Source organism: Comamonas brasiliensis (assembly GCF_018292285.1).
Classification (GTDB): Bacteria; Pseudomonadota; Gammaproteobacteria; order Burkholderiales; family Burkholderiaceae_C; genus Comamonas; species Comamonas brasiliensis.
Map to the genome: position 1 here is coordinate 226,902 of NZ_JAANES010000001.1, position 111,814 is coordinate 338,715.

98 protein-coding genes, 12 tRNA genes, 1 other RNA gene and 3 pseudogenes are annotated in these 111,814 nt (G+C 60.0%); 68 read left to right on the forward strand and 46 right to left on the reverse strand.

The annotated features are described in order from the left end of the window. Positions 1–82 precede the first annotated feature (82 nt). A complete protein-coding gene (locus DJFAAGMI_RS01040) occupies positions 83–538 on the forward strand; it encodes a hypothetical protein (protein ID WP_003057208.1) in 456 nt (151 codons plus the stop codon). 108 nt (positions 539–646) lie between these two features. Here DJFAAGMI_RS01040 and argG read toward each other — a convergent pair whose 3' ends face one another. The 4 genes from argG to DJFAAGMI_RS01060 all read right to left on the reverse strand — a co-directional run bounded on the left by argG (position 647) and on the right by DJFAAGMI_RS01060 (position 3,791). After that, on the reverse strand, positions 647–1,984 hold the full coding sequence (argG, locus tag DJFAAGMI_RS01045; protein ID WP_003057205.1) for an argininosuccinate synthase: 1,338 nt from the start codon (positions 1,982–1,984) through the stop codon (positions 647–649). A gap of 106 nt (positions 1,985–2,090) precedes the next feature. Continuing rightward, on the reverse strand, positions 2,091–2,408 hold the full coding sequence (gene ppnP / locus DJFAAGMI_RS01050) for a pyrimidine/purine nucleoside phosphorylase (RefSeq protein WP_003057202.1): 318 nt from the start codon (positions 2,406–2,408) through the stop codon (positions 2,091–2,093). Between the two features lie 148 nt (positions 2,409–2,556). Continuing rightward, positions 2,557–3,303, reverse strand: coding sequence for a glycine zipper 2TM domain-containing protein (locus DJFAAGMI_RS01055; RefSeq protein WP_043005874.1), 747 nt, complete (start codon positions 3,301–3,303; stop codon positions 2,557–2,559). Between the two features lie 125 nt (positions 3,304–3,428). After that, a complete protein-coding gene (locus DJFAAGMI_RS01060) occupies positions 3,429–3,791 on the reverse strand; it encodes an ArsC family reductase (protein WP_211455624.1) in 363 nt (120 codons plus the stop codon). 100 nt (positions 3,792–3,891) lie between these two features. On the opposite strand from DJFAAGMI_RS01060, the gene folC reads away from it, so the two are divergent. From folC to DJFAAGMI_RS01170, 22 genes are all read left to right on the forward strand, one after another. Continuing rightward, positions 3,892–5,217 carry a bifunctional tetrahydrofolate synthase/dihydrofolate synthase gene (gene folC / locus DJFAAGMI_RS01065; RefSeq protein WP_211455625.1) on the forward strand — a complete coding sequence of 442 codons (1,326 nt, stop codon included), beginning with the start codon at positions 3,892–3,894 and terminating at the stop codon, positions 5,215–5,217. A gap of 58 nt (positions 5,218–5,275) precedes the next feature. Beyond that, on the forward strand, positions 5,276–6,226 hold the full coding sequence (locus DJFAAGMI_RS01070) for an SPOR domain-containing protein (protein WP_211455626.1): 951 nt from the start codon (positions 5,276–5,278) through the stop codon (positions 6,224–6,226). A 28-nt stretch (positions 6,227–6,254) separates the two neighbouring features. Continuing rightward, positions 6,255–6,752 carry a CvpA family protein gene (locus DJFAAGMI_RS01075; RefSeq protein ID WP_211455627.1) on the forward strand — a complete coding sequence of 166 codons (498 nt, stop codon included), beginning with the start codon at positions 6,255–6,257 and terminating at the stop codon, positions 6,750–6,752. Between the two features lie 196 nt (positions 6,753–6,948). After that, on the forward strand, positions 6,949–8,457 hold the full coding sequence (purF, locus tag DJFAAGMI_RS01080; RefSeq protein WP_003061095.1) for an amidophosphoribosyltransferase: 1,509 nt from the start codon (positions 6,949–6,951) through the stop codon (positions 8,455–8,457). Positions 8,458–8,755: 298 nt separating this feature from the next. Next, entirely contained in the window at positions 8,756–9,967 is a 1,212-nt protein-coding gene (locus tag DJFAAGMI_RS01085; RefSeq protein WP_211456680.1) for an O-succinylhomoserine sulfhydrylase, read from the forward strand. A gap of 150 nt (positions 9,968–10,117) precedes the next feature. After that, positions 10,118–11,524, forward strand: coding sequence for a glutamate--tRNA ligase (gltX, locus tag DJFAAGMI_RS01090; RefSeq protein WP_211455628.1), 1,407 nt, complete (start codon positions 10,118–10,120; stop codon positions 11,522–11,524). A 68-nt stretch (positions 11,525–11,592) separates the two neighbouring features. Then, positions 11,593–11,668 (forward strand) — tRNA-Ala (locus tag DJFAAGMI_RS01095). 46 nt (positions 11,669–11,714) lie between these two features. Beyond that, positions 11,715–11,790: transfer RNA gene (locus tag DJFAAGMI_RS01100), tRNA-Glu, on the forward strand. Positions 11,791–11,838: 48 nt separating this feature from the next. Continuing rightward, positions 11,839–11,915, forward strand: a tRNA-Asp gene (locus DJFAAGMI_RS01105). Positions 11,916–12,001: 86 nt separating this feature from the next. Then, a tRNA-Glu gene (locus DJFAAGMI_RS01110) sits at positions 12,002–12,077 on the forward strand. 48 nt (positions 12,078–12,125) lie between these two features. Then, positions 12,126–12,202, forward strand: a tRNA-Asp gene (locus DJFAAGMI_RS01115). 10 nt (positions 12,203–12,212) lie between these two features. Next, positions 12,213–12,288 (forward strand) — tRNA-Ala (locus DJFAAGMI_RS01120). Positions 12,289–12,334: 46 nt separating this feature from the next. Next, a tRNA-Glu gene (locus DJFAAGMI_RS01125) sits at positions 12,335–12,410 on the forward strand. Between the two features lie 48 nt (positions 12,411–12,458). After that, positions 12,459–12,535: transfer RNA gene (locus DJFAAGMI_RS01130), tRNA-Asp, on the forward strand. 277 nt (positions 12,536–12,812) lie between these two features. Continuing rightward, the gene (locus DJFAAGMI_RS01135) at positions 12,813–13,211 is read left to right on the forward strand and encodes a hypothetical protein (protein ID WP_211455629.1); all 399 of its coding nucleotides are present in this window, start codon (positions 12,813–12,815) and stop codon (positions 13,209–13,211) included. A 363-nt stretch (positions 13,212–13,574) separates the two neighbouring features. After that, on the forward strand, positions 13,575–14,828 hold the full coding sequence (locus DJFAAGMI_RS01140; protein WP_043007405.1) for a TolC family protein: 1,254 nt from the start codon (positions 13,575–13,577) through the stop codon (positions 14,826–14,828). A 46-nt stretch (positions 14,829–14,874) separates the two neighbouring features. Beyond that, positions 14,875–16,083, forward strand: a complete 1,209-nt coding sequence (locus DJFAAGMI_RS01145; protein WP_211455630.1) for an efflux RND transporter periplasmic adaptor subunit — start codon at positions 14,875–14,877, stop codon at positions 16,081–16,083. Positions 16,084–16,087: 4 nt separating this feature from the next. Next, entirely contained in the window at positions 16,088–19,177 is a 3,090-nt protein-coding gene (locus DJFAAGMI_RS01150; protein WP_211455631.1) for an efflux RND transporter permease subunit, read from the forward strand. Positions 19,178–19,197: 20 nt separating this feature from the next. Continuing rightward, entirely contained in the window at positions 19,198–19,533 is a 336-nt protein-coding gene (locus DJFAAGMI_RS01155) for a P-II family nitrogen regulator (protein ID WP_003057166.1), read from the forward strand. A gap of 147 nt (positions 19,534–19,680) precedes the next feature. Further along, a tRNA-Ala gene (locus tag DJFAAGMI_RS01160) sits at positions 19,681–19,756 on the forward strand. A gap of 46 nt (positions 19,757–19,802) precedes the next feature. Next, positions 19,803–19,878: transfer RNA gene (locus DJFAAGMI_RS01165), tRNA-Glu, on the forward strand. Positions 19,879–19,926: 48 nt separating this feature from the next. Further along, a tRNA-Asp gene (locus tag DJFAAGMI_RS01170) sits at positions 19,927–20,003 on the forward strand. Between the two features lie 92 nt (positions 20,004–20,095). On the opposite strand, the gene DJFAAGMI_RS01175 is transcribed toward DJFAAGMI_RS01170, so the two are convergent. Together DJFAAGMI_RS01175 and DJFAAGMI_RS01180 are read right to left on the reverse strand one after the other, a co-directional pair. Then, positions 20,096–20,854, reverse strand: coding sequence for a 3-hydroxyacyl-CoA dehydrogenase (locus tag DJFAAGMI_RS01175; RefSeq protein ID WP_003057163.1), 759 nt, complete (start codon positions 20,852–20,854; stop codon positions 20,096–20,098). Positions 20,855–21,126: 272 nt separating this feature from the next. Continuing rightward, positions 21,127–21,675 (reverse strand): phasin family protein, encoded by a 549-nt coding sequence (locus tag DJFAAGMI_RS01180; RefSeq protein ID WP_003057161.1) that lies wholly within the window; start codon positions 21,673–21,675, stop codon positions 21,127–21,129. A gap of 352 nt (positions 21,676–22,027) precedes the next feature. On the opposite strand from DJFAAGMI_RS01180, the gene DJFAAGMI_RS01185 reads away from it, so the two are divergent. From DJFAAGMI_RS01185 to DJFAAGMI_RS01215, 7 genes are all read left to right on the forward strand, one after another. Next, the gene (locus DJFAAGMI_RS01185) at positions 22,028–22,507 is read left to right on the forward strand and encodes an acyl-CoA thioesterase (protein WP_211455632.1); all 480 of its coding nucleotides are present in this window, start codon (positions 22,028–22,030) and stop codon (positions 22,505–22,507) included. Positions 22,508–22,737: 230 nt separating this feature from the next. Next, a complete protein-coding gene (gene pncB, locus DJFAAGMI_RS01190) occupies positions 22,738–23,973 on the forward strand; it encodes a nicotinate phosphoribosyltransferase (RefSeq protein ID WP_211455633.1) in 1,236 nt (411 codons plus the stop codon). A gap of 81 nt (positions 23,974–24,054) precedes the next feature. Further along, the gene (locus DJFAAGMI_RS01195; protein WP_211456681.1) at positions 24,055–25,473 is read left to right on the forward strand and encodes a sodium:proton antiporter; all 1,419 of its coding nucleotides are present in this window, start codon (positions 24,055–24,057) and stop codon (positions 25,471–25,473) included. A 62-nt stretch (positions 25,474–25,535) separates the two neighbouring features. Next, entirely contained in the window at positions 25,536–26,513 is a 978-nt protein-coding gene (locus DJFAAGMI_RS01200; protein ID WP_211455634.1) for a 2-hydroxyacid dehydrogenase, read from the forward strand. 139 nt (positions 26,514–26,652) lie between these two features. Continuing rightward, complete coding sequence (locus DJFAAGMI_RS01205; protein WP_211455635.1) at positions 26,653–27,060, forward strand: tautomerase family protein; 408 nt, start codon at positions 26,653–26,655, stop codon at positions 27,058–27,060. Between the two features lie 358 nt (positions 27,061–27,418). Then, a complete protein-coding gene (locus DJFAAGMI_RS01210) occupies positions 27,419–28,948 on the forward strand; it encodes a DNA recombination protein RmuC (protein WP_249333946.1) in 1,530 nt (509 codons plus the stop codon). Continuing rightward, positions 28,945–30,138: an MFS transporter gene (locus DJFAAGMI_RS01215; protein WP_211455636.1), complete on the forward strand. Its 1,194-nt coding sequence runs from the start codon at positions 28,945–28,947 to the stop codon at positions 30,136–30,138. Before DJFAAGMI_RS01210 ends, DJFAAGMI_RS01215 begins: the two co-directional genes overlap by 4 nt. A 66-nt stretch (positions 30,139–30,204) precedes the next feature. On the opposite strand, the gene lapB is transcribed toward DJFAAGMI_RS01215, so the two are convergent. The 9 genes from lapB to gyrA all read right to left on the reverse strand — a co-directional run bounded on the left by lapB (position 30,205) and on the right by gyrA (position 42,339). Beyond that, positions 30,205–31,362 carry a lipopolysaccharide assembly protein LapB gene (gene lapB, locus DJFAAGMI_RS01220; protein WP_211455637.1) on the reverse strand — a complete coding sequence of 386 codons (1,158 nt, stop codon included), beginning with the start codon at positions 31,360–31,362 and terminating at the stop codon, positions 30,205–30,207. Beyond that, positions 31,352–31,687, reverse strand: a complete 336-nt coding sequence (locus DJFAAGMI_RS01225) for a LapA family protein (RefSeq protein ID WP_003057146.1) — start codon at positions 31,685–31,687, stop codon at positions 31,352–31,354. Before DJFAAGMI_RS01225 ends, lapB begins: the two co-directional genes overlap by 11 nt. Positions 31,688–31,797: 110 nt before the next feature. Next, positions 31,798–32,118, reverse strand: coding sequence for an integration host factor subunit beta (locus DJFAAGMI_RS01230; protein ID WP_043006739.1), 321 nt, complete (start codon positions 32,116–32,118; stop codon positions 31,798–31,800). A gap of 109 nt (positions 32,119–32,227) precedes the next feature. Further along, positions 32,228–33,910: a 30S ribosomal protein S1 gene (rpsA, locus tag DJFAAGMI_RS01235; RefSeq protein ID WP_003057144.1), complete on the reverse strand. Its 1,683-nt coding sequence runs from the start codon at positions 33,908–33,910 to the stop codon at positions 32,228–32,230. 196 nt (positions 33,911–34,106) lie between these two features. Then, complete coding sequence (locus DJFAAGMI_RS01240; RefSeq protein WP_211455638.1) at positions 34,107–36,179, reverse strand: bifunctional 3-phosphoshikimate 1-carboxyvinyltransferase/cytidylate kinase; 2,073 nt, start codon at positions 36,177–36,179, stop codon at positions 34,107–34,109. Positions 36,180–36,285: 106 nt separating this feature from the next. Continuing rightward, the gene (locus tag DJFAAGMI_RS01245; protein WP_012837598.1) at positions 36,286–37,182 is read right to left on the reverse strand and encodes a prephenate dehydrogenase; all 897 of its coding nucleotides are present in this window, start codon (positions 37,180–37,182) and stop codon (positions 36,286–36,288) included. Beyond that, a complete protein-coding gene (gene pheA, locus DJFAAGMI_RS01250; protein ID WP_043006743.1) occupies positions 37,182–38,282 on the reverse strand; it encodes a prephenate dehydratase in 1,101 nt (366 codons plus the stop codon). The genes DJFAAGMI_RS01245 and pheA overlap by 1 nt, the downstream gene beginning before the upstream one ends. A 121-nt stretch (positions 38,283–38,403) precedes the next feature. Further along, on the reverse strand, positions 38,404–39,513 hold the full coding sequence (gene serC, locus DJFAAGMI_RS01255; protein WP_211455639.1) for a 3-phosphoserine/phosphohydroxythreonine transaminase: 1,110 nt from the start codon (positions 39,511–39,513) through the stop codon (positions 38,404–38,406). Positions 39,514–39,642: 129 nt separating this feature from the next. Continuing rightward, on the reverse strand, positions 39,643–42,339 hold the full coding sequence (gene gyrA / locus DJFAAGMI_RS01260) for a DNA gyrase subunit A (RefSeq protein WP_211455640.1): 2,697 nt from the start codon (positions 42,337–42,339) through the stop codon (positions 39,643–39,645). 229 nt (positions 42,340–42,568) lie between these two features. On the opposite strand from gyrA, the gene ompA reads away from it, so the two are divergent. From ompA to DJFAAGMI_RS01325, 13 genes are all read left to right on the forward strand, one after another. Next, complete coding sequence (gene ompA / locus DJFAAGMI_RS01265) at positions 42,569–43,216, forward strand: outer membrane protein OmpA (protein WP_003057138.1); 648 nt, start codon at positions 42,569–42,571, stop codon at positions 43,214–43,216. 84 nt (positions 43,217–43,300) lie between these two features. Further along, complete coding sequence (gene ubiG / locus DJFAAGMI_RS01270; RefSeq protein ID WP_211455641.1) at positions 43,301–44,014, forward strand: bifunctional 2-polyprenyl-6-hydroxyphenol methylase/3-demethylubiquinol 3-O-methyltransferase UbiG; 714 nt, start codon at positions 43,301–43,303, stop codon at positions 44,012–44,014. Positions 44,015–44,019: 5 nt separating this feature from the next. Next, a complete protein-coding gene (locus DJFAAGMI_RS01275; protein ID WP_211455642.1) occupies positions 44,020–44,679 on the forward strand; it encodes an HAD-IA family hydrolase in 660 nt (219 codons plus the stop codon). 19 nt (positions 44,680–44,698) lie between these two features. Then, positions 44,699–45,075, forward strand: a transfer-messenger RNA (tmRNA) gene (ssrA, locus tag DJFAAGMI_RS01280). Positions 45,076–45,358: 283 nt separating this feature from the next. Continuing rightward, positions 45,359–46,603 (forward strand): tyrosine-type recombinase/integrase, encoded by a 1,245-nt coding sequence (locus DJFAAGMI_RS01285; RefSeq protein ID WP_211455643.1) that lies wholly within the window; start codon positions 45,359–45,361, stop codon positions 46,601–46,603. An 856-nt stretch (positions 46,604–47,459) separates the two neighbouring features. Beyond that, the gene (locus tag DJFAAGMI_RS01290) at positions 47,460–49,208 is read left to right on the forward strand and encodes a hypothetical protein (RefSeq protein WP_211455644.1); all 1,749 of its coding nucleotides are present in this window, start codon (positions 47,460–47,462) and stop codon (positions 49,206–49,208) included. A 10-nt stretch (positions 49,209–49,218) separates the two neighbouring features. Then, a complete protein-coding gene (locus DJFAAGMI_RS01295) occupies positions 49,219–52,347 on the forward strand; it encodes an AAA family ATPase (protein ID WP_211455645.1) in 3,129 nt (1,042 codons plus the stop codon). A gap of 581 nt (positions 52,348–52,928) precedes the next feature. After that, on the forward strand, positions 52,929–53,180 hold the full coding sequence (locus tag DJFAAGMI_RS01300; RefSeq protein WP_249333683.1) for a hypothetical protein: 252 nt from the start codon (positions 52,929–52,931) through the stop codon (positions 53,178–53,180). Between the two features lie 3 nt (positions 53,181–53,183). Continuing rightward, entirely contained in the window at positions 53,184–53,627 is a 444-nt protein-coding gene (locus DJFAAGMI_RS01305) for a hypothetical protein (protein WP_211455646.1), read from the forward strand. Positions 53,628–53,766: 139 nt separating this feature from the next. Next, positions 53,767–54,600 (forward strand): hypothetical protein, encoded by an 834-nt coding sequence (locus DJFAAGMI_RS01310; protein ID WP_211455647.1) that lies wholly within the window; start codon positions 53,767–53,769, stop codon positions 54,598–54,600. Between the two features lie 212 nt (positions 54,601–54,812). Then, positions 54,813–55,037 (forward strand): helix-turn-helix transcriptional regulator, encoded by a 225-nt coding sequence (locus tag DJFAAGMI_RS01315; protein ID WP_211455648.1) that lies wholly within the window; start codon positions 54,813–54,815, stop codon positions 55,035–55,037. 8 nt (positions 55,038–55,045) lie between these two features. Beyond that, positions 55,046–55,576 carry a hypothetical protein gene (locus DJFAAGMI_RS01320; RefSeq protein WP_211455649.1) on the forward strand — a complete coding sequence of 177 codons (531 nt, stop codon included), beginning with the start codon at positions 55,046–55,048 and terminating at the stop codon, positions 55,574–55,576. After that, positions 55,573–58,575, forward strand: coding sequence for a DUF927 domain-containing protein (locus DJFAAGMI_RS01325; protein WP_211455650.1), 3,003 nt, complete (start codon positions 55,573–55,575; stop codon positions 58,573–58,575). Before DJFAAGMI_RS01320 ends, DJFAAGMI_RS01325 begins: the two co-directional genes overlap by 4 nt. A gap of 369 nt (positions 58,576–58,944) precedes the next feature. Here DJFAAGMI_RS01325 and DJFAAGMI_RS01330 read toward each other — a convergent pair whose 3' ends face one another. Next, the gene (locus DJFAAGMI_RS01330; RefSeq protein WP_211455651.1) at positions 58,945–59,490 is read right to left on the reverse strand and encodes a PaaI family thioesterase; all 546 of its coding nucleotides are present in this window, start codon (positions 59,488–59,490) and stop codon (positions 58,945–58,947) included. 59 nt (positions 59,491–59,549) lie between these two features. On the opposite strand from DJFAAGMI_RS01330, the gene DJFAAGMI_RS01335 reads away from it, so the two are divergent. Together DJFAAGMI_RS01335 and DJFAAGMI_RS01340 are read left to right on the forward strand one after the other, a co-directional pair. Then, the gene (locus DJFAAGMI_RS01335) at positions 59,550–60,011 is read left to right on the forward strand and encodes a MarR family winged helix-turn-helix transcriptional regulator (protein ID WP_211455652.1); all 462 of its coding nucleotides are present in this window, start codon (positions 59,550–59,552) and stop codon (positions 60,009–60,011) included. Further along, positions 59,941–61,179: a multidrug effflux MFS transporter gene (locus tag DJFAAGMI_RS01340; RefSeq protein ID WP_211455653.1), complete on the forward strand. Its 1,239-nt coding sequence runs from the start codon at positions 59,941–59,943 to the stop codon at positions 61,177–61,179. Before DJFAAGMI_RS01335 ends, DJFAAGMI_RS01340 begins: the two co-directional genes overlap by 71 nt. Before the next feature lie 10 nt (positions 61,180–61,189). Here the strand turns inward: DJFAAGMI_RS01340 and DJFAAGMI_RS01345 are convergent. From DJFAAGMI_RS01345 to DJFAAGMI_RS01420, 16 genes and pseudogenes are all read right to left on the reverse strand, one after another. Continuing rightward, positions 61,190–61,663, reverse strand: a pseudogene (locus tag DJFAAGMI_RS01345) (TetR/AcrR family transcriptional regulator); the annotation flags it as partial. 227 nt (positions 61,664–61,890) lie between these two features. Next, positions 61,891–62,865, reverse strand: coding sequence for a tripartite tricarboxylate transporter substrate-binding protein (locus DJFAAGMI_RS01350; protein WP_149356913.1), 975 nt, complete (start codon positions 62,863–62,865; stop codon positions 61,891–61,893). Between the two features lie 12 nt (positions 62,866–62,877). Then, complete coding sequence (locus DJFAAGMI_RS01355) at positions 62,878–64,077, reverse strand: M20 aminoacylase family protein (RefSeq protein ID WP_211455654.1); 1,200 nt, start codon at positions 64,075–64,077, stop codon at positions 62,878–62,880. Positions 64,078–64,497: 420 nt separating this feature from the next. Beyond that, positions 64,498–65,706 (reverse strand): cystathionine beta-lyase, encoded by a 1,209-nt coding sequence (gene metC / locus DJFAAGMI_RS01360; protein WP_211455655.1) that lies wholly within the window; start codon positions 65,704–65,706, stop codon positions 64,498–64,500. Further along, on the reverse strand, positions 65,703–66,332 hold the full coding sequence (locus DJFAAGMI_RS01365) for a cysteine dioxygenase family protein (RefSeq protein ID WP_211455656.1): 630 nt from the start codon (positions 66,330–66,332) through the stop codon (positions 65,703–65,705). Before DJFAAGMI_RS01365 ends, metC begins: the two co-directional genes overlap by 4 nt. 34 nt (positions 66,333–66,366) lie before the next feature. Next, entirely contained in the window at positions 66,367–67,239 is an 873-nt protein-coding gene (locus DJFAAGMI_RS01370; protein ID WP_283245714.1) for an amino acid ABC transporter ATP-binding protein, read from the reverse strand. Beyond that, positions 67,226–68,038: an amino acid ABC transporter permease gene (locus tag DJFAAGMI_RS01375; protein WP_211455657.1), complete on the reverse strand. Its 813-nt coding sequence runs from the start codon at positions 68,036–68,038 to the stop codon at positions 67,226–67,228. The genes DJFAAGMI_RS01370 and DJFAAGMI_RS01375 overlap by 14 nt, the downstream gene beginning before the upstream one ends. Then, positions 68,028–68,777: an amino acid ABC transporter permease gene (locus tag DJFAAGMI_RS01380; protein ID WP_149356907.1), complete on the reverse strand. Its 750-nt coding sequence runs from the start codon at positions 68,775–68,777 to the stop codon at positions 68,028–68,030. Before DJFAAGMI_RS01380 ends, DJFAAGMI_RS01375 begins: the two co-directional genes overlap by 11 nt. Continuing rightward, the gene (locus tag DJFAAGMI_RS01385) at positions 68,774–70,039 is read right to left on the reverse strand and encodes an aminotransferase class I/II-fold pyridoxal phosphate-dependent enzyme (RefSeq protein WP_211455658.1); all 1,266 of its coding nucleotides are present in this window, start codon (positions 70,037–70,039) and stop codon (positions 68,774–68,776) included. Before DJFAAGMI_RS01385 ends, DJFAAGMI_RS01380 begins: the two co-directional genes overlap by 4 nt. After that, a complete protein-coding gene (locus DJFAAGMI_RS01390; protein ID WP_211455659.1) occupies positions 70,036–71,523 on the reverse strand; it encodes an FAD-binding oxidoreductase in 1,488 nt (495 codons plus the stop codon). Before DJFAAGMI_RS01390 ends, DJFAAGMI_RS01385 begins: the two co-directional genes overlap by 4 nt. 4 nt (positions 71,524–71,527) lie before the next feature. Next, complete coding sequence (locus tag DJFAAGMI_RS01395) at positions 71,528–72,655, reverse strand: Ldh family oxidoreductase (RefSeq protein ID WP_211455660.1); 1,128 nt, start codon at positions 72,653–72,655, stop codon at positions 71,528–71,530. A gap of 8 nt (positions 72,656–72,663) precedes the next feature. After that, a complete protein-coding gene (locus DJFAAGMI_RS01400; protein WP_211455661.1) occupies positions 72,664–73,497 on the reverse strand; it encodes a transporter substrate-binding domain-containing protein in 834 nt (277 codons plus the stop codon). Next, positions 73,494–74,396, reverse strand: a complete 903-nt coding sequence (locus DJFAAGMI_RS01405; protein ID WP_194271031.1) for a transporter substrate-binding domain-containing protein — start codon at positions 74,394–74,396, stop codon at positions 73,494–73,496. The genes DJFAAGMI_RS01400 and DJFAAGMI_RS01405 overlap by 4 nt, the downstream gene beginning before the upstream one ends. A gap of 95 nt (positions 74,397–74,491) precedes the next feature. Further along, positions 74,492–75,343, reverse strand: a complete 852-nt coding sequence (locus DJFAAGMI_RS01410) for a transporter substrate-binding domain-containing protein (RefSeq protein ID WP_034370784.1) — start codon at positions 75,341–75,343, stop codon at positions 74,492–74,494. Positions 75,344–75,418: 75 nt separating this feature from the next. Further along, on the reverse strand, positions 75,419–76,996 hold the full coding sequence (locus DJFAAGMI_RS01415; RefSeq protein ID WP_211455662.1) for a rhodanese-like domain-containing protein: 1,578 nt from the start codon (positions 76,994–76,996) through the stop codon (positions 75,419–75,421). Positions 76,997–77,155: 159 nt separating this feature from the next. Then, on the reverse strand, positions 77,156–79,381 hold the full coding sequence (locus tag DJFAAGMI_RS01420) for a rhodanese-like domain-containing protein (protein WP_211455663.1): 2,226 nt from the start codon (positions 79,379–79,381) through the stop codon (positions 77,156–77,158). Between the two features lie 222 nt (positions 79,382–79,603). Here DJFAAGMI_RS01420 and DJFAAGMI_RS01425 point away from each other — a divergent pair, with 222 nt between their 5' ends. Continuing rightward, a complete protein-coding gene (locus DJFAAGMI_RS01425; RefSeq protein WP_419095599.1) occupies positions 79,604–80,551 on the forward strand; it encodes a tripartite tricarboxylate transporter substrate binding protein in 948 nt (315 codons plus the stop codon). A 481-nt stretch (positions 80,552–81,032) separates the two neighbouring features. Here the strand turns inward: DJFAAGMI_RS01425 and DJFAAGMI_RS01430 are convergent, their stop codons facing one another. Next, positions 81,033–81,947, reverse strand: a complete 915-nt coding sequence (locus tag DJFAAGMI_RS01430; RefSeq protein ID WP_211455665.1) for a LysR family transcriptional regulator — start codon at positions 81,945–81,947, stop codon at positions 81,033–81,035. A 105-nt stretch (positions 81,948–82,052) separates the two neighbouring features. Between DJFAAGMI_RS01430 and DJFAAGMI_RS01435 the strand changes: the two genes are divergently transcribed. The 7 genes from DJFAAGMI_RS01435 (at position 82,053) to DJFAAGMI_RS01465 (ending at position 89,460) form a co-directional block, all read left to right on the forward strand. Further along, positions 82,053–82,706, forward strand: a complete 654-nt coding sequence (locus DJFAAGMI_RS01435; protein ID WP_211455666.1) for a DsbA family oxidoreductase — start codon at positions 82,053–82,055, stop codon at positions 82,704–82,706. Between the two features lie 20 nt (positions 82,707–82,726). Further along, positions 82,727–83,938, forward strand: coding sequence for an MFS transporter (locus DJFAAGMI_RS01440; protein WP_211455667.1), 1,212 nt, complete (start codon positions 82,727–82,729; stop codon positions 83,936–83,938). A 720-nt stretch (positions 83,939–84,658) separates the two neighbouring features. Next, positions 84,659–85,573 carry a helix-turn-helix domain-containing protein gene (locus tag DJFAAGMI_RS01445; protein WP_211455668.1) on the forward strand — a complete coding sequence of 305 codons (915 nt, stop codon included), beginning with the start codon at positions 84,659–84,661 and terminating at the stop codon, positions 85,571–85,573. A gap of 168 nt (positions 85,574–85,741) precedes the next feature. Beyond that, positions 85,742–86,734: a Bug family tripartite tricarboxylate transporter substrate binding protein gene (locus tag DJFAAGMI_RS01450; protein WP_211455669.1), complete on the forward strand. Its 993-nt coding sequence runs from the start codon at positions 85,742–85,744 to the stop codon at positions 86,732–86,734. A 2-nt stretch (positions 86,735–86,736) separates the two neighbouring features. Next, the gene (locus DJFAAGMI_RS01455) at positions 86,737–87,513 is read left to right on the forward strand and encodes an SDR family NAD(P)-dependent oxidoreductase (protein ID WP_211455670.1); all 777 of its coding nucleotides are present in this window, start codon (positions 86,737–86,739) and stop codon (positions 87,511–87,513) included. A gap of 16 nt (positions 87,514–87,529) precedes the next feature. Then, complete coding sequence (locus tag DJFAAGMI_RS01460; RefSeq protein WP_211455671.1) at positions 87,530–88,516, forward strand: fumarylacetoacetate hydrolase family protein; 987 nt, start codon at positions 87,530–87,532, stop codon at positions 88,514–88,516. Beyond that, positions 88,513–89,460 (forward strand): NAD-dependent epimerase/dehydratase family protein, encoded by a 948-nt coding sequence (locus DJFAAGMI_RS01465; RefSeq protein WP_211455672.1) that lies wholly within the window; start codon positions 88,513–88,515, stop codon positions 89,458–89,460. Before DJFAAGMI_RS01460 ends, DJFAAGMI_RS01465 begins: the two co-directional genes overlap by 4 nt. Before the next feature lie 257 nt (positions 89,461–89,717). Here the strand turns inward: DJFAAGMI_RS01465 and DJFAAGMI_RS01470 are convergent, their stop codons facing one another. The 4 genes from DJFAAGMI_RS01470 to DJFAAGMI_RS01485 are packed head-to-tail and all read right to left on the reverse strand — an operon-like array spanning position 89,718 to position 93,341. After that, entirely contained in the window at positions 89,718–90,293 is a 576-nt protein-coding gene (locus tag DJFAAGMI_RS01470) for a cupin domain-containing protein (RefSeq protein WP_211455673.1), read from the reverse strand. Continuing rightward, positions 90,290–91,102, reverse strand: coding sequence for a cyclase family protein (locus DJFAAGMI_RS01475; protein ID WP_034371496.1), 813 nt, complete (start codon positions 91,100–91,102; stop codon positions 90,290–90,292). The genes DJFAAGMI_RS01470 and DJFAAGMI_RS01475 overlap by 4 nt, the downstream gene beginning before the upstream one ends. A gap of 10 nt (positions 91,103–91,112) precedes the next feature. Next, entirely contained in the window at positions 91,113–92,126 is a 1,014-nt protein-coding gene (locus DJFAAGMI_RS01480) for a tripartite tricarboxylate transporter substrate binding protein (protein ID WP_211455674.1), read from the reverse strand. 30 nt (positions 92,127–92,156) lie between these two features. Continuing rightward, entirely contained in the window at positions 92,157–93,341 is a 1,185-nt protein-coding gene (locus tag DJFAAGMI_RS01485; protein WP_211455675.1) for a porin, read from the reverse strand. A 193-nt stretch (positions 93,342–93,534) separates the two neighbouring features. On the opposite strand from DJFAAGMI_RS01485, the gene DJFAAGMI_RS01490 reads away from it, so the two are divergent. Further along, entirely contained in the window at positions 93,535–94,443 is a 909-nt protein-coding gene (locus tag DJFAAGMI_RS01490; protein ID WP_211455676.1) for a LysR family transcriptional regulator, read from the forward strand. A 1,579-nt stretch (positions 94,444–96,022) separates the two neighbouring features. Further along, on the forward strand, positions 96,023–97,381 hold the full coding sequence (locus tag DJFAAGMI_RS01495) for an EAL domain-containing protein (RefSeq protein WP_349305223.1): 1,359 nt from the start codon (positions 96,023–96,025) through the stop codon (positions 97,379–97,381). A 78-nt stretch (positions 97,382–97,459) separates the two neighbouring features. Here the strand turns inward: DJFAAGMI_RS01495 and rdgC are convergent. Next, positions 97,460–98,085, reverse strand: a pseudogene (gene rdgC / locus DJFAAGMI_RS01500) (recombination-associated protein RdgC). Between the two features lie 887 nt (positions 98,086–98,972). Between rdgC and DJFAAGMI_RS01505 the strand changes: the two are divergent. The 3 genes from DJFAAGMI_RS01505 (at position 98,973) to DJFAAGMI_RS01515 (ending at position 100,372) form a co-directional block, all read left to right on the forward strand. Continuing rightward, entirely contained in the window at positions 98,973–99,404 is a 432-nt protein-coding gene (locus DJFAAGMI_RS01505; RefSeq protein WP_249333686.1) for a hypothetical protein, read from the forward strand. Positions 99,405–99,593: 189 nt separating this feature from the next. Beyond that, positions 99,594–100,046 (forward strand): hypothetical protein, encoded by a 453-nt coding sequence (locus DJFAAGMI_RS01510; RefSeq protein WP_211455678.1) that lies wholly within the window; start codon positions 99,594–99,596, stop codon positions 100,044–100,046. Between the two features lie 110 nt (positions 100,047–100,156). Further along, on the forward strand, positions 100,157–100,372 hold the full coding sequence (locus DJFAAGMI_RS01515) for a hypothetical protein (protein ID WP_211455679.1): 216 nt from the start codon (positions 100,157–100,159) through the stop codon (positions 100,370–100,372). Positions 100,373–100,395: 23 nt separating this feature from the next. Here DJFAAGMI_RS01515 and DJFAAGMI_RS01520 read toward each other — a convergent pair whose 3' ends face one another. Then, positions 100,396–100,593, reverse strand: a complete 198-nt coding sequence (locus DJFAAGMI_RS01520; RefSeq protein WP_211455680.1) for a hypothetical protein — start codon at positions 100,591–100,593, stop codon at positions 100,396–100,398. A gap of 1,590 nt (positions 100,594–102,183) precedes the next feature. On the opposite strand from DJFAAGMI_RS01520, the gene DJFAAGMI_RS01525 reads away from it, so the two are divergent. Continuing rightward, positions 102,184–102,807, forward strand: a complete 624-nt coding sequence (locus tag DJFAAGMI_RS01525) for an FMN-binding negative transcriptional regulator (protein ID WP_211455681.1) — start codon at positions 102,184–102,186, stop codon at positions 102,805–102,807. A gap of 1,167 nt (positions 102,808–103,974) precedes the next feature. Next, complete coding sequence (locus DJFAAGMI_RS01530) at positions 103,975–104,331, forward strand: GNAT family N-acetyltransferase (RefSeq protein WP_211455682.1); 357 nt, start codon at positions 103,975–103,977, stop codon at positions 104,329–104,331. Positions 104,332–104,397: 66 nt separating this feature from the next. Here the strand turns inward: DJFAAGMI_RS01530 and DJFAAGMI_RS25170 are convergent. Next, a pseudogene (locus DJFAAGMI_RS25170) lies at positions 104,398–104,592 on the reverse strand (winged helix-turn-helix transcriptional regulator); the annotation flags it as partial. 14 nt (positions 104,593–104,606) lie between these two features. Between DJFAAGMI_RS25170 and DJFAAGMI_RS01540 the strand changes: the two are divergent. After that, complete coding sequence (locus tag DJFAAGMI_RS01540) at positions 104,607–104,906, forward strand: glutathione S-transferase N-terminal domain-containing protein (RefSeq protein WP_249333951.1); 300 nt, start codon at positions 104,607–104,609, stop codon at positions 104,904–104,906. Between the two features lie 3 nt (positions 104,907–104,909). On the opposite strand, the gene DJFAAGMI_RS01545 is transcribed toward DJFAAGMI_RS01540, so the two are convergent. Next, positions 104,910–105,272 carry a hypothetical protein gene (locus DJFAAGMI_RS01545; protein ID WP_230630439.1) on the reverse strand — a complete coding sequence of 121 codons (363 nt, stop codon included), beginning with the start codon at positions 105,270–105,272 and terminating at the stop codon, positions 104,910–104,912. A 290-nt stretch (positions 105,273–105,562) separates the two neighbouring features. On the opposite strand from DJFAAGMI_RS01545, the gene DJFAAGMI_RS24965 reads away from it, so the two are divergent. Beyond that, entirely contained in the window at positions 105,563–105,727 is a 165-nt protein-coding gene (locus DJFAAGMI_RS24965) for a hypothetical protein (RefSeq protein ID WP_155293605.1), read from the forward strand. 123 nt (positions 105,728–105,850) lie between these two features. After that, complete coding sequence (locus tag DJFAAGMI_RS01555) at positions 105,851–106,099, forward strand: hypothetical protein (protein WP_249333688.1); 249 nt, start codon at positions 105,851–105,853, stop codon at positions 106,097–106,099. 377 nt (positions 106,100–106,476) lie between these two features. Here the strand turns inward: DJFAAGMI_RS01555 and DJFAAGMI_RS01560 are convergent, their stop codons facing one another. Further along, complete coding sequence (locus DJFAAGMI_RS01560) at positions 106,477–106,833, reverse strand: Rap1a/Tai family immunity protein (protein WP_211455684.1); 357 nt, start codon at positions 106,831–106,833, stop codon at positions 106,477–106,479. An 89-nt stretch (positions 106,834–106,922) separates the two neighbouring features. After that, positions 106,923–107,315: a hypothetical protein gene (locus DJFAAGMI_RS01565; protein ID WP_211455685.1), complete on the reverse strand. Its 393-nt coding sequence runs from the start codon at positions 107,313–107,315 to the stop codon at positions 106,923–106,925. A 127-nt stretch (positions 107,316–107,442) separates the two neighbouring features. On the opposite strand from DJFAAGMI_RS01565, the gene DJFAAGMI_RS01570 reads away from it, so the two are divergent. Next, complete coding sequence (locus DJFAAGMI_RS01570) at positions 107,443–107,772, forward strand: hypothetical protein (protein WP_211455686.1); 330 nt, start codon at positions 107,443–107,445, stop codon at positions 107,770–107,772. A 76-nt stretch (positions 107,773–107,848) separates the two neighbouring features. On the opposite strand, the gene DJFAAGMI_RS01575 is transcribed toward DJFAAGMI_RS01570, so the two are convergent. Continuing rightward, complete coding sequence (locus tag DJFAAGMI_RS01575; protein ID WP_043008969.1) at positions 107,849–108,103, reverse strand: hypothetical protein; 255 nt, start codon at positions 108,101–108,103, stop codon at positions 107,849–107,851. Between the two features lie 115 nt (positions 108,104–108,218). Next, complete coding sequence (locus tag DJFAAGMI_RS01580) at positions 108,219–108,602, reverse strand: DUF1090 domain-containing protein (protein ID WP_211455687.1); 384 nt, start codon at positions 108,600–108,602, stop codon at positions 108,219–108,221. Between the two features lie 257 nt (positions 108,603–108,859). Between DJFAAGMI_RS01580 and DJFAAGMI_RS01585 the strand changes: the two genes are divergently transcribed. Genes DJFAAGMI_RS01585 through arsH form a run of 4 tightly spaced genes read left to right on the forward strand, consistent with a single transcriptional unit; the run spans position 108,860 to position 111,657 of the window. Further along, positions 108,860–109,183: an ArsR/SmtB family transcription factor gene (locus DJFAAGMI_RS01585; RefSeq protein ID WP_211455688.1), complete on the forward strand. Its 324-nt coding sequence runs from the start codon at positions 108,860–108,862 to the stop codon at positions 109,181–109,183. Positions 109,184–109,208: 25 nt separating this feature from the next. After that, positions 109,209–110,498, forward strand: a complete 1,290-nt coding sequence (locus DJFAAGMI_RS01590; protein ID WP_211455689.1) for an arsenic transporter — start codon at positions 109,209–109,211, stop codon at positions 110,496–110,498. Positions 110,499–110,522: 24 nt separating this feature from the next. Further along, positions 110,523–110,954: an arsenate reductase (glutaredoxin) gene (gene arsC, locus DJFAAGMI_RS01595; protein ID WP_211455690.1), complete on the forward strand. Its 432-nt coding sequence runs from the start codon at positions 110,523–110,525 to the stop codon at positions 110,952–110,954. Then, a complete protein-coding gene (gene arsH / locus DJFAAGMI_RS01600; RefSeq protein ID WP_211455691.1) occupies positions 110,941–111,657 on the forward strand; it encodes an arsenical resistance protein ArsH in 717 nt (238 codons plus the stop codon). Before arsC ends, arsH begins: the two co-directional genes overlap by 14 nt. 59 nt (positions 111,658–111,716) lie before the next feature. On the opposite strand, the gene DJFAAGMI_RS01605 is transcribed toward arsH, so the two are convergent. Further along, a tRNA-Pro gene (locus DJFAAGMI_RS01605) sits at positions 111,717–111,793 on the reverse strand. Between the last annotated feature and the right edge of the window lie 21 nt (positions 111,794–111,814).

Consider the following 111,814-nt stretch of genomic DNA (forward strand, 5'->3'; position numbering starts at 1 on the left):
TTTGTCATTTCTGGCGCTTGCTGACGCAAGCCGATGCGATCTTGGGTTAAAACAAGGCATCTCGGAGTACAAGGAGAAGAGCATGAACTTTCGCACCATCTGCATTGCCATCATCGTGGCCCTGATTGCCGTGTTGGCCGCTTTCAACTGGACGGCGCTGTCCACGCCTGCAACGGTTTCGCTGGGCCTGACCGAAATCCAGGCACCGTTGGGCGTGCTCATGCTGGCGCTGACGATTTTGCTGAGCGTGTTCTTCATCGCCTATGTGCTGTGGATGCAGGGCTCGGTACTGCTGGAGGCGCGCCGCCACGCCAAGGAGATGCAGGCCCAGCGCGATCTGGCCGACAAGGCCGAGGCTTCGCGTTTCACCGAGCTGCGCAGCGTGCTCGAAGCCTTGCATGCCAGGGACAAGGAAGAGGTGATGGCCCGGCTCGACGTGCTGGAGGCACATCTGGTGCAGCGTGCCCAGGAGTCGGACAACAGCACGGCAGCCTATGTGGGGCAGCTGGAGCAGCAGGTGCACCAGATCAATCGCTGACAATGCAGTATTGATAGCTGCAATCGCTTTATCTGCAAGCGATTGAGGCGTATTTGGCATGAAAAAAGCCGCTGCACTGCAGCGGCTTTTGCGTGGGCGCGGGTCGAATTACTTCTTGTCGTTGCCCAGCTGTGGCAGAGCGTTGGCGCTGCTCACGCTCAGCAGGCCGGCTTGCGAGTAGATGGCCAGCTTGGCGCGGGTGTCGATCAGGTCCAGGTTGCGCATGGTCAGCTGGCCGATGCGGTCGATGGGGCTGAAAGGCGCGTCTTCGACCTTTTCCATGGACAGACGCTCGGGAGCGTAGGTCAGGTTGGGCGACTCGGTGTTCAGGATGGAGTAGTCGTTGCCGCGGCGCAGTTCCAGCGTCACGGTGCCGGTCACGGCGCGGGCCACCCAGCGCTGCGAGGATTCGCGCAGCATGATGGCCTGGGGGTCGAACCAGCGGCCCTGGTACAGCAGACGGCCCAGGCGCAGGCCGTTGATGCGGTACTGCTCGATGGTGTCTTCGTTGTGGATGCCGGTCACCAGGCGCTCGTAGGCAATGTGCAGCAGGGCCATGCCGGGGGCTTCGTAGATGCCGCGGCTCTTGGCTTCGATGATGCGGTTCTCGATCTGGTCGCTCATGCCCAGGCCGTGGCGGCCGCCGATGCGGTTCAGCTCCAGGAAGACTTCCACGGCATCGGTGTATTCCTTGCCGTTGATGGCCACGGGGCGGCCTTCTTCGAAGGTGATCGAGACTTCTTCTGCCTTGACTTCGACTTCTGGCTTCCAGAAAGCCACGCCCATGATGGGGTTCACGATGCGGATGCCGGAGTTCAGGAATTCCAGATCCTTGGCTTCGTGGGTGGCGCCCAGCATGTTGGAGTCGGTGGAGTAGGCCTTCTCGGCCGACATCTTGTAGCCGAAACCTTCCTTGGTCATGAAGGCCGACATTTCGGCACGGCCGCCCAGCTCGTCGATGAAGTTGCTGTCCAGCCAGGGCTTGTAGATCTTCAGCGCGGGATTGGTGAGCAGGCCGTAGCGGTAGAAGCGCTCGATGTCGTTGCCCTTGAAGGTCGAACCGTCACCCCAGATGTTGACGTCGTCTTCCTTCATGGCAGCCACCAGCATGGTGCCGGTCACGGCACGGCCCAGGGGCGTGGTGTTGAAGTAGGTGATGCCGCCGGTGGAAATGTGGAAGGCGCCGGACTGGATGGCGGCAATGCCTTCGTTGGCCAGCTGGGGGCGGCAGTCGATCAGACGGGCCTTTTCTGCGCCATATTCCATCGCCTTGCGGGGAATTTCGTCGTAATCGGCTTCGTCGGGCTGGCCCAGGTTGGCCGTGTAGGCGTAGGGCAGGGCACCCTTGTTCTTCATCCAGCGCAGGGCGGCAGAGGTGTCCAGGCCGCCGGAGAAGGCGATGCCGACCTTCTGGCCGACGGGAACATGTTGCAGAATGGTTTCCATGAGATTTCTCTTCAAAGTGATAGCTGCAAGCGCTTGATGGGTAAGCGATTGGGGCTGAAAAGGCTTGAAATTCTCGGGTCTGGCCCGAAGCCGGGCCAGGCGCGGATTACGCGTAGTGGCAGATGTAGTGGTAAGCCTCGGTCACGCGGATGTCGAACTTGGAGTTCGCGGGAATCTGGAAGCTCTCGCCGGCCGAGGACTTCTTCCACTCGTCGCTGCCGTCGAGCTTGTATTCGCAGGAGCCGCCCACGCATTCCATGATTTCTGCAGCTGCGGTGCCAAAGGTCAGCGTTGCAGGCAGCACCACGCCCACCGACTTCTTGGTGCCGTCGGCCAGCGTGAAGCTGTGGCTGACGCACTTGCCGTCAAAGTAAACATTGGCCTTGGTGGTGAGGCTGACGCCTGCGATGGTTTCGGTGGTCATGGAAGAGATACGCTGTGCGTGGTCGAAGATCAAAAGCATTGATTTTAGGCCACGGGATTTGCACCTGCGCGAATGCCCGGCAAAGGCAGGAAAAACAAGAGCCCCTTGAAGGGGCTCCTGGGCGGCCTGCAGGCCGGATCGGCTCGGGTCAGCGGCGCCAGCCGTGGCCGCCATGCCAGCCCGGGCGGTAGCCGGGTCGGTAGTAGTGGCCGGGGCGGGTGGCGTAGTAGGCACCCGCACCAATGGCTGCGCCGATCAGCAGCGGTGCCACATAGTCAGAGGCCGAGTAGGTCGAGCCTACCGAGTAGGTGGGCGCCACGGGCTGAGGGGCGTAATAGCCGCTGTCGTAATTCTGCGGATAGCTGGTGCTGTAGGCGCCCTGGGGAGGCGTCTGGGTGCTGTAGTAGCCGTCGTTGCTGTAGACCGGGTCGTTGGCTACCGGCTGCACATTCAGTGCAATCCATTGGCCGGGCGGGTTGGCGGTCTGCGTGGTGTAGCTGCGACCGTTGTACTCGTAGGTCACGTTGTAGCCCACGGTGCGGTTCTGATAGAAGGTCTGCGTGCTGCACTGGCGCATGTTCTGGTACTGCACCGGGCCGGAGGCTTCGGCCTGATTGCCCAGCATGGCACCGCCGACCACACCTGCGGCCGTGGCCGCTGCACGGCCGCCACCGCCGCCGATGGCATTGCCTATCAGGCCGCCGGCAATGGCTCCGACCACGGCACCTGCACCGGTGGGGCGAGGAGCGACCGCCACCGGCTGGTCGCTGCAGACTTGCTGCGGCACGGCGACCTGCTGGGTGATGGGGGTCGAGGACAGCACGCGGCCACGTTCCTGGGCATAGGCCCCGGTGGCGGCCACGGCGGTCAAAGTCAAAACTGCCAGAGTTTTCATCAACATCTCTCCTGTCTCTGAAGCTTTAACGCATCAGATCACCAAAAAGTTTAGGGGATCTGCGTAAATTCAAGCTCTCGGCCCCGTAAAACTAGGTAAAGCAATGTGTGAATGTGAGCGTTTGCTCAGGCGCTTCGCGTCGTATTCCAGTCATCGGCCTTGAAGCCGACGGTGATTGTCCCATCGGCCCACTCCACTACGGGGCGCTTGATGGTGCTGGCGTGTTCCTGCATCACGGCGGCGGCACTGGCTGCGTCCACGGCACTGTTCCTGCTCGCTTCATCAAGCTTGCGCCAGGTCGTGCCCTGGCGGTTGAGCAGCTTTTCCCAGCCCACGGCCTGCATCCACTGAGGCAGGCGCTCGGCGGGAACGCCTTGCTTCTTGAAATCGTGGAACTGGTAAGTAATACCTTGCTCACTGAGCCAGCTGCGTGCTTTCTTGACGGTGTCGCAGTTAGGGATGCCGTAGACGGTGGTGATCTTGCTCATGGTGTTCGGTATCGGTGAAACGGTTGGAGTCAGATGTAACGCATTTGCCAAGTGCCGGCAGCCATAGGGCCTCTGACAGTGGGCGACAATAGCGCCCAGTATGCACACCATATTTCCCACCTTGGATGCCTGGCTGGCTTATTGCGAGCGCCTGCATCCCCAGAACATCGCCCTGGGTCTGGATCGCGTGCGTGAAGTCGCACAGCGCATGGGCCTGCAATTCGACTGCCCCGTCATCACGGTGGCCGGCACCAATGGCAAGGGCTCGACCTGCGCCATGTTGGAAGCAGTGGCACTGCAGTCCGGCTTTCGCCCCGGTGTCTATACCTCGCCGCATCTGGTTCACTTTGAAGAGCGCTGCCGTGTGGGCGGCGAGATCGTCAAGGCCGAGGAACTGATTCCGCATTTTGAAGCGGTGGAGCAGGCCAGGGTCATGGACGGCAAAGAGGTTGCACTCACTTACTTCGAGTTCACCACGCTGGCGATATTGCGCCTCATGAGCCTGTCCAGGCTGGATGTGGCGATTCTGGAAGTGGGCCTAGGAGGCCGGCTTGATGCCACCAACATCATCGATGCCGACTGCGCCATCATTACCAGCATCGATCTCGATCACATGGAGCTGCTGGGTCCGGACCGCGAAAGCATTGGCCGCGAAAAAGCCGGCATCATGCGCGCCGGTCGTCCCGTCATCGTCAGCGACCCGGTGCCGCCGCAAAGCGTGATCGATCATGCGGCCGAAATCGGTGCCGATCTCTGGCGCTTCGGCAAGGACTTCAATTACGACGGCGACAAGCAGCAATGGGGCTGGGCCGGTCGTGGTCGCCGTTATGCGGGGCTGGCCTATCCGGCGCTGCGTGGCGCCAACCAGCTGATGAATGCCTCCGGCGTGCTGGCAGCCTATGAGGCCATTCGCGGCAAGCTGCCGGTAACGGCACAGGCCGTGCGCACGGGCTTGTCCATGGTGGAGCTGCCTGGTCGCTTCCAGATCGTTCCCGGTCAGCCCACACTGGTGCTGGATGTGGCGCACAACCCGCATTCGGTGGCGGCGCTTACGGCGAATCTCGATGCCATGGGCTACTTCCCGACTACGCATGCCGTATTCGGTGCCATGGCCGACAAGGACTGGGAGCCCATGCTCACCAAGGTGGGGCCGCTGGTCGATCGCTGGTATTTCACCGACCTGCCCACGCCGCGTGCGGACTCCGCGGAAAACCTCAAGGCCAAGCTGCAGCAGTTGCAGGCCCAGGGCGTGATCCGCAAAGATGTGAGCATGCAGACCTTTGCCAATCCCCAGCAGGCCCTGGACGCCGCAGTGGCGGCCACGGAGGCGGCTGATAGAATCGTGGTCTTTGGATCGTTCTTCACCGTGGGCGGAGTGTTGCAAAACGGCACGCCTCGTCTGAACGCCAAACACCTGACTCACTGAGTCAGCGGCCTGCCGCTCCGGCTCTTGTCGGGTGGCAGGCCTCAACAAGTCCTCACTCATGGCATTTTTCAATTTCCGTTGGCCTGGCAAAAAAGACGAAGCCGAGTCCGTGGCCGGAGCCAAGCGCCCCAGTCGCCTGGCCCAGGGCGAAAGCGTGGAAGCCATGCGGCGCCGCGCACGTCATCGCCTCATCGGGGCGGCCGTGCTGGTGCTGATCGGTGTGGTGGGCTTCCCGCTGCTGTTCGATACGCAGCCACGTCCCATCCCGGTCAATATCCCGATTGAAATTCCCGATCAGGCCAATTCGGCCCCCGAGGTCGTGCCTGGCACCCAGGTGGCGAGCCAGACGGTCGCACCGTCAGGGCGTGTTGCTGCCAATGCTTCCCTGGATGACGGCGAAGAAGTGCTTGCGCCCTCGGCCAAGCCTGCCGCCCCTGCGGCTGCCACCATTGCGCCGGCTGCTCCTGTGGTGGGGGCTGCGGTGACAGCGGCAGCCGCTGGCACTGCCGCCGTGGTGGCATCTCAGGTCAAGCCTGAGCCCAAACCAGAAGTCAAACCTCAGCCCAAGCCCGAGGTAAAGCCTGAGCGCAAGCCGGAGCCCAAGCCCGAAAAGCCCAAGGCCGAGGTCAAGCCAGAGGTCAAACCCGAGATCAAGAAGCCGGAAGCCAAACCCGAGCCCAAGCACAAGCCTGAAGCACCCAAGGTGGACGAGGCCGCCCGTGCCCGTGCACTGCTGGAGGGCCGCAGTACCTCGGAAGCTGCTCCGGCCAAGGAGGCTGCAGCGACCAACGAACGCTTCATCGTTCAGATCGGCGCCTTTGCGGAAGTCGGCAAGGCCAATGAAATCAAGGGCAAGCTGGGGGCCGGAGCCTTTACCCAGACCGTGGATACCAAGGATGGCAAGCGCACACGAGTTCGCATGGGGCCTTTCAAGAGCCGCGAGGAAGCCGAGAAGGCTGCGGCCAGGGCCAAGTCCCTGGGCTTGCCCGCATCGGTGTTCAAGGCTTGAGCCCGGTTTTTCGGCAACGGTTTGATTGATGAGCACGCTGGACTGGATGTTTGTGGCCGTTGTGCTGGCCTCCTTGTTGCTAGGAGCCTGGCGTGGTCTGGTCTACGAAGTCCTGTCTCTGCTGGGCTGGGTGGTGGGCTTTGTGGTTGCGCGCAGTTGGGCGCAAGAGGTGGCGGTATGGCTGCCGCTGGACGGCTGGGACATGCAGCTGCGCTATGCGGCAGGCTTTGTGCTGCTGCTGGTGGGATCCATGTTCGCCTGGGGAGTGATCTCCTGGCTGTCCAAGCAGTTGATTGAAGCCGTGGGGCTGAGGCCTGTGGATCGCACCCTGGGCGCCTTGTTTGGCGTCCTGCGCGGGGGGCTGCTGCTGCTGGTGCTAGCACTGGTGATCCAGTACACGCCGCTGCACAAGGCCTTGTGGTGGCAGGACTCGGCCCTGGCGCCCTGGCTGAGCGAGGTGCTGGGCTGGGCGTTGCCGTCACTGCCGCAGGAATGGGGGCAGTATCTGCCCAAGGCTTCCTCTTGAAGCGAAGTTTTTTGCCGCAATTTACCTCAGGGTGGAAAGTGGCTAAGGCGCTTGCTGTAAAACGCAGTGGGTGCCGACGAGAGTTTGGTGTTGGCGTGATCCGCCATGCCGGATATCAAAGCGCAGGCTAGCCAATGGGTGGCGAAGCAGGCGAGTGTGGCGAAGGGCGACTTTCGCGAACAGATGGAACGCAACTATGTGTGGAATCGTTGGTGTGGTGAGCACCACACCCGTGAATCAGCTGATTTATGACGCTTTGCTGCTGCTGCAGCACCGTGGGCAGGATGCAGCCGGCATCGTGACCCAGCAGGAACGCAAGTTCTTCATGCACAAGGCCAAGGGCATGGTGAAGGATGTGTTCCGCACCCGCAATATGCGTGCTCTGCCCGGTGATGTGGGTCTGGGTCAGGTGCGTTATCCCACGGCGGGCAATGCCTCCAGCGAGGAAGAGGCTCAGCCCTTCTACGTGAATGCGCCCTTCGGTATCGTCATGGTGCACAACGGCAATCTCACCAATGCCAAGCAGCTGCGCCGCGAACTGGCGGATACCGATCACCGTCACACCAACACCGAAAGCGACTCCGAAGTCCTGCTCAACGTGCTGGCGCACGAGATCGGGCGTGCCTCCAGCGGCGCTCCGCTGCAGAGCGAGGAAATCTTCAAGGCCGTGCGTGCGGTGCACAAGCGGATCAAGGGCTCCTACGCCGTGATCGCGCTGATCGCCGGCTACGGCCTGCTGGCCTTCCGCGATCCCTTCGGCATTCGTCCGTTGTGCATGGGTCGCGGCAATGATGGCACCATCATGCTGGCCAGCGAGTCCGTGGCGCTGGAGGGTACGACCCATCAGTTCGAGCGCGACATTGCTCCCGGCGAAGCGATCTTCGTGCACAACGACGGTCGCGTCGAAAGCCAGCAATGCGCTGAAAAGACCCAGCTCAATCCCTGCGTGTTCGAGTATGTGTATCTGGCACGTCCCGACTCCACCATGGACGGCATCTCGGTCTATCAGGCGCGCCTGAACATGGGTGAGACACTGGCCAAGCGCGTGATCTCCATGGTTCCCCCCAATGAAATCGATGCGGTGATTCCCATCCCCGAATCGAGCCGCCCCAGCGCCATGCAACTGGCCCAGCTGCTGGGCAAGCCCTATCGCGAAGGTTTTGTGAAAAACCGCTACGTGGGTCGCACCTTCATCATGCCCGGCCAGGGGGCGCGCAAGAAGTCGGTGCGCCAGAAACTCAATGCCATCAGCAGCGAGTTCAAGGGCCGCAATGTGCTGCTGGTCGATGACTCCATCGTGCGCGGCACCACCTCCAAGGAAATCGTGCAGATGGCGCGCGATGCAGGTGCCAACAAGGTGTATCTGGCCTCGGCTGCGCCTCCCGTGCGTCACCCCAACGTGTATGGCATCGACATGCCCACTCGCTCCGAGCTGGTGGCTCACGGCCGTACGGTCGAGGAAATTCGCCAGGTCATCGGCTGCGACGCACTGATCTACCAGGACGTGGAAGCCATGAAGCAGGCCGTGGGCAAGATCAATGCCCAGGTGAGCGGTTTCGAGGCATCGTGTTTCGACGGCATCTACATCACCGGCGATATTTCCGATGAAGAGGTGACGGCGCTCAACGAGGGGCGCAACCGCGGCAGCGAAGAGGAGAGCGAAGACACTTCGCGCCTTTCCCTGCCCAATGCTCAGGAAAGCTGAGCGTTAAAGCGCAGCGAATGACCGAGTCGGAAAGGGTTGCTTAGGCAACCCTTTTCATTCGGGAGGACAATGGCAGAGCCGCGCGGTCGGTGTGCTCTTTAATAGTGAGCGCATGACGTATGTCCATAAAGCGTTTGAGTCTGATTTGACTCGGATTCTTTGGAATATGAGCGAGGCATATTCAAAGACCGGCACGGCGAGTGCCGCCGGTCAAGCTGGTAGAGCAGCATGCGTGCGGGCCTGATTGGCGGCCTGCAGCGGACTCATGACCGGTACCAACCATCTGGATTTGACGATTGTGACCAACAAGACATTACCCGAAGGTTTGCATCCTGAAACTCTGGCCGTGCGCGAAGCGGTCGAGCGCAGCCAGTGGGGCGAGCATTGCGAAGCCCTGTACATGACCAGCAGCTTTGTGCAGCCCGATGCGGCGACCGCAGCGCGCCGCTTTGCCAATGAAGAGCCGGGCTTCACCTATAGCCGCACCGGCAACCCCACGGTCACCAGCTTTGAAAAGCGTCTGGCGGCCATGGAGGGCACGGAATGTGCGGTCGCGACTTCCACCGGCATGTCGGCCATCCTGCTGGTGGCGTTGACGGCGCTCAAGACAGGCGATCACGTGATCTGCTCGCAGTCAATGTTCGGCTCCACCATCAAGCTGCTGGGAACCGAGATGGCACGCTTCGGCGTGGAAACCACGTTTGTCTCGCAGACCGATATCGAAGCCTGGAAGGCGGCCATCAAGCCCAACACGCGCATGCTGTTTGCCGAGACGCCCACCAACCCGTTGACCGATCTCTGCGACATCGCTGCACTGGCCGAGCTGGCACACGCCAACAACGCGCTGCTGGCCGTGGACAACAGCTTCGCGACTCCCGTGCTGCAGCAGCCCGTGAAGTTCGGCGCCGACCTCGTCGTGCATTCGGGCACCAAGTTCCTCGACGGCCAGGGCCGCGTCATGGCCGGTGCGGTTTGCGGCACCATCGCACTGGTGGACAAGGTCATGGGCACCTTCTTGCGCAGCGGTGGTCTGAACATCGCTCCCTACAACGCCTGGACGGTGATGAAGGGCCTGGAAACCCTGGCTTTGCGCGTCAAGGCGCAAAGCGCTGCGGCGCTGGAGTTTGCTGGCTGGCTGGAAGCCCATCCCAAGGTGGCGCGTGTGTACTACCCGGGCCTCAAGAGCCATCCTCAGCACGAGCTGGCCATGCGACAGCAAAACGGCATGGGCGGTGCCGTGCTGGCGTTTGACGTAGTGGGCGAGGGTGCCGAGCAGCTGCGGGCCAATGCCTTCCATGTGGTGGACAGCACGCGTCTGTGCTCGATTACGGCCAACCTCGGTGATGTGAAGACCACCATCACCCATCCCGCCAGCACCTCGCATGGTCGTCTGACCGAGGACCAGCGTCAGGCTGCCGGCGTGGGTCAGGGTCTGATTCGTATTTCCGTGGGCCTTGAGCATCTGGAAGACCTCAAGGTCGACCTGGCTCGCGGACTGGATACGCTGTGAAACACCCCCTGAGTCGCTTCGCGCCTTCCCCCTCCAGGGGAACGATACCTGCGCTGCGAGGCGGCTCTTGCTCGGCATCTCTGATCGAGACCGCGCGCGCCTCAAGCGCCGCAGCCTTGGCGCAGGGAATGCCGTACAAGGATTTCTGATATGACAAACAAAATTCGCACCCGCTTTGCCCCTTCGCCCACGGGCTTCATCCATCTGGGCAATATTCGTTCCGCTCTTTATCCCTGGGCTTTTGCGCGCGCCAATGGCGGCGACTTCGTGCTGCGCATTGAAGACACCGATCTGGAACGTTCCACCCAGGCTTCGGTGGACGTGATCCTGGAAGGCATGGAATGGCTGCAACTGGACCACGACGAAGGTCCGTTCTACCAGATGCAGCGCATGGATCGCTACAAGCAGGTGCTGGCCACGCTGCAGGAAAAGGGCTATGTCTACCCCTGCTATATGAGCATGCAGGAGCTGGACGCGCTGCGTGAAAAGCAGATGGCCGCCAAGGAAAAGCCCCGCTATGACGGTACCTGGCGTCCCGAGGAGGGCAAGGTCCTGCCCGCGATTCCCGAAGGCGTGAAGCCCGTGCTGCGCTTCAAGACTCCGCAAACCGGCGTGGTGGGCTGGGATGACAAGTGCAAGGGCCGTATCGAGTTCCAGAACTCCGAGCTCGACGATCTGGTGATTGCCCGCCCCGACGGCACGCCCACGTACAACTTCTGCGTCTGCGTGGACGACATGGACATGAACATCACCCATGTCATCCGTGGCGACGACCATGTGAACAACACGCCGCGCCAGATCCACATCTTTGAGGCGCTGGGCGCCACCGTGCCGACCTTTGCCCATCTGCCCACCGTGCTCAACGAGCAAGGCGAGAAGATGAGCAAGCGCAACGGCGCCAAGGCCGTGACCCAGTACCGCGATGAGGGCTATCTGCCCGACGCCATGGTGAACTATCTGGCGCGTCTGGGCTGGAGTCACGGCGACGACGAAATCTTCAGCCGCGCCCAGTTCCTGGAGTGGTTCAATCTGGACCACCTGGGCCGCAGCGCCGGTCAGTTTGACGAAGCCAAGCTGCGCTGGGTCAATGCCCAGCATCTGAAGGCCATGGACGACGCCGAACTGGCCCGGTTGGTCAAGCCCTTTGTCGTCAAGGCGGGCGTGGCCGAGAGCCTGATCGATGCCGATGACCGTCTGGTGCGCATTGCTGCCTTGTTCAAGGATCGTTGCGAGACCTTGGTGGATCTGGCCAACTGGGCCAAGGCCTTCTATGTGGACAGCGTGGAGCGCAATGCGGAAGACTACGCCAAGCATGTGACCGAGGCGGCCAACCCCGTGCTGGATGCATTTGCTGCCGTGGTGGAAAACGTGGAATGGACCAAGGAAGCCATTGCGGCTGCGATCAAGGAGCTGCTCAAGGCGCAGGGCGTGAAGATGCCTGTGTTGGCCATGCCTGTGCGTGTTTTGACGGTGGGCACAGCCCATACGCCGTCGGTCGATGCGGTGCTGGAATTGCTTGGACGTGAAAAAGTTATCGCGCGTTTGAAAAATCGCTAAAAACCTGTCTATAATTCGAGTCTCTGCAAAACGCGACTGATTAAAAGGTTGTCTTGCAGAGAGTTTTTGGGGGTATAGCTCAGCTGGGAGAGCGCTTGCATGGCATGCAAGAGGTCATCGGTTCGATCCCGTTTACCTCCACCAAAATTTAATGACGGCGAGTCGCAAGGCTCGAATCGTTCTAGGAATTGACCCTATCGTCTAGAGGCCTAGGACATCACCCTTTCACGGTGAGTACCGGGGTTCGAATCCCCGTAGGGTCGCCAAGTTTGAAGCGCTTGTAGCTATATAATATGTAGCAAAGCTTCCTGCCAGGAGTGGTAGTTCAGTTGGTTAGAATACCGGCCTGTCACGCCGGGGGTCGCGGGTTCGAGTCCCGTCCACTCCGCCAGTTTGGCTAGTCGCTTGATTAAAAAAGCGCCTTTATTTTCAGAAGGCGCTTTTTTAATCGGTGCGAAAGCAAAGATTCTAGGTTATGACCCTATCGTCTAGAGGCCTAGGACATCACCCTTTCACGGTGAGTACCGGGGTTCGAATCCCCGTAGGGTCGCCAAGTTTGAAGCGCTTGTAGCTATATAATATGTAGCAAAGCTTCCTGCCAGGAGTGGTAGTTCAGTTGGTTAGAATACCGGCCTGTCACGCCGGGGGTCGCGGGTTCGAGTCCCGTCCACTCCGCCACAGTTTTTTTGGGGGTATAGCTCAGCTGGGAGAGCGCTTGCATGGCATGCAAGAGGTCATCGGTTCGATCCCGTTTACCTCCACCAAAATTTAATGACGGCGAGTCGCAAGNCTCGAATCGTTCTAGGAATTGACCCTATCGTCTAGAGGCCTAGGACATCACCCTTTCACGGTGAGTACCGGGGTTCGAATCCCCGTAGGGTCGCCAAGTTTGAAGCGCTTGCAGCTATATAATATGTAGCAAAGCTTCCTGCCAGGAGTGGTAGTTCAGTTGGTTAGAATACCGGCCTGTCACGCCGGGGGTCGCGGGTTCGAGTCCCGTCCACTCCGCCAGATTCAAAAAGCCGCAATCAAGCAATTGATTGCGGCTTTTTTCTTGCCGGTCATGCTCTGGCAAACCTGATTTGCTCCTGACTTTCTAGCAAGATACCCTTGCCATGCAAGTGCTATGGCGATACGCTATCGTTCACCCTTACAGATGTTGACAAAAGTTTTTCATGTGGGAACTTTTGTTGCCGATCAATACACCATCTTGTCACCATCGGGCCTGTTTCCCGGTGACTGTCCCTTCCCATCATCGTTGTTCGTTTAACCACCGCTTTTTCTATCCATGCGCCCGGCGTCTTCCTTTCTGCTGTCGCTGCTGATGTTTGCCTCCATCATCGGAGTGCAACTCATCGCCGTGTGGCACGCGGGTTCGCAAGATGTGGTGGCCATGGCTTATGTGCTCGACGCAGAGCCGCATGAGTACGGTGTCGATGTGCTGCAGGAGTTCGAGGACGATGTAGAAGACGATACGGTGGAGTTCTCCATTCATCGTCCACATCGCACTGCCGAGCTCAATCCTGCGCAGGACGATCGCAATGAACTGTTTGGCCCTCCCGAAGCGGTAGCTGTGGGTGTGGCTGATATCCGGGTGCCTCCTCAGGAGCATGTGGTGCACCCTACCTATCCCTGGCCGGAAAGCATGCTGCGTCCGCCCAATATGAGCCTGCCTCTGGCAGGCTAGCTCCAGCGCACCTGACGACATCCACGTCGCTTTGCTTGCACCGGGCTTGACTCCCCCGATACCTGCTGTCCCTTGTTTCAGAGCCTGCTGGCCTGGAATGTGCTTGTCTGCAGAACATGGCTCTGAGACAGGTCTGGGGCGGCTTCACCTGCTCAGGTGTAACTGATCCTGCATTGCATGCGGCGGCTGCCGCATGTGCATGACGGGGTTTCGACCCTTTCCTCACTTTATCTGCCCTCAAGAAGGCAGCTGTGTTCTATGTTCAATAGATCGAGAGTGCCGGCTTCTTTCCCGGCCAAGGCCAGCAAGAATTCTTCTGGCCCTGCACCATTGCGCAGCCTCAAGCGCTCGGCCATTTTCGGCATGTGTCTCGCTGCAGCTCTGGCTGCGCATGCTCAGAATGCCAGTGGTGCACCACAAACCAGCAGCACGATTTCCGATCAGGTGCAGCCCAAGCTGACCCTGACGCAACTGGTGCAGACTGTGCTGGACAACAACCCTGAACTGCGCTCCGTTCAGCAGTCGAGCGTCACCGCTCAGGCGGCTGTGGTCAGCGCCGGTGCTCTGCCCAATCCCAAGCTGGAGTGGAGCCGCGGCGACAACAAGGCGCGCCTGGCATCGGCCACGCCTGGCAATGTGCAGACCATGGCGATTTCGGTTCCCATCGAAATGCCTTCGGTGCGCGCTGCGCGCATTGAAGCCGCTGAAGCAGGGCAGCGGGCATCGGTGCACCAGATTGCCGCATCGCGCAATGCCCTCATTGCCCAGGTCAAGCTCAAGGCCTATGAGGTGGTGCTGCGGCAGGCGCAGGCACAGGCCGCCTATGACGCCGTCAAGCTGCTGGAGCAGGCCCATGAACGGGTACGCGTGCGTGTGTCCAGTGGCGAGGCAGCGCGCTACGAAATCATCAAGGCCGATGCCGAACTGATCAATGCGCGCCAGCAGGAGCAATCTGCCCGCTTGCTGGCCGAGCAATCCCAGCTCACGCTCAATCGCCTGGCCGCAGGCCAGTTGCCCAGCCGCTTTGACCTGGCCCTGTCTTTGCAGGACCCGGTGGCCCAGGCTCAGTTGAAGAATATCAACTGGCAGTCCCATCCGGAACTGCTGCAACTGCAGTCCGAGGTGGACAAGGCCGAAGCGCAGAAGAGCGGTGCCAAGGCCAGCCGCTGGCCGGGTCTTGAGCTGCGTTACGCACAGACTCGCGAGCCCGATATTCGCAACAACACCGTCGGCGTGAGCATGCAGATTCCGCTGTTCGACCAGCGTCGCGGCCCGATTGACGAAGCCGCTTCGGAAGCCGAACGCGCGCGGCTGCGCATGGAAGGCCGCAGGGCCGAGCTGGAGCAGCAGATGCTGCAGGCCTGGAAGGTCATGGAGATGGCGCAGGTGCGCATCAAGGCCCTGAGCGAAGGGTCGGTGCGCGAGGCGGAATCGGCCCTGCGCGTGGCCGAAGCCGCTTACCGCTATGGCGAGCGAGGCATTCTCGATGTGCTCGATGCCCAGCGCGTGCTGCGCACGGTGCGTGCCGACCTGCTGGAAGCCCGCTATCAGCTGCAATCGGCCCGGATCGAGCTGGACTTCCTGGCCGGTCGCTATGCCGAGCCTTCCTCGCTTTGAGCTTTCAAAGTCAAGACCACGTTTTCGCATTTTTTGAATTCGCTTTATGTCTTCTCATCATCATTCCAGGACTGCGCGTCCTGCCTCTCTGGTTCTGGCACTGGCGCTGGCCGGGCTGACAACATTGACCCTGACTGGCTGTGGCAAGGACGAGCAGGCGACTGCTGCGGTTGCTGCTGCAGATACCAAGGCTGAGCTGGACCCCATGGAGGTGGTTGTCTCGGCCGAAATGGCGACCAACTTCAAGACCGCAGCGGTAGCGCAGGCCGAGGTTGCATCGGTGCAGGAAATTGCCGGTCGCATCGAAGCCAACGAGCGCAGGGTCACCCGCATTGGTGCGGCCGTGACAGGCCGTGTGACCGAGGTGCTGGCCGAAACCGGCGATCGCGTCAAAACAGGCCAGACCCTGGCGCGTGTCGCCAGCCCCGAGCTGACCACGGCTCAACTGGCCTATATGCGTGCCAGCGCCACAGCGACTCTGGCCGAACGCTCCGTAGAGCGTGCGCGTCAGCTGATTGCTGCCGACGTGATTGGCTCTGCAGAACTGCTGCGCCGCGAATCCGAAGTGCAGATTGCCCGCGCAGAGCTGCGGGCGGCAGGCGATCAGCTCAAGCTGATGGGCTTGTCCGCCGATGCGCTGAGCAGTTTGCGCGCCAAGGGCAATGTGGCACCGAATGCTGCCATCACGGCTTCTGCCGCCGGTATCGTGATCGAGCGCCAGGTCAGCCAGGGTCAGGTGGCACAGCCTGGAGATCCTCTGTTCACCGTGGCGGATCTCTCCAACGTCTGGGTGGTAGGCGCCTTGCCCGAGCAGATTGCACGCAGCGTTCAGACTGGCCAGAACGTACAGGTCGATGTGCCGGCGCTGGGGCTGACCGTCGAGGAGACTCCCATCTCCGGCAAGATCATCTACGTGGGTGACACCGTGTCGCCCGAAACCCGTACCGTGACCATCCGTACTCAGGTGGACAACAAGGATCTGGCGCTCAAGCCCCAGATGCTGGCCACCATGAAGATTCAGGGAGCGATGGAGAAGACTCTGGCGATCCCTGCACTGGCAGTAGTCCGCGAGAACGACAGGGACCATGTCTACGTCAAGAAGGCCGAAAACCACTACCGCCTGACTCCGGTGGAGCTGGGCGCGGCCAGCGGCGGTCTGCGACCTGTAATCAAGGGGCTGAGCGAAGGCACGCAGATCGTGGTCGACGGTGCATTCCACCTGAACAACGAGCGCAAGCGCGCAGAACTGGAGTAAGCCCATGATTGCCTCCATGATTCGTGCCGCGCTATCGCAGCGGCTGGTGGTGGTCGTGCTGGCGCTGGTGATGTGTGGATTCGGCCTGCGTGCTGCCATGAATCTGTCGGTGGATGCCTTCCCCGATGTGACCAATGTGCAGGTTCAGGTGGCCACCGAAGCTCCCGGCCGCTCGCCCGAAGAAATCGAGCGTTTTGTCACCGTGCCTCTGGAAATTGCCATGACGGGCCTGCCCGGCCTGGCCGAGATGCGCTCGCTCAACAAGAGCGGTCTGTCCATCATCACGCTGGTGTTCACCGATGCGACCGATGTGTACTTTGCCCGCCAGCTGGTGACGGAGCGCCTGATCGAAGTCACGCCGCGCATGCCCGAAGGCATTGTGCCGGTGCTGGGGCCGGTATCCACGGGCCTGGGCGAGGTCTATCAGTACACGCTGGATCATCCCGATGATGGCGAGCGCGAGCTGACCCAGGCGGAGCTGACCGAGCGTCGCACCATCCAGGACTGGGTGGCGCGGCCCTTGCTGCGCTCCATTCCCGGAGTGGCTGAAATCAACTCCCAGGGCGGCTATGTCAAGCAGTACCAGGTGCTGGTCGACCCTGCCCGTCTGCGTCACTACAACCTGAGCGTGCGCCAGGTGGTGCAGGCCGTGGCGGACAACAATGCCAATGCCAGCGGCGGCATCCTGCCTCAGGTGACCGAGCAGTATCTGATCCGGGGCGTGGGCATGATCCGCTCCCTGGACGATATCGGCAACATCGTGCTCAAGGAGCAGGGCGGCGTGCCGGTCTATGTGCGCGATGTGGCCAAGGTGCAGATCGATGCCGAGGTCCGCCAGGGCGCCATCATCAAGGGCGGCTATACCGAAAGCGTCTCCGGCATCGTGCTGATGATGCGCGGAGGCAATGCCAAGGAGGTAGTGACCCGCGTGAAGGAGCGCGTGGAAGAGATCAACGCCAAGGGCATGCTGCCTGGCGGTCTGCAGATCGTTCCCTACTACGACCGTACCGATCTGGTCGATTCCGCCCTCTGGACCGTGGGCAAGGTGCTGATTGAAGGCATCTTCCTGGTGGTGGTGGTGCTGTTCATCTTCCTTGGCGATGTGCGCTCCAGCCTGATCGTGGTCGCGACGCTGATCATCACGCCGCTGACGACCTTCATACTGATGAACAGATACGGCATTTCTGCCAACCTGATGTCTTTGGGAGGGCTGGCCATTGCCATCGGCCTGATGGTGGATGCCACCGTGGTGGTGGTGGAAAACGTGTTTCACAAACTGGGGCAGGCTGGTGATTCGCGTGGCGAACGCATTCGCACCGTGCTGTCTGCCACCGTGGAAGTGGCCACGCCCACCATCTTTGGTATTGCCATCATCATTCTGGTGTTCCTGCCGCTGATGACGCTGCAAGGCATTGAAGGCAAGATGTTCGGCCCGCTGGCGCTGACCATCGCGATGGCTCTGGCTATCTCGCTGGCGGTTTCGCTGTTCCTGTCGCCTGTGCTGTGCTCCTACTTCCTCAAGGGCGGCGCAGACCACGATACCAAGCTGATCGCCTTCCTCAAGCGCCACTATCTGCGTCTGCTCGATGTTGCTACGGTGCGCAACCGCCTGACTCTGGCCGTGGCCGTGGCGCTGCTGATCGGCTCGCTGGGATTGTTCCCGCTGCTAGGCAAGTCCTTTATGCCGACCATGAAGGAAGGCGCACTGACGCCGCAGATCAACCGCGTGCCCAGCATTTCCCTGGATGAATCCATCCGCATGGAAATGGCTGCCATGAAGGAAGTGGCGCAGGTGCCTGGCGTGAAGTCCGTGGTGTCCAAGCTAGGCCGTGGCGAATCGCCGGCCGACCCGGCAGGTCCCAACGAGTCCGACCCCATCGTGCTGCTGGACCCCGAGTCCGAGCGCAGCCAGGACGAGATCGACGAGGACATCCGTCAGCGTCTGTCCAAGATTCCCGGGGTGCAGATTGTGCTGTCACAGCCCATTTCCGAGCGTGTGGACGAAATGGTGACGGGCGTGCGCTCGCAGCTGGCCGTCAAGGTGTTTGGTGACGAACTGGATGATCTCAAGGACGTCTCCGAACAGGTGGCACGTATTCTGAAGAGCGTCTCCGGCAGCACCGACATCCGTGTCGAGCGACTCTCGGGCCAGCAGGCGCTGACGGTGGACATTGATCGCAAGGCGATCGCCCGCCACGGTCTGAACGTGGCCGATGTGCAAAGCCTGCTGGAGTCCGCTATTGGCGGCAAGGATGTCACGACCTTGTATGAGGGCGAGCGTCGCTACTCCGTGGTGGTCCGTTTCCCCGAGTCCTATCGCGGCTCTCCCGAAGCCATCGGTGCCGCGTTGCTGACCACGGCCACTGGCGCGCAAGTGCCGCTGAGCAGCTTGGCCAGGATCGAACTGGTGGACGGGCCGGCGCAGATCAGCCGCGAAGGTGGCAAGCGTCGTGTGGTGGTGGGGGCCAATGTGGAAGGGCGTGACCTGGCGGGCTTTGTGGCCGAGGTCGAGCAGCGCCTGGACAAGGAAGTCAAGCTGCCTGACGGCTATTACTTCAAGTTCGGCGGTCAGTTCGAGAACATGGAGCGCGCCATGGGCACGCTGCAGGTGATCGTTCCGCTGACTATCGTCGCCATCTTCTTCCTGTTGTTCCTGCTGTTCAATTCGATCAAGCTGGCAAGTCTGATCATTCTGGTTCTGCCCTTCGCTTCGATTGGCGGCCTGATCGGACTGTTTGTCACGGGCGAATATGTCAGCGTGCCGGCTTCCGTGGGCTTTATTGCCTTGTGGGGTATCGCCGTGCTCAATGGTGTGGTGCTGGTCTCCAGCATCCGCCATCTGCGACAGGAGGGAATGGCGGTGGCCGAGGCCGTGCGTGAAGGCTGTACCCAGCGTTTCCGTCCGGTGATGATGACTGCCACAGTGGCCTTGCTGGGTCTGGTGCCGTTCCTGTTCGCGACAGGTCCGGGCTCCGAAGTTCAGCGTCCGCTGGCCATTGTGGTGATCGGTGGTCTGATCACGTCGACCCTGCTGACCCTGGTGGTGCTGCCCACGCTGTACCGCTGGTTTGACGAGAAGCCGACCGAGGCTTGATTTGAGAAAGGAGTGATTCGATGACGATGAAAGAAATCCGCGCCATCGTGCGTCCCAGCCGGTTGGAGCGCCTGCGTACCGAGTTGCGTGCGATTCCGAACTTTCCTGGCGTGACAATCTTCAAGGCCGAAGGTTTTACGGCCCCCGCTGCCGTGGACAAGCGCACGGTCAAGGATGAGTTGACCGATTTTTCGGACAAGCTCATGGTTTGCGTGATCGTGGAGGAGTCCATGGTGGCGGTGATTCGCGAAGCCATCGTCGCTGCCTGCCGCACCGGTCAGATTGGCGATGGTCTGGTCTGGACTGTGGATATCGGCGAAATGCATCGCATCCGCGATGGCGGTGCAGTGAGCTGATAGTGCCTGTCGGCTGACAGAAAGGGATGCGCTCTGCATCCCTTTTTTCATGCTTTCGACAAATTGTTGGCGGTTTGGAAAAAGCAGCGAAAACCCTGTGCTACAATTTTTGCATTGCAGCAGAGAAACACTGTTTCATTGCTTCAAGGGGGTATAGCTCAGCTGGGAGAGCGCTTGCATGGCATGCAAGAGGTCATCGGTTCGATCCCGTTTACCTCCACCAAAATTTAATGACGGCGAGTCGCAAGACTCGAATCGTTCTAGGAATTGACCCTATCGTCTAGAGGCCTAGGACATCACCCTTTCACGGTGAGTACCGGGGTTCGAATCCCCGTAGGGTCGCCAAGTTTGAAGCGCTTGCAGCTACATAATATGTAGCAAAGCTTCCTGCAAGGAGTGGTAGTTCAGTTGGTTAGAATACCGGCCTGTCACGCCGGGGGTCGCGGGTTCGAGTCCCGTCCACTCCGCCAGATTCAAAAAGCCGCAATCAAGCAATTGATTGCGGCTTTTTCTTTGCCCGGAACCCAAAGAAAAGGCCTTGTGACAAGGCCTTTGATCTTCTTTACTTGGGTGCCATGCGAATGGCGCCGTCCAGACGGATGACTTCTCCGTTGAGCATGTCGTTTTCCAGAATCTGCTTGACCAGCTTGGCGTAATCCTCTGGCTTGCCCAGACGGCTCGGGAAGGGCACGCTGGCGGCCAGCGCATCTTGCACTTCCTGGGGCATGGTGAACAGCATGGGCGTGCCGAAGATGCCGGGAGCAATCGTCATATTGCGGATGCCGCTGCGTGCCAGGTCGCGGGCAATGGGCAAGGTCATGCCGACCACGCCACCCTTGGAAGCCGAGTAGGCAGCCTGGCCGATCTGGCCGTCATAGGCCGCAACGCTGGCGGTGGAGATCAGAACACCGCGCTCGCCGGTAGGCTCTGGCTCATTCTTGCTCATGGCGTCCGCTGCCAGTCGAATCATGTTGAAGGTGCCGACCAGGTTGACCATGATGGTCTTGGTATAGACGGCCAGGCTGTGCGGGCCACTCTTGCCTACGGTCTTTTCGGCTGGTGCAATGCCGGCGCAGTTGATCAGGCCGGCCAGTTTGCCCAGGCTGGTGGCTTTGGCGACCACGGCCTGACCATCGGCCTCATTGCTGACATCGCAGCGCAGATAGACGCCGCCGATCTCGCTGGCCACGGCCTCGCCGCGCTCTGCATTCATGTCGGCAATCACGACCTTGCCGCCATTGGCGGCGAGCATGCGCGCCGTGCCTTCTCCCAGGCCCGAAGCGCCACCGGTCACGATGAATACGCGATCCTGAATCTGCATGAACTGTCTCCTTGTTCGATGTCTATTGACGTTGACGTAAACGTCAATTATGCACAGAGCGGAGGAGCTGGTGACCTGAGGAAAGCGCGCATAAAAAAAAGCCCAATCACGGGGATTGGGCTTTGAAGGGATCCATGAAACGGGGGTTTCAGGAGGATCCAAGGAGACAACTTGCGCAAGGTTGGCATTCACATCAATGCATGCCGACCTGACATGCTGGTGATTATAGGGTAAACCCTATATCTTTGCCAAGCATGCCAATAACCATGTGCTTAACGCTTGGCAGTGGTGGTGGCCTTGACAGCTTCGGTTGCTGTCTTGGTGGCCGCGTTGAAATTGGCTTCGGCCATGTCGGAGGCTTGCTTCACCGCCTTTTGCACGGATTCGAAAGCGTTGTTGGCGGCAGAGACGGCGCTCTTGACCATGGCCACAGCGGATTCGGAGCCGGCAGGCGCATTCTTGGTGGAATTGTCCAGCAGAGAGTTGAAGCTCTTGCGGGCTTCGGTGGACTGCACTTCCAAGGCTTTGTTGAATTCGCCGGCGGTGTTGCTGGCGATGTCATACAGATGGCGGCTGTAGGAAGCGGTCTTCTCGGCCAGAGGCTGGAACAGGCCGGCTTGCAGAGTCAGCAGTTCCTGGGCGTCCTTGACGCTGAGCACGGCTTGGGTGTGCTGGGCAGCTTCGGTCAGGGCGGCACGCGAAGCGGTGACGTTCAGTTCCACCAGCTTTTCCACGCCTTCGAAAGCTTTGCTGGTCAGGCCGAACAGCGTCTCGAAGTGGGCTTTTTGTGCGCTCAGGATTTGGTCGGGGGTCAGGCTCATGGCAATTCTCCAAAATTACGGATCTAACAAAGGGATCGGACCGGAGGAAACTTCTGCTCTGACATGACCGCTATCTCTGAGTCAGTCGTATGTTGCAGTGCAGCATGGGTGCATTGTGGAAGAGAATTTGTGCCAATGCAAGCTTTAATTTGTTGCGTTGCAGCAAAAAGATTAATGACGCTTTGTTTTCGATAAGTATTTGATTTTAAAAAAATTTGTTATGTCTGATAACTGACAAAAGAATGCATGGGTGTGCTTTTTTGTGCATTGCATCATGCGTTGGCAAGCGTTGACTTCCAGGCCCTGTCGCGGTGGTGCTGGCGGCGCCTGGGCAGCTCTGCACAATGGCTGCATGACTGCATCGTTATCTCAAGGCAAACCTTTGCGCGCCCAGCCACAGGAGCGTGACTCCTATCCCGTGTTCCGCGACATCAGCACCCGCTGGTCGGACAACGATGTCTACGGTCATGTGAACAACGTCATCTACTACAGCTGGTTTGATACCGCGGTCAATGCGTATCTGATAGAGCAGGGCGCGTTGGATATCCATGCAGGTCAGACGATTGGCCTGGTGATAGAGACTCAGTGCAATTACTTTGCCTCGCTGGCTTTCCCGCAAGCCGTGGAGGCGGGTATTCGCGTGGCACATCTGGGCAGCTCCAGCGTGCGCTACGAAGTCGGTCTGTTTGCCAAGGGCGCGAGCCAGTCGGCTGCCGCCGGGCATTTTGTGCATGTCTATGTCGACAGACAGACGCGTCGGCCTGTGCCTTTGCCCCAGCCGTTGCGTGCGGCGCTGCAGTCACTGCTGCGCGCAGAGTCGGTTGGCGAATAGCAAAAAAGATAGCTTCTTGCGTATGTCTGTCAAGCGTTCAAGAGTGATTTGAATGAGGTATCCGGCGGCGTTTGCAAAGCCGTCATCGGCAGGAAGCGCTTAGGGGCAGCGAATACGGTACTGGGTGTGGAATCGCCTACACTCGTCAGTCTATGTTGAGGCTGGCTTAGCCTGTGTTTTGAGCCAGCCTTGTTCCATGACTGAACGGACCGCCAGGCCCACCGTCGTCCATGATCATCACCAGTCTGCTAGACACCGACCTGTACAAATTCACGATGATGCAGGTGGTGCTGCATCAGTTTCCGGGCGCGCAGGTGGAGTACCGCTTCAAATGCCGCAACCCTGGCGTGCAGCTGGCTCCGTACGTCAATGAAATTCGCGAAGAGATCCGCTCTCTGTGCAAGCTGCGCTTTCAGGATGCCGAGCTGGCCTATCTGAGTTCGCTGCGTTTCATCAAGAGCGATTTTGTCGATTTCCTGAGCCTGTTCCAGCTCAACGACAAATACATCACGGTCACGCCCCTGGCCAGCGGTGAGATCGACATCACCATCCAGGGCCCCTGGCTGCACACCATCCTGTTCGAGATCCCGGTGCTGGCCATCGTCAACGAGGTGTATTTCCGCAATACCCAGCCCGTGCCCAACTTCCTGGAAGGACGCAAGCGCCTGGACGGGAAGATCGAGCTGCTGCAGGCGCCAGGGCTGGAGTCGCTCAAGATTGCCGATTACGGCACTCGCAGGCGCTTTTCCAGGGCCTGGCATGAAGAGGTTCTGCGAGTGCTTTGCGCCAGACTGGGTCACTCGGGGACGGCGCGGGTCAACGGCCAGCGCAAGGGGCAACTGGCGGGCACCAGCAATGTGCTGTATGCGATGAAGCTGGGCCTGATCCCGCTGGGCACCTTGGCCCATGAATATCTGCAGGCCTGCCAGTCGCTGGGCCCACGTCTGCGCGACAGCCAGATCTTCGGCTTCGAGTCCTGGGCGCGCGAGTACAGGGGCGATCTGGGCATTGCGCTGTCCGACGTCTATGGTATGTCGGCCTTTCTGCGTGATTTCGATCTGTACTTCTGCAAGCTGTTTGACGGCGCGCGCCATGACAGCGGCGACCCGTTTGACTGGGGCGAGCGCCTGATCGCGCATTACAAGGCCAACAAGATCGATCCGCTGAGCAAGGTGCTGATCTTCAGCGACGGACTGACGATCCCCAAAACCATCGGGCTGTTCGAGCGCTTCAACGGTCGTTGCCAGCTGGCATTCGGTATCGGCACCAATCTGACCAACGATCTGGGTAATCCTCCCGAGCATGTGCCCTTGCAGATCGTGATCAAGATGACACGCTGCAACGGCCAGCCGGTTGCCAAGCTCTCGGACACGCCAGGTAAAAGCATGTGCGACGATGAAAAATACCTGGCCTATCTGCGTCAGGTGTTCAGCATTGCGCCGCCGGAGTCGGTCGCACCGGCTTAAAAATCAAGAATCAGGGGCGGCAGCCGCGCCGGCTGCACGGCCAGAAGCAGGGAGGATGGGCGTTTGATCAGCAAATCTTGGATGAAGGCCGCAGCCGCCGCGCTGCTGACGCTGGCGGTGGGCGCTGCGCGAGCCGCAGAGATCGATGGCGCGGCCATGTCCGTCGCCTGGGGCATACCGTTTGTGGGCATGTTGCTGTCGATTGCGCTGATGCCGCTGGCGCTGCCGCAATTCTGGCATCACCATTTCGGCAAGGTCACTGCCGGCTGGGCGCTGGCATTCATGCTGCCTTTTGCCCTGGTTCACGGGCCGGGCGCAGCGGGCATGAATCTGGTGCATGCCCTGCTGGCCGAGTATCTGCCGTTCGTGATCCTGCTGACCGCCTTGTACACGGTGGCTGGCGGCATCTATGTGCGAGGCAATCTGCGTGGTTCGCCAGGACTGAATACCGCCATTCTGGCCATTGGAGCACTGCTGGCCAGCTTCATGGGTACGACCGGAGCTTCCATGCTGCTGATCCGCCCCTTGCTGCGCGCCAACGACAACCGCCGTCATCAGGCCCATGTGGTGGTGTTCTTCATCTTCATCGTCTCCAATGCCGGGGGGGCACTGACGCCGCTCGGAGATCCGCCGCTGTTCCTGGGCTTTCTGAAGGGGGTGGACTTCTTCTGGACGGTGAGCCACATCTGGGGCCCGATGTTGTTCCTCACGCTGGCGCTGCTCGCCGTCTTCTATGTGATAGATCACAGGCTGATGGGGCATAAGGGCGAGACCGATCTGCCGGATCCCACGCCCAGCATGGACGCGACCGGTGCTCAAAGCCGTCTGGGCTTTGAAGGCCGCGTGAACTTTGTGCTGCTGATGGTGGTGGTGGCTCTGGTGCTGGTCAGCGGCATCTGGCGCACTCCTGCTGGCTTCGAGATTGCCGGCACCCATGTCGGTCTGCCTGGTCTGGTGCGCGATCTGGGCCTGCTGACCGTGGCGCTGCTGTCGCTCAAGCTCACGCCAGCTCGCGTGCACCGGGCCAACGAGTTCGGCTGGGGGCCCATGCAGGAAGTGGCCAAACTGTTCGCAGGTATCTTCCTGACCATCATTCCCGTCATTGCCATGCTCAAGGCGGGTGCCGAGGGGCCGTTCGGTGCCGTGGTACGAGCCGTGACCAATTCCGATGGAACGCCCAACCCGGCCATGTATTTCTGGGCCACAGGCCTGCTGTCTTCCTTCCTCGACAACGCTCCCACCTATCTGGTGTTCTTCAATACCGCAGGCGGTGATCCGGCGCATCTCATGACCGATATGGCGTTGACGCTGACAGCCATCTCTGCGGGTGCCGTTTTCATGGGCGCCAATACCTATATCGGCAATGCGCCCAATCTCATGGTCAAGGCGATTGCCGAAGATCGCGGCGTGAAGATGCCGGGCTTCTTCGGCTACATGCTCTGGTCGGTCTGCGTGCTGGTGCCGCTGCTGGTGCTGATCACCTGGATCTGGTTTCTATAGGCCGTGAAAGCGCGGCCTGGCAGTAGTGCCGCCATCACCCATCACTTGAAGAGGAAACAACGATGAGCAACAAGCCTCGCATTCTGATCGCCCGTGCCATTTCACCCGAGGTGGTGCAGCGGCTGCAGCAGCACTTTGAAGTGCAGTCCAATCAGGACGATGTGGTCTGGTCTCCAACTGAGCTGGCACAGCAGTTGCAGGGCAAGGATGGCGTGCTGACCACGGGTTCGCAGCGCATCGATGCCGAGCTGCTGGCCGCCTGTCCGCAACTCAAGATCGTGGCCAATATGGCGGTGGGCTACAACAATTTCGACGTGCCTGCGATGACGGCCGCTGGCGTGCAGGGCACGAACGCCCCCGATGTGCTGACCGAGACCACGGCCGATTTCGGCTTTGCCTTGCTGATGGCCACGGCGCGCCGTATTACCGAGAGCGAGCACTATCTACGTGCCGGGCTCTGGAAGGACTGGCATTACGACCTGTTTGCCGGTGCCGAGGTGCATGGCAGCACGCTGGGCATTCTGGGCATGGGCCGCATCGGTCAGGCAATTGCGCGTCGTGCGGCCTACGGCTTCGGCATGGAGGTGATCTATCACAATCGCTCGCGTCTGGATGCTGGGCTGGAAGCCGAGTGCAAGGCCAGCTATGTCGGCAAGCAGGAGTTGCTCGAACGTGCGGACCACCTGATGCTGGTGCTGCCATTCACTCCCGAAAACCGCCACACCATAGGCGCGGCAGAAATGGCCCTGATGAAGCCCACGGCCACGCTGATCAATATTGCGCGCGGCGGCATCGTGGATGATGCGGCGCTGGCCCAGGCGCTGAAAGACGGACGCATTGCCGCAGCGGGTCTGGATGTGTTCGAAGGCGAGCCGGCCGTGCATCCCGAGCTGCTGACGGTGCCGAATGTGGTGCTGACACCCCATATCGCCAGTGCCACCAAGGGCACGCGTACGGCCATGGCTGGGCTGGCGGCGGATAATCTGATCTCCTTTCTGGCCGGCAAGGGGCCGTTGACACCCGTCAATCAGCTTGGCTGATGCGTCTCCATTAGGTCGGCTCTCGTCACATCAGTTTGAGGGCGGATGCGTGATCTGAGCGCTTTTTCGGCTTTGATAATTTCTGCCCGCATGGCGTGTGAACGCGCAGCGGGCTTTTCTTATTTCAAGCGAGACAGCAATGCCTTTTATCCGCACCAGCGTCCACAAGGACACCACGCCCGCCCAGCGCCAGGCCATCGTCAACGGGATTCATCAGGCCCTGATCGACGGCATCGGCATGCCTGCCGATGAGTTGTTCAACATGGTCGATGACTATGACGAGCAGAAGTTCTTCTTCAGCCGCACCTTCAACGGCTACCAGCGCTCGGACCGTGTGGTGGTGGTGGAGATCACCATGCGTCGTGGCCGCAGCGATGCCATGAAGCGTGCCCTCTACGCCAATATCGCCGCCAATCTGGAAAAAGATGCGGGTGTGGCCCCCTGCGATGTGTTCATCTTCACGCACGAAAACGACTATTCCGACTGGTCGGTGGGCGGTGGCAAGTTCGCCATGGCCATTGCCCAGCAGGTCGGCCCCGACGCCTGATTCCTGCGTCAACCGATTGCAGCCTCGCTGTCGCCAAGGCTGCAACCGGGAGCAGCACTTTTGTCTGCATTGGATTTTTCGTGGCTCTGAGGACTGATAATTTGCCTGCGCGCTAGTGCTTGCAAACTTCAGTCTGCAATGCTGGCTGCGATTTTCAATGAAAAACAGCCTGCAGCGCTTTGCTGGAAAGCGCTTCTAGCTATGAAAACAAGAGTGCGAAAGGCGTGGCAAGACAGTGACTACGTGGTGGCTCGGGTTGGCGGCGGTGGCCGCATTGATGGTGGCCCTGCTCCTGGTGCTGCTGTGGTGGCTGCAGGGGCTGCGCCGTCAGACGGAGCTGGCTCTTGGTCCTGATGCAATGAGGCTGCAAGCCCAGCTGCTGCAGGGATTGCAGGCGCTGGATGTCAGGCTGCAGCAGCTGGAGCGCAGCAGCCAGAGCACCCAGATGACGGTGGCCAAGAGTGATGGCGCCTTGGACCGTGTCACCCAGCATGTGCAGACCCAGCTGGCCCAGACCCAGCAAGATGCGCTGGCCGCGCGGCGCGAGCAGGCGGTGGCGCTGACGTCCTTTCGTGCGGAGGTGGCCCAGCTTGCGCAGCGGCTGACGGCCGACAGCCAGCAAGCGCGCGCGGCACTGACCCAAAGCAGTGCAGAGCAGGCCGTCCATGTCCAGCAGCGCTTCGAGGCACTGGCCGAGACCACACGTGGCACGCTGGACTCACTCAAGGGTGATATCCAGCACCAGCTCACGCATATGAGTACCAATATGGGGGCTGCGCTCAAGGATCAGCTGGGCAGCAATGGCGAGCAGCTGCGTCATCAGTTTGCCGTGTTGCAGGACGCGGTGAGCCAGCAGCTGGTTGCGCTGACGCAGGGCCAGCAGACCACGGCCGAGCAGTTGCGTGCAACGCTCAACGAGCGCCTGGCCACGATTCAGAGCGACAACGCCCTCAAGCTCGACGAGATGCGCCGCACCGTCGATGAAAAACTGCATGCCACGCTGGAGCAGCGTCTGGGCGAATCCTTCAAGCTGGTCAGCGACCGGCTGGAGCAGGTGCACAAGGGGCTAGGCGAGATGCAGACCCTGGCGGGCAGCGTAGGCGATCTGAAGCGCGTGATGACCAATGTGAAGTCGCGTGGCACCTGGGGCGAGCTGCAGCTGGGCAGCATCATCGACAATGTGCTCACGCCCGAGCAGTACGCCAGAAACGTCAAGACCGTGCCTGACAGCGATGAGCTGGTCGAGTTCGCCATCCGGCTGCCGGGACGCAACGACGAGCAGCCTGTATGGCTGCCCATCGATGCCAAATATCCGGTCGAGCATTACCAGCGCCTGCAGGATGCGCAGGACAGCGCAGATCGTGTGGCCATTGCCGCTGCAGGCAATGCCTTCGAGACATCGATTCGCGGCGAAGCCAAAAAGATCGCGAGCAAGTACATCGCGCCGCCGCACACCACAGACTTCGCCGTCATGTATCTGCCCACCGAGGGCCTGTTCGCCGAAGTGCTGCGCCGTCCGGGCCTGGTCGAGGCGCTGCAGAACGAGCATCGCATCGTGATTACCGGTCCCGCGAATCTGGCCGCCATGCTCAGCAGCCTGCAGATGGGCTTCAAGACGCTGGCGATCGAGAAGCGCTCCTCCGAAGTCTGGGGCGTGCTCGGTCAGGTCAAGACCGAGTTCGGCAAGTTCGGCGAAGTGGTGGAGGCCACGCGCAAGTCCATCGATGCCGCTGCGCGCAAGTTCGATCAGGTGGGTGTGCGCACGCGCGCCATTCAGCGTCATTTGCGCAATGTGCAGGAGTTGCCGAATGAAGCAGGGCAGGAGCAGCCTCTGTTTCCCGCCACATCGCCTGGAGGCGATCAGACAGCCAGCGAGGACGAAGAATGAATGCAGCTCTGCTGCGCCTGATCCTCGCGCAAGTCTGTATCCACGGCACCATGACCGGAATGCGCATGGCCACGCCGCTTTTGGCGCTCAAGGAGGGCTATAGCGCAGCCGCGGTCGGCATGCTGCTGGCGCTGTTTGCACTGACCCAGGTGTTTCTTTCGCTGCCCGCGGGCCGCTATGCGGACCGTCACGGGCTCAAGCGCCCGCTCATCATCAGTGTGGTGGCCGCATGTTCCGGAGCGGGGGTGACCGTGCTGTTCCCGATCTATCCGGTGCTGTGCCTGAGCGCTTTGCTGACGGGCGGCGCAGCCGGCATGGCGCTCATCGCCCTGCAGCGCCATGTGGGGCGCATGGCGCACAACAAGGACGAGTTGCGCAAGGTCTTCAGCTGGCTGGCGATTGGCCCGGCCATTTCCAACTTTCTGGGACCGTTTGCGGCCGGGCTGCTGATCGACTATGCAGGCGGAGAAGCGGCCAGCATCACGGGCTTCAGGGCCGCCTTCCTGTTGCTGACCCTGATGCCTCTGGCGGCCTGGTTCTGGGCGAGAACGGTGCAGGAGCTGCCGGCGCTGCAGACCGAGAGCGCGAACCAGAAGGCAACGGCCTGGGACCTGGTGCAGAACCGGGGCTTCAGACGCTTGTTGCTGCTGAACTGGGCGCTTTCCTCTTGCTGGGATGTACATACCTTTGTCGTGCCCATTCTGGGTCATGAACGCGGACTGCCTGCCTCGGTGATCGGCAGCATCCTGGGTGCTTTTGCGATCGCTGCGGCCGTGATCCGCCTGTTGATGCCCATCATCACGCGCCATATGGCCGAATCGCAAGTGGTGCTGGGAGCCATGGTTGCTGCTTGCGCCCTGTTCATCGCCTACCCCTTCATGCCCGGCGCCTGGAGCATGGGGGCCTGTTCGGTCTTGTTGGGCGTGGTGCTGGGATCGGTGCAGCCCATGGTGATGAGCATGATTCATCAGATCACGCCACCCGAGCGCCATGGTGAGGCGCTGGGATTGCGCATGATGGCCATCAACGGCTCCAGCGTGCTGATGCCGGTGCTGTTCGGCTCGCTCGGCACTGTGGTCGGTGTCTCGGCCCTGTTCTGGGCGGTGGGGGTGCTGGTCGGTGTGTCCTCGCGCCTGCCCTGGCTGATCGGCAAGCAGGATATGCCGTCTGATGAGTGGGGTGGCCATTAAACAGGCCGGTTGCTTGCATTAAAAAAAAGAGCGCCCTGGGCGCTCTTTTGTCTTCTGGAAGTGCGTTTACAGCTCCTCGACCCTGCGTGCCGGATAGCTGTCCCAGCTCTGGCAGCCGGGGCAATGCCAGAAATGGGTGCGGGCTTCAAAGCCGCAGGCTGCGCAGCGGTAGCGGGTCAGGGGCTTGGTGGCATGGTTCAGCGCCTTTTGCACGGTGGCATGGTACTGCTCTTCGGTCAGGGTCTCGCCTTCCAGCCATTGGGCGGCCGCCACCAGGGACGACTCATGCTCCAGATGCTGCACCAGGCGCTGGCGGCCGGGCGCTGCCGCATCGCCGCTTTTCTGGTCCAGCGCGACCAGTGCCTGCAGCAGATCCAGCGAGGGTGCTTGCGCATAGTGCTTGAGCAGCAGATCGCGAGCCTCGGCGAGCGCGCCCGTTGCTTCGGCCACTTCCACCAGCAGGCTGGCGGCCAGGGGCAGGGCTGCGGGGCTGTTCTGCGCCAGCGCCTGAAGGCTGGATAAAGCCTGCACGGACCGGCCCTGGCGATGCTGGAGCTGGGCCAGCTCCAGTCGGGGGCGCGGAGCTTGCGGCGCCGTCTCCAGGGCCTGCTGCAGCTGCGCAAAAGCCTTGTCGAGCTGGCCATGGGCCACCTGGGATTGCGCATCTTCGCAAAGATAGTGGGCCAGGCGGGTGCTGAAGTCTCCCTGGCCTGCGGCTTGCATCTTGCGCACGATGGCCGCTGCCTGGGCCCAGTCGCGAGAGCGCTCGTAAATGGCCAGCAGTGCCAGGCGTGCCTCGCCTTCGTACTGCGTGCCTTCCAGGCGGTTCAGGGCCTCCTCGGCGCGGTCCAGCAGACCTGCCTTGAGAAAGTCCTGTGCCAGTGCATGCTGGGCACGGTCCCGGTCGGGGCGGGTGAGGTCGGCGCGGCTGAGCAGATGCTCGTGGACGCGCACCGCACGGTTGTATTCGCCGCGGCGGCGAAACAGATTGCCCAGGGCAAAGTGCAGCTCGGTGGTATCGGGGTCGTTCTGTACGGCCTCGATAAAGGCATCGATGGCCTTGTCCTGCTGCTCGTTGAGCAGAAAGTTCAGGCCCTTGAAATACGCCTTGGGAGCCTGGCGGTTGTCGGCACGCACCTGGCGCAAATCCCAGCGGGAGGCCAGCCAGCCCAGCACAAAGGCTGCAGGCAGGCCCAGCAAAATCCAAGTCAGATTAAATTCCATGCACGTCGCCCGGCGCAATGATCGAAGAAGAGTTCTGTTCCTTCACCGCAGGTGCTGCACTGGTGGCGTTGGCTGCGGTGTTCGGTGCCTGTTGAGTGGCCTGTGCTTCGCGCGCTGCGCTGCGATGCTTGAGCCAGCGTGGCACCATGCCCAGCACTCCGACAAAAAGGCCCAGCGCAAAAGCTGCCAGAACCACCAGCACCAGAGGTGCCGTCCAGGCCGTGCCAAAGAAGAAATGCACGGTGGCGTCTTGCTGGTTGTTGAGTGCGAATGCGAACAGAGTGAAAAAAATGGCTGCCTTGAGCAGCCACAGCAGGTATTTCATGCTTCCCTTTATGCGCCTTGTGTGACGGGAAGATTTTAGGCCAGCCTATGCGCGGACTGGCAAACGGCGGCATGCTCAGCCCTGATTGGGGCTGACGGTGCCTAAGGACTTCAGGCGGTCTGCGGCTGCTGGGCAGCGGAGTCGTCGGCCTTGAGATTGTCCACGGCTTCGCGCAGGGCCTTGCCGGGCTTGAAATGAGGAACGCGCTTGGAAGGAACCTGGACGGACTCGCCCGAGCGGGGGTTGCGGCCTATGCGGGGCTGGCGGTGATTGATGGCAAAGCTGCCAAAGCCGCGAATTTCGATACGGTGACCGCGCACCAGGGCATCGCTGACGGCATCCAGAATGGTTTTGACGGCCTGCTCGGCATCACGTTGGTTGAGTTGGCCAAATTGGGCGGCAAGTTCTTCGACGAGATCGGATCGGGTCATCGGGTAGCGGAGGCTCTAGGTTGAAAACAACAACGGGCGCACAGGGCGCCCGTTGTCTTTGACGCTTGGCGGTCAGCCAGGCGAGCTGGCTGACCGGCTGATGCAAGATTTACTTGTCAGCGTCCAGCTTGGCGCGCAGCAGAGCGCCCAGGCTGGTGGTACCAGCGTTTTCCTTGGAGGACTGAGCCGACAGGGAAGCCATGGCGACTTGCTGTTCAGCGTGATCCTTTTGCTTGATGGACAGCTGGATGTTGCGGCTCTTGCGATCCACGTTCACCACCACGGCAGTCACTTCGTCGCCTTCCTTCAGGACGGAACGAGCGTCTTCCACGCGGTCTTGCGAGATTTCGGAAGCGCGCAGGTAGCCGATGATGTCTTCGCCCAGGTCGATTTCAGCGCCCTTGGCGTCCACAGTCTTGACCTTGCCGGTCACAACTTGGCCCTTGTCGTTCACGGTCACGAAGGTCGTGAAGGGATCGCTGTCCAGTTGCTTGATGCCCAGGGAGATGCGCTCGCGCTCAACGTCCACGGCCAGCACGATGGCTTCGACTTCTTGACCCTTCTTGTAGTTACGAACGGCGGCTTCGCCGGCTTCGTTCCACGACAGGTCAGACAGGTGCACCAGGCCGTCGATACCGGCAGCCAGACCCACGAACACGCCGAAGTCGGTGATGGACTTGATGGGGCCCTTCACGCGGTCGCCGCGCTTGGTGTTCTGGGCGAATTCTTGCCAGGGGTTAGCCTTGCACTGCTTCATGCCCAGGGAGATGCGACGCTTGTCTTCGTCGATTTCCAGAACCATGACTTCCACTTCGTCGCCCAGGGACACGAGCTTGGTGGGAGCAATGTTCTTGTTGGTCCAGTCCATTTCGGAAACGTGCACCAGGCCTTCGATGCCGGGTTCCAGTTCCACGAATGCGCCGTAGTCAGCAATGTTGGTGACCTTGCCGAACAGGCGGGTAGCGGAGGGGTAGCGGCGAGCCACGCCCATCCAGGGATCGTCGCCCATTTGCTTCAGACCCAGGGACACGCGGTTCTTTTCGGTGTCGAACTTCAGGATCTTGGCAGTGATTTCCTGACCAGCAGTCACCACTTCGGAGGGGTGACGCACACGGCGCCATGCCATGTCGGTGATGTGCAGCAGGCCGTCGATACCGCCCAGGTCCACGAACGCACCGTATTCGGTGATGTTCTTGACCACGCCCTGAACGATAGCGCCTTCCTTCAGGGTTTCCATCAGCTTGGCGCGCTCTTCGCCCATGGAGGCTTCCACCACAGCGCGGCGCGACAGCACCACGTTGTTGCGCTTGCGATCCAGCTTGATGACCTTGAATTCCAGGGTCTTGTTTTCGTAGGGAGTCAGGTCCTTGATGGGACGTGTGTCGATCAGCGAACCGGGCAGGAAAGCGCGGATGCCGTTGACCAGAACGGTCAGGCCGCCCTTGACCTTGCCGGAAGTGGTGCCGGTCACGAATTCGCCGGATTCCAGAGCCTTTTCCAGCGACAGCCAGGAAGCCAGACGCTTGGCGGTGTCACGGGACAGGATGGTGTCGCCGTAGCCGTTTTCGATGGAGCCGATGGCCACGGACACGAAGTCACCCACTTGGACTTCGACTTCGCCCTGGTCGTTCTTGAACTCGTCGAGGGGCACGTAGGCTTCCGACTTCAGGCCGGCGTTCACCACCACGAAGTTGTGCTCAACGCGCACGACTTCAGCGGTGATAACTTCGCCAGGACGCATTTCGGTGCGTGTCAACGACTCTTCAAAAAGGGCGGCAAAAGATTCAGACATGTAGTTCCTTGCCCGCAACCAGGTTTCCGTCGGCACCATTGCCAAGCGTTTTTAAGACTGATTGCGGAGGTTGTGGGTTTGGGCCCACGGGGTTAAAGGTTAACAACCTTGCTGCCGGTTCGCGGTCTGCGAAAGCCTGGCATCAAGGGCCAACAAGCCAGATGCGGGGCTGCCCCGAAAACTTCAAGCTGAAGTCTCAAGAGCGGCCAAACGGCTGGCGTTCCTGCCACCACGACAGCACCTGGGCAACCACTTCTTCAATGGTCATCTCGGAGCTGTCGAGCTGCAAAGAATCCTCGGCGGGCTTGAGTGGAGCGGTGGCGCGATTCATGTCGCGCGCGTCCCTTGCCTCAAGGTCTGCCAAAAGGGTGGACATATTAGCTGAAATTCCTTTGGAAATCAACTGTTTATATCGGCGCTCCGCGCGGCACTGGGCAGATGCCCACAAATAGACCTTGAGCGGGGCGTGGGGGAAGATGACCGTACCCATGTCGCGGCCGTCGGCAACCAGTCCCGGCAGAGCCTGGAAGGACAGCTGCAGATCCACCAGCGCGGTGCGCACGGCGGGCAGGGCCGATACGCGCGAGGCGTTCATGCCGGCTTCTTCGCTGCGAATGGCCAGGCTGATGTCCTCGTCGCCGAGCCAGACACGCTGCTGCGCATCGAAGCGTACCGGCATGTCCAGCGCCATCTCGGCAATGGTTTCCTCGTTCGACTCGTCAAGCGTCATGCCGGCGCGCGATGCGGCCAGGCCGGTGATGCGATACAGCGCGCCTGAGTCCAGCAGCTGGTAGCCCAGTGCCCTGGCGACTTCTGCGGCAATCGTGCCCTTGCCGGAGGCCGTGGGCCCGTCGATGCAGATCACGGGAATGTGCTCGCGCTCGGCTTCACTGACGGAGAACAGTGCCTCGAAATAGTCGGGAAAGGTCTTGGCCACGCATTTTGGGTCTTCGATGCGCACGGGCAGCTTGGCCGGGTTGAAGGCCGCCAGAGAGAAGCACATGGCGACGCGGTGGTCGTCATAGGTGTGGATGCTGGCTGCTTTCCAGGCGGCCTTGCCGGCCGGGGGAGTGATGCGGATGTAGTCCGCACCTTCTTCCACCGAGGCGCCGAGCTTGCGCAGCTCGATCGCCATGGCGGCAATGCGGTCTGTTTCCTTGACGCGCCAGCTGGCGATGTTGCGCAGCGTGGTCACGCCGTCGGCATACAGCGCCATGGTGCCCAGCGTCATGGCCGCGTCGGGAATATGGTTGCAATCGAGGTCGATGGCTTTCAGGGGCCAGCTGCCACGGCTGACCTGCAGCCAGTTGGGGCCGCTTTCGATCTTTGCGCCCATGGCCTGGGCGGCTTCGATGAAGCGGATATCGCCCTGGATCGAGTCCTGGCCCACACCCAGAATGCGGATGCTCTTGGGTTGCGGCGCGTTGTCGGCATCGGCGTCATCGGTGGTGCCGGTGGCAATCGCGCCCAGCGCGATGAAATAGCTGGCCGACGAGGCGTCGGCCTCCACATGGATGGCGCCCGGCGACTGATAGCGGCTGCCCGCGGGGATCACAAAGCGCTGCCAGCTGTCGTTCTTCACGGCAATGCCGAAGCGTGCCAGCAGCTCCAGCGTGATGTGGATATAGGGCCTGGAGATCAGCTCGCCCACCACCTCGATGGTGATGTCGCGCTGTGCCCCGGGGACATTGGCCAGCAGGGGCAGGGCCATCAGCAGCGAGGTCAGGAACTGGCTGGAGACATCGCCGCGCACCTTGATGGATTCGCTGCCCAGCTGGCTGAAGTCGGGCTGGCCGATCTTCAGGGGCGGAAAGCCTTCGTCCTTCAGATAGTCGATCTTGCAGCCCAGCTGGCGCAGCGCATCGACCAGGTCGCCGATCGGGCGTTCGTACATCCGGGGCACGCCGGTCATCTCGAAGTCGCCGCCCAGCACCGACAGCGCCGCGGTCAGCGGGCGCATGGCCGTGCCGGCATTGCCCAGGAACAGCGTGGCCGCAGTGCCGGCCGGCAGCTGACCGCCGATGCCGGTGACCTCAATGGCCTGGCCGGGGGTGACGACGTCCGGGCTGATGCTGCAGCCCAGCTGCTTGAGTCCGGCCAGCATGACGCGGGTGTCGTCCGAATCCAGCAGGTCATGAATGGTGGTGGTGCCCTGGCTCAGTGCGGCCAGCAGCAGCACGCGATTGGAGATGCTCTTGGAGCCGGGCAGGCTGACGGTGCCGTTGGCGGAGTCCAGTGCGGGCAGATCCAGAAATTCGGTGGTGAACATAAAACTCTCGTAACCCCTGCGCAGCCTGGCTGCTTCGACACCGGGCGGCGCGGCGGGCGTTGCCCGGTGTCTGTGGCGGTTGGGTGAATAGATCGACGCCGCTAGTTTAAGAGCCTCGCTTGCCGCCCATGGTCCATTCGGCGCGCGCGGCGCTGGCCAGGGTCAGGCGGTCCTGCAGGCCCTGGCCGTCGTTGGCCTGCATCAGCCCTTCGAGCTGCTCCAGCGCCTGGCGGAACTGGCGCGACTGGGCCAGTACCTGATCGCGGTTGGCCAGCAGCACATCGCGCCAGAGCTTGGGGTCGCCTGCACCGATGCGCGTGAAATCGCGAAAGCCAGGCCCGGCCAGCGCCAGCATATCGTCGGCACCGGGCTGGTTCAGCACGCTTTGCATCATGGCAAATGCCAGCAGATGGGGCAGGTGGCTGACGGTGGCGAGTGCGCTGTCATGGGCCTCGGGCGACATGGCGGTGACCTTGCATCCCAGGGCCTGCCATAGCGCCTGGGCCTTGGCCAGATGCGCGGTCAGCGTGCGCTCCGTCGGGGTCAGCACGACCTGGGCGCCCTGGTAGAGCTTGACATCGGCGTGTTCCACGCCGGCGACTTCCTTGCCGGTGATGGGGTGGGCGGGCACAAAGCTGCCGATCTGGTCGCGCAGCGCCGAACGTGCGGCCTGCACCACATCGACCTTGGTGGAGCCTACGTCCATGATCATCATCTGGGGCGTGACCAGATGCTTGATGGACTTGAGTGTGGCTTCGGTGGCCGCCACGGGCACGGCCAGCAGCACCAGATCGGCGCCGGCCGCCGCCAGCAGGGCGGAAGGTGCCTCCACGTCGATCACGCCCATCTGGCGGGCGCGTTCGGTGGTCGAGGGCGATTTGCTGTAGCCCACCACGCGCTTGACCAGGCCGGCTTTCTTGAGTGCCAGGGCGAAGGAGCCGCCCATCAATCCGCAGCCGATCAAGCCGAGCTGCTCGAACGGCTGCAATTCCTGAGTCGCCATCACTTGCTCACCGGGTAGGTGCCCAGCACCTTGTAGAACGCGCACAGGCCCTGCAGCTCCTGCAGGGCGGCGGCCACATTGGCCTGGGCCGGGTGGCCTTCGATGTCGATGTAGAAGTAGTACTCCCATTGACCGGTACGGGCCGGGCGCGACTCGAAGCGCGTCATCGAGACGCCGTGCTTTTTCAGCGGCACCAGCAGGTCATGCACGGCACCGGCCGTGTTGGGCACCGAGACCACCAGGCTGGTGCAGTCGCTGCCGCTGGGCGCGGCCGTGGCCAGCGTGTGCGGCAGGCAGATGACGGCAAAACGCGTGCGGTTGTAGGCATCGTCCTGGATCGCGTGGCTGACGATGTGCAGGCCGAACTGCTGGGCGGCGCGCTCACCGGCAATGCCGGCCCAGTTGGGATGCAGGGCCGCCAGGCGTGCGCCTTCGGCATTGCTCTCCACGGGGCGGCGTTCGGCATGGGGCAGGTGCTTGGACAGCCAGCCCTGGCACTGGGCCAGAGCCTGGGGGTGGGCGGCCACGACCTCGATGCCGTCCAGCGTATTGCTGGTGCGCATCAGGTTGTGGCGGATCAGCATGCTGACCTCGCCCACCACATGGCAGGGCGTGTGCAGGAACATGTCCAGCGAGCGCGTGACCACGCCCTCGTTGGAGTTCTCCACGCCCACCACGCCGTACTGGGCGCTGCCGGCGGCCGTGGCATGAAAGACTTCCTCGAAGCTGTTGCAGTACATCAGGTCGGCCGCGCCGCCGAAGTACTGGATCGCCGCTTCCTCGCAGAAAGTGCCGGCAGGGCCGAGCACGGCCACGCGCTGGGGGGATTCCAGCGCCAGGCAGGCCGACATGATCTCGCGCCAGATGGCGGCCACATGCGCGCCCTTGAGCGGGCCGGGGTTGTTGGACTTGATCTTCTCGATCACCTGGGCCACGCGGTCCGGGCGGAAGAAGGCCGAGCCTTCCTGCTTCTTGAGCTCGCCCACCTGCTCGGCCACATGGGCGCGCTGGTTGACCAGCTCCAGCAACTGGCGGTCCAGGGAGTCGATCTGGTTGCGCAGCGACAACAGCTCGGGGCTGGCTTGGGGTTCTTGGCTCATGAATCTCTCAAATTTCGTAGCTGCTGGCGCAAGTTGCACAAGGATTTCAGACCAAAACCTTGGTGAAATACTTGCAGATAAAGCGCTGGCAGCTCATCTTTTTACAAGGCTAAAGGCAGGCTCAGGCCTGACGTTGCTCGAAGTCCCGCATGTAGTCGACCAGCGCCTGCACGCCTTCGATGGGCATGGCGTTGTAGATGCTGGCGCGCATGCCGCCCACGGACTTGTGGCCCTTGAGTTGCAGCAGGCCGGCTTGCTTGGCGCCGGCCAGGAAGGCGTCGTTGCGCGACTCATCATGAAGGAAGAACGGGATGTTCATGCGCGAGCGGCAGTTCGCAGCCACCTTGTTCACGTAGAACGAGGACTGGTCCACATAGTCATAGAACAGCTTGGCCTTGGCGATGTTGCGCGCTTCCATGGCTGCCACACCGCTGAGGCCGCCTTCCGTCTGGCGCTTGAGCCACTGGAAGGTCAGGCCAGCCATGTAGATGCCCCAGGTGGGAGGCGTGTTGTACATGCTGCCGTTGTCGGCCACGATTTTGTAATCAAACGCCGAGGGGCAGACGGGCAGGGCATGGCCCAGCAGGTCTTCGCGCACGATGACGATGGTCAGGCCCGCGGGGCCGATGTTCTTCTGCGCGCCGCCAAAGGCCAGGCCCACGCGGCTCCAGTCGATGGAGCGCGAGGCCACGTGCGAGGAGAAGTCGATGACCAGCGGGGCATCCGAGCCCAGGGCCTGGAGGTCCGGCAGCTCGTGGAACTCCACGCCGTGAATGGTCTCGTTGCTGCAGATGTGCACATAGCTGGCGCCGCGGCTCAGATTCCAGCTGCTGGCGGCGGGAATCGTGGTGTAGTCGCTGTCCTTGGCGCTGGCGGCCACATTGGCATCGCTGGCGTACTTGGCGGCTTCCTTGGCCGACTTCTGGCTCCAGCTGCCGGTCACCACAAAGTCCACCACGCCGGCGCGCGACAGATTCATGGGCACGATGGCGTTTTCGGCAATGCCGCCGCCCTGCATGAACAGGATCTTGAAGTGGGCGGGCACGGCCAGCAGCTCGCGCAGATCGGCTTCGGCGGCTTCGTAGATGCTGATGAATTCCTTGCCGCGGTGGCTCATTTCCATCACCCCCATGCCGGAGCCGTGCCAGTCCAGCATTTCGGCGGCTGCGGTCTGCAGCACTTCTTCAGGGATGGCGGCGGGGCCTGCGGAGAAGTTAAAAGGGCGGTTCATCAGATTTACGCTCAAAACATGTGAAAGCGCTTGTCTAGCTTGCGCTTTCAGCTATCAAAACATTGGGCCACGGGCATGGGTCATGCCCGTGGCGTCCGGTCCGTATCGGGGCAGCCCGGGGCTAGCCGATCAGGATGCGTCGCCGGACTCGGCTGAGCCTTCGGCGGCGGCGCTGCCGGAGTCTTCGGCTTCGCCGTCCTCGCCGGCATTGTCGTTGGCATCATTTTCGACGATGCGCTGCAGGCCGATGAGCTTGGCACCTGCGTCCAGATTGATCAGCGTCACGCCCTGCGTGGCACGGCCCAGTTCGCGGATTTCCGCCACCCGGGTACGCACCAGCACGCCGGTGTCGGTGATCAACATGATCTCGTCCTCGGGCGCCACCAGGGTGGCGGCCACGACCTTGCCGTTGCGCTCGGACTGCTGGATTGCAATCATGCCCTTGGTGCCGCGGCCGTGGCGGGTGTATTCGCTGATGGCCGTGCGCTTGCCGTAGCCGTTTTCGGTGGCGGTCAGCACGCTTTGCGAACCCGCCGCCACATTGCCCGTGCCGTCGTCGGCCTCGGCAACCAGCATGGCGATCACGTTCTGATGCTCTTCGATGTTCATGCCGCGCACGCCGCGCGCATTGCGGCCCATGGGGCGCACATCGTTCTCGTCAAAGCGCACGGCCTTGCCGCCGTCGCTGAACAGCATCACGTCATGCTTGCCATCGGTCAGCGCTGCGCCGATCAGGTAGTCGCCCTCGTCCAGGCCCACGGCAATGATGCCGGCCTTGCGCGGGTTGCTGAACTCGGTCAGCGCCGTCTTCTTGACGGTGCCCATGCTGGTGGCCATGAAGACGAAGTGATCTTCGGGGAAGCTGCGGTTTTCGCCCGTCAGCGGCAGCACCACGTTGATCTTCTCGCCGTCCTGCAGCGGGAACATGTTGACGATGGGGCGGCCGCGCGAGCCGCGCGAGCCCGATGGCACTTCCCAGACCTTGAGCCAGTACATGCGGCCGCGGTTGGAGAAGCACAGCAGATAGTCGTGCGTGTTGGCGATGAAGAGCTGATCGATCCAGTCGTCTTCCTTAGTCGCCGTGGCCTGCTTGCCGCGGCCGCCGCGCTTTTGCGAGCGGTATTCGGACAGCGGCTGGCTTTTGATGTAGCCGGTGTGCGAGAGCGTCACCACCATATCGGTGGGTGTGATCAGATCTTCGGTGGACAGGTCTTGCGCGCTGTACTCCACGGTGGAACGGCGCTCGCCCTTCTTGGACTGACCGAACTCGGCCTTCACGGTGTTGAGTTCTTCGCCAATGATGATGGAGACGCGCTCGGGCTTGGCCAGGATGTCCAGCAGGTCTTCGATGACCGCCATGATGTCCTTGTACTCGGCCACGATCTTGTCCTGCTCCAGACCGGTCAGGCGCTGCAGACGCATCTGCAGAATTTCCTGGGCCTGGGTTTCGGACAGGCGGTACTGGCCGTTTTGCTGCATGCCGAATTCGACTTCCAGGCCCTCGGGGCGATAGTCGTCGGCATTGACCACGCCGCCGTCGGTGCGCGTGCGGGTGAGCATCTCGCGCACCAGCTTGCTGTCCCAGGATTTTTCCATCAGGGCCGCCTTGGCCACGGGAGGTGTGGGAGCGTTGCGGATGATGGCGATGAAGTCGTCGATATTGGCCAGTGCGACGGCCAGGCCTTCCAGCACATGACCGCGGTCGCGCGCCTTGCGCAGCTCGAACACGGTGCGGCGGGTCACCACTTCGCGGCGGTGCTCCAGGAAGACCTGGATCAGATCCTTCAGGTTGCAGAGCTTGGGCTGGCCGTTGACCAGGGCCACCATGTTCATGCCGAAGGTGTCTTGCAGCTGGGTCAGCTTGTAGAGGTTGTTGAGCACCACCTCGGGCACTTCGCCGCGCTTCAATTCGATCACCAGGCGCATGCCGGACTTGTCCGATTCGTCCTGGATATGGCTGATGCCCTCGATCTTCTTCTCGTGCACCAGCTCGGCCATGCGCTCCTGCAGCGTCTTTTTGTTGACCTGGTAGGGCAGTTCGTCAACGATGATGGACTGGCGCTGGCCACGATCGATGTCTTCGAAATGGCACTTGGCACGCATCACCACACGGCCACGGCCGGTGCGATAGCCTTCCTTGACGCCGTTGATGCCGTAGATGATGCCGGCCGTGGGGAAGTCGGGCGCGGGAATGATCTCCATCAGCTCGTCGATGGAGGCCTCGGGGTTCTGCAGCAAATGCAGGCAGCCGTCCACCACCTCGTTGAGGTTGTGCGGCGGGATATTCGTGGCCATGCCCACGGCAATACCTGAGGAGCCGTTGACCAGCAGGTTTGGCAGGCGGCTTGGCAGCACCAGTGGTTCGCTCTCGGAGCCGTCGTAGTTAGGGCCGAAGTCCACGGTCTCCTTGTCGATGTCGCCCAGCATTTCATGAGCGATCTTGGACAGGCGGATTTCCGTGTAACGCATGGCGGCGGCGCTGTCGCCATCCACCGAGCCGAAGTTGCCCTGACCATCGACCAGCATGTGGCGCAGCGAGAAGTCCTGCGCCATACGCACGATGGTGTCGTAGACCGCGCTGTCGCCGTGAGGGTGGTACTTACCGATCACGTCACCGACGATACGCGCCGATTTCTTGTAGGGGCGGTTCCAGTCGTTATTGAGTTCGTGCATGGCGTACAGAACGCGGCGATGCACGGGCTTGAGGCCATCACGCGCATCAGGAAGCGCCCGGCCCACGATCACGCTCATGGCGTAATCGAGATAACTGCGACGCATCTCCTCTTCAAGGCTGATGGGCAGAGTTTCTTTAGCAAACTGGGTCATGTCTAGTGATACTTTGACGGCTGGAAAACAGCCATTTTAGGTCGAATGGCGTGTGGCAGCAGAGCAACATAACTGAGGAATTACATAGCTGTACTACTTGTTGGTGCCTAGTTGACAACACTCTTGCATGTTACGTATGGCACAATCATTTCAACGTTTTTGGTGATGGTCACTGATGACGTCCACAGATTCGCAGCCCTGCTGCGGCTTTTTCCCCAAGAGGAGAACCATGAAGAAACTGAACAAAGTGGCGATGTTGTTTGCCTCTGCTGCCCTCGTGACAGCCGCTGGCGCACAAGTGAAGGCTGCTGACGGTGGCAAGACTATCGACAACTGGCAAAACGGCACCAGCGAACTGGTGTGGAAGAACGGCACGAACGAACTGTGCTGGCGCGATGCCAACTGGACTCCTGCTACTGCCGCTGTTGATTGCGACGGTGCTCTGAAGGCCCAGGTCACTGCAGCTCCTGCTCCCGCCGTTGTGCCTCCCGCTCCTGTGGCTCCCCAGCCTGCAGTGGCATCCAAGGTTACCTACTCTGCTGACGCTTTCTTCGACTTCGACAAGTCCGTGCTGAAGCCCGCAGGCAAGGCCAAGCTGGATGACCTGACCGGCAAGATCAAGGACATCAACCTGGAAGTCATCATCGCCGTGGGTCACACCGACTCCATCGGTTCCGATGCTTACAACCAGAAGCTGTCGGTGCGTCGCGCTGAAGCTGTGAAGGCTTACCTGGTGTCCAAGGGCATCGAAAAGAGCCGCGTGTACACCGAAGGCAAGGGCAAGAAGCAACCCGTGGCAAGCAACGCCACTGCTGCTGGTCGCGCTCAAAACCGTCGCGTGGAAATCGAAGTTGTGGGCACCAAGGCTGCTCAGTAATCTTTCGATTGCGACACAAAAAAGCCCCGGCAACGGGGCTTTTTTTATGCCCGATCCATCGTGGTAATCGCGGACAATGTGGGTATGAGCAACACTATCAATGCCGACCCGGCAGAACTGGAAAAATTCTCCAGCCTGGCCCATCGCTGGTGGGATCCCGAGAGTGAATTCAAGCCACTGCATCAAATCAACCCCCTGAGACTGGACTGGATCAACGCCCAGGTGCCCCTGGCGAACCAGCGTGTGCTGGATGTGGGTTGTGGCGGAGGCATTCTGGCGGACTCCATGGCGCGCAAAGGGGCGAAGGTGGTGGGTATCGACCTGGCAACCAAGGCTTTGCGCGTGGCGCAGTTGCATGCTCTGGAAACGGGCACGCCCAATATTCAATACCATGAGGTCAGCGTCGAGCAGCTGGCGCAGGAGCAGCCGGCCAGCTTTGATGTGGTGACCTGCATGGAAATGCTCGAGCACGTGCCCGATCCCGCATCCATCGTGCGGGCCTGTGCTCAGTTGGTCAAACCTGGTGGCTGGGTGTTCTTTTCCACCATCAACCGCAATGCCAAGGCATTTGCGCTGGCGATCGTGGCTGCCGAATACATGCTCAAGATGATCCCCAAGGGCACGCATGAATACGCCAAGCTGCTGCGCCCCAGCGAGCTGGCTCGCTTTGCACGTGAAGCAGGCCTGGATGCCCAGGGCAGCAAGGGCATGGAGCACAACCCGATCTCGGGGCGCTACTGGCTCAGCAACGACACCTCGGTCAATTACATGCTGGCAACACGCCGCCCTCAGGAGTGACAGTCATGTGGAAACATGTGAGAGCCGTCCTTTTTGATCTGGATGGCACCTTGATCGACAGCGCTCCCGATCTGGGGGCAGCCGCAGACAAAATGCGCGTGGATCGCGGCATGCCCTCGCTGCCGCTCAATGCCTACCGCCATATGGCTGGAGCCGGCGCACGCGGAATGTTGGGCATTGCGTTTGGCATGACGCCAGAGTCTGCGGGCTTTGCGGAAATGCGCGAGGAGTTCTTTCGCAATTACGAGCAATGCATGACCGAGCGCACCTATGCTTTTGAGGGTGTGCCGGAGCTGATCCAGGCATTGGAGGCTGGCCCGTTGCTGTGGGGCGTGGTGACCAATAAGTCCATGCGTTTCACTGAACCATTGACGCGTCAGATGCCCCTGTTTGCTCAGGCCGCGGCCGTGGTGAGCGGGGACACGACGCCGCATTCCAAGCCCCACCCCGAGCCCCTGTTTGAGGCCGCGCGACGCATGCAGATTGCTCCCGAGCATTGCATCTATGTCGGAGATGATGAGCGTGATATCCAGGCAGGTGCTGCAGCGGGTATGAAAACGGTGGCAGCACGTTATGGCTACCTGGGTTCAACCGCAGATACGGCCCATTGGGGTGCCGATGCCCATATCAATTCACCACTTGAGCTGTTGAAGTTGCTGGGATGAGGCTAGAATAGGCGGCTAAGGGGCTGTCCTGGTTTCGACGTGGGTTCGGGACCGGTGCGGTGCATGTCGAGCTTGAGTGATGCTCGTAAATCTCCATTCAAAAAACTAACTGCAAACGACGAACGTTTCGCACTCGCCGCTTAATCCGGTGAGCCTTGCAACAGCACGCTAGTGGGCTGGGCAAGGGGGTAGCAATACCTCCCGGCTGCAAGGGAATTTACATTAGCTGGCTGGATACCGGGCTTCTTGGTATTTGGCGAGATTTAAGGAAGCTGGCTACCCAGACAGCGTGTGCCTGCGGGGTTTGGGTGGCGAGATTTAAAACAGAGCACTAAACATGTAGATCTGTCCGGCGAAGGCTTACGGACGCGGGTTCAATTCCCGCCAGCTCCACCACCATAACGTCCAAGGGCGTTCACTGAAGTCCAGTGAGCGCCCTTTTTCTTTGGTAAATCAACGACTTGCCTTCCGTAGTCGTCCGCCAAGGTTCGTGAGCATCCGAGGCGAAGTGGGGGTACAAGTGGGGGTACAACTCGCCAAAAGCCTATACTTTGGCTAAGTTGTACCCCCACTTTCAGGCCAAACCCAGCAACCATGCGGCCTGGCGGCCCATGCGTTGTACCCCCACCCTGGGGCCGAGAGCGGGAATTTGTACCCCCACCTAGGAAGGCTGTACCCCATGCTGACCGATGCCCACTGCCGCAACGCCATCTGCCCGCCTGATCGCAAGCAGGCGCGCTTCACCGATGCTGGCGGGCTGTACCTGCAAGTCAGCCCCAGCGGCTCCAAGCGCTGGTTCTACAAGTACCGTACCGACGGAAAAGAAAAGCAGCTTGCTTTGGGCAGTTACCCCTCCGTGGGGCTGACAGCAGCCCGCAAAGCACGTGATGTTGCCAAGATGCAACGTTCTCAGGGCAGCGACCCTATCGAGGCCCGCAAGCTGGAAAAGCTCAAAGGCGGGCTCGATCGCGGGGATAGCTTCCAGGCCGTGGCGCTGGACTGGCACGGCAAGCAGGTAGCCGGCTGGAGCGCCGGCCATGCCGAGCGCACCTTGAGGCAGTTGGAGCGCGACCTGTTCCCCTGGCTGGGCCAGCGGCCCATGGCAAGCATCGAGCCCATGGAGCTGCTGTCCGTCTTGCAGAAGGTCGAAGAGCGCGGCGCACTGGAGACGGCCGACCGGGCACTCATGCTGGCCCGCCAGATATGGCGCTACTGGCTGCCCACTGCCAGCAACAGCCAGCGCGACATTACCGAAGGCCTGAAAAGCCGCCTCACTCCGTACCATGCAAAGAACTTTGCCGCCATCGTCGAGCCCCAGCGCTTTGGCGAGCTGCTGCGGGCCATGCATGCCTACAAGGGCGGGCCGCTGGTGCGCACCGCCTTGCTGCTGGCGCCCTTGCTGTACCAGCGCCCCGGCAACCTGCGCATGATGGAATGGGCCGAGCTGGATCTGGATGCCGGCCTGTGGACCATTCCCAGCGAAAAGATGAAGCGCACCAGGCAGGAGAAAGAAAACGGCGAGCCGCACGTGGTGCCCATGCCGGTGCAGGCGGTGGATCTGCTGCGAGAGCTGCACTCACTCACAGGCCACGGCCGCTATGTGTTCCCCGGCCAGCGCAACCATGACCGACCCCTGTCCGACAACTCCGTGCGCAGCGCCCTCTATGGGCTGGGCTTCGGCACGGAGCAAAGCTGGCATGGCTTCAGAGCCAGCGCCCGCACCATGCTGGTGGATCAGCTGGATCTGGACCCGCTGGCCATCGAGGCCAACCTGGCCCATGCCGTCAAAGATGCCAACGGCCGCAGCTACAACCGCACCAAGTACCTGGCTAAGCGCTTCGATCTGGTTCAACAGTGGGCCGACTACCTGGACAAGCTGCGCCGCGGTGCCGATGCGATTGAGCTGCACCAACGCAGCAGCTAGGTCGCATCAAACGCTCTCATCAGCCGCCCGCCAAGGCGGCTTTTTTGCGCCCGGCGCATGGCCGCAAGAGGGCGCGAAAGTGCAAGCCAATCGAGTCAGGAGATGATTTTTCTTGGGAACGTGGGAACACGGCATTTTTTTGAAGCCGAATTGTCTCCAAACGCTGATGGGTAGAGCGCTAGGTGCTCCTAAAAGTTTTGGGAACAAATTGGGAACAAAGTGGGAATGTTTTGGGAACAAACACAAAATATTTCTTTATATGAAATATTGAGAGTTCTTTTCTACATTCAGCCTGCTTTTTGCTTGAGATCGATATGGCTTGAAAGCCATGGCAGAACACCAGTGCAGAGCTGCCGTGCTGGTTGGTCTGGTGTTTGCCTGCTGCCCAGGCGCGAGCATTCGGTTTGGGGCTAGTGGTGGACGCGAGCGGAAGTTGGGGGAATGCAGCGCAAGGGATATTCCTTAGTGCCCCTCTCTTGGCGCGCAGTGGGCCAATGTTTTGCTATGAAGGGCTTGGCTTTAGATGGTCGGTCGAATTTACGTGAGTCAGTAACTGACACACTGCAGGCCCTCAAACCATGCTCTTAAAGACTGCTGTGCAGCGATTGCTGCTGTTTGTATCCGTACGATGAATTGCTGAGCCCAGCGGCATAGCGGCCATCACGAATACCAATGATCGATCGCTCAATGGCTGTTTTTCAGGCGGAAGCAGTCCTTGGTTAGTAAGTGGTCCTCAGAGATTCTGGAAGTCTGATATATCGGCTATTGGTTTGGCGCTGATTTATGCAGCACATGCGAGTTGGTTGCAACAATTGGTATCATTTTGAGAAGTGCAAAAGCTTCCCCAGGAGAAACGGTGCCAGTTCTCATTAGAGATGTGAATGAATTGCTCGCAGAGTTAGGGCTGCAAAGCCCGGACCTGTCTCTTCTTCAGGCGACTCATCAGAGCTATCGTGCGTTCCTGCTGCAGCCTGCAGGGCCTATTTACGCAGACATTCAGCGCATCGGCCCCAAGGACCTAGGCCAGGCGGTTGCCCGGGCGAACAAGTTCCTCGAGGCCGCATCGGCGCGTGGTGACCAGCTAGCAGTTACCCCCGAGTACTTCCTGCCTATCGAATCGCTGCTGAAGGCTGCCAAGGGAGAGCATTTCCCTAAGTCTGGCGCGCTGTGGGTGCTCGGGTGCGAGAGCATGACTCCCGCGCAGCTTACCCAACTCAAGCAAGACTGTGCAGGGCATTGTGACGTTCTTTTTGAATCCGATGACGCACCGGGCGTGCAGGGAAATTACTTCGACCCGGTTGCCTACTGCTTCGTTACTCGAGACGCCGAACAGAACCTCAAGCGGGTCATCCTCATCCAGTTCAAGACGGCGCCATCTCGGGACGACCATGGATTTGAGAACAAGCAACTGCGCTGCGGACAAACGATTTACCGTTTCGAGGGCCGTGACGAACTCATCAAGCTTTCAACCATTATTTGCTCCGATGCGCTGAGTCTGGACGCCGCTGCCATTAGGAAACTGTCGGACCGCACGATTCTTATTCACGTGCAGCTGAATCCGAAGCCTAAACATGATGACTATCGCCGATATCGGACCGATGTTTTCAGCCGCAGTGCTTCAATGACTAACTGTGACATTGTTTGTCTGAACTGGGCTCAAGACATGGAGCAGTACGAAGCCGAGGGTAAGACGCCCGCACAGTGGCGCAACGAGAGCGGATCTGCTTGGTACCTGCCCGATGGCCGATGCTCCGTAAAGGATGATGAGATCCTTAGCAATGAGGCAAAAGGCCTCTACTACACGCGGCACGAAAAGAAGCGCCATGTATTGCACTTTCATTATGATGAGGCAGTTTTTGCGCTCACCGTACCGAAGGTGGTACAAGATGGCCTTGCTGTGCACGACGTCACCGTAGGGCCGCTAGTCGATGCTCGCTTCATTTGGGATGCAGCCGCCGCAAATTGGGTTGAAGCTGCAGGGTGTCCTGAAACAGGGTGGACTGCCCTCATCAACACAGACCCAGATTTTGCTGCTGGGTTTGAGAACCTTCAGGATGTCCAGAACCGCCTGCACATTGAACGAGCCATCTCTCTTTCATGCGGTCCCCACAAGATTGGAGAACACTGGCATCGCGCAGACAAGTTGGACGTTTGTCAAATCCTGGAATCTGAAATTGTTGGGCGGGCGACCCTGCAACTGGACCGAAATGCAGGCGCTGCAGAGAATCGGCAGAGGCGGCTGGGCAAGGTCGCAGCTCTCGGAAACATCCTTCTGAATGAACAACTACCTCAGCCTATCAAGGATTTGGGAGGAGGCGGCGCCTCGATATCTTGGAGCCCGCAGTCGCCCAACACCAATGTGACGAAGGAGGGTGTTCGTCCAGCGCTAGTCGCCTATCTAGGGGAGAGTCCGACGCCTGACGTTGTGAAGAACATCAGCGATGCAGCATTCGAGCTGCTCCGCAAGGAAGGCAAAGCGCACAAGAATCGGGTAGCCGTCTGCTACCGGACAGCCGCTGGAAAGATAAAGTTCGCCGATATCAAGGCGCAAACAGATATTGCTTTTGATGGATCCAGCATGACGTCCATCACAGGGGGGGAGTGAGATGCCAGAAATGCAAACAGCCCGTGAATCGCTCTCGCATCTTCTTGTGGGGCTGAAAGATGTCGATGAAGCCGTTGTGCGTGGCGAAAAGAGATTTGGGGAACATGCCTACGCCATTGCCTACGTCGATTTCGCCGACGAAGTGATTCAACGCTCGCAGCAACTACGCGATTTTCAGGAGCGAATTCTTGGCGACGACTTTTTCGATGCGCCGGGCGACCTCCGATGGAACAAATACCTCTATCTCGTTGCAGGTCCAAACTCCACCTCGAATCCCCAGTTCGCCGCGGCTAAAGCAGCGATTGAGGCCGATAGAGACTATGCGCGAAAGCGCGTCGTATCGGCGGAAGACCTCGAATCGCTGCTGGGCGCTGCAGAATTTTTTGATGCAGCGGATGGTGGCGCGACGCCCGATGTACTCGCAGACTGGAGACGTAGGCTCGCTGCAGGCCAGCTAGAACTTCTCCTCGATTGCCCGACCCCTCGTACTGCCGTGGTTGAGAAGATCGCAAAGCGAGAGGCAGGAAGGCCTGCAGCCGCTGGTCAACGCGTTAATGACCTCCATCAGGCGGACAGACCGATTGCGAAGTCCATGCTGCTCAGCTTGACCATCAACAGTTTTCGTCCAGTGCACGATGGGAAGACCTACGACTTTGGCAAGGTCACACTTGTCACGGGGGCGAACGGTACCGGCAAAACGTCGCTGCTCGAGGCCATCGAGCGGCTGTATTGTGGGAACAATTTAAGAAGCAAGAGCACAGGAGTAGTTCGCATCAAGGGGAGGCTCGCGCCCATCGGCGGTGGAGATGTCAGCGAGCTCCAATCTATTTCCGACGGCCCGCGGTTGAAGGCTCGTTGCCTAGCTTGGTACAACCGCAAAGAGTTCGCCGTCGATGCCATCGTCGATAGTTTCTCGCAGTACAACTTCCTGGACACTGATGCCGCTTTCCGTCTTTCGGCTAACCTCCAGCCAACGGATGTCGCGACCGAACTCAGTCGATTGCTCGTAGGCGCTACCGCTGCGACAACCTTTGACTATCTCGAGAAAATCTACGGGGACGTGGAAAAGGCGGTCGGCAAAGCGGAGGCCGCCGCCGATAAGCTGCAGTACGAGCTGCACGACCTTGAAAAGCGGTTGCGTGAGTTGCAGGGCAGGCCCTCAAACGCAAAGACGCTTGCCGAGGCATATCGCGCCGCACTCGTTGCTCTCGAATGGAAGAGCTCCCCTGACGCCGACGCTGGGCAATTGGGCGAAGGACCGCGATTACTGGCGGCGCTCGGGCATATCCAAGCACTTTCCTCTTTAGGTGATGCTGCTCGGACGATAGGCGACATCGAGCGTCGCTCATCCGAATTGGGTGCCGCGCTTGAAGCCGCCCGGCCCCATCAGGAGCGTCTTTCAGCGCTCCACGAACTGGAAGCAGGCCTTGTAGATGGTATCGAGGCCCACGAAAGAAATGCTGAGATGCTCAGCCGCAGGCTCGTCTACGAGACTTCAGGATTTCTAGATGTGCGGACTCAGTATTTCAAGGCACGTGACGTGGCAGACGCGCTTGCGACGCGACTCAAGAGCCAACTCACTGGCGATATTCCAGAGATTCCAGTTCGCTACGCGGAGCTGCCGATAGAGGTGGCACTTCAGTCGTCCGACTCGGCCCGACGCGATGCTGAAGAGCGACTCGCCAGTGCGAAGATTGCGCTGGACCTGCATGGGAAAGCTGCGTCAGCACGCGCTGCCGCCCTAAAGAACCTCAAGAGCGCTGCCTTAACGGCGCTACAGCAGTCTCAACATCCAAATACTTGCCCCGTTTGTCACACTGTTCATCCTGACGGCGCGCTGATGCACCTCATTGAGGAGCTGAATACTAGCGCGGATTCGTCTGCCGAACTCAATGCGCTCGTCAACGTATCGAGCCAAGCTGACTTGGACGCCCGCGAGGCCAGGAAAGTTGCAGCTGGCTTGGAGTACTGCCAGAAGACTGCGAACCTCGTGGGGTTGAAAGGCTCAACTCCCAAGGCGATACTGAATGAGCTTGCCGGGCTGCAGCTTGAATCTGACAAAGCTCGAGCCGAAGTTCAACGCCTTGGCCAGGAGGGGAAGGCTTTGAGAGAGGCTGGGCTTTCCAGTGATGAACACGACAGTCTTTGGAATCGAATCAGTCACTTCTTTGAGCAGCCCGAGAATGGGGGGGCGGTCATTGGCGCAGCGGAAGTGCTGCGTTCTCAGAATGATGCCGCGGAAGGCAAGCGTAAAGAGCTTCTTACCCTCCGGCGGCACATTGACGTTGTTGTTGAGGAAATCCGAGGAATCTGCCGAACCATCGATTTGGATGGTTGGTCCACACATGTGCAACCTATCAATTCGTTCGCGTCGCTCGTAGCGTTGCAAGAAGAATTTAGACCAGCCGCTGACAACGTTGTGGAATTGAGTTCCTACTTGGATGCCGCTGGCATTGCTCCGCTCGCTGAGCTGAAAGCTCGCGTTGCCTCTGTCGCTTCAGCTTGCAGCGAGGCTGTTGAGGCCTTGCGCAGCGAAGTGAGTAACTCGGAAGAACTGCGGGTTCTTCCTCCCGCGATTGAAAGAACGCGGCTAAAACTCAGTAATGCACGTGGTGAAGCCGATGCCTTGGACACCGCACGAAATCTCCTAGATGATCTGATTGCCAATGCTTCGCTCAAAAGTGCGACTCAAGAAGCCCTTGAGACAATTGGGTGCCAAATCGACGAAGTCTTCTCTCGCATCCATTCACCTAAGGAATACGAATACGTAGGTAGCTCCGATGTGCTTCTGAGGTCAGTCGAGACACAGAAGGCACGAACTCTGGATCAGGTGAGCACCGGGCAGAGAGCTGCGTTCGCGCTATCAATCTTCCTGGCTAGGAACCGCACTGCGACAAATGCACCTCCGATACTGCTTATTGACGACCCCATTGCACACATCGACGACTTGAACGCGCTGTCGTTCTTGGACTACCTGCGCGACCTTGCTGTTAATTCTGGTCGCCAAATATTCTTCGCCACTGCGGACACACGGGTTGCGTCGCTCTTCTCAAAGAAATTTAGCTTCCTTGGCGATGATTTCAAGACTATCTCCCTGGTCCGTGCGCCTCGGATTGTGGAGGCAGTAACAGATAACTGAACCCACATATCAATCACTTATTAAGACTTGTGTTTCTCATGCCTACGGCTGATTGGATATTTGGCGCAACTGAATGGCTGATCTTGAGGGTTAGGTAGTCGTTCAGGACAGACAGCGCTCTAAGGCTGGTGTTGCCGATTGTTGTCGCTCAGTCATTGGTCCATGAATGACTCAAGTCAGCCTGAACCTGCCCTTCGTTTCCTCGCGGCGCACAACCGCTGCTGGCCCTAAGCAGCACGCCGCAGCAAGTACTTCGAAACTCCGCAAGGTCACCCAGACAAGTCGCATTTGATGCGGCTTCTCTATTTGCGCCATAATTGACCTCAGCCCCCTGTCCCGGGGCCGGTGCTTGAAAACACCAAATTCAAAGCGGTGCAACCTCCCCGATAGCGAGGTTTAGTCACGTCTGAACACTGGAAAAGTGGGCACAGCGCCCGCACATCCACACGGTTACGGACGGGATGGGGCTACCCGTAAGGATGCCCGCACGGCTTTGAACGTGTTTTCAACATCCCGTCCACCTTTCTTGTGCTTGAAAACGCAAGGGTGGTGGTTTTAGTCTCTCAAAGGAGCACGGAACCATGAACACCGTTTCTCACCCATTGGCCAGCACCCAGCCTTCCTCTGGAGCTGTCTGCCTGCCTTCGCCTGCCGCGTCTGCGGTTGTGTCTTCTCTCTCACTCAATCCCATCCAGCTCCACGCCGATGCGCATAACGCACTGGCCATGGCGTTGCACTACCTGCGTCAGCCCGCGGCCAATGTGCCCGGCGCTGCCCGCAAGACCGTGCAGGCCCTGGCAGCCTTGCGCGTGCTGATTGCACAGGAGGGCTGAGCCATGACCAGCTCCCAATGTGAACGGCAGCCTGGCGCTGCCGCGCAGATGCGCGCGCCTGCCTCCATCGGCTCTGCGGGCGTGCCCGTGCCGCCGCAGTCTCAATCTTCTGCTTCCCGCCTGCCTGTGTTTTCGCCCGGCGCCGTGCTGCGCTTGCTGTGGCAGCACGCCCGCCGCAGCCTGACGCCGCAGGAGCTGTGGTGGCTGGCCGAGGGCGTGCCCGAGTTCTCCAGCATGTACAGCGGCGAGCTGGCGGCCGTGCTGGAAAGCTTGGCCTGCATGGTGGCGGCAGATGGCGACGAGTCGCGCTCCGGCTGCTTTCAGAACAGCAAGGACTTGCCGGATCTGCTGTTTGTCCAGGCCAACCAGATGAACGTGCTCAGCGGCCTGCTGTACGTAGCCGGCGATGCCACAACCATGCTGCGCGAAGGCGCTGCGGCGCATTGATTTGTCGACTATGAATAACTGTATATAAATACAGTTATTCAGGCGTTTCAGCAAACCGGGTCTGGCCCGGTTCAAAGGCAGAGCCCCGGCTGCCTTGCTGGCGCGCAGACAGCCGGGGCCGTATCTGACGGAGGATGCAATGGCAGTGAATTTGAAGTGGCGCGACGCCATGGCCGATGGGCGCATCGGCAACTGCTTCACGCAGCAAGAGCGGGAGCAGGGCTGGCCGCAACGCATGGACCTGGAGCAACTGGCGGCCATGCAGCGGCCCGGCAAGGGGCCGGATGCGGCAAGCCTGAAGGCCAAGAACGATTTGCTGGATGCGCTGTACGACGCCTGCGAGGCAGGTACGCTGCCCAGCGTGCCAGACGTGCAGCGCATTGCAGTGACCGAGTATGACGACCGTGAGCTGTTCAGGCCTATCCCTATGGTGGGTGACGGGCACGGTTTTGACGGCCATTCGATGTATGCGCCCCCGCCCAAGGTGACTTACGAAGAGCACACCTTCTACCTGGTGGCAGCGGCGGACTTTGCTGCTTGGCTTGCCGAGCAGGACATGCCGCCCAGTGCGCATATCGCCGCGTGGTTCAAGGCCGAGGGCATGGCGGCGGGCAACGCGTTGGCCGGTGCTGCGACTGCGCAGGCGGCTGAAGTGCTGGCGGCCAGGGATGTCAAAGACATGGCCGCTTTGCTGCAGTACCGCCAGCAGTTTGCAGCGCAGCTCGAGCAGGAGCGCGAGCCCTGGCATGCAGACCATGTGGCGTTGCTGGCAGGGTGGCTGCGGCAGGAGATTGCAGAGGGCAAGGCACGCGGGGCCATCACGCGGCTGGAGAAGCTAGTGGGCGTGCGCCGGCAGACGCTGGCAGAGCTGCTGGCAAGGCATGGCTATACGCCCACGGGCGAGGCAGAAGAAAAGGCCGTGCGCAATGTGCAGGACGTATCGAGCGTCTGGGGGCGCAAGCGCCATGGATAGGGCGGTGCTGTGTTGCGGATGTGGCGCGGTTGCCCTGCGATTGTCCTGCGGTGGCCCTGTCTTGGTGCTGCGGCTGGCGCACATTCTTCACCCTGCGCGGCGGCGGGCGGACATACGCAGGGCGACGGCAGGACGGTGCGAGGGAAAGACTTTCTCTCAAGCCACAAGCGCACCACGTCGGATGCGTTGGCGTCTGTTGAAGGAGTTCACTCATGCATGTTGTTCATTCCGCTCGCCCCGTAGTGCCCCGCGATCGTCTGCTGCGTCTGGCCGATGTGGAGGCAGCGACCGGCTGCAAGAAAAGCACCATCTACAAGCTGATGAAGGAGGGCAAGTTCCCGGCCTGCGTGCGCATCACATCGCGCATGGTGGCGTGGCCCGAGACAGCGGTGCTGACCTGGGTGCAGGCGCGTATTCAAGGCCATCAGGTCGCGTGAGGTACGGCATGCAGAACATGAACCACAACCCACGTAGCGCAGCAGCCGCAGCAACCGCCAACGATGCCATGGCCAAGGCACAGGCCGAGGCCAGAGAGCATGCCCAGCAGCGCCAGCTTTGGGGTGCCAGGGCCTTGGAGGAAGAGGCCATGCGCAAGGGCTATTTGCTGATGGCAGTGCAGCGCACGCGCCATGCACCGGAGCAGGGGCTGCTTTATTGGCCGGGCACGGTACAGGTGCTGGAGATCGCCAGCGGCAGCCTGTTGGCCGAGCTGCCTGTCGCAGATCTGCAGAGGCTCAGGCCCGATCTGATGGAGCTGTTCATCGCCAAGGCCAGAGACAAGCCGATTCTAGGCAGTGCCTTTACCTCGCCGCACGGCACACGCCTGCGCGCCAGCCTGAGCGTGCAGGGCGTGGTGACGGTGTATTCGCAGGTCAGCAAGCAGATGCTGGCCATGTCCGAGCCCTGGCAGCCAGGCGTGCTGCGTTCGGACTTTCAGCTGTTCAGGCCCGAAGACATGAGGCCGCGTATCCAATGACCCAGACCACGATCACCCCCGAGCTGCTGCGCAATGCCTTGAGCTTTGTGCCGTCCAATCTGCCCCGCGATGAGTGGGCCAGGGTGGGAATGGCCATCAAGAGCGAGTACCCGGACGACCTGGGCTTGCAGTTGTTCAGCGACTGGAGTGCAGCCAGCGGCAGCAGCTTCGATGCCGGTGCGGTGCGCAGCACATGGCGCAGCATCAAGGCCGGGGGCGGGGTGGGCGTGTCTACATTGTTGTTCCTGGCCAAGCAGCATGGTTTCAAGCTGCCTCGCAATGCGCGGGAGCAAGGGCAGGCGGCGCAGCCTTTGAGTGCTGCCCAACGCCAGCAGCAGAACCAGGAGCGCATGCAGCGACAGCAGGCCGAGGCACTGCGCATCGAGGCCGAGCAAGAAGCTGCAGCGCATGAAGCGCAGGCCATCTGGGATGCCGCCACCACCACCGGGCATAGCGCCTATCTGATCAGAAAAGGCGTGCACGGTTTTGGCGTGCGCTACACGCCCGACGGCTGGCTGCTGGTGCCGGTATGCGATGGAGAAGGACGCTTGTGGAACGTGCAGCGCATTGCACCGCAGCGGCCCGCGGAAGGGGTGGACAAGCTGTTCCTGAAGGGCGGCCGCAAGTCGGGCCTGTGGCACATGCTGGGCAGCCTGCGGGGTGCAGCCGTGGTGCTGGTGGCCGAGGGCTATGCCACGGCAGCCAGCCTGCACATGGCCACGGGCTGGCCGGTGGCGGTGGCCTTTGATGCGGGCAATCTGCAGCATGTGGCCAAGGCCTTGCGCGCATTGCAGCCGCATGCCTTGCTGGTGGTGTGCGGCGATGACGATGCCGCGACCGAGGCCCGTACCGGGCGCAATGCCGGTCGCATCAAAGCCGAAGCGGCAGCTGCTGCCGTCAATGGTGTGGCCGTGTTTCCGTCTGCATTGCCGGAAGGCGGCAGCGACTTCAACGATATGCACCAGGCCTTCGGGCTAGAAGCCGTGCAGGCCTGTGTGCAGGGCGCCGTGAGCGCTGTGAACGCTGTCCAGGCAAAGGCTGGCGGCGATAGTGCGGTCAGTGATGACACAGGCACTGCCGGCATTGCGGCAAAGCCTGCTTCTGGTGCTGGTGGCTCCGGTGGTTCCAGTGGCTCAGGCCGGGGCGGTGGTGGTCGTGGCGGCAAACGCAAGGCTGCACCGGATCATGACGACGAACCGGCGAGGGAAGAGCCTTTCTCGCTGGACGAGAGCGGGGTGTGGTTCCACGGCCGTGACAAGGACGGCAACCCGGCGCGCCCGCTGTGGCTGTGCTCGCCCTTGCAGGTGGAGGCGCTGACGCGCAATCAGGAGGGCGCAGGGTGGGGCTATCTGCTGACCTTTGCCGACCCGCTGGGCGTGCCCAAGCAATGGGCCATGCCGGCCCGCATGCTGAGCAGCGATGGCGGCGAGTACCGCGCAGCGCTGCTGAACATGGGCCTGCGCATTGCAACAGCGCCCACGGCACGCAACCGGCTGACCGAATTCATCCAGACGCGCAAGCCCGAAGCGTTTGCGAGCTGCACCGACCGCATTGGCTGGCACGGCCGGGCCTTTGTGCTGCCGCATGAAACCATTGGCGACGATGCCGAGCGCATCGTGTTCCAGTCCGACAACCAGATGGAGAACACCTTCCGCATTCGGCGCGATGCCCAGGACTGGACGGACCGCATAGGTCGCCTGTGCGCAGGCAACAGCCGTCTGGTGTTTGCCGTGGCCTGTGCGTTTGCCGGGCCGCTGCTGCGCCCTGCGGGCATGGAGAGCGGCGGCTTCCATCTGCGGGGCGATAGCTCTTGCGGCAAGACCACGGCGCTGCGGCTGGCGGCCAGCGTGTACGGCGGCCAGAACTACATGCAGCGCTGGCGCACCACCGACAACGCCTTGGAGGCCATTGCCGCTCAGCACTGCGACAGCCTGCTGATTCTGGACGAGCTGGCCCAGGTGGAGGGCAAGGTGGCAGGCGAGTGTGCCTATATGCTGGCCAACGAGCAGAGCAAGGCACGGGCTACACGCAATGGTGCAGCCCGCACGCGCCTGACGTGGCGGCTGCTGTTCTTGAGTGCCGGCGAGCTGGGTCTGGCCGACCACATGGCCGAAGGCGGCAAGCGCACGCGCGCCGGGCAAGAGGTGCGTATGGCCGATATTCCGGCAGATGCAGGCAGGGGCATGGGCGCCTTCGAGCAGTTGCACGGCCTGGCCGACGGAGCTGCATTCTCTTCACATCTCGCACGCGAGGCGCAGCTATGCCATGGTGCGGTGGGACACGCCTTTCTGCAGTGGGCAACAGAACAGGCAGACACGTTGTCTAAGCGTGTGCGAGAGCAATCCGGCGCCTTGGCGGCCAGCTGGACGCCCGGCAAGGCCAGCGGGCAGGTGGCCCGTGTGGCGGCACGCTTTGCACTGGTGGGCGTGGCCGGCGAGCTGGCGACAGAAGCGGGCCTGACTGGCTGGGAGCTAGGCGAGAGCGAGCGGGCGACCAAGGCCTGCTTTGAAGCGTGGCTGCTGGCCCGTGGCGGCGCGGGTAATGGCGAAGTCACGGCAATGCTGCGGCAGGTGCGCGGCTTTCTGGAAGCGCACGGAGAAGGGCGCTTTACGTGGTGGCATCGTGCGACGGATGATCACAACGCCAAGACACTGCAGCGCGCAGGTTTCAGGCGCTTGATCGATGAGGACGGCAAGCCGCTGAAGATCCTGAAGACCGGCTACACGCCGGGAACGCCCAAGGAAGACAAGGACATTTATGAAGCCATGACGGCCATCGACGGCGAGGAAACGCGGGTGGAGTACTTTGTGCTGCCCGAAGTGTTTCGCACCGAGATCTGCCGAGGCTTCGACTACAAGGCCGTGTGCAAGGTACTGCTGCAGCACGGCTGCCTCAAACCCGCCAAGGGCCGCGAATACGACGCCAAGCACCGGCTGCCCGGCGTGGGCCACGCCTGGTGCTACCAGCTGACGCCCGCCATCATGGAGCTGGAGATTTAGGCCGGTTTTGAGGCTGATGGTAATGCGGATCTTTCTTGGCCAGCATTGGGCGATGAGATGGCTGGAATGATTGATGTGAGCATGGGCAGCTTCGCTCCCGTGCCGTCGTTCGTATCCCGGAGCTGAGTTCACGGTGCATGGCACAAAGCAGTCATCGGCTCATTCGACCGGCCATTGGCTTCAATGACAGGTCTCGGGGGCGCAGCGGTCTCTCCCCAGGCGGACAGTGGTTCTGGGCCATCGAATGTCCGCTGCTAACAGATTCGAACTGACGATCTCGACCTATTGCTGCACCTCGAAATTCGGCAGACGATGACTGCTATGCAAGGGTTACCGTTCATCGTTCTGGATGCTAAATGTCGGTATTGCTCATGATGGGCTCGCGTCAATGGGCTGATCGAAGATCAAGCAGGTAGTGGTTGCGTGGGCATATAGTTTCCCATCGGGACCAACGATACGCCCCTCCGCTGTGGCTACCTGTCGGCCTGCGTGGATAACCTTTCCCTCTGCACGCACCAACGGCACCCCGTCGGTCAACGCACGCACCATGTTCACTTTCAGCTCCAGTGTGGTATAGGCTTTGCCCGCCGGCAAGGTCGTGTGAATGGCGCAACCCACTGCAGAGTCGAGCAAGGTCGCAAACCAACCCCCATGCACCGTGCCCAGTGGGTTGTAGTGACGACGCTTTGGAGCTCCCTGAAAAACGGCCTCCCCGGGCGTCATGCGAATGGGAACAAAGTCGAGCGTTTCGCCAATTGGAGCCGGGGACAGTTCCCCAGCGAAGATGGCATCGAACATTTCCATGCCAGAACGAGCAGCGACACGGCCGTGCGGCCCGGTATCCACAGCTCTTAGATGAGCACGCACAGCGACTTCATCCGCTCGCCATCTCTCGATAACCTGATCCACAGTCATTTCAGCCTCCTTCATTTTGAAAACTTGTAATTACAATAGTTGTAATTACAATATATCAGATGAAGAACAGCATCAAGCCCCAGGGGTGCACCAACCTGAAGTTGCGCCAACTCAGTCGTATCGTGACGCGGCACTACGACCACTTTTTCGCGGAGGTGGGCTTGAAGATCACGCAATACTCCCTGCTCTCCCACGTCGTCAAACTGGGGCCGATACGGCCAGTGGATCTGGCCAAGCGCATGCAGATGGACGCCTCAACATTGACGCGCAATCTTCAGCCGCTGGCGGCGATGGACTTGCTGACGATTGGCGCTGGAGCCGACGCACGCAGTCGTTTGGTCACCGCAACAGAAACCGGCGTGTCCAAACAGGCACAAGCACAACAGGCTTGGAAGGCCGCACAGCTTGCTTTGAACGCGCAGCTGGGGACGGAACGTGTGGCGGCGCTGCATGACCTACTCGATTCCTGCATTGAATGCCTTGACGGCGATGAAGGCGGCGACGATGCGCAAACCGATTGAATCCACAAAATCTTTCTCAGGCGAATTGCTGCTGATGCTCGCTGGACTGGCAGCGCTGGGATCATTGGCTACCAACATCATCCTGCCGGCCTTCCCTTCCATGGGTGCCGAGCTTGGGACATCTGTAAAAGGCCTTAGCGCCACCCTGAGCACCTTCTTTGTGGCTTTCGCGTTGGGTCAACTTTTCGTGGGACCATTGTCGGATCGCTTTGGACGCGCACCCCTGGTGGTATCCGGTTTGTGCGTGTTTGTAGTCGGTAGCGCGGTATGTGCCTTTGCTACAAACCTTCCTCAACTCATCGTCGGCCGAGTGATTCAAGCCCTTGGCGTTTGTGCTACGTCCGTTTTATCTCGTGCGATTGCTCGAGACCTGTTTGAAGGCGATGCACTCGCTCGTGCGCTTTCACTGGTCATGGTCGCCATGGCAGCTGCGCCAGGTTTCTCTCCACTACTGGGCGGTGTCTTCAACAGCTTTTTGGGCTGGCGCGCAACCTTTGGCGTTGTCGGGGTACTCGCCATCTTGCTGGGTATTCACTATGTGTCGCGACTCGGGGAGACCCATAGCTCCGACTTACGCCGCCCGTTGGCGCTCAGTGCTGTCGCCGCGACCTACAAAGCACTCCTGACTGACCGCCGCTTCATTGCACCAGCACTATCTGTCAGCTTGGTCTTGGGCTCGCTGTATCTGTTTTTTGCCATGGCACCGGCCATCTTGATGGAAGGGTTTGGTTTCTCGCCCTTGCAACTCGCACTTTTTTTCGCGTCTACCGTATTTGTTGTCTTTGGTGCTGGTCTGCTCGCTCCTAGGCTTGCGCATCGCTTTGGCGCAATGCGCGCTGCCCGTGCAGGCATCGCCATCGCCTTTGCCGCTGGTGTGGCCCTGCTGGCAGCCCCAGAGCAGGTGTACTACTTTTCGGCGGCGTTGACAGTGTTTTTGATTGGAATGGGCCTGATCAATCCCTTGGGAACTGCCGTGACCCTGCAGCCGTTTGGCCAAAATGCTGGGGCAGCCTCTGCTTTGTTGGGCTTCCTCCAAATGGGCTGTGCGGCGATCTCTATTGCGATTACCTCAGCACTGCCGCTTTCGCCCTACTTGGCATTCAGCGCGGTTATTGCCACCAGCATGCTGATGGCTTTGGTGACGTTTGGGGCCGCAGTCAAGCGCTGAACGTTAAAGCTCAGGCCACACCAGATTGAATAGCGTGAGCCGCTGTGGGAGGCGGCGCGCCTTCTTGCTCCGCCAACGCGCCAAGGATCTTGTCCCGACACACAGCCAAGATTTCTTCGGCAAGTGGCGAATCATCGGGACAGGCCCGTGACATGACCAGGGCCCCGACGATATGCGCAAAGGTGTCGATGGACTTGGCCCGCGCCTCGTCATTTCCCGCTCGCTTCGAGGTCGAGCATTCCTGTTCAAGGGCCTGCAGCAAACTTTCGATGCCTGCCGCAAATGTCCTCTTGACCTCTTGCGTCTGACGCGCCGCATCCGAACCCAGAGCGGCCATAGTGCAGCCTGCCCCCCGATTGTCACGATGCTCGCGAGACAGATAGCCGCGCACAAAAGTCGACAGGTCAATACCTTTCGTCAACTCTACGGTCTGCTCTATCCCGCAAGCAGCAGATTTCGCCATCAAGTCCGTGTAGAAGCCGCCTTACCTGTGCCTGTGCTTTTTCGAACTGCCGCAGTTACGGTAGCGCTATTCGTACCTGAGGCTTGGACCGTCCGGCCGATCTGATCAGCGATAGGGTGGACTGCGTTATACGTGGAGGCGGCCTGCCAGACTCGGCCCTGGTGGCTCGGCGCTTGCTGGACCTGGAGTGGGTGACATGTGCGCCGAAAGATAAATTGGACGTTCACGGACAGCTCCGGCAACCAGGCTTATTCAATACGAATATCTGCAGCCTTGACGATTTGCTCAGATGCAATCCAATCGGCGTTCAGGAGCTTTTGAAAATCCTGAGCTGGCAAGGATCCCGCTTCCACGCCGACTCGAGCCAGGCGCTCTTGCACCTGGGGGTCTGCCAGCACTTTGGCCATGGCCTTGTTGATGCGTTCAATCTCTGCGCGTGGCGTGGCCGCAGGTGCAAGCAGACCCAACCAGGAATCAAAGGCGTAGCCCGGTACGCCGCTTTCTGCGACCGTGGGCAGCTCCGGCAAAAAGCGCGAGCGATTCTTGCCCGTGTAGGCCAGCAGCTTGATACGTGGATCAGCTTTGAAGCTGAGCATGCCGATACTCGCGCCTGTGACCACTTGAACACGCCCCGCCAGGAGCTCGGTGGTTGCATCTCCGGTCGATTTGGTGGGGATGTGCTGCAGCTTCACGCCCGCCTTGGACCCCAGTGCCGCAGTGGCGAGATGCGAGGCACTGCCGTTGCCCGCGGAGGCATAGAACAGCGCATTTGGCTCCTTGTGAGCGCGGTCAATGAGGTCCTTGATCGAGGTGATTCCAGATTGAGCGGACACGCCAACAATGTATCCGGTGCGGCCGACATAGGAAACGCCGACGAAATCCTTGTTCGGATCGTAGGAGAGCTTGTTGTACAGATAGCCTGTCAGATGGTGACTGGCGGCCGCCATGACCAGCGTTGTGCCATCCGCCGGGGACTTGGCCACTTGAGCCGTCGCAACCGTTCCTCCGGCTCCGGCCTTGTTCTCCACAATCACGGACGCACCAAGCTCCTTGCCCAGCTCGTTGCTGAAGGTTCTTGCCACGGTGTCCTGAACTGCGCCTGCGCCGAAGGGAACGACGATACGTATCAGCTTTTCTGCATGTACCTGGTTCAGCGATGCGATGGCCAGCATCGCCACCAGAACGTTTCGGCGTGACGGTAATTTGAATCTAGAAATTGTCATTTGTTTGGTCTTTCACGCGGCCAGCCAGGTTTCGGCAAGGCGCACAAAGTAGGAGGCGCCAATGGGGATGATTTGGTCGTTGAAGTCGTAGGAACGGTTGTGAAGCAGGCAGGGGCCATTTCCATGCCCTGGCAATCGGTGATCGCCAGCTCCATTGCCTAGAAATGCATAGCAACCAGGACGTACACGCAACATGTGCGCAAAATCTTCGGCTGCAAGCACGCCGGGGTACTGGGTATCTACGGCCTCATCACCGACAATTTCTCTCATGACCTCAGCAGCAAAGGCTGCCTCTTTCTCATGGTTGATGACGGGAGGGGATGCTCTCCTGAACTGGACGTCAGCAGTGCAACCATGTGCCAAGGCGATATGCTCTGCCGTTCTCCTCAGGGCCGCTTCCAGCTTGTCCAAGGCATCCAGGGAAAAGGTGCGTACAGTGCCGCCGAGCCATGCACTATCGGGGATCACGTTGGGGGCGTCGGAGCCCTGGATTTGCGTGACGGCCAATAGCGCACGCTCCAGGGAATTGATGTTTTTGGCCACCAGTGTTTGCAGCTGCTGCCCCAAATCGATCACTGCAGCCACTGGATCAATGCCAGTGTGGGGCAGGGAGGCATGTGTTCCGCTGCCATGAAGCGTAATGCGGAAGGTGTTGCTGGAGGCCATGAGCGCCGATGCGTTGAGCGCAAACGCACCCACCTGGTCCAACGCAAAGTTGTGAAGCGCAAACACGGCATCACATGGAAATCGTTCAAAGAGACCTTCTTCGATCATCTTCAAGGCGCCGGCCTTGCCCATTTCCTCAGCGGGCTGAAAGATCAAGTGCACCGTACCGGCAAAGTTGCGAGTTCTGGCCAGGTGCTTTGCCGCCGCAAGCAGCATGGTGGTGTGCCCATCGTGACCACAGGCATGCATTCGGCCTGCATGCTGAGATCGGTGCTCAAAGTCGTTTTCCTCCTCTAGAGGAAGCGCATCCATATCAGCGCGAAGGCCTATGGTTTTCGCCCCTGAAAGCTTGCCTTTGATCACTCCAACCACACCTGTGCCCGCAATTCCCGTATGAACGTCGATACCCCAGGACTGCAGCGTCTCAGCGACGAGCGCAGCCGTACGGACTTCTTCAAAACCCAATTCAGGATGCGCGTGAAGATCGCGGCGCAATGACACAAACTCCGAAAAATCGGAAAAACCATCTATCAATCTTGGTGACATATCTCAATTCAGTGACAACAAGCGCAGGAGGCTTGTTGCTCGGAATTGTGTACATATTTCAGATGGTTTTATTAAACTAAATTGCTATATATAAAAAGCATAAAAATAGAAGGGTTCGGTGCGTTCGGGTTCACTGGCTGATGTCGCCACGGTGCCGCCTGTAGCGCAACTAGCATCTGCGTCGTAGCTCAAACGCAACCCGTCCAGCGTTGTAGAAGCAGCCGTTCCTAGCTTGGGGGCCGTACAGGTGCAGGTACGGCTTTTTGTGCAGGCTGAGCCGACTCAGGACCCTCTGCGCGGACATTTCTGCCAGGTACTGGCCAACTTTCGGCGACCAGGTTGACCGCTTCAGTCTTGAACTCTTCTTTCGTAATGGAACCTACAACTGGGTCTCAGTTTTGAGGCGATATGGCGTCCAGTTCAGTCGGGTCGGTTCACATTTGCCATGGCTTGCTGCAAGTCATCAATCAGATCATCTGGATTTTCTAAGCCGACATGTAGGCGCACCACGGAATGTGTGCCTGACCAGGCGCTATGTTCACGCAGACGCTCAGGGGCCGCGATCAAGGCAAGGCTCTCATATCCCCCCCAGGATGCGCCAATGGCAAACCAGCGCAGTGCGTTGACAAAGGCCTCGGCACCGGCGGCATGCACTCCGTCGACAAAGGCGAACGAAACCAGACCGTTGGCACCATGAAAGTCGCGTTTCCACAGTGCATGACCGGGGTCACTGGGCAAGGCCGGGTAGAAGACACGCTCCACCAGAGGTTGGGATTGCAGCCACTGTGCAACTTGGGTCGCGTGGCGTTGGTGTTGGGCCAAACGCACGGGCAAGGTGCGAATTCCGCGCAGAGCCAGATACGCGTCGTCGGCACCGATGGTCAGGCCCAGAGCTTCATACGCGGTGGCTATCTTCTCGGACAACGCCGCGCTGTCGGTAACAACTACACCTTGCATCACGTCGGAATGTCCGCCGATGTACTTGGTGGCGGCCTGGATGGAGATATTGGCGCCCAAAGCCAAAGGCTGGTACAGCCAGCCTGCGCCCCAGGTATTGTCGGTAGCCAGAGGAACACCATGGGCTTGTGCGATGGCCGCCAGAGCTGGCAGGTCCAGAATCTCGTACAACAGGGAACTGGGGGACTCGACGTAGATAAGCTTGGTATTGGGTCGAATTTTGGCTGCGAGATCGTCCTGTGAGGGAGAGAAATACTCGAGCGTGATGCCCAGGCGTTGCAGCAGGGTGGCGTCAACACGGCGTACAGGAGAGTACACACTGTCGGCCACCAGTGCATGGTCCCCAGGGGAGAGCAGCGCCACAAGCACCAAGCTGATGGCTGCCAGGCCCGAGGGGGCGAGGAAAGCACGATGGCCTCCCTCCAGGCCAAGTAGTGCATCTTCGAGCGCGCGGTGTGTGTCAAGACCGTGGCGGCCATAGGAAGCGACCCGCTCGCCAGCCACCCGTCGGTGGTGGTGATCGGCATAGGCCGCAGTATTGGCAAAACGTACGGTGCTGGTGCGCACCACAGGAACGTTCACGGGGCCGGAGCCACCGCGCAGCGTGGGGCTACCTGCGTGCAGCAGGCGCGTGGCGGAGCCGATGGCGGATGGTGAAGAGGTGCTGCTCATGCCACGGCCTCGCTGGGGCGGAAGTAGGCGGCGTTGTAGTTCTTGACTTCGCCGGTCTCGGGGTCGATGGCCACACGGCCTGTCAGTGTCTCCAACGGCTGACCGTAAAGGTGAAAGTGCAGCGTGGGTTCATTGCCGACCACGGCGATTGCGTGGATATCGTCGGGTAAGAAGGCGATGGAGGCACCGGGCTGCACGGTAAATTCGCGCGCCAGATGTATTTGGGCTTGGGCAGGGTTGGAGCGGTCGTCGGTGCGCTCGTACAGGCGGTTGATTTCCTGACCTTCGACAGCCACGATCACGGCCCAGGTCGTGTGGTTGTGCGGTGCCGTGGTCTTGCCGGGGTTGATGGAGTTCAGATAGAGGGCCAGGCCTGAATCGCCGTCTGCGGGATTGAGTCGGTACCGCGTGGAGGCACCCACGCCATCAGTCTGGGCAGGCGGGGGAAAGTCTGCGCGACTGAACAATGCCTTGTGGGCGGCCAGTTGCTCCAGCCTCTCGGTGATGGCGGCCAGGGTTTTGCGGTCGGGAGCGCCGGTTTGAATCAAGCGGCGCACGTCGGCCAGCGCCGAGTCCACGGCCTGGCGACGTTGATCGGCGATAGGGGTAGAGGAAGAAATTGTCATAGCGAGGCTCCTAGTGGGTATGGTTTTCAACGTGTCAGAGCGCGAAGCGTAGGCTGTTGAAGGCCAGCGGGGATGGGGGCGGCAGCGGTCTGGCGCGTGCGCCGTCGCCCAGAGCTCGTTGTAGGAACTCTCGCGTGCGTTCGCTGCGCGGGCTGCCGAAGATCTGGGAAGAGGGACCGTGCTCGACGATACGGCCGGCCTCGGTGAAATAGACTTGGTCGCTGACCTCTTCGGCAAAGCGCATCTCGTGCGTGACCAGCACGCAGGTCATGCCGTCCCTGACGAGGTCTCGAATCACGGTCAGAACTTCGCCCACGGTTTCGGGGTCCAGAGCCGAGGTCACTTCATCGAACAAGATGAGTTCGGGCCGCATGGCAAGGGCGCGCGCTATGGCTACGCGCTGCTGCTGGCCGCCTGACAGCTCACCTGGATAGGCGTTTTCCTTGTGGTCCAGGCGCACCTTCTGCAGCAAAGCACGGGCCTCGCGCTCGGCCGTGGCTCGGTCACGTCCGACCACACGGGTGGGGGCAATTACCAGGTTCTCCAGTACCGACAGGTGGGGGAAAAGGTTGTATTGCTGGAACACAAAGCCCACGCGCTTGCGCAGTGCTATCAGCTCGGCCTCGGTGCGCAGCTGGTCTACGCACGTGCCGGCCACGGTGATGCTGCCCTGCTGAGGCCTCAGCAGGCCCGTGATGCAACGCAGGATGGTGGATTTACCCGAGCCTGAAGGGCCGATGATGCTTACGGCCTCGCCGCGCCGCACTTGCACGTCGATGCCGCGCAGCACATGGTTGTCGCCGAAGGACAGGTGCACGCCGTGCAGGTCGACCAGGGGTGGTGTCGCTTCTGTCGTGACTGCTTTGTTGCTGGCGATCTTGGTGATAAAGGAGTCAGTGGCGTTCATGGCGGCGCTCCAGGTTGCGCGTGGCGCGGGCTATCGGATAGCAGTAGGCAAAAAACAAGGCAAGCAGCGTGAAATACACGAGGATGGTGAAGTCCGTGCGGGCCACGGTGTTGCTGGCGATCTGGGCAGTGTCGACCACGTCGTGTACGCCTACCAAGGAGGCCAATGAGGTACTCATGGTGATGCTGGCGTAGAGGTTCATCCAGGGTGGAAGCATGCGACGCACGCACTGGGGCAGGACGATGAGGCGGAAGATCTCGCGGCGGCGAAAGGCCAGGGACTGGGCAGCCTCCCACTGAGCGCTGGGAATGGACTGGATCGCGCCACGGAAGATCTCGGCCACGTTGGCGCTGGTGGGCAGGGCCAGACCCAGCACGACCTTGATCCAGTCGGGGAAGGGAAAGGACCAGCTCACCAGCTTCACCTCGAAGGGGAACACGTAGGTAGTGAAGTAGATGAGCACCAGGATGGGCGCGTTGCGGAACAGTTGCACATACCAGCGCACGATGGTGCGCAGGCCTGGCGTGGGCGAGAGCGACAGCGCACCCAGCATCAGACCGACCACGGTGCCCAGAGCCACGGCCAGCACGCTGATCTCGATGTTGACCCACAGGCCGCGCAGCAAAGCGGGCAGCCAGTTCCACAGGTGGACGAAGGCGGGTGGCGTGCTGCCGCTAGTGGTCCAGTACAGGACGAGCACTAGCAGGGCGGCGGTGGCGATCAGCCAGGGGTTGCGCAGCGCACGGCCCCATGCGGGATGCGCCGGCGCCACGGGACGAGAAAGGGCTTCACTGGCCATAGCCGGGCATCCTCCAATGGTGTTCCAGCCAGCGGCCCGCCAGGCTGACCAGCCAGGTAAGGAGGCCGAACCACAGCAGGATAAGCAGCAGCAGCTCCAGCACGTTGTCGCGCTGGGACCAGATCATGATGGACTCGTAAGTCACGTCACCCACAGCGATGGCCGAGGCCACGGCAGTCATCTTCACCAGGTCTACCAGGTTGTTGATGAGGGAGGGAAGGGCAAAGCGCACGGCTAGCGGCAACTGAACACGCGCCAGCAGTTGGCGCTGCGAAAAGCCTAGCGAGCGCGCGGCCTCCAGCGTAGTGGCAGGCACGGCTTCGATGCCGGCGCGCAGCGCCTCGGCATGAAACACGCCCTTGTGTAGCGATACCACGATCACGACCCAGACGAAGGGCGTGAGCGGGTTATTGCCCGCTCCCCAGTCGCGTAGTTGCTGGGTGATGAGCATGTTGAGTACCAGAAAGGCGCAGTACAGCTGGACCAAGGTGGGTGTGTTGCGCGTGACTTCGACAAAGGCGCGGGCGGTGCGCTCCAGCGAGGGCCGACCCGAGGTCAGGGCCGCTGCCAGAGCTACGCCGGCGGCGAGGCTACCGGGAATGGTCAGCAGGGCCAGTTGCAGGGTCACGATCATGCCGCGCACGAAGGCTTGGCGCTCGGAGGTGTCCAGCACAAAGGCATAGTTGAGCCCCAGGGGCCGCAGGGCATCGACTGCCTGGGGTAACCAGTCGGTGCTCATGCGCTGGCCTCCAGGGTTCGGGCTGGGTCTGCCACAACCGGAGCGGGGCGCAGCGCGGCAACGGCGCGTGCGATGCGCTGCACGGCGTCGGCCAGTACGGCATCGCTGGCTGCTGTAGAGATGCGGAAATAGGGCGAAAGGCCGTAGGCCCCGCCGTCCACGGCAGCCACCCCTTCGGCTTCTAGCAGCCATTCGGTCAGGTCGCTGTCCGAGGCGATGGGCGTGCCGTCCGGGCGCAGGCGGCCCAGCACGCCGGCGCAGTGCACAAAGGCGAAGAACGAGCCTTCGATGGGCCGCAGAGTCAGACCGGGCACGTCGCTCAGGCCCGCGACCACGGCGGCGGCACGGCGTGCGTAGGCATGGCGGGCCGCTGTCACAAAGGACTGGTCGGACGATTCCAGGGCGGCGGTGACGGCGGACTGGCCCACGGAGTTGGGGCCCGACGAGGCCTGGGACTGGATGACCACCATGGCCTGTATGAGTGCGGAAGGGCCCACCCCCCAGCCGATGCGCCAGCCCGTCATGGCATAAGTCTTGGAGGCGCCGTTGACCAGCAGGGTGCGCTCCCTGAAATCTGGTGCCACATGCAGCCAGTGCACGGGCGCTTTCGGGGTGAACCAGATGTGTTCGTACAGCTCGTCCAGAAGTATCAGCACCTGGGGGTGACGGCGCAGTACGGCGGCCAGGGCCGCAAGCTCGTCGGCGCTGTAGATCGCGCCCGAAGGGTTGCCCGGGGTGTTGAGCACCAGCCAGCGGGTGCGCGGCGTGATCGCCGCCTCCAGCGCTGCGGGCGTGAGCTTGAAGCCCGTGTCGATGCCACAGGGCACGAGCACGGGTGCGCCGTCGTTGACCAGCACGATGTCGGGAAAGGAGGGCCAGTAGGGCGTAGGGATGATGACCTCGTCGCCCGCATTGAGCGTCGCGGCCATGGCGTTGTAAATCACCTGCTTGCCGCCGTTGCTCACGATGATCTGGGAGGACGGATAGTCCAGGGCGTTCTCTCGGCGGTACTTGGCCTGGATGGCCTGGCGCAACGTGGTCGTGCCGGCCGTGGGCGTGTACTTGGTCTCGCCGCGCACCAGGGCGGCGATGGCGGCCTGCTTGATGGAGTCGGGCGTATCGAAGTCGGGCTCGCCCGTTGTAAGCGAGATCACGTCTCGGCCTTGGGCGGCCAGGGCAGTGGCGCGTGCGCTGGCCGCCGCATTGGGCGAGAGCTTGACGCGGCGCACACGCTCGGAGAGCGGGAAGTTGGAAGCGGTCATGGCAGGGAGCGTTCGGCAGCGGCGCATACGGGTGCCGCAGGCGCTGTAAGGGATGGGAAGGAAGAGGGGATGGTGTTGGCCAGGACCTTGCCCGGGTTGAGCAGGCCAAGCGGGTCGAAGGCAGCCTTGAGGCGGCGCATCAGCTCCAGCTCGACCGTGCTCTTGTAGAGTGGCAGCAGGTCGCGTTTGGTCTGGCCCACACCGTGCTCGGCGCTGATGGAACCACTGTGGGCGTGAACGCAGTCGTGCACCACGGCGTGGATGGCGTCCTCCTGCGCAAACAGCGCGGCCACTGTGCTGTCGGGGGAGTGCGAGACGTTGTAGTGCAGGTTGCCGTCGCCCAGGTGGCCGAAGGCCACGGGGCGCACGCCTGGGAACTGTGCCTGCAGAGCAGCGGCCGTGGCCGCCAGGAAGTCTGGGATGCGCGAGATGGGCACGGAGACGTCGTGCTTGATGTTGCCGCCGTCGCGTTTCTGGGCCAGGCCGAGGGCCTCGTCGCGCAGCCGCCACAGGGCCTGACTTTGTTGCAGGCTTTCGGCGATCGCCGCATCGTGTACCAGGCCGTCCTCGAAGGCCTGGCTGACTACGGCCTCGAAGCGCTGGCGAGCATGGGCTTCCCCTTCGCTATCTGACAGTTCGACCAGAGCGTACCAGGGGGTGCCCGGGGCTAGTGGCAGTGGCTGCTCGGGTACATGGCGCGCGATCAGGCCCACGGCCGTGTCCGACAGCAGCTCGAAGGCCGTGAGGCTGGCACCGAAGCCCGCGCGGGCAGCTGAGAGGAAGGCCACGGCGTTTCGAATGCAGCCAAAGGCCAGCAAGGCAGTGTGCTGCGCCTGTGGCAAGGGGTGGAGCTTGAGCGTGGCGGCCGTGATAATGCCCAGCGTGCCTTCGCTGCCCACGTACAGGTCGCGCAGCGCATAGCCCGTGTTGTCCTTGCGCAAGCCGCGCAGACCATGCCAGATTTCGCCTTCGGCGGTGACCACTTCTAGACCCAGCACCAGCTCGCGCGTGTTGCCGTAACGCAGCACCTGGGTGCCGCCAGCATTGGTGGAGAGGTTGCCGCCGATGGTGCAGCTGCCTTCAGATCCCAGGCTCAGCGGGAACAGCCGGCCCGCGTCGCGTGCGGCCTGTTGCACCTGGGCTAACACGGCGCCAGCTTCCACGGTCAGGGTGTCATTGTCGGTGTCGATGGCGCGCACGCGGTTGAGGCGGCCCAGGGACAGCAGCACAGCTTGGCCGCTGGCATCGGGTGTGGCACCGCCCATGAGGCCGGTATTGCCTCCCTGGGGCACGATGGGGGTACGTTGGGCGCGGCACAGGCGCACGACCTCAGCCACCTGAGCTGTGTCGGCCGGACGAACAACGGCCAGGGCCCGGCCTGTTAGGCGGCCGTGCTGATCTGTTAGATACCCTGCCGCGTCCGTGCCGGTCAGCACCTGGTCAGTGCCCAGGGCAGCCCGCAGTTGGTCTATAAGCGTGCTCATATGGTTAATTCCTCCCAAACGGGGCCGCGGGCTCTAGCAGCTCGTCCACGCCGGCTGCGGCCGCCAGACCGCGGATCTGTAAAAGCAGGGCCGGCGGCAGCGGGATTCCGTGCTGCCCGCGTTCGGCCTGTTGGCGTGCTTCGGGGTCGCCAGGCACCAGAACAGGACGAGACGGGTCGGCTGGGCGTGTGGCGTGCAACACGTCGAGGATGGCGTCCAGTTCGTGGGCAAAGTCACCGGGTTCGCCAAAGAATGATGGATCAATGGCGATGAAGCTGTGGCCCACATTGGCCGGAGCGCTGGGGCCATGGCTGCGGCGGTGCAAGGGCGCAAAGGCGCCACCGTTCAAGGTGCCGCCCAGCACCTGGGCCAGCAGGGACAGGCCGTAGCCCTTGTGGCTGCCGCCGTCCTCGCTGCCGCCCAGGGGCGTGAGGCCCCCGTCCGGCGCGTCGAAAACCTGGGTGCGTGCGGCCTGGGGCGCTGTCACGGGTGCGCCCTGGCCGTCCACCACCCAGCCGCTGGGCACGGCTTCACCGCGCAAGGCCTTGACCTTGACGCGGTTGGCCGCAGCCGTGGTGGTGGCGATGTCCAGCACAAAAGCCGTGTTGTGTGAATCCGCCGGCACGGGGGCGGCGAAGGCAATGGGGTTGGTGCCTAGCACGGGTTCGGCCGCTCGTGTAGGTACCAGTAGCACGCCCTGAGCCGAGCTGGTGACCAAGCCGATCAGGCCCTGGCGCTGGGCGATGCGTGCATAGACGCCAGCGGCGCCGAAATGGTGGGAGTTGCGCACGCCTACCAGGGCGATGCCCAAGTTGCGCGCCTTGTCCACGGCCAGCTGCATGGCCTGGGCCGAGACCGCATGGCCCAGGCCGGCGCCGCCGTCGAGTAGGGCCGTGGCCGGGCCGTCGCGCAGCACCTGGGGCTGGGCCGTCAGCTGCAGGCGGCCGCTGGAGCGCAAGGTGTCGTACTGGGGCAGCATGGACACGCCGTGCGATTCCACACCCAGCAGGTCGGTCTCGACCATGAGTGCGGCCGTGGTGCGGGCCGTGGGTTCGGCCATGCCCCAGGCGCGCAGGATGGCCTCGGTCTGGCGGCGCAGGCTGTCGGCGGTGAAACGGGGTTCCTCGAACATGGCCTGGCTCAGGGTTTGCGGTACTTGGCCTGCAGTTGGTGCAGCAGGGGCGTGGGGGTCATGCCGTGGCGTTTTTCCACCGCGATCAGCCAGCCGCTGCCATGCCAGTCCTGCACCACCTTGTCGATGGCTGCCTGGGTGTCGGCTTCGCCCTTGCGCAGCCAGATCACCGAGGGCGAAGGGATGAGATCGGTGGGCGAGACGATCTCGTAGTCCTTCCAGTCGGGGTTGCTGGCCACCAGCTCGCGCAGCGTGGGGCTCACGTGCACGGCGGCGGCGCAGTTGCCACCCTTCAGGGCCAGCAGGGATTCGGGCTGGCCGCGGAAGGCCTTGATCTGGGCGCCGTGCTGCTCAGCCAGGGGCTTGGTGAAGTTGCTGCCCTGGGACACGCACACGGGCTTGCCGCGCAGGTCGTCCCACCGGGCGACGCCGCGGCCCTTCTTGGCAATCGCCGCGCCGCCCACTTCCTCAAAGGGTGTGGGCACGAAGCTCAGGATCTCGCTGCGCTCCTGGGTCCACTGCATGTTGGCGATCAGGATGTCGACCTTACCCTGTTGCAGGAACTGCACGCGGTTGGACGGCTGGACCTGCACGGTCTCGGCGACCACACCTAGCCCTTTGGCCACGCCTTCGGCTAGTTCCACGTTGTAGCCTACGTGCTTCTGTGTGACGGGGTCGATGCTGCCGAAGGGTGGGCCCGAGAGCATCACCCCCACGACCAGCTTGCCGCGCTGTTTGACCTTGTCCAGCGTGGCATCTGCCTGGGCTGGGAGGGCTGCGGCCAGCGTGGCCAGTGCAGCGGCTGTCATCAAGCTGTGCCGCAGGAAATGGCTCCGGTTCATTGCTTGGCTCCTTCCTTTTTGGCGGCGGCCTGGGCTTCAGCGTAGACGGCGAAGTCGTAGGGAGCACGGTCGAACTGGCCCTTTAGGGCGCGCTGGTGGCGTTCGGCAATCCAAGTGTCTGGCACGCCGTTCTTGCGCGCCACCTGCAGCAGGAAACCCGTGCGGTGCCAGTCCTGGATGGTCTTGTCCACCAGGTTCTGTGTATCGGCTTCGCCCTTACGGGTCCAGACCACGGTGGGCGAGGGGATCAACTGGTCCTGTGTGCCCAGTTCGAAGTCCTTCCATTCCTCCTTACTTGGGCCGGTTAGTTTCTCGTACAGGGCTGGCTGGATATGAACCGATGCCGCGCAGGTACCGCCCTTCAAGGCCAGCAGGGATTCGGGGATGCCGCGCAGGCCCTTGACTACGGCGCCGTAGGTCTCCGCCAGGGGCTTGGCGAAGTTGCTGCCCTGGGACACGCAAGCCACCTTGCCGCGAAGGTCTTCCCAGCGCTTGATATTGGCGGACTTGGCCACCAGGGCGCCGCCGCCGATGAGGTCGTAAGGTGTGGGGGCGAAGGACAGGATTTCGCTGCGCTCCTGTGTCCACTGGATGTTGGCGATCAGCAGGTCGACCTTGCCAGACTGCAGGAACTGCACCCGTGTCGACGCGGTCACCGGCACTGTTTCGAGCTTCACGCCCAGGCGTTTGGCAATGTCGGCTGCCAGTTCAGTCTGGTAGCCACCAGTTTTGCCCGTGGCGGGATCGAGTTTGCCAAATGGCGGGCTGGCACCGTCGATGCCAACAGACAGTTTTCCGCGTTGCTGGATCTTGTCGAGGGTGGCGTCGGCATGGGCGGGGGAAGCAATGGCAAGCAGGGCACTCAGGCTGGCCAGGGCAAAGGGAATGCGAAGGAGCATGGGAAATCCAGGAAAAAAAGGCAACAGGCCACCCGTCCTCCGACATGTGGAGGAAAAGCAGGGGCGAGAAGCAAGCGCGGCCGCAGCCGGGCGGTTTAGCGAGTGACTGCAGCTTTGAACTTGGCCTGCAGCTCCGGCAGCAACGGGTTGGCGGGCGAGATGCCCACACGTTTTTCGGTGGCGATCAGCCAGCCCGTGCGGTGCCAGTCCTGTACAACCTTGTCGACGGCGGCGATGGTGTCGGCCTCGCCCTTACGAGTCCACACCACGGACAAGGCAGGCAGCACTTCGCTGGCGATCGGGGCCGTGTACTGTGCCCACTCGGGATTGCTGCGCAACAGGGGGTGAATGAGGGTGCTGTCATGGACGGCGGCCACGCAGTTGCCGCCCTTTAGGGCCAATAGAGAGTCAGAGGAGCTCTTGTAGCCCTGGATCTGGGCGCCGTAGTCTTGAGCGAGGGGCTTAGAAAAGCTGCTGCCCTGGGATACACACACGGGCTTGCCACGGAGGTCTTCCCATTTGCTGATGCCGCTATCTTTGCGCACGGCCGCCGCGCCGCCCACGCGGTAGAAAGGTGTGGGTGCATAACCCAGCACCTCGGCGCGGTCGGGGTTGAGCTCCATGGACGCAATCAGCAGATCCACCTTACCCGCCTGAAGAAACTGCACTCGCGTAGCAGTCTGGACCTGGACCAGGTCTGCTTCCACGCCCAGGCCCTTTGCCACGGCGCGCGCAAGTTCGGGGTTCCAGCCAATGAGCTGCTGGGAGGCGGGGTCGATGGAGCCGAAGGGGCCGCCATTGACGAGCACCCCGATGCTGACCTTGCCGCGCTGCTTGATCTTGTCCAGTGTGGCGTCTGCGTGTGCGGCATGGCAGGTAAGTGCGGCAACGAGCGCTGCCGTGGCGGGGACGATGCGAGAAATCTTGGTGGGGTGGGTGGGATACATGGGGTGCCGAAAAGAAATCAGGCGCTCATCTTGCGATGGCGCCTTTGCTGTAGCAACGAAGTTTTCCGCGCTTGCTTATGCGTTTCTTGAAGGCAGTTGGAACACGCCCAGTTCATCGGGCGCGGCCTGCGCGATCAGGCCTGTTTCCCATTCCAGGTACTGGCGTGCAGCGTCTAGGTTGCCGTCGTGGCGGTCGTGCACGAAGAACAGGTAGTCGATGCGTTCGCTGTCAGCCAGCGGTGTGTTGCACTCCACTGGGAGCCCGGCGTCGGCCCAGTCCTGCGCTAAAGCCCAGGCGATATCGCTGTGCCCGGCCTCACGAAGGTCGATTGCGGCTAGCTGTGCCGTGGCGGCATCAGGTGTCAATAGAAGGATCGGGCGGTCAGCGGAGAAACTGAGCTGCCCAAGGCGTGTACGTATTCCCCAAACCGCCCCTGCAGCATGCTCCTGTTGCCAGGCTGCTGAGCTTCGCAGGTCGACAAGTTGCGGCACTTGCGCGCGGCTCCAGGTAGGCAGCGCTTGCGTGGCGATGCGAGGTAGCGGGTGCGTCTCAGCTGGTGCAGGCCTATGCGACAGGCTCAATGATGCGTCGATGCCACCTTCTACTGTGGCGACCTGCCAGCCCAGTCGGGTCAGCCACACTGCTGTGACTGGCGCGCGCACGCCGTCATCGTCCAGCAGAATCACCCGGGCCTTGCGCGTCCCCAGTGTCTGGTCGGTGGCTTGCAGCAACTGGCCGCCGGGTGCGTGCGTGGCGCTAGGCAGAGTACGAGCTGCGAATTCTTCGGCGCTACGCACGTCCAGTACGTAGGTGGTGAGGGCGTCGTGGTCAACCCATTGCTGGGCCTGCGTGGGGCTCAGTTCCGGTACGCCCGCGCTACGCGCGAATCTAACGGCGGCTTCGCGCTCGCTAGCGTATGGCCGTGCAGGCCGTTGGCGCTCCTGGCTGTCACCATGGGCCAGCTGTAGGCCGGCCAGCGCCCAGCCCTGGGTGCCGTTTTCCAGTGCGAACACGGGGTTATGCAGACCTAGATTGCGCAGGATTTCCGCGCCGATGATGCTGCGTGTTCGCCCTGCGCAGTGAATGACGATGGGGGTGGTTGGGTCGCTGGCCAGTGCGTGCAAGTGTCGCGGTAGTTCCCCGTTGGGTGCAGAGACAGAGCCTGGAATGCTCATCTTGCGGTGCTCGGCGGGCGTGCGCCCGTCCAGTAATACGAAGTGCTTGTTCTGCCGCTGCCAGCGGGCCAGCTCCTGAGCGCCGATGTGGGGGGTGTCGAAGGCGTGTTCTGCCAGCTCGCCAAAGGTCTTGGAGGGTAGGTTCACGCCTTGGAACAGTGTGTAACCTGCGGCAGCCCAGCCCGGCGCGCCGCCTTCGAGCGCATGGACATGTACGTAGCCCAAGGCATGCATGCGGCGTACGGCGCGCTCGGAAACACCGTCGCCCGCGTCGAGCAACACGGTGCGCGTAGTCCTGCGCGGCACGAGTTGCGTAACGAGTGGCTCTAGTTGGCTGTAAGGAGTGTTGACAGCGAAGAACGGATGGCCTTCACCGAACTGTCCTGACTCGCGCACATCGAGCAGGGCGATTTCGTCACTGTCGTTCAGCCATTGGCGCGCGGTCTGCGCAGAAATGTAGGAGGTAGAAACGGACATGGGTTAATAAAACAATAGCTGTTTGCGCTTTGTTTGGGTGCGGCTTAGGTGGCAGTGCACTTGAAATGCTTGTCGATGAGCGTTCTAAGCTCAATTCTTAAAGGACCAACCCATATGCAGGAGCTGCCCGCAGAGGGGCAGCAAAGGGCGGTCTTTCTTTCAGTCGATCAACTGGATGCCGGTGTGTCCCTCGCGTTCCAGCTGAGCCACTAGGCCCAGCTCCCAGTCCAAGTAGTCGGTGAAACCGGCGTTACGCAGTGTTAGATCGCGGTGCAGGTAGGGGCTATAGCTGCGGTCGTCGTCGCCGGTGAGTACGCTTTCACCGCCTTGAGCTATGGGCAGGCCCGCAGCGGCCCAGGCGCGTGTGCCACCGCTAATGGCACGGATATCGCGCCAAGGAGTCTTGCTATTGCGTCTCGCGTGCGCCAGGCCAGATGCCACGCTTTGGGCCAGTACGCCGTCGGACGAGGTAAGCAGCACAGCCTGTCCTGGTGGCAGTGCGTCGATAAATTCAGCCAGCCTGCCGGGAGCGGCGAAGCGTGCGCCGGCGATGTGGCGTTTTTCGAAGGCGACGCGACTGTCCACATCGAAGACCGCTGCGCCGTCAGCATCGGTCAGTGCTGCGGCCTGCGGTGGTGCGATGTACGGGGCCGGCGGATTGGGTGCCAGCAATCGCACTGGCTCGGGGCCGGTCACGCAGGAGGCGCCTGGGCCATAGTGGGGCGGTGCGTACACAGCCACCTCCCAACCAAGTTGCGCCAGCCAGGCCGCAGTGGTCAGCGCACGTACGCCGTCCCAGTCTGCCAGCACGATGCGCGCGCCGCGCGTGGCTGCGTATTCGTCGGTAGCCTGCACCAGTTGCCCACCAGGGGCCCAGCGCCAACCTTCCAAATGCCCGGCCTCGTACTCGGCTTGGGTGCGAACGTCGAAGCGGTAGAGGGTGCGTTCGTGGGCTTCGTTCAACCAGAGTACCAGCGTGGCTGCATCGATGCGCTGGACGCCGGCGCGTTGAGCGACGCTGTCGGCTCTATTACGAGCGGTAGCCAAGGTGGAGGGGGCAGGCTCGGGTAGCGGCGTGTGGCGGCCCTGGGCCAGCTCGCGCCCTGTCAGCAGCCAATCCATGGTGCCATTGCGCAGCGAGGCCACGCGGTTGGGTATGCCTGCGTCAATGAGTGTCTGCGCGCCTACGATGCTGCGTGTGCGCCCGGCGCAATTTACGACGACAAAGGTGTCCGGGTCCGGCGCGATCTCTCCGATGCGGTAGACAAGCTCTGCGCCTGGCAGGCTATGTGCGAATGGCAGGCTGAAGTCTGCGAACTCCTCGGGCGTTCGGCTGTCCACGACGATGAGGTTGTCACCGCGTTTGACGCGTTCTTCGAGCTCCTCCGAGGAGATCCAGGGCGTGAGCTTCTCATGCTCGATCACCTCGCCGAAGGCTTTGCTGGGCACGTTGGTACCGCTGAAGATCTCGTACCCGGCAGCGGCCCAGCCGTCCACGCCGCCGGCCAGCACTGATACGTTAGTCCAGCCAAGGCGGATGAGCTGGTGCGCAGCAGTGTGCGCGAGGGTTTCGTCGCCATCCGTCACCACGACACGTGTGCCGCGGCGTGGCACGAGGCGGTCGATTTCGAGTGGAAGCCGCCACAGTGGTGCGCTTGCGGCAAACAGGATGTGGCGGCGGGCGAAGACGCCGGCATCACGCACGTCGAGCACGGCAAGCTCTTGACCGTCTGCGAGCGCCGCTTTTAGCGATTCTGGCGTTATGACGGCTTGACGAATGCCTGCGGGTGGGGCGAAGGTGCGGAAACTGCCGCCGCTGAGGTCTTCGAACACTACGCGCTCGGGCATGTGGTCCAGTCCTCGGCCGTAGAAGTGCAGATGCAAGCTCGTCTCCTCGCCGACGAGTTCGATGGTGTGCACATCGGTGGGACTGAGGGTCACCGAGCTACCGCGAATCACATCTAACGTGCGTTCGGGCGCAAGTGTGTCTTGCGCCGGGTCGGCGGTCTTGTCCCGACGATAAAACACATTGCGTTCTACGCCATGCACGCCGGCAATGATGGCCCAAGTAGTGTGGTCGTGCGGAGGCACTGCCTTGCCCGGTAGCCCGACGGAGGCATACAGCGCGTAATGCCCGTCGGCGTCCTCGCTCAAGCGGTAGACCACGGCGGGGTTGTCGTTCGTGACGGGGAAATCCTCAAGCGGGAACAGCGCAGTTTGCTGGCCCAGTGCCTCCAGGTGTTGCGCCACCGCCTGTAATTGGTCGGGTGTTGTGTTTTCTGGATCTGGCGCGAGCTGTTGTGCGATGGCGATGAAGTGCGCCACGGCAGCAGAGCGGCGGCTGCCGATGTCGCTGAAGTCGGTAGGGCGGTGGATCTGGGTCATGGTTGCTGATGCGACGGAGCTCTAGAAGAAATACGCCACGGTAGGCTTGAAGCCGCGTGCCAGCAACGAAGAAATCCGTAGATCGATATGCGCAGAACTTCGTTCCATGGCGGGCTTGAGCTATCTAGATTGATGGGTAGTCATAGCTCTTTTTGAATGCCCTGAATGCCTGTTTCCCGAAGAATCCTGCTGCGCGTTGCCACGAAGCTTTCCTTGACCCTGATGGCCGCGACTACTGTTGCTGCACATGCTGAATCGGATTCACCGGGTAATCATTGGCCGACCAAGCCGGTGCGCATCATCGTGCCGGTAGCGCCCGGTGGTAGCGCCGATAAGCTCACGCGTACGCTGGCCGATAAGCTGGCGTTGCTTTGGGGACAGTCGGTGCTGGTCGAGAACGTGCCGGGCGCCAGCGGCACCATCGGCGCGGCCAAGGTCGCCAAAGCTGCGCCCGATGGTTACACCCTGCTGCAGCAGGGGGAGGGAATCACGCTCAACAGCCTTTTGTTCGCCAAGTTGCCGTACGACTCGCAAAAGAGCTTCACTCCCATAATCAAGGCTGTCGTTAATCCTCAGATACTTGTGGTCAACCCATCCACGGGCCTGCACACTCTGAACCAATATATCTCGCGAGCCAAGGCGAGGTCTCAAAGCATTAGCCTGGCATTGCCCGGCAATGGCGGCATTGCCCACGTGGCGCACGAAATTCTCTCTCAAAGGACTGGTGCGCAAGTCAACTACATTCCTTACTCTGGTGGAGGCCCCGCTACGCTCGACGTTCTTGGAGGCCATGCCGACGCTACCCTGATCACGCTTGCTGCAGTCACTGAATACGTGCGTGCCGGGAAATTGCGTGCTTTGGCAGTGACAACGCCTTACCGGTCGGATGCCTTGCCCGATGTGCCAACCGTGGCCGAGGCTGGCGTGCCTGGCTTTGCAGTCGAAAGCTGGCAGGGATACTTCGCACCGTCGGGTACGCCTCAGCAAGTGATCGAGAAGATCAACAACGACATGCGCGCTGTGTTGCAGACACCGGATGTTCGCGAGCAGCTAGAAAAGCTCGGCTTCAAAGTTGCAGGAGGTAGTTCTAAGGATCTTGCTCAAAGCTTGCGTGTTGAGCGTCCGTTTTATGCGAAAGCAATCAATGCAGCGGGACTGACGCTGCGTTGACGAAGTGCAAACCGGTAAGTCACTGGAATTTGACTCAGAGACTGTCAACGTCAGTACTTTCGTGCTGAACCTAGCCTTCTCCCGACAGGTTCAAGGACGTGGAGGTCATCAGCTTCGACGACCTGCGGGACAAACGGCAACCCATTTTTGAACTCCTAGGTTCAACTGTCGGTTTTCATTGAATGCTGATTCAACTTGATAGTCAATTTGACAGCTTCAGGTCGGGAGCAGACCTCAGTTGCTGGCTGCTTCCTGCCAGGAGCGGACACTCCCAATGCCCGATCTCTATGTTTGCACAGCGACGGATTGCGCATATGCGCTGAAGCTTTTCTCGATGAGTAGAAACGAGGGTAATCCGCAACCTTCCTGTAGCAAGACGCTACATTCCATCCAGAAGTGAGCCACTGACCTTCTGTATTTCCATCTCAATCTGACCCACGCATTAACCATGGCCTGCTACAAGGGCTCACGAAGCATGACGTCAACCAGCCACAGTTTTCGTAATGTGCATTTGCAGGAAGTCTAGAAATACCTGCACTTTTTTGGAATACCGACGGTTTGGAAGGTAAGCCGCATAGACACAGACGCTCTGCTCCTGCGGATTGATCTCATGGCCTTCAAAAAGCCGCCTCAGGCGTCCTGCGCGCACATCTTCCCGGATCAGCCACTCAGCAAGCAACGAAACGCCCAATCCATCCAGCGTGGCATCGCGCAGAATGTCAGAGTTGTTCGCGGTCAGACGTCCCTGCACCTCCACGTGCTGCACTTGTCCGTCGCGGCGAAGGAACGACCAGCGCTGCGGGCCGGACTGGTAGCTAAATCGCAGGCATTCGTGCTTCGTCAACTCTTCGGGCATCAAAGGAGTTCCATGCCGCTCCAGGTACTCATGGCTTGCCACCACATAGCGCCGGTGTTCGGCTAGATTTCGCACGATCAGTTGGGGCTGCAAGGCCGGCGTGCCGATGCGGACCGCGACATCGATCCGCTCCGAGACTAGGTCAACGTACGCATCGGACAGCACCAGATCCAGTGAAACGCGCGGATTTTCACGCAGAAATCCCGAGATATAAGGCCCCAGGCAAAGACGCGCAAAGGTCACGGGAAGGGAAACCCGCAAGGGTCCGACCGCCTCAGCCCCCGTGTCCGACACACTGCCGTCCGCCTCCTCTAGATCGGACAACACCCTTGAGACTTGCTCCAGGTAGGCCGCCCCCGCGTCTGTGAGCGTTACCCGACGCGTCGTTCGCGTCAGCAGCGCGGTGCCAAGGGACTCCTCCAGCCTATCGATCAGGCGTGTAACGGAGGATGTTGCGACCCCCAGTCGCCTCGCGGCTTTGGAGAAGCCGCCCGATTCAGCCACGTCCAAAAAGGCGCGTAGGGCTTGCAATTTGTCCATATCTTCCTTTGCGAAATTTGCAACGGTAGGTTGCGTTTTCTATGCATTCATTTATGAGAATGCAAAGATTAATCTGCCCACACCTCCAACGCAAGGACCTTTCCCATGAAACCCGTTGACATCAAATTCACTTACGACTTCATTTGCCCGTGGTGCTGGATTTGCCACAGCCATCTCAAAACTGCCCTGACACAACAGCCTTGGGACGTGGCGCTGGCCATTCAATATGTTCCCTACGAACTGGACCCTGACATGCCCAAGGAAGGAGTCAACCGCAAGACCTATCGCAGCGCAAAGCTCGGCAGTTGGGGCCGATCCCAGGCTATGGATTCGGATGTGACGCTGGCTGGTAAACGTGCGGGTTTGGAATTCAACTACGACCGTGTCTTGGCCATACCGAATACCGGCATGGCCCACCGGCTGATGCACTTCGCCGCGGGTAAGGGCGAAGCACAAAAAACCGAAACCTTCTTCGAAGCGGTGTTTCAGGCCTATTTCTCCAAAGGCAAGAACATCGGCGATACCGAGGTACTTGTCGAGCTCGCGAGTCAGATCGGCTTTTGCTCCCAAGAGGTCCGCAGCTACTTGTCCAACCAGACCGGAGAACGTGAGGTTGTGGCGGCCGGACTGCAAGCCCAGGCCAACAGTGAGCGATCAATACCGACCGTACGCATTGGAGAAACGTTGGTCAGCGGCGCACAGCCTGCCGCTGTGTTCGCACAGGCCCTACAACAAGCAACCGCATCGCTCACCTCCTAACGCTTTCCAGGAGTAAACCCATGACCTCTATTCACCCAACTGCTGGCAAGAACCTAACGTCGACCGCTCCTTCGGGACTCCCCCGTCCCCTAATCTTCATGCTGGCCAGCGGTGCCGGCCTGTCGGTCGCTTCGCTGTACTACAGCCAGCCCATGCTGGGCGTGCTGGGTTCGGACATCGGTGCATCCACCCAGTCGGTTGGTCTGTTGCCGACGCTGACGCAGTTAGGCTATGCCCTGGGCATCCTCTTTCTGGCTCCATTGGGCGACCGGCATGACCGCAGAAAGATCATTCTGACCAAGTCTGCCATCCTGTTTGCCGCCTTGCTGCTCGCGGCACTGTCGCCTTCGCTGATAACACTGTTGGCCGCCAGCATGGTGATCGGTCTGTCAGCGACGATGGCGCAGGACATCGTTCCGGCCGCCGCAACGCTGGCACCAGAGACGCACCGCGGCAAGATCGTGGGCACGGTGATGACAGGCCTGCTTCTGGGTATCCTACTGTCACGGGTGCTCAGCGGCTTCGTTGCAGAGCACTGGAGCTGGCGGGTCATGTTCGGTGTCGCTGCCTTGAGCATTGCTTTGGTAGGCTTGGCCGCATGGCGCCAGCTCCCGCGCTTCCAACCCACCACCAGCCTATCCTACTTCGCCCTGTTGCAATCGCTTGGCGCGCTGTGGAAGCAACATGCTGCGCTGCGCCGCGCCACCTGGGCCCAAGGCCTATTGTCCATCGGCTTCAGCGCATTCTGGTCCACCCTGGCGGTCATGCTGCATGGTGAGCCGTTCCACCTGGGATCGGCGGCAGCTGGCGCTTTCGGACTGGCCGGTGCCGCCGGAGCCCTGGCTGCGCCTATCGCCGGACGCATTGCTGATCGCTATGGTGCCCCGCTCGTCACCCGCCTGGGTGCCGGCCTAGTCGCTGTGTCCTTTGGGGCCATGGCACTGGCGCCGCTCATGACACCCGGCGCACAACTGTGGCTGCTGGTCGTGAGCGCCATTGGTTTTGACCTAGGTATCCAGGCCTCGCTGGTTGCCCACCAGACCATCGTCTATGGCATTGATGCCAGTGCTCGCAGCCGGCTCAACGCGGTGCTATTCACCGGTATGTTCATCGGCATGGCCGTCGGTTCCGCACTAGCTGCCTTGCTGTTCGCACAGTTCGGTTGGATGGCTGTGACTGTGTTGGCAACGGTCACTGCACTGGCCGCGCTTGCCCTGCGTCTGAGGAGTTGAGCAGTCATGAGTGCCGCCCATCTCCACCCGATGCTGCGGCGCTATTACGTACGGATACGCCGCAGCCACCTGTGGACTAAGCCCCTCGTGCAGCAATCCGCCACGAGCGGTTTAGTTCATCAGCCTTCAGAACATGTCACGAAGCCAACAAATTTCCCTCCAAACATCCTCCTTGCTCAAACTCGCAACACATGGACTTTTCGATAAAGAGACGCCTTTAAGCAAGATGAGGATCTCCTGACGTAAAAGCGCTCACTTGGAGCGTCTTTTTCTTATAGTTGACACAAGCAAAGAGTGAGGCTTCCTGCTTGACTAACTCTACTTTCTCTAGCCGCGTTATAGCCTGATGTCCGCTACGGGTCGAATGCTGGCCAACGCGAACGACCGCTAACGGGTACCTCAGGTTTGTGGCGCTGCCCATCAAGTCTGCCGTTCAGCGACAGACCGCTCACAGCCTGAAGCCGACTTCTGACTCCAAGGTAGGTTTGCAGTGCCTGCCTCCGCTCGAAGGCGAACCTGGACCGAGCAGCTCCACTACTTAGCTCTCACTTGCGATGTGGCTTCTGAGTTTGTTGAGAGACGGGTTGGGGTCTAGTGTCCGTAGCTGACAGCACGTCGATGCCTAAGGAGCTAGGGTATAGCCGTGTCTAGTGCAATGACTTCGTAGCTTCTGCTCGCGTTAAGATCATTCTTTCTCATGACTGTTTGGGTGAATCCCTAATGGCGGTTCCCGATACGACTCAACTTGATTCCCGTCGCTGGCGTAGCGCTGAACGAGCGTTTCAAGACGAACCACTTGAAGCGGTTCCTCCTGAGCAAGTTCAATGCTCCAGCCTAGGGTTACCTTGGCATGGCATCTCGGTCTGGCATCAGCTCGCCAATGCAGAGGATCTATATATCCCACCGGCAGGTAAGCATTGCGTTATCGTGCGTCGTGGGCCGACCACGGGCCTGATTCAAAAACATGGCGGCGAAATTCACAGCAGTCGGTGGAAAACCGGCGAGGCTTTGCTTTTGCCTGCACATACGCCAAGCTTTTGGCGTACAGAGTTGCCGAGGGACAACCTGCATCTGGACCTCTCCCCTCAATGGCTTCAGACGGTCAGTGGCCAGGACTGCTCTGCGGTTGCGCTACGCAGCAGCTTTGGGCGACATGACCCGGTACTGGTTCAGTTGTTGCAGGTACTGCTGCAAGCCTTGAGCGACAACTCTGCTCTCAACCCCTCCTTCGCGGATGGAATCGCCACGAGTGTGGCGATTCATCTGCTTGAACACTATCGGGCTCCCCTCAGCGGTCCGTCCAGTACAGCACTTTTGTCGGCCAAGCAATTGAAGCGCGTGCAGGCACTTGTGATCGAAAACATGGAGCAGCCACTACCCATAGCCGTTCTAGCGGCCGAGGTGCAGTTGAGCTCCTATCACTTTGCTCGCAGCTTCAAAGCCACATGCGGTCTGACGCCCCATCAGTTCGTGCTGCAGCAGCGTATGAAGCGGGCACGCAAGCTACTGCTGGAGTCTGGCGAATCTGTCGCAGAAATTGCGCTGCAAGTAGGTTTCGGCACCACCTCCCACTTTTCTCAGGCGTTCAGCAAATACTGGGGTACCACGCCCTCGAAATTTAGACAGCAGCACTAAGCGGCATCTGAACGCTGGTGCGTACCTGCGGCAATGACGGTCGGTGCTTGCGCAATCCGTCGACGATTTGCGCAAGAAATCGACATTCGGGTGCAGCGCGCTCTCCATACTCAATGACAACGGCCTTTTCTCTGCGGACTTCGGCCGGTTCAACGAAATGGAGACATCATGATTTCAAGGCGTTCCCTGGTTTTGGCTGGCACATCACTGCCGCTGGTGGCAGCTGCACCTTTTGCATTCGCGCAAGCAACGACCTTCTCGCGTCGCCCTGTCCTCTGGGTGGTTCCCTATCCTGCAGGCGGCTTCGGCGATGCGGTATCGCGTGTACTGGCTCAGCACATGGCGTCTACGCTCAAGCAGCCAGTGGTGGTGGAGAACAAGCCTGGAGCGGGTGGGCAAATTGCGGCAGCCCATGTCAAGCAGCAGCCCGCGGATGGTCATACCTTGCTGTACGGCGATATCGGCCCGTTTGCCATGAATGCAGCGCTGTATCCGAAACTCAACTACAACACGCTAAAGGACTTCACGCCGATTACTCGTCTGCTTACCTCCAGCTTGCTATTGGTCGTGCCTCCCAATAGCCCGTACAAGTCCGTGGACGATTTGATCAAGGACGCGAAGACCAGGAAAGACGATCGCGCAATTACCTACGGCTCTTATGGCATAGGCAGCCAGCCGCATATCTGGATGGAGATGCTCAAGCGCGAGACCAAAGCCAGCCTTCAGCATGTGGCCTACAAGGGGGCCGCCCCTGCCGTGCAAGATCTGATGGGCGGTCACATTGAGGTGATGCTGGATGTGGCGGCCAACAGCCTGCCGTATGTTCAAGAGGGAAAGCTGCGCGCCTTGGCTGTCGTGGGCGCGGAAAAGCGTCTCGAGCGCCTTCCTCAAGTTCCAACTCTTTCCGAGCTGGGCTATCCAAACCTGAATGCTCCAGGCTGGACTGGTGTGGTGGTCAAGGCTGGAACTCCGCCGGACATCGCTGCGCAACTCCGCTCCGCCGTGGTTCAGGCGGTGGAGTCGGAGGAGATCCGCCGCCGGTTTGGTGATCTGGGCGTCACCCCGGCGCCTCAAACACCGCAGGATTTCGCTCGCTTTATTGAATCCGAGACCAAGCGGTGGGGTTCGGTCATTCGTAGTGCCGGCGTGGTCCTGGAGTAAGAATGCCTTCAGAGTTGTTCGACCTGCACGGCAAAGTGGCATTGGTCACCGGAGCTACCGGTGGACTTGGTGCCGCGATATGCCGGGTTCTCGCAGCACAAGGCGCTTCGATAGTGGTTTGCGACCGAGACAGCGATGCATGCCAGCGTATGACCGAGGAGCTCCGCATTGGACAGGGGCAAGCGCTTGCGCTACCTGCTGATTTAGCGGACATCCCCGGCATTGCCACGCTGGTTCTGCAGGCTCTGGCCTGGAAAGGGCAAGTAGACATTCTCGTGTGCAATGCTGGAATCCAAGGGCCAGCCGGCTCTTTGTCCGATATCGGAGATATCGATTGGCAGCAAGTCATGGATATCAACCTCAGGGCGTCTGTGGAGCTATCGCGACATTTGTTGCCGGCTATGGCGCTTGCTGGCGGCGGAAGTGTGATCCTGATGTCCAGCATTGCCGGGATCCGCGGTAACAAAGCCATTGGTCTCTATGGCTTGTCCAAGGCTGCTCTGGCTCAACTGGCCCGAAATCTTGCGGTGGAGTGGGGTCCTCAGGCTATACGGGTGAATGCTGTATCGCCTGGTCTGATACGCACACCCTTGGCGCAACCACTGCTGAACCACGCTGAATTTATGCAGCGGCGCCTGTCGCTCACGCCGCTTCGCAGGGTTGGCGAACCGCAAGAAATTGCAGGGGCGGTTGCCATGCTGGCCAGCGCGGCTGGCGCCTTCATCACTGGACACAATCTCGTCGTCGATGGTGGAACCACCATCAGTGACGGCAACTGAAAATTTGCAGAAGCATATGAAACTTGCCACGCTTTACTCTGAGCATGCAGACGGCCGCCTCGTCGTCGTCTCACGCGACCTGTCGCTCATGGCGGATGCCTCGGGCATCGCCCCAAATCTGAGGACAGCTATTGAGGAATGGGAGCGGACCGAACCTGCTCTGCAGGCGCTATATGTCGAACTCAATGAAGGTCGCTGCAAGAAGGCCCAGCCTTTCGAGCCCAGGAAGTGCAATGCGCCGTTGCCGCGTGCGCCTCAGTGGTGCGATGGGTCAGCCTTTCTCAACCATGGCCAGCTGATGGAAAAGGCATTCAATACCCTCCCACAACCTGATGCGCAGACAGTCCCCCTGATGTACCAGGGTGCCAGTGACGATTTCCTCGGGCCCTATGCAGATGTGCCCCTGCCCAGTGAGGACGACGGGATTGATTTCGAGGGCGAGTTCGGCGTGATCCTGGGGGCAGTGCCCATGGGTGCGACACCGGATCAAGGTTTATCAGCCGTGCGCTTGCTGGTTCAGATCAATGATTGGAGCCTTCGTTCGCTGGGCCCGCGCGAGATGCGCACGGGCTTTGGCTTTCTGCAAGCCAAGCCGTCCACGAGCTTCGCTCCGATCGCGCTCACGCCGGATGAGCTGGGACCTCACTGGAGTGACGGTCGGGTGCATCTGCGGCTGCATGTGGAGTGGAATGACGAGCGTTTTGGAGAGCCGCATGGCCAGGAAATGAGCTTCAGCTTTGGCGACTTGGTTGCCCACGCCGCGCGCACGCGCCGTCTCTCGGCAGGTACGGTTATTGGGTCGGGCACGGTTTCCAACGTTGACCGGGCGGCAGGCTCGGCATGCATCGCGGAAAAGCGTGTCCTAGAGATCCTGGATCAAGGCAAGCCGACTACCTCGTTCATGCGCTTTGGAGACCGAGTCCGGATGCAGGCACGGCTGGAAGATGGAAGCGATGCGCCTTTCGGCACCATAGAGCAGTGCGTTGTGAGGCCGCAGGTATGAGCTGTGTGCTTGTCACCGGTGCCACCGGATTTGTTGGGCAAGCTCTGGTCGGGCGCCTGCTGGACGATGGCATTCAGGGCCGTCCTGTGCATCAACTGGTTCTATCGGACTTGTCCTTGGCTGGCGTTCGCAGGGATCCACGACTTGTGCTTGAGGAGGGCAGTGTGGCCGACAGAGCAGTCCAGCAGCGACTTCTGCGGCATCAACCCGAGGCAGTCTTTCATCTGGCCAGCGTGCCTGGTGGCGCAGCTGAGCGTGATCCTGTGCTGGGCCGCGGTGTGAACCTCGAGGCAACGCTGAATCTGCTGGAGACTTGCCAGGAGCTTGAGCAGGCACCACGCTTTATCTATGCAAGTTCCATAGCTGTTTACGGGGATACTGGTACATCGAGCGTGAGCGAAGATATGACGCCTTCGCCTGCTATCACCTACGGCGCTCACAAGCTGGCTTGCGAGACCCTTTTGGCCGATGCCAGCCGTCGAGGCTGGGTGGATGGTTGCTCCCTACGGTTGCCGGGAATTGTGGCTCGGCGCGACGAGAACCCTGGTTTGGCATCCTCCTTCATGAGCCAGCTCTTTTGGAGGATTGCAGAGCGGAAAGCTATTACATTGCCAGTCTCTCCCGAGGGAGTATGTTGGTGGATGTCGGTGAAGACATGCGTGAGCAATCTGGTCCATATGGCTGCCATGGACACGGGGCTTTGGTCTGCTCGACGCAGCTATCAAATGCCGGTCTTGCACCTGGGTATCGATGAGGTCGTCCAAGCATTGGCAAGGTGCTTTGGCGTAGACGCGGCGGCGCTTGTTCGTTACGTGCCAGACCCCTTTATCGACAAAACTTTCGCACGCTACCCGCAGTTGTCGACACCTCGTGCAATAGAGATTGGTCTACGCAATGATGGCAGCGCCGACGAGCTCGTGCGCAATGTATTCGGCCATTCGTGACATCACACTCAATGCCAAACCAGTTTTCGACGGTGGCATCGACCGATCGACTCACCCTGCGGGCAAGCAAAGATGTTGCAGTGCAGGGGCATGTAGTCATGGCCTGAGCAAATCTGGATATTCGCAGCTTCTGCTCGAGCGCAGAAGCTGCGTGTCGGTGAAATCGTATCGAAGTTCTGTCCGAACCTCCTCTCGCTGGACGGGGTCAGACAGATTGAGTGGCACTGCTTTGGGGTGCTCCAGGCAGCGAAGCTGCATCACTTGAGCAGTGAGGCAATTTCAGGTTCATAAGTCCCGTCGACCAGCACAAACAGCATGCGGCAGGGCCGGCTCGAACGATTGGCCCAGGCGTGGTTGGTGCCGCGCTGCACAACAACACTGCCCGGGCGCAGCAGCACCTCCGCGCCGCTGTCGATTACCAGGGTCAGTTCGCCTTCGATGACGACGCCGTAGTCAACCGACTGAGTGCGGTGCATCAAAGGGTGCGGCGAATCCGCCCGCACGGTCGATGCGGCTGCATCGCCGATCTGGGTGAAGGCGTCCCGCATCTCGCTTCTGTCTTGCGCGAGGAGCTCTGCGGTATCGGGCGGAATGTCGACGAAGCGGATACGTGTGCCGTTCTGAGGTGGCGGCAGCATCAGCGCGGCAAGTGTCGGGTCGGTGCCGTTATCTACCGGCGCTGGCGTGGCATGGGTGGCCCAGACTTCGTGGAATACCGTCCCAGGAATGGCTGCGATCTCTACTGTTGTGGGCAGTGGCCCGTGCGATGTGATGATGGCGCGACCCTGGTCGTCGTGGCCAGTGACAATGCGTTCGATGGGCGGCAAGCTCATGGCGCGATGTTTTCATCTTCAAAAATGGCGACCGCACGCGTCCAGCCTGCGGATGCGCCACGGATCTTGTGCGGAAAGCAGCTGATGAGAAAGCCCGTGGGTGGTAGCACTTCAAGGTTGTGCAGCTTCTCGAGGTGGCAGTAGCCGATGTCGCGTCCGGCCTTGTGACCCTCCCAGATCAGGGCCTTGTTGCCAGTCTCCGCCACCTTGGCAGCGGTGTATGAAAAAGGCGCATCCCAGCTCCAGGCGTCCGTACCCGTAAGGCGCACGCCGCGCTCGAGCAGGTACATCGTCGCTTCATAGCCCATGCCGCAACCGGCGCCCAGGTAGTCAGCATTGCCGTAGCGGCTTCCGGCACGTGTGTTGACGACTACGATATCCAGTGGCTGAATCTCATGGCCAATGCGCTTGAGTTCGGCTTCCACGTCCGCTGCGGTCGCGACATAGCCATCGGGAAAGTAGCGAAAGTCAAGCTTCACGCCTGGCTGAAAACACCACTCAAGTGGCACTTCGTCGATCGTGATCGATGGCCGAGAACCGCCCAGCTTGGCGTCCTGGGTTGAATGGAAGTGCCAGGGGGCATCCAGGTGGGTGCCGTTGTGCGTAGTCAACGTGACCCACTCGGCAGCAGCTGCTTCGCCATCGGGATAGTCCTCAGGCGTCGTACCCGGAATCATCGCGATGAACTCTGCCAGCGTATCTTGATGCTTCTGGTAGGTGATCCTGGGTGCTAGTGGCGGCGGGTCAGATAGAACGTCGTTTTCCAAGTAAATGGAGAGATCGACAAAGCGGCGGTGTGGCTTTTTCATATGGATACCTTTATTCGGGCACCACGCCCACGGCGCGCGACAGCGCCTGATGGATCTGGATCTCGGATTGATAGAACTTGTCGAGCGCTTCCAAGCTCATGGGTGCTTGTGGGTCGGTACCTTGGCTGCGTAAGAAATCCTGGACGTCAGCGTCGCTCATCGCGGCGTCGAAGGCTGCATGCAGGCGCTTGATCGCGGCGTCAGGAACCCCGCGCGGCACCAGCAGTGCACCCCACGCGGTATGTACAAATGTGCGCAGTTCAGGGGCTTGATTCTTGAGCGGCGCTACCTTTGGCAGAAGTGCGGGAGACTGGTCAGCCGTGCTGCCGAACGCGCGTAACTTGCCTGTCTTTATCAGATCGAAGGCCAAGCCCCCCAGCGGCACGAACGACAGATCGATCTGAGAGCCTGCGAGGTCCTGCACTGCAGGCGGGACACCGCGGTAGGGAATATGGGACAGCTGAACGCCGCACATGCGCGCCCATTGTGCGCCCATCAGGTGAATCATTGATCCCTGGCCGATGTGGCCGAATCTCAGCGGATTGCCCGCTTTATCCGCTTGGCGTGCCAACGACAGCAGCTCAGCAAGACTCTTTGCCGGCAGATCAGGTCTACCAGCCAGAACATAGCTCGTGCGGCCCAGCAGACCCACTGGCCGCATCTGTTCTGGCTTGTAACGCACGCTGGCCAGCGTCGCAGGTGTGAGGATGGGCTCGGTCTGCGAGACCATGACTGCGGTCATTGCATCGGCAGGCAAATTAAGCATGCGCTGAACACCAATCGCACCGCCAGCACCAGGAAGGTTTTCGACAATGACGGTCTGACCCAATGCGCGTTGCATTGAACCCTGAAGCTTGCGTGCGAAAACGTCGCTGGGATTTCCAGCCGGCTGGGGAACGATTATGGATACATGTCGCCCTGACTGTGCCAGTGCAATAGGCCCTGCGGTGGCCGCGGCCAATGTCACCATCAGGGATCTCCGATTCATTCCCAACGGAGCGGCTTGTTGATTTTTTTCGTTCATTGCATTTCTCCTTGTATTTCTGTGCCCGTGTCAGAACCGATGGCGCACGCCCAAGGCGACGCTCGTTCCCTGTGCTTCGAGTACCTGTGATGGAGCCCCTGTCGTTTGGGTGCGCGTCTGATCACGCATCAGCACCAGATAAGCGTCGGTGCGCTTGGACAACTGATGGTCATAGCCCACGGTCAGTACCTTGCGCACGAGATTTCCACCAGCAGCAGTAGCGGGCACTGGCGCCACGGCGTCGCCCGTTCGGCGCGAAGCCCATCCGGCCAGCAACTGGCCTGAACCCACGGGAACGGCAGCGCTCAGCTCCCAGAGTCGATAGGAGATGTCCAGCGGTTGCATAGCTGTGCCACGATTCTGTATGCCGCCAAGATGGGCAAAGAATTTGACAGCGTTGAAGTCGTAGGAGGCAGCGAGTTGCCAGGTACGTGTGTTGTTAGGTGATGTTCCATCGGCAAACGTGAGCGGGTCGCGTTTGACGCTTTGCATTGCAAGAGAAACCGCAGCAGGGCCCTGTGCATAGGCAACACGGAGCGCATTGTTGCTACCGCCTTGCCTCTCCGAGAAGCCGTGGGCCAGAGAAACGCTGACGCCTCTCCATACCGGGCTGTCATAGACCAGTGAATTCGCCCAGCCAGTGCCGCCGGTCATTGGGCTGCCGATCATGGTGGTGAGGTTGAGTGGGCTAATCACGGTGGAGTCGCCAAAGGCATTGGAGGACACGCTGTTGATGAACATCAACGAAGTCACGTTACCAAGGCGCACGCGCCCCCACGTGGCATGCGCGAGACCGATCCATGCGGCACGAGAGAACATCGGATCGGCAGCAACATTGACCGGCGCTGGAATCGCGTCGTTGCGCCCGAAAGCTCCCGTATCGTTGCGCACAAAGGCAGACAAATCGAATGATGCGGTAAGCCCGCTTCCCAAATCCTCGGTGCCACGAATACCCCAGTGGCTTGTCGACATGACGCCACCGTCCACTTTCGCAGTTCCGCGATCGCGCCCATTGACTCCAGCTGCTGCCCCTTCGAAGCGTCCAACTGCTGCATCGATCAAGCCATAAAACTGCAGACTGGGTCCTGGCACACCTTGCGCATACACGTTGGAACAGGCCATAGCTGCAAGCGTGGCGACCAGTGTCAGCATGGTTGTGGGGGCATGGTTGCGCATGGGCGCTGTCAAGTCGTGCAGCTCAGCACTGTTTTGCATGTTTGTCTCCGTTGATGTTTTTGTATGTCGCCCGGTCAGGAACAGGCGCGACGCAGCGGATTCTGGATATTTCTCTTATATTCCTGAAATGGATTCTTTAGATTCCAGGGATCCATTTGGTGAATATCATTGCAAACCCGGGGTGGCGAGCTGCTGAAATTGCAGGCTTGCGCTTGAGCCCAAACTTCAAGACATGCGTTTCAACAAACTCGATCTGAATCTGCTCGTTGCTCTGGATGCGCTGCTTGCAGAGCGCAACATCAGCCGCGCAGGAGAACGCCTGCATTTGAGCCAGCCCGCGATGAGCAATGCGCTGGCCAGACTACGAAATTTCTTTGGTGATGAATTGCTTGCCTCACAGGGGCGGCAGATGGTGCTCACACCGCGCGCGTTGGGTCTCATCGAGCCTGTGCGCGAGGTTCTGATGCGCATAGACAGCACGATCACCACACCGCCGCTGTTTGACCCCGCGGAGTCCACGCGCACCTTTGTGCTGCTGCTCTCGGACTTCACGACCGCAGTATTCATTCCCCCCTTGCTCGAGGCCCTCTACCAACAGGCACGGGGAATCGGTCTGGAGCTGCGCTCGCTCAATGACAAGCCAGCCGAGCAGCTCGAGCAAGGGGATGCCGATCTGCTGATCATTCCTGAGCAGTTCGCAGCAGTGGACCACCCTTGCGCACCGCTGTTCGAGGAGCAGTACTTGTGCGTGACCTGGTCGGGTCACAGCAATATCAAAGAGGAACTCACCTTCAACGACTACCTCGAATGCGGGCATGTCGTCGCGAACTACGCCACGGGCCAGCAGCGCGCGGCATTCGATGGCTGGTTTCTCGACCGCTTCGGCATCAATCGCAAGGTCGAAGTGTCCGCGCCCAGCATGGCGGCTCTACCTCAGATGGTCGTCGGAACCGATCGCATCGCCACGGTGCATAGGCGGGTGGCACTACAGGCGGAAAAAGTGCTGCCGATCAGGCTCTGGCCGCCGCCTATCGAGGTACCCACGCTGGTACAGACACTGCAATGGCATCGACACCGCGATGCCGACCCAGCGCTTCAGTGGATGCGTGAACTTGCTTTTCGCATTGGCCGCACCATCTAAGTCCGCAATGGACGAATGGAAAGAGTGTGCCGACTACAAACCTGAGCATCATGAATCCATGATGAGTACACATGAGCTCTGATTGACTCAGATGGGTATAAAGCTGCGGGCCCAGTGTCAAGAAGAACGGCGGTAGATTCGCTAAAAAGCACCCACCAAGAATCTCAAATGGGGGGGGGGTATTGAGGTGTGCCTAATACATTTTTGCGATAAAGAAAGATGTGGCGCAATGCTATTCCGGTTGAATTGACTACCTGTGCCAGTCAGGCCTTGACCGGGCTTAGGTACTGATCGGTTGAATCCACAATCGAATGCAGTAAGCCGCAACCCGTGAATTGGATAGCTGTTGCCGGTACAGCTGAAGTGCATGCTGGTATGGGCAAACCCAAGGCGTCACAGCCTTGGGTTTTTTGCATTGGGCTGGCAATTTGTCCAATTGCAAGACGAAGTGGTACGTCCATAGGTCGGGCCTCGGGACTCCCGGTGCGTTGGCAGGCAACTATCTAAGCATGCCCATGCCGTTTGATTGCCGTAGGAAAGGCAGCCGAGCATCGAAGGGATAGGCAGGGAAGATTTATTCTGCGATGGAATTAATTTTGTGCAGTGTTTGATTTACTGATTGATTGAAGTCGGCACCAGAAAAGCAAAGGAGTCAGCCGCTTTGTCTCAAGAGAAGAGTATTTTGATTAGCTTTTACTCTTCCAAATCGTAGATTTTGGCCAATTTGTTCCCAGTGTTCCCAGGAAAAACGGTTGTTCCCAAAGTGATTTTGGGAACACTTTTGTTAAATGGTGACAACAACTTAGATTGAATTTTTTGGCTTGTTCCCAGTGTTCCCAAGATTTTTGGTCATATCCCCAAAGACATGCACGCGGCATGTTGTGCAACTGATTCCTTTATGGAATGTTTGTCGCTGCTTTCCCGTCTTGCGAGGGAGCGAGGTCGTCGGCAAGTAGGGCGGGTCCTTCCCCGGTCCCCCTGGTGCGGGTAATTCGAGCCGCGTTGTCGGACTGTTGCGTGGCTTCTCTAAGGGGGTTAAGTGAAGATCAGATGCTCAGGGCTGGGTTAGCGCAAAGCGGGGTACCAAAACCAAGGTGGGGGTACAAAGTGGGGTACAGACGAAAAATGGATCCTGAAGAATCTTTATTTCATGCGGGTTCTAAGAGATGGTTCAATTGACGCCAGCCCGGTCTTGATGGCCATCGCTTTGCATTGCTGGACTGCATCATCAGATGGCTGCTTGTCGCCTGTGTTTTGTGCCATTTGGGCAACGCGCTCGTGCGTCTGTTTTCTTCTTGTCGTTTTCCGGGTTGGACGCCTGAAACGCGTCAGCCTTTGTGGTCTGGCATGGAGTCGGCTCTTGGTCGCAGAGCATTTGCTTTCAGGTCGCGCGGCTTATATCTGCGCGTAGCCAAAATGTCATTTATATGAAATCAATGGACTCACTATCAATTGAAAAAGATGTATAGTAAAAAAATAATGCATTGAAACAAATTGTAATATATGATTGAAGGGGATTGTTTGTAGGTTGGCAACATCTACTTGGTTTAAAAGCATGGAGTAATTTAAATTGGTAGATGTGGAAAATAAAGAGCAGGCTCACTATAGAGAAGTGGAGTGGCTGGGAAAGAAGTTTCCGAAGAGTGATCGGGCCATAAAAATCAGACTGCTTCTGCAGTTGAATACTCTGGTATGTACCTCTCTCGGAATTTTCTGGACTATATGCTATTCGTTTTTCTCAAGAATTGATCTGGCTTTAATTTTTGTAGCTTTGTTTTTTGTCGGTGTCTGTTCTTATTTTTCGGCCAAGAAATTCAGCTATCAATATCTTGCAGGTATAGCGCATGCACTGCTGTTGATCGTGATCGCCATCTCTTTGATTGACAGTCCTATCGAAGATGTTCCGCGCTCTGCCCATGTGTACTTTTTGCCGCTGGCAATTGGGGTGGTATTTGTCTTTAATCAGAAAGACAAATATATGGGGATCATCTTCCCAAGATTATGTTTGATTCTCTTCGCAATCTTCGGCGTCGGACTCATGGATATGGATGTGTCCAGTATTTCTCCTCCTGAGAATATCCGATGGATTGGCTGCATCAGCAACTATCTGTTTTCCACGCTGGTTCTGGCCTGTATACTGAAAATATATATAACCAATTTGAATGAAAAGGTCGACTTGGCATTCAGTCTGGCGCAAGCTGTTTCCAAGAATGAAATAGTGGTTCACTATCAGGTTCAAGTGGATAAATATGGCAAGCCTTTGGGGGCAGAGGCTCTTGTTAGATGGATGCATCGAGAGCGTGGTCTTTTATCTCCGGACAAATTTATTCCACTGGCAGAAGAGAGTTTTGTGATCAGAGATATTGGGCTGGAAGTTCTGCGTCAGTCCTGTCATCTGCTGAGAGAGTGGTCTGAAGATCCCTTGCTGCAGAATAAGTACATTGCGGTCAATGTGAGTCCGGTGCAACTCATTGATGATGATTTTGTGTCTGATGTCATCAAGGTTGTACAGGCGGCGGGAGTCGATCCAGGCTTGATAGAACTTGAGCTGACAGAGTCAGCTTTGAGCATGGATGCTGAAAAAGCAAGTTTGAAAATTCAGCAGTTGAGAGACTTTGGTATCCGATGGGCTCTCGATGATTTTGGCTCTGGGTTCTCATCGCTCGCCATACTGAAGTCTTTGCCGGTCCAGAAAATCAAGATCGACAGGCAGTTCATCAAGGATGCCAAGTCAAGCGAGTCCTCGAAGAACCTGCTTAAAAAGATCCTGGAGATTTCCGAGCTGATGGGGATGGAGGCTATCGTCGAGGGGGTTGAAGATCACAGCCAGCACACCATGCTCGTTGATCTGGGATATTCGCAATTTCAGGGCTATCTCTTCGGACGCCCCAATCCGGCCTCAGACTTGACAGATTCCATCAGGTCGCGCGGAGGCTGATCGGCTGGGGCGAGCTTCTCCCCCCCAGTGCATCCATCAGATCGGGAATCAGGCGTGAAAGCTCGCCCGTGGCAATGCTCACCCCCGTCGTCCTGGCTGTTGCCATCCATCGCCGCATCCCGCAGTGCGATGTCCTTGATCTGGCAGCCTTCGGCAAGCACGAAGCTCACCCGCTCCTCCCTGGTCCATGGCGAGTCTGGTGGGGAGCTTGCCGTGCTTGATGTGTTGGCGGACTTCGTCAATACCCAAGGGGTGGCGGGCGTAGCGCACGACAGCCTAGGATTCGTCGCAGGCTTTCAGCTTTGCCTCGCGGTCGGCAGTGAAGACTGTGGGTGGCTCCTGGGTGATCAGCCAATGTGCCATGGCCACCTGTGGGCTGGCCTGCGTATCCTCCAACGTCACCGCAAGCCGGGCAGGCCTTCAACCAGCAGCGTGGCGATCTCATCGGCGCGGCTTTGGGCACTTGTGTCCACGACCTGAGTACACGGACCTGCAGGTCGACCCATACCCACATACCGTCTTGCTTGGTGAAGGCCATAGGCAGCAGGTCCAGCTTGGCCTCGTCCTTGAGTTCGCGGCGCTCTTTCTTGCCGGGCTGCGGCCTTCGTTTTTTCAATGTGCTCAGCCTTCTCATTGACCTTGCGATTGAGTACGCTGGCCGGCAACACCTTGGTCTCTGTCTTGAAGCGCACCGCATCAGCCACTGTCCGTCCAAGGATTCGATCAGAGGGCCGTACTGCTCACCGCGCGGCGGTGCCCAACTGGCGGAGTGCTTCTGTGTGGTGCCACATTCGTCAAAGATGGCATCCTCTAGCGCCTGCGGGCCGCCTTGCTAGCGATCGGCAACGCGGTAAATGCTCATGTTTTTAAACATCGCTGCTCCTGAATGAGTCCGCCGTTGGTGGGCGTTCTTCGAGTTGATGAACTCTTACAGGCGAACATCGCCTTACATAGATGCTTCCTGAGAGGGATAGGCTGTTGGCAGCAACACTTGTAGAAAGGGCTGCCATGAAAGAGCTATTTGCACTGGCTGCGGTCGCCTTGATGCTGGCTGGATGCGCGACTCAGGCGCCTGTGAACGGTCAGGGCGCGAAGCCGGGCCCCCACCAGAAGGAGAGGAATGCAGATCAGGATCTTCGAAACAACGAAATCCCGCAGCCAGGCCGCTCAAGCGACTTTGACAATGATTGGGGCAGAGAGAAGGCTCCAGATCGCGGCAATGAGGGCCATGAAAATCAAGGCAGCTTGTGGCCATGGCCAGGTTCGGGATTGAGCGGCGGAGCTACCTACCCGGGCGGACATGGTTGGGGCTATTAGGGTAAAGGCATGGGTGCATCTCGGGCGCAGTGATCTTGCTGTGCAGCCCCCGGCATGCTGCCGGGCATCCTTGCGCGCCTGCAGATCACCTTGCCAAGTGTTGAGAATGCGCATAACTGATTAAGCGTCTTGAGCGCGGTGGCCAATCCCCGCTGATGTGACTATGGTTTTCCACTAAAAATTGAAATAATTCGACCGGTTAGGCTCAAGAGAATGACTTGATTGCTATCAAAATGAGATAGCTAAATTGCGTTTTTAATAATCGAAGCAGGCCATGAAATTCAGAGCTATTGCAGTTGGTATAGCGGCAATTTGCACTACTTCATTTGCTTTGGAGTGCTTTGGGCAGAGCTCAAATGCTGTTGCCAGTGAGGTCAACAAAGCCGCTTCAGAGTCTTTGAGGATTTATCGAGGTCATGGCATGGCGGGGCTGAAGGGGACGGTGTCGGAGTGCTGGCGACAGCCGCGTGATTTCTGTCTTTATCTGGACGTGGCTTCGCAGCGGATTGCTGCCAATGCGAACCGCAGCGGCACGGCTGTTGACAAGTATTTCTACACGTCGGCCTCGTTGGAGCGGGCACATGCCTGGCTCTCGCTGAGTGCCCGAAGCCCCACAGCCAATGTCCAATATCTGCAGGCGGTAGAACAAGTCATGGATAGCCTGCTGCGTACCCAGCAAGAAAAAATGACTTTCAGGGTTCAGTAGTTTCTGGTCGGTGCCTATTTCAGGCCAGCCAGGGTTTCCGTTCAGTACTTCAGCATGGCAGCCCTGACTAGTGCTACTCCAAAAATAACCGGCTGAATGAAAATTCGGTGTATTTCTTGCTGCACTGCAATAATTCAAGACGCCGCCAGGCCCAAAATTGACCACAGATAGCAACTTGAGTGAGTGGAGATGCTGTTTGTGTATCATGTCATGAAAATAAAAGCCTTTGCGTGCCTGCTGACATCCATCTATTTGGTCACCCTGTCTGGCGGAGTACTGGCAAAGGAAGCCAGCTCCATTGCCAGCGATGTGAGGAAGGCCGTGTCTGACTCGCTGCAGGTCTACAAGCAGGGCGGCGTATCAGGTTTGACTAGCGCGGTGTCCGACTGCTGGAGAGCGCCGCGTGACTTCTGTCTTTACCTGGACTTTGCGTCGCATCGTATTGCTGTGGGCGCGACGTATACAGGCACTGCGCTGGACGAGTACTTCTACGCTGCATCCGTGTCGCAGCGAGGACGAACCTGGCTCGCACCCAACGGCCGCGGGCAACTGGCGAATGACCAGTACTTGTATGCGGTGGATCAGGTGATGACCCGCACCCTGCTCGCCCATCGGGACAGGATGTTCAAAGGCAGCCCCTGAGCGGTTCAAGCATACGAACTGGGTAGGCAAATCGGCGGTTCAACAAGAACTTACAAGCCGGGGGCGCAGCGGGACTAGCCTGAGAGACTTCACTTTCTCAAGGGGTTGTCATGAAAGCGCTACTTCTGATTACGGCAGTTGCCAGCATGCTGGCCGGGTGTTCGATGATGCCAGGGCGTGATTCGGGCTCGATGCCAGCCCAGGGCGCCAGCCAGCCCATGGGCTCCATGAGCATGGGGGCAGACAGTGATCGCTGGATGTACGGCCGAAACATGCAACCATGGACTGGCGGGGATGGCCCGTTCTTCGTGCGCAGCAATATGTAGTGGAAGCGCAGGCAGCGCCATGGTCATATGTGCGTTTCTGTCAGGCATTGCACGGTCCTGTCGTCCAGCCACTGGGCATGTATGCCCGGGCACACGAACTCGTTGCGCATTGCCTTGACGGGAAAGGACGGTTCATCCGCCTGGGCCCAAGGGTTGGTCAGCCAGGCCAGTCCCATGAAGAGGGCGACGATGAGAGTCAGGCCTTCAAGAATAGTTTTCATGAGTGGCTCCGTAGCGCTGCGCGAGCAGCGATTAACCTTGCGGCGGTCACGTCTACATCTGCCATGCACCGGGCGTGAGTGCCATCACCACGGCCGCAGCGATCAGGCATAAAAACCAAACAGGGTCAGCAGCCACTGTAGAGCGATCAGTAGCCTTGTCCCCAAGCGCCGGTGCGTGCAGGAAGGAGCAGGGCCGCTAGTCGCAGCGCAAGAGCCAGGGTGTGGATGCACGGCCATTTAACAAGGCTTTCTTCTCGCGCAGGCGTTGCACGAGGTCTTCATCAACGGGTCGGTGGTCGGTACGGGTAGACATGGGATTTCGTGTAGGCAAAGCAAAAGAGCCCGCGAGCGAATGCTGCGGGCTGATATCAAGACCGTTACTGATGGCAGGTATAGGGGAATATTTGTTTACAGGCCGGTCTGACTATGAGTTTTAGACTGGTGGCAACAACCAACTAGGAGTTGCCATGAAGAAACTGTCTGCTCTGGCTGCTGTGCTGGCCGTTGCTGCATCATTGGGTGGATGCATCGTTGCTCCGCACGATGGGTACTACGGTCACGGCCACGGAGGCCGTTACGACAACGATCGTGGGGGGCGTTATGAATACGAGCAGGGTCGCTGGGATAACGACCGAGACCAGAGACCTTACAGGCCCGACAGACGCCCTGATGACCGCTGGCGCTCGCAGTACTGAACTGTGGCCAGTACCGCTGAATAAAAGGCCCGACCAGCGGGGTGAACTCACGGTTCAGTGAGGCAGGAGTGCGGCGATGGCGCTACGGTTCACCAGACGAGAGGCCGGCTACAGGTTTGCGCACTTGGGTTAGGAAAGGGGCTGCGCCATCTGGTGTGACCGCTTTCGCCACGACGCACAGCGCGCACCGTGCTTCTAATCGACGGCAGCGCAGGCCCATTCCTGGGCTGTAGTACCTGCTTGAGTAGGTCACACCGGATAGCCCCGCTACTTTTCCGGAGTGGTCATGACGGGCACCTGTGGCCGGTGCGATTGCCCTCTTGCAGTTTTCCAGCCAGGCCCTTGCAGGCCTGGTTTTTAGTAACCGAGGAGCCGACCCCTGGCACCCCATCAAGAAAAAGAGCGAACCACCCGGCTTGCGGTTTGTCGGTGGCGGTATCTAGGGCTACGTAACTCCACGCCCGGTTTAGTTTTTCAGCGCCAAGCTCTTTCTTGAGGCCCCGCTAAAGCCCTGCGAGGGAGGGCATATACGTGCCACATGTTGGCTAAATGCTCACATTTTTGAATCTCCATTATGCAGTGGCGACATGTCGGTCAGCGGGGTGCTCGGCCCAATCGAGAGTCTGATCCTGGCCATCGCTATCGCGCAGTGGGCCATGATCTTGAGGAGGGCGCCGTTGTTCTCGGGATTCTCAAAGTCGTTGACCGCGATGGCCAGATAACCAAGACGACAGCTAATGACATCTCTTGATAAGCTGTTTATTTCAAGCGGAAGCTGCTGCGAGCAAGGCTCTGGTTTGAACAGCGGCCGCCAGCTCAGGCTGGCACAGAGGTGACCTTTGGATGCCCGTCATTGCTCGACACTTGTGGCTGCACTTCATGAAAGCCACTCCGTATGTACATACAGCCGCTTTTTTCCATTGCTGAGGTCAGCGAGTTGCAGCAGGTCATGCATGACTACCCGCTCGCAACAGTGATTGCGGAAGGTGCCGGCGAAGTGGAAATCAATCTGCTGCCGCTGCTGTGGGTTAAGGGGAGTTTGTTCGGACGGCTCGCAGGGCATGTGAGCCGCAGTCATCACTTGTTTTTAAAGGGCCCCAGCATCAGGACAGTGACCGCCATCTTCCAGAGCCCGAATGCCTATATCTCGCCCAAGTGGTACATCAACGGGCAGCGAAGCGGACGAAATGCCCCAAGCTGGAACTACGTGGCGGTTCAAGCACAAGGCCACATCCGATTTGTCGATGATGCTGTGTGGATGCGTGAGCACCTGAATGCCTTAACCCATTCCCAAGAGGCGTCGCGAAAAGAGCCATGGTCACCCACTCAAGCTGATCCTGAGTTCTTGGAGTCTGTGGCGGCGCGTCTCATCGGTTTCGAGGTGGATATAGAAAACCTGCGTGGCAAGCGATTCTTGTCCCAGCAGCGCACGGCCGCAGATCGGGAGAGTCTGGTTCAGCATCTGGCCCAGGACCCCGGGCCTGGAGCGTTCGCCTTGTCCCTGCTGATCAAACCCTAGCGAGTTCAGACAAACCGCAGAGCTCTGATCCAAGACGCTCTGGTCAGCGCCCCTGATGTCGCTCAGGAACAGGCGCCGATTGCTCGGTGGGCGTTGTTGCTCTTGGCCTCCCGGAATGTCTCGCCGCCGTTTGGAACCCAGCGGATGGATTTCGCGTTGCCTTCGAGGTTTCTGTTGCCGGTCTTATCCGGGGGCAAAGCAGAACTGACTTGAGCAAACGACGATCTTTTGTATCCGCTACCACCTGCGGTGCCTGTGTTTACCCAGCCGTGCCGCGGCATGAGCCGGGGTGCAGGCCCGATCTCCTGGCACTCATCAGAGCGGTTTTCCGCGATGGATGAGGTATGGAAATGCGAGTCTTATGTTGTCAAGAAAAACGAGCTAACGAACTATTTTTACTAGCCTGAAGAGTGGCGTGCTGCAAAAGCCCGCACTGGCCGAGCTGTTGGCACTTGAACCCCGGGCGGGAGCGGCGCACTATTGAGGCATCACGCGCTTCAAGGAGAGCGGCGATGTCTACCCTCATGATGCAGATGGTTGGTCTGTGGATCCTGGCCGTACTGGCGGCCTGGGTGATCAATGAAATCCGAGACGACTGGTGGGCGTAAAAAAGCCCGCTAGATGCGGGGCTGAAACTTACAGATAGTTTATGGCTGACCGGAGCAGCTGCAGCGTACCTCCATAGGCGGCTGCTTATCGTGTTTGGCCGTGAGATAAGCTCGACTACCCTAAAGCCAGACCGAGAGACATGGGACTAGAGTACAAGATCAAATTTTCTGTGCCAAGCAGCTACGACCCCGCAGCCTTGCTACGAAAGCTGCCAAACGCAGTAAATAGAGAGTTGATGTGCGACGCGTACGGCTTCGCTGTAGATCCGGACGGATTCTATTTCATTGATCACTTGGTGGATCGCACCGTAGCGGCGGTGGCGCTGCAAAGCTTGCTTGATGAGGCTCTGAGATTCACGGATTCGATTGAACTGACTCAGTTGTAGTCCTTGTGTCGCTTTCTGCTGCGCAGATGCGGTTGCTCATTACATGGTCACAGGCTTGGGACGCCTAGAATTTGGCGATGAAAAGCAAGGCTCCTACTCCTCAAATTAGACCTGCGTCCGTCTCCGATGTGGATGCTATGTTCAGAGTCAGAGCCGCTGTCGGGGAGAACACCATGATCGCAGAGGAACTGTCTGCCATCGGTGTCACGCCAGACTCCATTTCGCAGGCAGTTCTTGGTGCTCCTTGTTCTTGGGTTGCCGCTGTCAATGATGAGGTCGTCGGCTTCGCCATGGTGGACTTGGACAGCGCGTGCCTGTTTGCGCTATTTGTACTGCCCGAGCATGAAGGATGCGGAATCGGAACGGCTCTCACCCATGCTTGTGAGCAAGCCATATTTCAGCAACATGCATCAGCCTGGCTTGAGACGGCCAAAGAAAGCCGGGCTGCGCGTCTCTATCGTTACCTCGGATGGGGCGATGAAGTCGATATTGGGAGCGGCGATATACGGCTGAAAAAGCGGCGCGCATAACTGCTGGAGGTTCGGAGCAGGGGGGGGCTTGCGGCCAGAATCGCTGCAGAGCTTGAGACTTCAGACTCAAGAGGCCCCATTTGCGGCCTGCCGGGAAGTGCTAGCTTTTTGTTTCAGCCACATCCCAAACTCTTTCTTTACGGTGACTACGGGTTTCAAGCGCTAGCCATCGAGCGTCAGCTCGTAATCGACCTGAACGGGAGCACTGGGCCACACCGTTCTTTTGACCAGGCCTGACTCTTCGAGAGCGCGCAGGTCCAAGGCACGAACTGGAGCTGGACTTCACACCCATCGAGGTGGACTACAAAACGCATGTGACCGAGGATGGGCGCAGCTTCCTGGACCTCAATCCTTTGGGTTATGCGCCATTTCTGGAACTTAAAGATGGCAGCTTGCTGCGTGAAGGCCCGGTCATACTGCAGTACCTTGCAGAACTCAGCCCCCACTTGAAGCTAGCTCCGGCATATGGGTTCATGGAGCACTATTGGCGTCAAGAATGGCTCAATTTTTTTACTTCTGAAATCCACAAGGGATTCATACGCATGTTGCACGCCTACTGCTTCATCGCGCAATGAGGGTCAAGGTTGATGCGTGCCTCGACTCCGAGCGCGATGTTGCTGCTGACGCATTTTCAAGGAGTGCTGGCTTTCTGCGTCGACCCGGGTCCACATCTGAAGGAACGCGTCCAGCACGGGTTTCGATAGTTCCTTGTCTTTGATATAGGCAAGTTCGCGTTGCCGATATAGCTCCAGAACAGCGCGCAGCGTTTTGGGATCGGGGTGTGTGCTGATGAGGGCCCCCATGACTGTAAAGAACGCGGCCTGCATGCCCAGCGTGAATTCGCGCAATTGTTCTAGCTTCTGGATCTGGTGTGGCATGGCAGCCTTGTCTGGTGATGGTTGTGTGGGAGCAGCCATCGTAGACTGGTGCAGGGTGGCCATCTTTGCCCGATCCTGTCAGCATGTCAGATGCTGCTTTCCACTTGACTTTAGTCACTGGGGGCTGCGTCGGGGGCCGCTATCACCACCGCCCTCGGTGTCCATCGGAATGCGGCGGGCGCGCCGGCAGATGCGCGGAGGGAGTCGTCATCATCACACCCCCGATCAGCTGCGAGATCGCGGAGTTGACGGGCAACCTTGCCGCCTGGCGTGCCGGCCCACGTACGGTGGGATGAGCTGCGCCAGATCGAGCACTCCGGACAGTTGCTGATTCTGACCGTGCGCCGCAACGTGTGTGGCTGAGCCTGTATCAGGACCTGAATATGGGCGAGCCGGTGGCCTGTGACGACATGCTGTTTATGGAGCAGGGCGCGCGCTGCGGAATGGTGGTGCACCTGTGGAGCTATGCCGAGCGGGTACTGGCGCAGCTGGGGCGCGTGCAGATGAGCTGTCATTAGCGCAAGGCCAACAATGCCGGCCGCCTGGCGTGGTTCGTGGGCGGACGGATCACCCACACAGGTTTCTCGAAGCGGATTGGCTGCAGCCAGGAGCGGGCGCAGTGCACGGGGAAGGGCTGAGCAATGGGAAAGAGTGCCAAGGTCGACCCCAGTGGGCAAAATGCAGCCGCGCTGATGCAAGCGCGGCAGTCCAAGGAACAATTGGAATGGGCGAAGCAGATTTACGGCGAGATGGCCGATGAACGCGCAACGGCCACGGCGGTTGCCGACCAGGTATCCCGTTCGCAACTGGAAGCCCAGAACCTGCAGAACAAGGTGAGTGTGTTGTATGTAGTTGCTGAGAAGCTGCCGGAGCGATTCACTTGCCCGTAGGTGTTTGATGAGGCGGCGCCAGTTTGGCCAATGATGGGGATAGACGAGATTTCGGATTTGCCTTTGTCGATGCTGTAGTTCATCAGTACCGCGTATTTGGCATTCGACAGGTTTGTCTCAGGCAGCCCAGCTTTGGTCAATCCAGAAGCCGGGGCCTTTGCATAAGTCCTGTATTCCAGATCAGCTTTCTGTTCCGGGCAGGGAACCATGGCGAAGGTTGAGCCTTTGACCGCATCGCGCTCATGAAACGCGGACACCTGTGAGCGAACCGTGCTGCCGCACCCTGCAAGAACGATGCACGCGCCGGGAATGGCAGCGATCTGAAAAGCTATCTCTCGTCCCTCCTATGTGAAGGAACGTAGCAGAGCATTTACCACCTACTTTGGCTTGCAGGGGAAGACATCCTGCAATGCCACCGCGACCAGCCGGTTGGCATGCTTGTGCCTAAGCTGCGGCTGAGCGTAAAGCACCATAGGAATGATGTCCAAGATTTGGTCGCGTGTGACGTCATCTGGTATGCAGATGATTTTGGACGACACCAGTGTCTCGGCAACTCCTAAAACATACCCGCGAGCAATATTGGCTTGTTGGCTGCCCGGCGCGATACCCGCTTGAGATTGTTTTGCTTCAGAGAGCCATTGATGCAGTTCATCCCCTGTGATCTGCTGTGCATGCAAATGTGGGCCACAGAGTAATGCGACTAGTAGAGCGGCGGTTCCTTGAAAAGCTGTCATCTCTTTTATTTCTCCGATGCGAAGGAATGTTGCAAAGGGGCCGGTAGCTGATGTGATCCCCTGTTGCCGAGGCGGCGAAGAAATAGCCGCTACTGGCTTGTCAGACTGAGGTAGCGCTGCTCTGGTCTGACAGAGTCATTGGTGGTGCATTGGCCTGATAGCGTGTACTCGACGACTCGGCCGTCTTTGATGGAGAAGAGGTTGTGGCAGACAAGCTTGTCGTTATCGACGCAGCCACCAAAGAAGGTCGTGCCGCTGCAGTACGCGCCCCGTTGGGTGTTGACGTAGTCGCGCACTTCAATGTCAGGTGCTGAGGTGCGTGTGGTCATGGGCATGGAGGAGAAGGCCGGATGGGTGTCGAGCGCTTGTACCGGCATCCCTTGCCAGCTATCGAGATCGGCTTGTCGAACCACGGGCTCGATCGCGCAGCCGGCGAGAACTGCAGCGGCCAGGCCTGCCACCGCAAACTGAAAAGCGCTCATCTGTCCCAGTCCTCCTCTGCGAAGGAATGTAGCAGAGCGACTCTAACGCGAACCCCCTCCGGAGAGGGGTAGCTGCGCGCGATGAAGTCAGTACGATGCCTGCTCACACTTGAGGAGATGAATGCTCATGAAAGCAGCACTGATGGTTTTGGCCGCATCGATGTCGGCAGGCATGTTTTTTTCTGCACATGCGGATGATGCGAAAGCAGCCGTAGCTTCAGGAACGATCAACATGGCCGCGAGCATGAATGAGCTTGCTCTGGCTTGTGGGCACATGAGCGCCCGGGATGTGGAGGCTGGCCGTATCAAGCAGCGCGACGCGGCGATCAAGGATCTCGGCGTGACTCCCACCGGCTACGACAAGATGTATGTCGGTTACGCATCCGACTTCAAGAAGAAGTGGGGCACCTTGACTGCGGCAAAACAGAAAAGCACCTGTGACCAGATGAAGCGCTAGCGCGCCCTGACACCCTGTAACCAGGCCCGCCTCGGCGGGCTTTTTGCATGCTCTCATCTGTGGTGGAGGCGCACTCTCAATAGCCTTCGACCAGAGGCATTTCCGTCCCATCGACCGCAATCATCACACCCGTGGTGTTGGCATCGATTTCAATCGGAACGCCCCACAGCTCATTGGGCTTGCCAAAGGAGTTGACGATGTTGAACTGCCGCAACTCTTCCGGCGGCATTTTGATGAGCTTGGGATAGGCATTGTTATGGGCCTTCCAGTGTCTCAGGAAGGACTGGCAAACGCGCTTGTGGACGGTGTGGATCGGTGATTCATCGGTCATGGCACGATTGTCTCAGAGGAGGCGGCTGCGTCATGGCGTCTAGCTGGAGCTGGCCAATAATCGTCATCCACGGCTGCACTTAAGTGCGGCCTGATGCAGACGGCTTGTCTCAGACTCAGAGCTTTCCTCTACGCAGTTTTTCCAGCTCAGCTCTTTCCTTGGCTAGCTTGGCTTCACGATCTGCGATCTTGTCAGCTTTACCTGCTTCTCGTGCATCGTCGAGATCACGTTGCCGCTTCTCCACCTTTCTCTCTTGCTCGGCAATTCGTGCAGCATGCTCTTGCTCGAGTTTGGCGTCGCTGCAATGAGTCTGGTTTTCGCGCAGCGCCTTCTCCAGGCCACGCACACGGCTCACCTGGCCCTTGGCTTTGGCATATTCGATGTCGCGTGAGATTTCCGCCCGTTTGCTTTCGCAAGTGGCTTGCACGGATTGCGCCAGTGCAGCTTGGGCGGTCAAGGCGGAAACAGCGATTGCGATCAAAGTGACAGAAGTGCGCATAGGACTTCATTTCGATAAGTTGGGCTGCCCATGATGCCTCAAGGCATACAGATTCATACGAGCATGCATATAACAGCTCCTGCTCGGCCCTTTGGAGATTGAGAAAGGCAGCCCCGGGTCGAGCTGATACGGTCACCTGACGGCCCCAAGCAGCCACTTGACGCGCATACGTAAAGCGGTCGTCCCGTAGCCCGATGTCAACCCCAATCGTGCATGGGAATAAGTCAATAATTCAACAGTTATTGAATTATTGATCTATGCAAGAAGATCAAGTAATTCGTTCCCTCTCCGCACTGGCCCATGAAGCACGTTTGCGCGTCTTTCGTGCGTTGGTAGTTGCTGGCCCAGAAGGTCTGACACCCAGCGCATTGGCTGGGCAGTTGGGCATTGCTCCCAATGCACTGTCATTTCATCTGAAGGAGTTGTTCCATGCTGAGCTCGTTAGTCAGGAGAGGCTGGGGCGCAATGTGCTCTATCGCGCTGCGTTCCCCGTCATGAATGGCCTGCTCGCCTATCTCACCGAGAACTGCTGCCAGGGCGCAGCATGCACCCCAGACGCTGCGGCTTTATGCCATTGCTGAAGCGGTTGTTGCGAGGAACAGTTCAATGTTGACGGCCATTCTGATTTTCATTTTCACCTTGACGCTGGTCATCTGGCAGCCGCGCGGCCTTGGCATTGGCTGGAGCGCCTCGATTGGAGCCGGTATCGCGCTGCTGCTGGGGGTTGTGCACATTGCTGATATTCCGGTGGTCTGGCATATCGTCTGGAATGCCACGGCGACCTTTGTTGCCGTCATCATCATCAGCCTTTTGCTCGATGAGGCCGGCTTCTTCGAATGGGCTGCATTGCACTTTGCCCGCTGGGGTGGCGGCAGCGGAGTCAAGCTGTTTGCTTTCATCGTGCTGCTGGGTGCCGCCGTTTCGGCCCTGTTTGCCAATGACGGAGCCGCCTTGATTCTCACGCCCGTCGTAATGGCCATGCTGCTGGCGCTGGGCTTCTCTGCGGCGGCAACGCTGGCGTTCGTAATGGCCGCCGGGTTTATTGCCGACACTGCGAGCCTGCCGCTAATCGTTTCCAACCTGGTGAATATCGTCTCCGCCGATTTTTTCAAGATCGGCTTCAATGACTACGCATCGGTGATGGTGCCGGTCAACATCGCCTCGGTCCTGGCCAGCCTCGGGGTGCTGCTGCTGTTTTTTCGGCGCGATATTCCTGCTACCTACGATGTGGCCCAGCTCAAACGCCCGTCGGCTGCGATCAAAGATCTGGCCACCTTCCAGGCTGGCTGGGTAGTGCTGGTCTTGCTGCTGGTCGGCTTCTTCGCACTGGAGCCTCGGGGAGTGCCCGTCAGTGCCGTGGCTGCAGTGGGGGCGGCGATCTTGCTGGCTGTGGCTGCGCATGGTCATGCCATCAGCACCAGGAAGGTGCTTCATGGTGCTCCGTGGCAGATCGTGGTGTTCTCGCTGGGGATGTACCTGGTGGTCTACGGGCTGCGCAACGCGGGCCTTACGGATTACATCGCCGTGTTGCTGAATCAATTTGCAACCGGCGGCGTGTGGACCGCATCGCTGGGCACAGGCGTGCTGTCTGCGGTGCTGTCTTCCATCATGAACAACATGCCCACGGTCCTGATTGGAGCCTTGTCGATCGATGCATCCGCGGCCAGCGGAACAGTCAAGGAGGCCATGGTCTACGCCAATGTGATTGGCTGCGATCTCGGCCCCAAGATCACGCCGATTGGCAGCCTGGCCACGCTCCTCTGGCTGCATGTACTCTCCAAGAAGGGCACAACCATCGGCTGGGGCTACTACCTCAAAGTCGGTGCGGTGCTGACCATACCCGTGCTGCTCATCACACTTGCAGCGCTGGCCTTGCGGCTCAGCGTGGCGTCCTGAGTCTTTGCAACGGAAATCTACGCCATGAGCGACATCACGATCTACCATAACCCTGCTTGCGGTACCTCTCGCAATGCTCTGGCCCTGATCCGCAACAGCGGTGAAGAGCCCACGGTCATTGAGTACCTCAAGACGCCACCTGATCGTGCCACGCTGGTGGGGCTGATCCAAGCCATGGGCATGCCCGTGCGCGATGTGTTGCGCCAAAAAGGTACGCCGTATGACGAGCTTGGTTTGGGCGAGCCCAAATGGACGGACGAGCAATTGATTGACTTCATGCTCCAGCACCCCATCCTGATCAATCGTCCGATAGTGGTCACCCCTTTGGGAACCCGCTTGTGCCGCCCCTCCGAGGTTGTGTTGGACATCCTGCCGAAGCCGCAACAGGCTGCATTCTCCAAAGAAGACGGTGAGGCCGTCATTGACCTGAAAGGAAATCGAATTGGCAAGCTCTGATCTACCGAACCTCGACCAACAAGTGTTTGAAAAGCCTAGCCTGGAAGGCCTGTTGCCTGCACAGCGTGCGACGCACGCGCCGCGCATTCTGCTGTTGTATGGTTCGGTTCGTGATCGCTCCTATAGTCGGCTGTTGACCGAAGAGGCGGCGCGCCTGCTGCGGAAGATGGGGGCAGAGATCAGGATCTTCGATCCGCGTGGCCTGCCGCAACCCGATGGAGCCCCTGACGATCACCCGAAGGTCAAGGAACTGCGTGAGCTGGCTGTATGGGCTGAGGGCATGGTCTGGACGTCTCCTGAGCGTCATGGTGCGATGAGCAGCATCCTCAAAGCGCAGATAGACTGGATTCCCTTGTCCGCTGGTGCCGTGCGACCGACGCAAGGCAAGACATTGGCGGTGATGCAAGTCTCGGGTGGGTCGCAGTCCTTCAATGCGGTCAACCAGATGCGTGTGCTGGGTCGCTGGATGCGCATGATCACCATCCCCAATCAGTCATCCGTTGCCAAGGCATTTGCCGAGTTCGATGAGGGCGGTCGGATGAAGCCTTCTTCATACTACGAGCGAGTGGTGGATGTGATGGAAGAACTGGTCAAGTTCACTCTGCTGACGCGAGACTGTTCGGACTACCTGGTGGATCGCTATAGCGAGCGCCGTGAAAGTGCTGAAGAGCTGTCCAAACGGGTCAACCAGCGAAGCATATGAGCGACACCGGCGTATAGACAAAAGGCCCTGGGTTTTTCAACCCAAGGCCTTGTATCGTTTGGTCGGAGCGGCGGGATTCGAACTCGCGACCCTCTGCTCCCAAAGCAGATGCGCTACCAGGCTGCGCTACGCTCCGAAGGGTGTTAATGTAGCGCTA

What these genes read in the sequence shown, in the direction of transcription:
- DJFAAGMI_RS01580 (WP_211455687.1), bottom strand. Translation starts at nt 108,602, where the DNA reads ATGCGCACTTCTGTCACTTTGATCGCAATCGCTGTTTCCGCCTTGACC.
- DJFAAGMI_RS01200 (WP_211455634.1), top strand. Translation starts at nt 25,536, where the DNA reads ATGAGCAACAAGCCTCGCATTCTGATCGCCCGTGCCATTTCACCCGAG.
- DJFAAGMI_RS01390 (WP_211455659.1), bottom strand. Translation starts at nt 71,523, where the DNA reads ATGAGCACGCTTATAGACCAACTGCGGGCTGCCCTGGGCACTGACCAG.
- DJFAAGMI_RS01485 (WP_211455675.1), bottom strand. Translation starts at nt 93,341, where the DNA reads ATGCAAAACAGTGCTGAGCTGCACGACTTGACAGCGCCCATGCGCAAC.
- DJFAAGMI_RS01515 (WP_211455679.1), top strand. Translation starts at nt 100,157, where the DNA reads ATGAAAGCGCTACTTCTGATTACGGCAGTTGCCAGCATGCTGGCCGGG.
- arsC (WP_211455690.1), top strand. Translation starts at nt 110,523, where the DNA reads ATGAGCGACATCACGATCTACCATAACCCTGCTTGCGGTACCTCTCGC.
- DJFAAGMI_RS01180 (WP_003057161.1), bottom strand. Translation starts at nt 21,675, where the DNA reads ATGAGCCTGACCCCCGACCAAATCCTGAGCGCACAAAAAGCCCACTTC.
- DJFAAGMI_RS01040 (WP_003057208.1), top strand. Translation starts at nt 83, where the DNA reads ATGAACTTTCGCACCATCTGCATTGCCATCATCGTGGCCCTGATTGCC.
- ubiG (WP_211455641.1), top strand. Translation starts at nt 43,301, where the DNA reads ATGAGCAACACTATCAATGCCGACCCGGCAGAACTGGAAAAATTCTCC.
- DJFAAGMI_RS01590 (WP_211455689.1), top strand. Translation starts at nt 109,209, where the DNA reads ATGTTGACGGCCATTCTGATTTTCATTTTCACCTTGACGCTGGTCATC.
- DJFAAGMI_RS01350 (WP_149356913.1), bottom strand. Translation starts at nt 62,865, where the DNA reads ATGACAATTTCTAGATTCAAATTACCGTCACGCCGAAACGTTCTGGTG.
- argG (WP_003057205.1), bottom strand. Translation starts at nt 1,984, where the DNA reads ATGGAAACCATTCTGCAACATGTTCCCGTCGGCCAGAAGGTCGGCATC.
- ppnP (WP_003057202.1), bottom strand. Translation starts at nt 2,408, where the DNA reads ATGACCACCGAAACCATCGCAGGCGTCAGCCTCACCACCAAGGCCAAT.
- DJFAAGMI_RS01410 (WP_034370784.1), bottom strand. Translation starts at nt 75,343, where the DNA reads ATGTATCCCACCCACCCCACCAAGATTTCTCGCATCGTCCCCGCCACG.
- DJFAAGMI_RS01195 (WP_211456681.1), top strand. Translation starts at nt 24,055, where the DNA reads ATGAAGGCCGCAGCCGCCGCGCTGCTGACGCTGGCGGTGGGCGCTGCG.
- DJFAAGMI_RS01155 (WP_003057166.1), top strand. Translation starts at nt 19,198, where the DNA reads ATGACGATGAAAGAAATCCGCGCCATCGTGCGTCCCAGCCGGTTGGAG.
- DJFAAGMI_RS01460 (WP_211455671.1), top strand. Translation starts at nt 87,530, where the DNA reads ATGAAACTTGCCACGCTTTACTCTGAGCATGCAGACGGCCGCCTCGTC.
- DJFAAGMI_RS01145 (WP_211455630.1), top strand. Translation starts at nt 14,875, where the DNA reads ATGTCTTCTCATCATCATTCCAGGACTGCGCGTCCTGCCTCTCTGGTT.
- DJFAAGMI_RS01370 (WP_283245714.1), bottom strand. Translation starts at nt 67,239, where the DNA reads ATGAACGCCACTGACTCCTTTATCACCAAGATCGCCAGCAACAAAGCA.
- DJFAAGMI_RS01560 (WP_211455684.1), bottom strand. Translation starts at nt 106,833, where the DNA reads ATGACAGCTTTTCAAGGAACCGCCGCTCTACTAGTCGCATTACTCTGT.
- DJFAAGMI_RS01230 (WP_043006739.1), bottom strand. Translation starts at nt 32,118, where the DNA reads ATGACCCGATCCGATCTCGTCGAAGAACTTGCCGCCCAATTTGGCCAA.
- DJFAAGMI_RS01150 (WP_211455631.1), top strand. Translation starts at nt 16,088, where the DNA reads ATGATTGCCTCCATGATTCGTGCCGCGCTATCGCAGCGGCTGGTGGTG.
- DJFAAGMI_RS01465 (WP_211455672.1), top strand. Translation starts at nt 88,513, where the DNA reads ATGAGCTGTGTGCTTGTCACCGGTGCCACCGGATTTGTTGGGCAAGCT.
- DJFAAGMI_RS01490 (WP_211455676.1), top strand. Translation starts at nt 93,535, where the DNA reads ATGCGTTTCAACAAACTCGATCTGAATCTGCTCGTTGCTCTGGATGCG.
- DJFAAGMI_RS01375 (WP_211455657.1), bottom strand. Translation starts at nt 68,038, where the DNA reads ATGGCCAGTGAAGCCCTTTCTCGTCCCGTGGCGCCGGCGCATCCCGCA.
- DJFAAGMI_RS01470 (WP_211455673.1), bottom strand. Translation starts at nt 90,293, where the DNA reads ATGAGCTTGCCGCCCATCGAACGCATTGTCACTGGCCACGACGACCAG.
- DJFAAGMI_RS01300 (WP_249333683.1), top strand. Translation starts at nt 52,929, where the DNA reads ATGAACACCGTTTCTCACCCATTGGCCAGCACCCAGCCTTCCTCTGGA.
- DJFAAGMI_RS01570 (WP_211455686.1), top strand. Translation starts at nt 107,443, where the DNA reads ATGAAAGCAGCACTGATGGTTTTGGCCGCATCGATGTCGGCAGGCATG.
- DJFAAGMI_RS01245 (WP_012837598.1), bottom strand. Translation starts at nt 37,182, where the DNA reads ATGGCGACTCAGGAATTGCAGCCGTTCGAGCAGCTCGGCTTGATCGGC.
- DJFAAGMI_RS01070 (WP_211455626.1), top strand. Translation starts at nt 5,276, where the DNA reads ATGGCATTTTTCAATTTCCGTTGGCCTGGCAAAAAAGACGAAGCCGAG.
- DJFAAGMI_RS01555 (WP_249333688.1), top strand. Translation starts at nt 105,851, where the DNA reads ATGGGAAAGAGTGCCAAGGTCGACCCCAGTGGGCAAAATGCAGCCGCG.
- DJFAAGMI_RS01565 (WP_211455685.1), bottom strand. Translation starts at nt 107,315, where the DNA reads ATGAGCGCTTTTCAGTTTGCGGTGGCAGGCCTGGCCGCTGCAGTTCTC.
- DJFAAGMI_RS01140 (WP_043007405.1), top strand. Translation starts at nt 13,575, where the DNA reads ATGTGTCTCGCTGCAGCTCTGGCTGCGCATGCTCAGAATGCCAGTGGT.
- DJFAAGMI_RS01185 (WP_211455632.1), top strand. Translation starts at nt 22,028, where the DNA reads ATGACTGCATCGTTATCTCAAGGCAAACCTTTGCGCGCCCAGCCACAG.
- gyrA (WP_211455640.1), bottom strand. Translation starts at nt 42,339, where the DNA reads ATGACCCAGTTTGCTAAAGAAACTCTGCCCATCAGCCTTGAAGAGGAG.
- DJFAAGMI_RS01455 (WP_211455670.1), top strand. Translation starts at nt 86,737, where the DNA reads ATGCCTTCAGAGTTGTTCGACCTGCACGGCAAAGTGGCATTGGTCACC.
- DJFAAGMI_RS01395 (WP_211455660.1), bottom strand. Translation starts at nt 72,655, where the DNA reads ATGTTCGAGGAACCCCGTTTCACCGCCGACAGCCTGCGCCGCCAGACC.
- serC (WP_211455639.1), bottom strand. Translation starts at nt 39,513, where the DNA reads ATGAACCGCCCTTTTAACTTCTCCGCAGGCCCCGCCGCCATCCCTGAA.
- DJFAAGMI_RS01530 (WP_211455682.1), top strand. Translation starts at nt 103,975, where the DNA reads ATGATCGCAGAGGAACTGTCTGCCATCGGTGTCACGCCAGACTCCATT.
- DJFAAGMI_RS01340 (WP_211455653.1), top strand. Translation starts at nt 59,941, where the DNA reads ATGACCTACTCGATTCCTGCATTGAATGCCTTGACGGCGATGAAGGCG.
- DJFAAGMI_RS01295 (WP_211455645.1), top strand. Translation starts at nt 49,219, where the DNA reads ATGCAAACAGCCCGTGAATCGCTCTCGCATCTTCTTGTGGGGCTGAAA.
- DJFAAGMI_RS01365 (WP_211455656.1), bottom strand. Translation starts at nt 66,332, where the DNA reads ATGACAATTTCTTCCTCTACCCCTATCGCCGATCAACGTCGCCAGGCC.
- DJFAAGMI_RS01585 (WP_211455688.1), top strand. Translation starts at nt 108,860, where the DNA reads ATGCAAGAAGATCAAGTAATTCGTTCCCTCTCCGCACTGGCCCATGAA.
- folC (WP_211455625.1), top strand. Translation starts at nt 3,892, where the DNA reads ATGCACACCATATTTCCCACCTTGGATGCCTGGCTGGCTTATTGCGAG.
- DJFAAGMI_RS01330 (WP_211455651.1), bottom strand. Translation starts at nt 59,490, where the DNA reads ATGACTGTGGATCAGGTTATCGAGAGATGGCGAGCGGATGAAGTCGCT.
- DJFAAGMI_RS01225 (WP_003057146.1), bottom strand. Translation starts at nt 31,687, where the DNA reads ATGAAATACCTGCTGTGGCTGCTCAAGGCAGCCATTTTTTTCACTCTG.
- DJFAAGMI_RS01325 (WP_211455650.1), top strand. Translation starts at nt 55,573, where the DNA reads ATGACCCAGACCACGATCACCCCCGAGCTGCTGCGCAATGCCTTGAGC.
- DJFAAGMI_RS01385 (WP_211455658.1), bottom strand. Translation starts at nt 70,039, where the DNA reads ATGACCGCTTCCAACTTCCCGCTCTCCGAGCGTGTGCGCCGCGTCAAG.
- DJFAAGMI_RS01275 (WP_211455642.1), top strand. Translation starts at nt 44,020, where the DNA reads ATGTGGAAACATGTGAGAGCCGTCCTTTTTGATCTGGATGGCACCTTG.
- gltX (WP_211455628.1), top strand. Translation starts at nt 10,118, where the DNA reads ATGACAAACAAAATTCGCACCCGCTTTGCCCCTTCGCCCACGGGCTTC.
- DJFAAGMI_RS01285 (WP_211455643.1), top strand. Translation starts at nt 45,359, where the DNA reads ATGCTGACCGATGCCCACTGCCGCAACGCCATCTGCCCGCCTGATCGC.
- pheA (WP_043006743.1), bottom strand. Translation starts at nt 38,282, where the DNA reads ATGAGCCAAGAACCCCAAGCCAGCCCCGAGCTGTTGTCGCTGCGCAAC.
- DJFAAGMI_RS01210 (WP_249333946.1), top strand. Translation starts at nt 27,419, where the DNA reads ATGAGGCTGCAAGCCCAGCTGCTGCAGGGATTGCAGGCGCTGGATGTC.
- DJFAAGMI_RS01075 (WP_211455627.1), top strand. Translation starts at nt 6,255, where the DNA reads ATGAGCACGCTGGACTGGATGTTTGTGGCCGTTGTGCTGGCCTCCTTG.
- ompA (WP_003057138.1), top strand. Translation starts at nt 42,569, where the DNA reads ATGAAGAAACTGAACAAAGTGGCGATGTTGTTTGCCTCTGCTGCCCTC.
- purF (WP_003061095.1), top strand. Translation starts at nt 6,949, where the DNA reads ATGTGTGGAATCGTTGGTGTGGTGAGCACCACACCCGTGAATCAGCTG.
- DJFAAGMI_RS01355 (WP_211455654.1), bottom strand. Translation starts at nt 64,077, where the DNA reads ATGTCACCAAGATTGATAGATGGTTTTTCCGATTTTTCGGAGTTTGTG.
- DJFAAGMI_RS01060 (WP_211455624.1), bottom strand. Translation starts at nt 3,791, where the DNA reads ATGAGCAAGATCACCACCGTCTACGGCATCCCTAACTGCGACACCGTC.
- DJFAAGMI_RS01505 (WP_249333686.1), top strand. Translation starts at nt 98,973, where the DNA reads ATGAAATTCAGAGCTATTGCAGTTGGTATAGCGGCAATTTGCACTACT.
- DJFAAGMI_RS01215 (WP_211455636.1), top strand. Translation starts at nt 28,945, where the DNA reads ATGAATGCAGCTCTGCTGCGCCTGATCCTCGCGCAAGTCTGTATCCAC.
- DJFAAGMI_RS01420 (WP_211455663.1), bottom strand. Translation starts at nt 79,381, where the DNA reads ATGACCCAGATCCACCGCCCTACCGACTTCAGCGACATCGGCAGCCGC.
- DJFAAGMI_RS01430 (WP_211455665.1), bottom strand. Translation starts at nt 81,947, where the DNA reads ATGGACAAATTGCAAGCCCTACGCGCCTTTTTGGACGTGGCTGAATCG.
- DJFAAGMI_RS01320 (WP_211455649.1), top strand. Translation starts at nt 55,046, where the DNA reads ATGCAGAACATGAACCACAACCCACGTAGCGCAGCAGCCGCAGCAACC.
- DJFAAGMI_RS01415 (WP_211455662.1), bottom strand. Translation starts at nt 76,996, where the DNA reads ATGTCCGTTTCTACCTCCTACATTTCTGCGCAGACCGCGCGCCAATGG.
- DJFAAGMI_RS01545 (WP_230630439.1), bottom strand. Translation starts at nt 105,272, where the DNA reads ATGGCCACCCTGCACCAGTCTACGATGGCTGCTCCCACACAACCATCA.
- DJFAAGMI_RS01525 (WP_211455681.1), top strand. Translation starts at nt 102,184, where the DNA reads ATGTACATACAGCCGCTTTTTTCCATTGCTGAGGTCAGCGAGTTGCAG.
- DJFAAGMI_RS01175 (WP_003057163.1), bottom strand. Translation starts at nt 20,854, where the DNA reads ATGCAGATTCAGGATCGCGTATTCATCGTGACCGGTGGCGCTTCGGGC.
- DJFAAGMI_RS01475 (WP_034371496.1), bottom strand. Translation starts at nt 91,102, where the DNA reads ATGAAAAAGCCACACCGCCGCTTTGTCGATCTCTCCATTTACTTGGAA.
- DJFAAGMI_RS01380 (WP_149356907.1), bottom strand. Translation starts at nt 68,777, where the DNA reads ATGAGCACCGACTGGTTACCCCAGGCAGTCGATGCCCTGCGGCCCCTG.
- DJFAAGMI_RS01510 (WP_211455678.1), top strand. Translation starts at nt 99,594, where the DNA reads ATGCTGTTTGTGTATCATGTCATGAAAATAAAAGCCTTTGCGTGCCTG.
- DJFAAGMI_RS01315 (WP_211455648.1), top strand. Translation starts at nt 54,813, where the DNA reads ATGCATGTTGTTCATTCCGCTCGCCCCGTAGTGCCCCGCGATCGTCTG.
- DJFAAGMI_RS01240 (WP_211455638.1), bottom strand. Translation starts at nt 36,179, where the DNA reads ATGTTCACCACCGAATTTCTGGATCTGCCCGCACTGGACTCCGCCAAC.
- lapB (WP_211455637.1), bottom strand. Translation starts at nt 31,362, where the DNA reads ATGGAATTTAATCTGACTTGGATTTTGCTGGGCCTGCCTGCAGCCTTT.
- DJFAAGMI_RS01405 (WP_194271031.1), bottom strand. Translation starts at nt 74,396, where the DNA reads ATGCTCCTTCGCATTCCCTTTGCCCTGGCCAGCCTGAGTGCCCTGCTT.
- DJFAAGMI_RS01445 (WP_211455668.1), top strand. Translation starts at nt 84,659, where the DNA reads ATGGCGGTTCCCGATACGACTCAACTTGATTCCCGTCGCTGGCGTAGC.
- metC (WP_211455655.1), bottom strand. Translation starts at nt 65,706, where the DNA reads ATGAGCAGCACCTCTTCACCATCCGCCATCGGCTCCGCCACGCGCCTG.
- DJFAAGMI_RS01400 (WP_211455661.1), bottom strand. Translation starts at nt 73,497, where the DNA reads ATGAACCGGAGCCATTTCCTGCGGCACAGCTTGATGACAGCCGCTGCA.
- DJFAAGMI_RS01305 (WP_211455646.1), top strand. Translation starts at nt 53,184, where the DNA reads ATGACCAGCTCCCAATGTGAACGGCAGCCTGGCGCTGCCGCGCAGATG.
- DJFAAGMI_RS01435 (WP_211455666.1), top strand. Translation starts at nt 82,053, where the DNA reads ATGAAACCCGTTGACATCAAATTCACTTACGACTTCATTTGCCCGTGG.
- rpsA (WP_003057144.1), bottom strand. Translation starts at nt 33,910, where the DNA reads ATGTCTGAATCTTTTGCCGCCCTTTTTGAAGAGTCGTTGACACGCACC.
- DJFAAGMI_RS01520 (WP_211455680.1), bottom strand. Translation starts at nt 100,593, where the DNA reads ATGAAAACTATTCTTGAAGGCCTGACTCTCATCGTCGCCCTCTTCATG.
- DJFAAGMI_RS01575 (WP_043008969.1), bottom strand. Translation starts at nt 108,103, where the DNA reads ATGACCGATGAATCACCGATCCACACCGTCCACAAGCGCGTTTGCCAG.
- DJFAAGMI_RS01135 (WP_211455629.1), top strand. Translation starts at nt 12,813, where the DNA reads ATGCGCCCGGCGTCTTCCTTTCTGCTGTCGCTGCTGATGTTTGCCTCC.
- DJFAAGMI_RS01450 (WP_211455669.1), top strand. Translation starts at nt 85,742, where the DNA reads ATGATTTCAAGGCGTTCCCTGGTTTTGGCTGGCACATCACTGCCGCTG.
- pncB (WP_211455633.1), top strand. Translation starts at nt 22,738, where the DNA reads ATGATCATCACCAGTCTGCTAGACACCGACCTGTACAAATTCACGATG.
- DJFAAGMI_RS01055 (WP_043005874.1), bottom strand. Translation starts at nt 3,303, where the DNA reads ATGAAAACTCTGGCAGTTTTGACTTTGACCGCCGTGGCCGCCACCGGG.
- DJFAAGMI_RS01440 (WP_211455667.1), top strand. Translation starts at nt 82,727, where the DNA reads ATGACCTCTATTCACCCAACTGCTGGCAAGAACCTAACGTCGACCGCT.
- DJFAAGMI_RS01480 (WP_211455674.1), bottom strand. Translation starts at nt 92,126, where the DNA reads ATGAACGAAAAAAATCAACAAGCCGCTCCGTTGGGAATGAATCGGAGA.
- DJFAAGMI_RS01310 (WP_211455647.1), top strand. Translation starts at nt 53,767, where the DNA reads ATGGCAGTGAATTTGAAGTGGCGCGACGCCATGGCCGATGGGCGCATC.
- DJFAAGMI_RS01205 (WP_211455635.1), top strand. Translation starts at nt 26,653, where the DNA reads ATGCCTTTTATCCGCACCAGCGTCCACAAGGACACCACGCCCGCCCAG.
- DJFAAGMI_RS01335 (WP_211455652.1), top strand. Translation starts at nt 59,550, where the DNA reads ATGAAGAACAGCATCAAGCCCCAGGGGTGCACCAACCTGAAGTTGCGC.
- DJFAAGMI_RS01425 (WP_419095599.1), top strand. Translation starts at nt 79,604, where the DNA reads ATGGCCGCGACTACTGTTGCTGCACATGCTGAATCGGATTCACCGGGT.